104 protein-coding genes, 1 tRNA gene, 1 other RNA gene and 2 pseudogenes (1 of these 108 only partly in view) are annotated in these 113,256 nt (G+C 65.4%); 67 read left to right on the top strand and 41 right to left on the bottom strand.

The features are described from left to right. The 5 genes in view from coxB to J7367_RS12770 are tightly spaced (at most 38 nt apart) and all read left to right on the top strand, a layout consistent with a single transcriptional unit that may run on beyond the window. A protein-coding gene (coxB, locus tag J7367_RS12785) for a cytochrome c oxidase subunit II (RefSeq protein ID WP_057658680.1) crosses the window boundary here: on the top strand, positions 1 to 777 show its 3' portion. It extends 192 nt beyond the left edge of the window; 777 of the gene's 969 nt are visible here — the last part of the coding sequence; its start codon lies off the left edge, out of view; the stop codon is at positions 775 to 777. Between the two features lie 38 nt (positions 778 to 815). Then, positions 816 to 2,420, top strand: coding sequence for a cytochrome c oxidase subunit I (gene ctaD / locus J7367_RS12780; RefSeq protein ID WP_005911527.1), 1,605 nt, complete (start codon positions 816 to 818; stop codon positions 2,418 to 2,420). Positions 2,421 to 2,439: 19 nt separating this feature from the next. Then, positions 2,440 to 2,574, top strand: a complete 135-nt coding sequence (locus J7367_RS22455; RefSeq protein ID WP_008577456.1) for a hypothetical protein — start codon at positions 2,440 to 2,442, stop codon at positions 2,572 to 2,574. Next, positions 2,571 to 3,167, top strand: coding sequence for a cytochrome c oxidase assembly protein (locus J7367_RS12775; RefSeq protein WP_057658676.1), 597 nt, complete (start codon positions 2,571 to 2,573; stop codon positions 3,165 to 3,167). Before J7367_RS22455 ends, J7367_RS12775 begins: the two co-directional genes overlap by 4 nt. A 38-nt stretch (positions 3,168 to 3,205) precedes the next feature. After that, positions 3,206 to 4,081, top strand: coding sequence for a cytochrome c oxidase subunit 3 (locus J7367_RS12770; protein ID WP_022560174.1), 876 nt, complete (start codon positions 3,206 to 3,208; stop codon positions 4,079 to 4,081). A 94-nt stretch (positions 4,082 to 4,175) separates the two neighbouring features. Here J7367_RS12770 and J7367_RS12765 read toward each other — a convergent pair whose 3' ends face one another. Continuing rightward, positions 4,176 to 4,394 (bottom strand): twin transmembrane helix small protein, encoded by a 219-nt coding sequence (locus J7367_RS12765; RefSeq protein WP_003484642.1) that lies wholly within the window; start codon positions 4,392 to 4,394, stop codon positions 4,176 to 4,178. Positions 4,395 to 4,454: 60 nt separating this feature from the next. On the opposite strand from J7367_RS12765, the gene J7367_RS12760 reads away from it, so the two are divergent. Genes J7367_RS12760 through cyoE form a run of 4 tightly spaced genes read left to right on the top strand, consistent with a single transcriptional unit; the run spans position 4,455 to position 7,853 of the window. Beyond that, positions 4,455 to 5,177: an SURF1 family protein gene (locus J7367_RS12760; protein WP_057658674.1), complete on the top strand. Its 723-nt coding sequence runs from the start codon at positions 4,455 to 4,457 to the stop codon at positions 5,175 to 5,177. Between the two features lie 27 nt (positions 5,178 to 5,204). Further along, positions 5,205 to 5,780 (top strand): hypothetical protein, encoded by a 576-nt coding sequence (locus tag J7367_RS12755; RefSeq protein ID WP_007966542.1) that lies wholly within the window; start codon positions 5,205 to 5,207, stop codon positions 5,778 to 5,780. Between the two features lie 10 nt (positions 5,781 to 5,790). Continuing rightward, the gene (locus J7367_RS12750; RefSeq protein ID WP_057658672.1) at positions 5,791 to 6,954 is read left to right on the top strand and encodes a COX15/CtaA family protein; all 1,164 of its coding nucleotides are present in this window, start codon (positions 5,791 to 5,793) and stop codon (positions 6,952 to 6,954) included. A 2-nt stretch (positions 6,955 to 6,956) separates the two neighbouring features. Beyond that, positions 6,957 to 7,853, top strand: coding sequence for a heme o synthase (gene cyoE / locus J7367_RS12745; protein ID WP_057658670.1), 897 nt, complete (start codon positions 6,957 to 6,959; stop codon positions 7,851 to 7,853). Positions 7,854 to 8,097: 244 nt separating this feature from the next. Here the strand turns inward: cyoE and J7367_RS12740 are convergent, their stop codons facing one another. The 6 genes from J7367_RS12740 to rpsU all read right to left on the bottom strand — a co-directional run bounded on the left by J7367_RS12740 (position 8,098) and on the right by rpsU (position 15,268). Then, complete coding sequence (locus J7367_RS12740; RefSeq protein WP_007973573.1) at positions 8,098 to 9,678, bottom strand: thioredoxin family protein; 1,581 nt, start codon at positions 9,676 to 9,678, stop codon at positions 8,098 to 8,100. A gap of 170 nt (positions 9,679 to 9,848) precedes the next feature. Continuing rightward, positions 9,849 to 10,895, bottom strand: a complete 1,047-nt coding sequence (locus tag J7367_RS12735) for a bile acid:sodium symporter family protein (RefSeq protein WP_033481321.1) — start codon at positions 10,893 to 10,895, stop codon at positions 9,849 to 9,851. Between the two features lie 109 nt (positions 10,896 to 11,004). Beyond that, positions 11,005 to 12,753 (bottom strand): DNA primase, encoded by a 1,749-nt coding sequence (gene dnaG, locus J7367_RS12730; protein ID WP_057658668.1) that lies wholly within the window; start codon positions 12,751 to 12,753, stop codon positions 11,005 to 11,007. Positions 12,754 to 12,834: 81 nt separating this feature from the next. Beyond that, the gene (locus J7367_RS12725; protein ID WP_022560170.1) at positions 12,835 to 13,878 is read right to left on the bottom strand and encodes a YihY/virulence factor BrkB family protein; all 1,044 of its coding nucleotides are present in this window, start codon (positions 13,876 to 13,878) and stop codon (positions 12,835 to 12,837) included. A gap of 469 nt (positions 13,879 to 14,347) precedes the next feature. Then, positions 14,348 to 14,794, bottom strand: coding sequence for a GatB/YqeY domain-containing protein (locus tag J7367_RS12720; RefSeq protein WP_005911504.1), 447 nt, complete (start codon positions 14,792 to 14,794; stop codon positions 14,348 to 14,350). A gap of 258 nt (positions 14,795 to 15,052) precedes the next feature. Further along, positions 15,053 to 15,268 carry a 30S ribosomal protein S21 gene (gene rpsU, locus J7367_RS12715; RefSeq protein WP_002808376.1) on the bottom strand — a complete coding sequence of 72 codons (216 nt, stop codon included), beginning with the start codon at positions 15,266 to 15,268 and terminating at the stop codon, positions 15,053 to 15,055. 276 nt (positions 15,269 to 15,544) lie between these two features. On the opposite strand from rpsU, the gene tsaD reads away from it, so the two are divergent. The 3 genes from tsaD (at position 15,545) to J7367_RS12700 (ending at position 19,442) form a co-directional block, all read left to right on the top strand. Further along, complete coding sequence (gene tsaD / locus J7367_RS12710; RefSeq protein ID WP_057658666.1) at positions 15,545 to 16,609, top strand: tRNA (adenosine(37)-N6)-threonylcarbamoyltransferase complex transferase subunit TsaD; 1,065 nt, start codon at positions 15,545 to 15,547, stop codon at positions 16,607 to 16,609. A 77-nt stretch (positions 16,610 to 16,686) separates the two neighbouring features. Then, positions 16,687 to 17,043, top strand: a complete 357-nt coding sequence (folB, locus tag J7367_RS12705; protein ID WP_003484603.1) for a dihydroneopterin aldolase — start codon at positions 16,687 to 16,689, stop codon at positions 17,041 to 17,043. A gap of 227 nt (positions 17,044 to 17,270) precedes the next feature. Continuing rightward, the gene (locus J7367_RS12700; protein ID WP_057658664.1) at positions 17,271 to 19,442 is read left to right on the top strand and encodes a glycoside hydrolase family 3 N-terminal domain-containing protein; all 2,172 of its coding nucleotides are present in this window, start codon (positions 17,271 to 17,273) and stop codon (positions 19,440 to 19,442) included. 170 nt (positions 19,443 to 19,612) lie between these two features. Here the strand turns inward: J7367_RS12700 and J7367_RS12695 are convergent, their stop codons facing one another. Continuing rightward, positions 19,613 to 20,791 carry a PQQ-dependent sugar dehydrogenase gene (locus J7367_RS12695; RefSeq protein ID WP_007966555.1) on the bottom strand — a complete coding sequence of 393 codons (1,179 nt, stop codon included), beginning with the start codon at positions 20,789 to 20,791 and terminating at the stop codon, positions 19,613 to 19,615. Positions 20,792 to 20,974: 183 nt separating this feature from the next. Between J7367_RS12695 and yiaA the strand changes: the two genes are divergently transcribed. Further along, positions 20,975 to 21,409, top strand: coding sequence for an inner membrane protein YiaA (gene yiaA, locus J7367_RS12690; protein ID WP_057658662.1), 435 nt, complete (start codon positions 20,975 to 20,977; stop codon positions 21,407 to 21,409). A gap of 54 nt (positions 21,410 to 21,463) precedes the next feature. Here the strand turns inward: yiaA and J7367_RS12685 are convergent, their stop codons facing one another. From J7367_RS12685 to J7367_RS12660, 6 genes are all read right to left on the bottom strand, one after another. Further along, positions 21,464 to 21,796 carry a hypothetical protein gene (locus tag J7367_RS12685; protein WP_057658660.1) on the bottom strand — a complete coding sequence of 111 codons (333 nt, stop codon included), beginning with the start codon at positions 21,794 to 21,796 and terminating at the stop codon, positions 21,464 to 21,466. Between the two features lie 176 nt (positions 21,797 to 21,972). Next, positions 21,973 to 22,470 (bottom strand): hypothetical protein, encoded by a 498-nt coding sequence (locus tag J7367_RS12680; protein WP_022560168.1) that lies wholly within the window; start codon positions 22,468 to 22,470, stop codon positions 21,973 to 21,975. Positions 22,471 to 22,666: 196 nt separating this feature from the next. Further along, positions 22,667 to 23,983 (bottom strand): amino acid permease, encoded by a 1,317-nt coding sequence (locus J7367_RS12675; RefSeq protein ID WP_057658658.1) that lies wholly within the window; start codon positions 23,981 to 23,983, stop codon positions 22,667 to 22,669. Further along, positions 23,980 to 24,756 (bottom strand): L,D-transpeptidase family protein, encoded by a 777-nt coding sequence (locus tag J7367_RS12670; protein ID WP_057658656.1) that lies wholly within the window; start codon positions 24,754 to 24,756, stop codon positions 23,980 to 23,982. Before J7367_RS12670 ends, J7367_RS12675 begins: the two co-directional genes overlap by 4 nt. A 260-nt stretch (positions 24,757 to 25,016) precedes the next feature. Beyond that, a complete protein-coding gene (locus tag J7367_RS12665; protein ID WP_057658654.1) occupies positions 25,017 to 26,114 on the bottom strand; it encodes a dipeptide epimerase in 1,098 nt (365 codons plus the stop codon). Further along, positions 26,111 to 27,523, bottom strand: coding sequence for an SH3 domain-containing protein (locus J7367_RS12660; RefSeq protein ID WP_057658652.1), 1,413 nt, complete (start codon positions 27,521 to 27,523; stop codon positions 26,111 to 26,113). The genes J7367_RS12665 and J7367_RS12660 overlap by 4 nt, the downstream gene beginning before the upstream one ends. Before the next feature lie 377 nt (positions 27,524 to 27,900). Here J7367_RS12660 and J7367_RS12655 point away from each other — a divergent pair, with 377 nt between their 5' ends. The 10 genes and pseudogenes from J7367_RS12655 (at position 27,901) to J7367_RS12610 (ending at position 36,006) form a co-directional block, all read left to right on the top strand. Continuing rightward, positions 27,901 to 28,707: an N-acetylmuramoyl-L-alanine amidase gene (locus J7367_RS12655; RefSeq protein WP_057658649.1), complete on the top strand. Its 807-nt coding sequence runs from the start codon at positions 27,901 to 27,903 to the stop codon at positions 28,705 to 28,707. Between the two features lie 90 nt (positions 28,708 to 28,797). Continuing rightward, positions 28,798 to 29,548, top strand: a pseudogene (locus J7367_RS12650) (M15 family metallopeptidase). A gap of 306 nt (positions 29,549 to 29,854) precedes the next feature. Next, positions 29,855 to 30,052, top strand: coding sequence for a CPXCG motif-containing cysteine-rich protein (locus J7367_RS12645; protein WP_022560162.1), 198 nt, complete (start codon positions 29,855 to 29,857; stop codon positions 30,050 to 30,052). Between the two features lie 222 nt (positions 30,053 to 30,274). Then, the gene (locus tag J7367_RS12640) at positions 30,275 to 30,652 is read left to right on the top strand and encodes a hypothetical protein (protein ID WP_057658647.1); all 378 of its coding nucleotides are present in this window, start codon (positions 30,275 to 30,277) and stop codon (positions 30,650 to 30,652) included. Between the two features lie 226 nt (positions 30,653 to 30,878). Further along, positions 30,879 to 31,232 carry a hypothetical protein gene (locus J7367_RS12635; protein WP_057658646.1) on the top strand — a complete coding sequence of 118 codons (354 nt, stop codon included), beginning with the start codon at positions 30,879 to 30,881 and terminating at the stop codon, positions 31,230 to 31,232. A gap of 263 nt (positions 31,233 to 31,495) precedes the next feature. After that, positions 31,496 to 31,894: a hypothetical protein gene (locus J7367_RS12630; protein WP_081027441.1), complete on the top strand. Its 399-nt coding sequence runs from the start codon at positions 31,496 to 31,498 to the stop codon at positions 31,892 to 31,894. A gap of 37 nt (positions 31,895 to 31,931) precedes the next feature. Beyond that, positions 31,932 to 32,684 carry an HAD family hydrolase gene (locus J7367_RS12625; protein WP_057658642.1) on the top strand — a complete coding sequence of 251 codons (753 nt, stop codon included), beginning with the start codon at positions 31,932 to 31,934 and terminating at the stop codon, positions 32,682 to 32,684. A 302-nt stretch (positions 32,685 to 32,986) separates the two neighbouring features. Continuing rightward, positions 32,987 to 33,559, top strand: a complete 573-nt coding sequence (locus tag J7367_RS12620) for a hypothetical protein (RefSeq protein ID WP_042675879.1) — start codon at positions 32,987 to 32,989, stop codon at positions 33,557 to 33,559. A 296-nt stretch (positions 33,560 to 33,855) separates the two neighbouring features. Further along, a complete protein-coding gene (locus J7367_RS12615; RefSeq protein ID WP_057658688.1) occupies positions 33,856 to 34,473 on the top strand; it encodes a hypothetical protein in 618 nt (205 codons plus the stop codon). Positions 34,474 to 34,638: 165 nt separating this feature from the next. After that, positions 34,639 to 36,006 (top strand): VOC family protein, encoded by a 1,368-nt coding sequence (locus J7367_RS12610; RefSeq protein WP_057658640.1) that lies wholly within the window; start codon positions 34,639 to 34,641, stop codon positions 36,004 to 36,006. 178 nt (positions 36,007 to 36,184) lie between these two features. Here the strand turns inward: J7367_RS12610 and J7367_RS22290 are convergent, their stop codons facing one another. From J7367_RS22290 to J7367_RS12585, 5 genes are all read right to left on the bottom strand, one after another. Next, on the bottom strand, positions 36,185 to 36,448 hold the full coding sequence (locus J7367_RS22290; protein ID WP_223670069.1) for a hypothetical protein: 264 nt from the start codon (positions 36,446 to 36,448) through the stop codon (positions 36,185 to 36,187). A gap of 30 nt (positions 36,449 to 36,478) precedes the next feature. Continuing rightward, positions 36,479 to 37,027, bottom strand: a complete 549-nt coding sequence (locus J7367_RS12600; RefSeq protein WP_244672296.1) for a VOC family protein — start codon at positions 37,025 to 37,027, stop codon at positions 36,479 to 36,481. Positions 37,028 to 37,437: 410 nt separating this feature from the next. Continuing rightward, complete coding sequence (locus tag J7367_RS12595; protein ID WP_057658638.1) at positions 37,438 to 40,578, bottom strand: efflux RND transporter permease subunit; 3,141 nt, start codon at positions 40,576 to 40,578, stop codon at positions 37,438 to 37,440. A gap of 140 nt (positions 40,579 to 40,718) precedes the next feature. Continuing rightward, a complete protein-coding gene (locus J7367_RS12590; protein ID WP_057658636.1) occupies positions 40,719 to 43,967 on the bottom strand; it encodes an efflux RND transporter permease subunit in 3,249 nt (1,082 codons plus the stop codon). Positions 43,968 to 44,060: 93 nt separating this feature from the next. Beyond that, the gene (locus J7367_RS12585) at positions 44,061 to 45,398 is read right to left on the bottom strand and encodes an efflux RND transporter periplasmic adaptor subunit (protein WP_209028934.1); all 1,338 of its coding nucleotides are present in this window, start codon (positions 45,396 to 45,398) and stop codon (positions 44,061 to 44,063) included. Positions 45,399 to 45,657: 259 nt separating this feature from the next. On the opposite strand from J7367_RS12585, the gene J7367_RS12580 reads away from it, so the two are divergent. The 5 genes from J7367_RS12580 to J7367_RS12560 all read left to right on the top strand — a co-directional run bounded on the left by J7367_RS12580 (position 45,658) and on the right by J7367_RS12560 (position 51,589). Next, positions 45,658 to 46,962: a M20 family metallopeptidase gene (locus J7367_RS12580; RefSeq protein WP_057658630.1), complete on the top strand. Its 1,305-nt coding sequence runs from the start codon at positions 45,658 to 45,660 to the stop codon at positions 46,960 to 46,962. Positions 46,963 to 47,127: 165 nt separating this feature from the next. Continuing rightward, entirely contained in the window at positions 47,128 to 47,943 is an 816-nt protein-coding gene (gene queF / locus J7367_RS12575) for an NADPH-dependent 7-cyano-7-deazaguanine reductase QueF (protein WP_057658629.1), read from the top strand. Between the two features lie 102 nt (positions 47,944 to 48,045). Continuing rightward, positions 48,046 to 48,339, top strand: coding sequence for a LysM peptidoglycan-binding domain-containing protein (locus J7367_RS12570; protein ID WP_042805478.1), 294 nt, complete (start codon positions 48,046 to 48,048; stop codon positions 48,337 to 48,339). A gap of 103 nt (positions 48,340 to 48,442) precedes the next feature. Next, positions 48,443 to 49,000, top strand: coding sequence for a hypothetical protein (locus J7367_RS12565; RefSeq protein WP_057658619.1), 558 nt, complete (start codon positions 48,443 to 48,445; stop codon positions 48,998 to 49,000). Between the two features lie 357 nt (positions 49,001 to 49,357). After that, complete coding sequence (locus J7367_RS12560) at positions 49,358 to 51,589, top strand: NADP-dependent isocitrate dehydrogenase (protein ID WP_057658617.1); 2,232 nt, start codon at positions 49,358 to 49,360, stop codon at positions 51,587 to 51,589. Positions 51,590 to 51,662: 73 nt separating this feature from the next. Here the strand turns inward: J7367_RS12560 and J7367_RS12555 are convergent, their stop codons facing one another. Beyond that, entirely contained in the window at positions 51,663 to 51,917 is a 255-nt protein-coding gene (locus J7367_RS12555) for a hypothetical protein (protein WP_022560147.1), read from the bottom strand. Between the two features lie 101 nt (positions 51,918 to 52,018). Between J7367_RS12555 and J7367_RS12550 the strand changes: the two are divergent. Beyond that, positions 52,019 to 52,961: pseudogene (locus tag J7367_RS12550) on the top strand (LysR substrate-binding domain-containing protein). After that, a complete protein-coding gene (gene aceK, locus J7367_RS12545) occupies positions 52,958 to 54,697 on the top strand; it encodes a bifunctional isocitrate dehydrogenase kinase/phosphatase (RefSeq protein ID WP_057658615.1) in 1,740 nt (579 codons plus the stop codon). The pseudogene J7367_RS12550 and the gene aceK overlap by 4 nt, the downstream one beginning before the upstream one ends. A gap of 142 nt (positions 54,698 to 54,839) precedes the next feature. On the opposite strand, the gene rho is transcribed toward aceK, so the two are convergent. Further along, positions 54,840 to 56,708, bottom strand: a complete 1,869-nt coding sequence (gene rho / locus J7367_RS12540; protein WP_057658613.1) for a transcription termination factor Rho — start codon at positions 56,706 to 56,708, stop codon at positions 54,840 to 54,842. A gap of 216 nt (positions 56,709 to 56,924) precedes the next feature. Next, positions 56,925 to 57,266, bottom strand: coding sequence for a thioredoxin TrxA (gene trxA, locus J7367_RS12535; protein ID WP_005923050.1), 342 nt, complete (start codon positions 57,264 to 57,266; stop codon positions 56,925 to 56,927). Between the two features lie 198 nt (positions 57,267 to 57,464). On the opposite strand from trxA, the gene rhlB reads away from it, so the two are divergent. The 6 genes from rhlB to rpoH all read left to right on the top strand — a co-directional run bounded on the left by rhlB (position 57,465) and on the right by rpoH (position 63,533). Then, the gene (rhlB, locus tag J7367_RS12530; RefSeq protein WP_057658611.1) at positions 57,465 to 59,177 is read left to right on the top strand and encodes an ATP-dependent RNA helicase RhlB; all 1,713 of its coding nucleotides are present in this window, start codon (positions 57,465 to 57,467) and stop codon (positions 59,175 to 59,177) included. 75 nt (positions 59,178 to 59,252) lie between these two features. Next, positions 59,253 to 59,939, top strand: a complete 687-nt coding sequence (gene ftsE, locus J7367_RS12525) for a cell division ATP-binding protein FtsE (protein ID WP_003484499.1) — start codon at positions 59,253 to 59,255, stop codon at positions 59,937 to 59,939. Continuing rightward, complete coding sequence (gene ftsX / locus J7367_RS12520) at positions 59,936 to 60,886, top strand: permease-like cell division protein FtsX (protein WP_007966623.1); 951 nt, start codon at positions 59,936 to 59,938, stop codon at positions 60,884 to 60,886. Before ftsE ends, ftsX begins: the two co-directional genes overlap by 4 nt. Positions 60,887 to 60,894: 8 nt before the next feature. Next, on the top strand, positions 60,895 to 61,737 hold the full coding sequence (locus J7367_RS12515) for a response regulator (protein ID WP_005927293.1): 843 nt from the start codon (positions 60,895 to 60,897) through the stop codon (positions 61,735 to 61,737). After that, entirely contained in the window at positions 61,734 to 62,459 is a 726-nt protein-coding gene (gene ung / locus J7367_RS12510; protein ID WP_007966625.1) for a uracil-DNA glycosylase, read from the top strand. Before J7367_RS12515 ends, ung begins: the two co-directional genes overlap by 4 nt. A 198-nt stretch (positions 62,460 to 62,657) precedes the next feature. Continuing rightward, complete coding sequence (gene rpoH / locus J7367_RS12505) at positions 62,658 to 63,533, top strand: RNA polymerase sigma factor RpoH (RefSeq protein ID WP_005911428.1); 876 nt, start codon at positions 62,658 to 62,660, stop codon at positions 63,531 to 63,533. Positions 63,534 to 63,934: 401 nt separating this feature from the next. On the opposite strand, the gene J7367_RS12500 is transcribed toward rpoH, so the two are convergent. Next, complete coding sequence (locus J7367_RS12500; protein ID WP_057658609.1) at positions 63,935 to 64,549, bottom strand: trimeric intracellular cation channel family protein; 615 nt, start codon at positions 64,547 to 64,549, stop codon at positions 63,935 to 63,937. Between the two features lie 52 nt (positions 64,550 to 64,601). After that, positions 64,602 to 65,894, bottom strand: coding sequence for an NAD(P)/FAD-dependent oxidoreductase (locus tag J7367_RS12495; RefSeq protein WP_007966631.1), 1,293 nt, complete (start codon positions 65,892 to 65,894; stop codon positions 64,602 to 64,604). A gap of 118 nt (positions 65,895 to 66,012) precedes the next feature. Here J7367_RS12495 and J7367_RS12490 point away from each other — a divergent pair, with 118 nt between their 5' ends. From J7367_RS12490 to J7367_RS12480, 3 genes are read left to right on the top strand one after another with little or no spacing between them, the layout of a single operon-like run. Continuing rightward, a complete protein-coding gene (locus J7367_RS12490; protein WP_057658606.1) occupies positions 66,013 to 66,555 on the top strand; it encodes a hypothetical protein in 543 nt (180 codons plus the stop codon). Beyond that, the gene (locus J7367_RS12485) at positions 66,552 to 67,364 is read left to right on the top strand and encodes an NYN domain-containing protein (RefSeq protein ID WP_007966633.1); all 813 of its coding nucleotides are present in this window, start codon (positions 66,552 to 66,554) and stop codon (positions 67,362 to 67,364) included. Before J7367_RS12490 ends, J7367_RS12485 begins: the two co-directional genes overlap by 4 nt. Before the next feature lie 29 nt (positions 67,365 to 67,393). Then, positions 67,394 to 68,017, top strand: coding sequence for a glutathione S-transferase (locus tag J7367_RS12480; protein WP_272491599.1), 624 nt, complete (start codon positions 67,394 to 67,396; stop codon positions 68,015 to 68,017). Positions 68,018 to 68,178: 161 nt separating this feature from the next. Here J7367_RS12480 and J7367_RS12475 read toward each other — a convergent pair whose 3' ends face one another. Continuing rightward, complete coding sequence (locus J7367_RS12475) at positions 68,179 to 70,401, bottom strand: primosomal protein N' (protein ID WP_057658601.1); 2,223 nt, start codon at positions 70,399 to 70,401, stop codon at positions 68,179 to 68,181. A 469-nt stretch (positions 70,402 to 70,870) separates the two neighbouring features. Here J7367_RS12475 and J7367_RS12470 point away from each other — a divergent pair, with 469 nt between their 5' ends. Then, a complete protein-coding gene (locus J7367_RS12470; RefSeq protein WP_022560134.1) occupies positions 70,871 to 71,905 on the top strand; it encodes a hypothetical protein in 1,035 nt (344 codons plus the stop codon). Continuing rightward, positions 71,889 to 72,491, top strand: coding sequence for a DUF3106 domain-containing protein (locus J7367_RS12465; protein WP_033481335.1), 603 nt, complete (start codon positions 71,889 to 71,891; stop codon positions 72,489 to 72,491). The genes J7367_RS12470 and J7367_RS12465 overlap by 17 nt, the downstream gene beginning before the upstream one ends. A 187-nt stretch (positions 72,492 to 72,678) precedes the next feature. On the opposite strand, the gene J7367_RS12460 is transcribed toward J7367_RS12465, so the two are convergent. Further along, positions 72,679 to 73,845 (bottom strand): DUF3667 domain-containing protein, encoded by a 1,167-nt coding sequence (locus J7367_RS12460; protein WP_057658599.1) that lies wholly within the window; start codon positions 73,843 to 73,845, stop codon positions 72,679 to 72,681. Between the two features lie 271 nt (positions 73,846 to 74,116). Between J7367_RS12460 and J7367_RS12455 the strand changes: the two genes are divergently transcribed. Next, the gene (locus J7367_RS12455) at positions 74,117 to 75,493 is read left to right on the top strand and encodes an MATE family efflux transporter (protein ID WP_057658598.1); all 1,377 of its coding nucleotides are present in this window, start codon (positions 74,117 to 74,119) and stop codon (positions 75,491 to 75,493) included. A gap of 84 nt (positions 75,494 to 75,577) precedes the next feature. After that, positions 75,578 to 77,479, top strand: coding sequence for a signal peptide peptidase SppA (gene sppA, locus J7367_RS12450; protein ID WP_057658596.1), 1,902 nt, complete (start codon positions 75,578 to 75,580; stop codon positions 77,477 to 77,479). A 395-nt stretch (positions 77,480 to 77,874) separates the two neighbouring features. On the opposite strand, the gene J7367_RS12445 is transcribed toward sppA, so the two are convergent. Further along, entirely contained in the window at positions 77,875 to 78,090 is a 216-nt protein-coding gene (locus J7367_RS12445; protein WP_042805117.1) for a hypothetical protein, read from the bottom strand. Positions 78,091 to 78,382: 292 nt separating this feature from the next. Between J7367_RS12445 and J7367_RS12440 the strand changes: the two genes are divergently transcribed. Then, the gene (locus J7367_RS12440; protein WP_007964202.1) at positions 78,383 to 79,159 is read left to right on the top strand and encodes an SDR family oxidoreductase; all 777 of its coding nucleotides are present in this window, start codon (positions 78,383 to 78,385) and stop codon (positions 79,157 to 79,159) included. Positions 79,160 to 79,317: 158 nt separating this feature from the next. On the opposite strand, the gene J7367_RS12435 is transcribed toward J7367_RS12440, so the two are convergent. The 9 genes from J7367_RS12435 to J7367_RS12395 all read right to left on the bottom strand — a co-directional run bounded on the left by J7367_RS12435 (position 79,318) and on the right by J7367_RS12395 (position 89,179). Then, positions 79,318 to 79,959, bottom strand: a complete 642-nt coding sequence (locus tag J7367_RS12435) for a hypothetical protein (RefSeq protein WP_081027437.1) — start codon at positions 79,957 to 79,959, stop codon at positions 79,318 to 79,320. Between the two features lie 23 nt (positions 79,960 to 79,982). Beyond that, positions 79,983 to 80,756 (bottom strand): hypothetical protein, encoded by a 774-nt coding sequence (locus J7367_RS12430; RefSeq protein WP_042805303.1) that lies wholly within the window; start codon positions 80,754 to 80,756, stop codon positions 79,983 to 79,985. Between the two features lie 225 nt (positions 80,757 to 80,981). Further along, positions 80,982 to 81,545, bottom strand: coding sequence for a Sua5/YciO/YrdC/YwlC family protein (locus tag J7367_RS12425; RefSeq protein ID WP_057658592.1), 564 nt, complete (start codon positions 81,543 to 81,545; stop codon positions 80,982 to 80,984). Positions 81,546 to 81,555: 10 nt separating this feature from the next. Then, complete coding sequence (locus J7367_RS12420) at positions 81,556 to 84,048, bottom strand: DNA topoisomerase I (RefSeq protein ID WP_057658590.1); 2,493 nt, start codon at positions 84,046 to 84,048, stop codon at positions 81,556 to 81,558. A 182-nt stretch (positions 84,049 to 84,230) separates the two neighbouring features. Next, a complete protein-coding gene (locus J7367_RS12415) occupies positions 84,231 to 85,505 on the bottom strand; it encodes an RDD family protein (RefSeq protein WP_057658588.1) in 1,275 nt (424 codons plus the stop codon). A gap of 41 nt (positions 85,506 to 85,546) precedes the next feature. Further along, entirely contained in the window at positions 85,547 to 86,269 is a 723-nt protein-coding gene (locus tag J7367_RS12410; protein ID WP_057658584.1) for a pilin, read from the bottom strand. 40 nt (positions 86,270 to 86,309) lie between these two features. After that, the gene (locus J7367_RS12405; RefSeq protein WP_057658582.1) at positions 86,310 to 86,783 is read right to left on the bottom strand and encodes a DUF494 family protein; all 474 of its coding nucleotides are present in this window, start codon (positions 86,781 to 86,783) and stop codon (positions 86,310 to 86,312) included. Between the two features lie 42 nt (positions 86,784 to 86,825). Then, positions 86,826 to 87,971, bottom strand: a complete 1,146-nt coding sequence (gene dprA / locus J7367_RS12400) for a DNA-processing protein DprA (protein WP_057658580.1) — start codon at positions 87,969 to 87,971, stop codon at positions 86,826 to 86,828. Positions 87,972 to 88,042: 71 nt separating this feature from the next. Next, entirely contained in the window at positions 88,043 to 89,179 is a 1,137-nt protein-coding gene (locus J7367_RS12395) for a LysM peptidoglycan-binding domain-containing protein (protein WP_057658578.1), read from the bottom strand. A gap of 131 nt (positions 89,180 to 89,310) precedes the next feature. Here J7367_RS12395 and def point away from each other — a divergent pair, with 131 nt between their 5' ends. The 5 genes from def (at position 89,311) to J7367_RS12370 (ending at position 95,652) form a co-directional block, all read left to right on the top strand. Next, positions 89,311 to 89,823, top strand: coding sequence for a peptide deformylase (gene def, locus J7367_RS12390; protein ID WP_039568662.1), 513 nt, complete (start codon positions 89,311 to 89,313; stop codon positions 89,821 to 89,823). A gap of 380 nt (positions 89,824 to 90,203) precedes the next feature. Beyond that, complete coding sequence (gene fmt, locus J7367_RS12385; protein WP_057658576.1) at positions 90,204 to 91,127, top strand: methionyl-tRNA formyltransferase; 924 nt, start codon at positions 90,204 to 90,206, stop codon at positions 91,125 to 91,127. Beyond that, on the top strand, positions 91,127 to 92,437 hold the full coding sequence (gene rsmB, locus J7367_RS12380; protein WP_057658574.1) for a 16S rRNA (cytosine(967)-C(5))-methyltransferase RsmB: 1,311 nt from the start codon (positions 91,127 to 91,129) through the stop codon (positions 92,435 to 92,437). The genes fmt and rsmB overlap by 1 nt, the downstream gene beginning before the upstream one ends. A 50-nt stretch (positions 92,438 to 92,487) precedes the next feature. Continuing rightward, positions 92,488 to 94,209 carry a glycosyltransferase family 39 protein gene (locus J7367_RS12375; RefSeq protein WP_057658572.1) on the top strand — a complete coding sequence of 574 codons (1,722 nt, stop codon included), beginning with the start codon at positions 92,488 to 92,490 and terminating at the stop codon, positions 94,207 to 94,209. A gap of 165 nt (positions 94,210 to 94,374) precedes the next feature. Then, positions 94,375 to 95,652, top strand: a complete 1,278-nt coding sequence (locus J7367_RS12370; RefSeq protein ID WP_057658570.1) for an O-antigen ligase — start codon at positions 94,375 to 94,377, stop codon at positions 95,650 to 95,652. Positions 95,653 to 95,848: 196 nt separating this feature from the next. On the opposite strand, the gene J7367_RS12365 is transcribed toward J7367_RS12370, so the two are convergent. Then, on the bottom strand, positions 95,849 to 96,673 hold the full coding sequence (locus J7367_RS12365) for a glycosyltransferase family 2 protein (protein ID WP_007972908.1): 825 nt from the start codon (positions 96,671 to 96,673) through the stop codon (positions 95,849 to 95,851). On the opposite strand from J7367_RS12365, the gene J7367_RS12360 reads away from it, so the two are divergent. Beyond that, on the top strand, positions 96,674 to 97,732 hold the full coding sequence (locus tag J7367_RS12360; RefSeq protein WP_080720841.1) for a CDP-glycerol glycerophosphotransferase family protein: 1,059 nt from the start codon (positions 96,674 to 96,676) through the stop codon (positions 97,730 to 97,732). A gap of 90 nt (positions 97,733 to 97,822) precedes the next feature. Here the strand turns inward: J7367_RS12360 and J7367_RS12355 are convergent, their stop codons facing one another. The 3 genes from J7367_RS12355 to ribA all read right to left on the bottom strand — a co-directional run bounded on the left by J7367_RS12355 (position 97,823) and on the right by ribA (position 101,073). Beyond that, positions 97,823 to 99,328 carry a PH domain-containing protein gene (locus tag J7367_RS12355; RefSeq protein ID WP_022560119.1) on the bottom strand — a complete coding sequence of 502 codons (1,506 nt, stop codon included), beginning with the start codon at positions 99,326 to 99,328 and terminating at the stop codon, positions 97,823 to 97,825. Further along, entirely contained in the window at positions 99,325 to 99,801 is a 477-nt protein-coding gene (locus tag J7367_RS12350; protein ID WP_057658684.1) for a PH domain-containing protein, read from the bottom strand. Before J7367_RS12350 ends, J7367_RS12355 begins: the two co-directional genes overlap by 4 nt. A 138-nt stretch (positions 99,802 to 99,939) precedes the next feature. Next, positions 99,940 to 101,073 (bottom strand): GTP cyclohydrolase II RibA, encoded by a 1,134-nt coding sequence (gene ribA, locus J7367_RS12345; RefSeq protein WP_057658568.1) that lies wholly within the window; start codon positions 101,071 to 101,073, stop codon positions 99,940 to 99,942. A 245-nt stretch (positions 101,074 to 101,318) separates the two neighbouring features. Between ribA and J7367_RS12340 the strand changes: the two genes are divergently transcribed. Together J7367_RS12340 and J7367_RS12335 are read left to right on the top strand one after the other, a co-directional pair. Beyond that, positions 101,319 to 101,840: a GNAT family N-acetyltransferase gene (locus J7367_RS12340; RefSeq protein WP_003484403.1), complete on the top strand. Its 522-nt coding sequence runs from the start codon at positions 101,319 to 101,321 to the stop codon at positions 101,838 to 101,840. A gap of 56 nt (positions 101,841 to 101,896) precedes the next feature. Further along, positions 101,897 to 101,973, top strand: a non-coding RNA gene (locus J7367_RS12335) — sX9 sRNA. A gap of 62 nt (positions 101,974 to 102,035) precedes the next feature. Here the strand turns inward: J7367_RS12335 and J7367_RS12330 are convergent. Beyond that, the gene (locus J7367_RS12330) at positions 102,036 to 103,052 is read right to left on the bottom strand and encodes a lauroyl acyltransferase (protein ID WP_176215002.1); all 1,017 of its coding nucleotides are present in this window, start codon (positions 103,050 to 103,052) and stop codon (positions 102,036 to 102,038) included. On the opposite strand from J7367_RS12330, the gene dtd reads away from it, so the two are divergent. The 15 genes from dtd (at position 103,051) to J7367_RS12255 (ending at position 112,946) form a co-directional block, all read left to right on the top strand. Then, on the top strand, positions 103,051 to 103,491 hold the full coding sequence (gene dtd, locus J7367_RS12325; protein WP_057658564.1) for a D-aminoacyl-tRNA deacylase: 441 nt from the start codon (positions 103,051 to 103,053) through the stop codon (positions 103,489 to 103,491). The genes J7367_RS12330 and dtd overlap by 2 nt on opposite strands. A gap of 108 nt (positions 103,492 to 103,599) precedes the next feature. Then, a complete protein-coding gene (rpoD, locus tag J7367_RS12320; protein ID WP_007972894.1) occupies positions 103,600 to 105,477 on the top strand; it encodes an RNA polymerase sigma factor RpoD in 1,878 nt (625 codons plus the stop codon). A gap of 192 nt (positions 105,478 to 105,669) precedes the next feature. Then, positions 105,670 to 105,990, top strand: a complete 321-nt coding sequence (locus tag J7367_RS12315; RefSeq protein ID WP_007964253.1) for a hypothetical protein — start codon at positions 105,670 to 105,672, stop codon at positions 105,988 to 105,990. A gap of 592 nt (positions 105,991 to 106,582) precedes the next feature. Beyond that, positions 106,583 to 106,659, top strand: a tRNA-Ile gene (locus tag J7367_RS12310). 63 nt (positions 106,660 to 106,722) lie between these two features. Continuing rightward, the gene (locus tag J7367_RS12305) at positions 106,723 to 107,817 is read left to right on the top strand and encodes a site-specific integrase (protein WP_017158559.1); all 1,095 of its coding nucleotides are present in this window, start codon (positions 106,723 to 106,725) and stop codon (positions 107,815 to 107,817) included. A gap of 280 nt (positions 107,818 to 108,097) precedes the next feature. Continuing rightward, a complete protein-coding gene (locus J7367_RS12300) occupies positions 108,098 to 108,295 on the top strand; it encodes a hypothetical protein (protein WP_017158560.1) in 198 nt (65 codons plus the stop codon). Next, entirely contained in the window at positions 108,292 to 109,143 is an 852-nt protein-coding gene (locus tag J7367_RS12295) for a helix-turn-helix domain-containing protein (protein WP_081027434.1), read from the top strand. Before J7367_RS12300 ends, J7367_RS12295 begins: the two co-directional genes overlap by 4 nt. A gap of 264 nt (positions 109,144 to 109,407) precedes the next feature. Continuing rightward, the gene (locus J7367_RS12290; RefSeq protein ID WP_176215000.1) at positions 109,408 to 109,560 is read left to right on the top strand and encodes a hypothetical protein; all 153 of its coding nucleotides are present in this window, start codon (positions 109,408 to 109,410) and stop codon (positions 109,558 to 109,560) included. Positions 109,561 to 109,775: 215 nt separating this feature from the next. Continuing rightward, a complete protein-coding gene (virB5, locus tag J7367_RS12285; protein ID WP_017158563.1) occupies positions 109,776 to 110,495 on the top strand; it encodes a P-type DNA transfer protein VirB5 in 720 nt (239 codons plus the stop codon). Positions 110,496 to 110,506: 11 nt separating this feature from the next. Then, entirely contained in the window at positions 110,507 to 110,986 is a 480-nt protein-coding gene (locus tag J7367_RS12280; protein WP_025998806.1) for a hypothetical protein, read from the top strand. After that, complete coding sequence (locus J7367_RS12275) at positions 110,983 to 111,138, top strand: hypothetical protein (protein ID WP_176215001.1); 156 nt, start codon at positions 110,983 to 110,985, stop codon at positions 111,136 to 111,138. Before J7367_RS12280 ends, J7367_RS12275 begins: the two co-directional genes overlap by 4 nt. After that, positions 111,135 to 111,395 (top strand): EexN family lipoprotein, encoded by a 261-nt coding sequence (locus J7367_RS12270; RefSeq protein WP_017158439.1) that lies wholly within the window; start codon positions 111,135 to 111,137, stop codon positions 111,393 to 111,395. Before J7367_RS12275 ends, J7367_RS12270 begins: the two co-directional genes overlap by 4 nt. Before the next feature lies 1 nt (position 111,396). After that, positions 111,397 to 112,482: a type IV secretion system protein gene (locus tag J7367_RS12265; protein ID WP_057658560.1), complete on the top strand. Its 1,086-nt coding sequence runs from the start codon at positions 111,397 to 111,399 to the stop codon at positions 112,480 to 112,482. A gap of 6 nt (positions 112,483 to 112,488) precedes the next feature. Then, the gene (locus J7367_RS12260) at positions 112,489 to 112,791 is read left to right on the top strand and encodes a hypothetical protein (protein WP_017158441.1); all 303 of its coding nucleotides are present in this window, start codon (positions 112,489 to 112,491) and stop codon (positions 112,789 to 112,791) included. After that, entirely contained in the window at positions 112,788 to 112,946 is a 159-nt protein-coding gene (locus tag J7367_RS12255) for a hypothetical protein (protein ID WP_011257515.1), read from the top strand. The genes J7367_RS12260 and J7367_RS12255 overlap by 4 nt, the downstream gene beginning before the upstream one ends. Positions 112,947 to 113,256: the final 310 nt, after the last annotated feature.

Below are 113,256 nucleotides of genomic sequence, written 5' to 3'. Positions count from 1 at the left end.
TGCGTGGTGATTGGCGCGCTGGTGTTCTCGGCGATGGGCTATGCGATGTTCAAGTTCCGCAAGTCCAAGGGCGCGGTGGCCGCGCAATTCAGTCACAACACCACCGCAGAAGCGCTGTGGACGGTGATCCCGGTCCTGGTGCTGATCGCGATGGCGTGGCCGGCGACGGCAAAACTGATCGCGATGTACGACACCCGAGAATCGGAAATGACGGTCAAGGTGACCGGCTATCAGTGGATGTGGAAATACGAATATCTGGGCCAGGGCGTGGAATTCACCAGTCGCCTGGCACGCGAATCCGATCGCATCCGCCAAAGCGGCGAGCGCCCCACCGCGGCCTCGCAGCCGCATTATCTGCTGGATGTCGACAACCGCCTGGTGTTGCCGGTCAATACCAAGATCCGCTTCGTGATTACTGCCGACGATGTGATCCATGCCTGGTGGGTGCCAGCGCTGGGATGGAAGCAAGACGCGATTCCCGGCATCGTCAACGAAGCCTGGACCAACATCGAGCAACCGGGCGTGTATCGCGGGCAGTGCGCCGAGTTGTGCGGCAAGGATCATGGCTTCATGCCGATCGTGGTGGAGGCGCTGCCCAAGGCTGACTTCCAGCGCTGGCTGGCGTCGCGTCGTCGTGCGTCGGGCACAGCGCCGGGAGCGGCGCCTGCGGTGCCAGCCGCCGCGCCGACGCCGGCCAGTGCACCGGCCGCTCCGGCAGGTGACGCCGCGCCTGCCGCAGTACCGGCCCAGGCCGCAACACCGACCGCCGCTCTCTAATCGCCCGCAACCGCTCGCTTCGCAGAGGTCGTTCCGTCATGGCGCACACCGCAGTCGATCACCACGGACACCACCAGCCCGGTTTCGTCGAGCGCTGGTTCTTTTCGACCAATCACAAGGACATCGGCACGCTGTACCTGCTGTTTTCCTTCGTCATGTTCATCATCGGCGCGGCGATGAGCGTGGTGATTCGCGCCGAATTGATGCAGCCCGGCTTGCAGTTCGTCAAACCGGAATTCTTCAACCAGATGACCACCGTGCATGCACTGGTGATGATCTTCGGCGGCGTGATGCCGGCCTTCGTCGGTTTGGCCAACTGGATGATCCCGTTGCAGATCGGTGCACCGGACATGGCATTGCCGCGCATGAACAACTGGTCGTTCTGGTTGTTGCCGGTCGCCTTTACCCTGCTGCTGCTGACGCTGTTCCTGCCGGGTGGCGCGCCAGCCGGTGGCTGGACGCTGTACCCCCCGCTGTCGCTGCAGGGCGGCTACAACGTGGCCTTCAGTGTGTTTGCGATCCACGTGGCCGGCGTCAGTTCGATCATGGGCGCGATCAACATCATTGCCACCGTTCTCAACATGCGCGCGCCGGGCATCGATCTGCTGAAGATGCCGATCTTCTGCTGGGCCTGGCTGATCACTGCGTTCCTGCTGATCGCGGTGATGCCGGTGCTGGCCGGCGCAGTGACGATGTTGCTGACCGACAAGTTCTTCGGCACCAGTTTCTTCAACGCGGCCGGCGGCGGCGACCCGGTGATGTACCAGCACATCTTCTGGTTCTTCGGGCACCCGGAGGTGTACATCATGATCTTGCCGGCGTTCGGCGTGGTCAGCGAAATCATCCCGACCTTCAGCCGCAAGCCGCTGTTCGGTTATCAGGCGATGGTGTACGCCATCGCAGCGATCGCGTTCCTGAGCTTTATCGTCTGGGCGCACCACATGTTCACCGTGGGCATGCCGCTCGGTGGCGAAATCTATTTCATGTTCGCCACCATGCTGATCTCCATCCCGACCGGGGTGAAGGTGTTCAACTGGGTCAGCACGATGTGGAAAGGCTCGCTGACCTTCGAATCGCCGATGTTGTGGGCCGTGGCGTTCGTGATCCTCTTCAGCATCGGTGGTTTTTCCGGCTTGATGCTGGCGATCGTGCCGGCGGATTTCCAGTATCACGACACCTACTTCGTGGTGGCCCATTTCCACTACGTGCTGGTGACCGGTGCGGTGTTCGCGCTGATTGCGGCGGTGTACTACTGGTGGCCCAAGTGGACCGGGCGGATGTACAACGAGACCTGGGCCAAGGTGCACTTCTGGTGGACGATGGTGTTCGTCAACCTGCTGTTCTTCCCGCAGCACTTCCTGGGCTTGGCCGGCATGCCGCGGCGCATTCCCGACTACAACGTGGTGTTCGCCGACTGGAATCTGGTCAGTTCGATCGGTGCGTTCGGCATGTTCGTCACGCCGTTCCTGATGGCTGCGATCCTGCTGTCCTCGTTGCGGAGTGGCGCGCGTGCACAGGCGCGCTCCTGGGAAGGTGCCAAGGGCCTGGAATGGACGGTGCCGTCACCTGCCCCGGCGCATACCTTCACCGTGCCGCCGGTGATCAAGCCTGGAGATCTTGCGCATGAAGACATCGGCCACTGAGTCCGCCTCGGAGCCGGCGGTGACGCGTCTGCTATCTGCTGCGGAACGGCAGGCGCAGCAGCGCCGTGCAGTACGCCGTACCGCAATCACGGTCGGCATCATCGCGTTGCTGATCTATGCAGGCTTCATCGCCTCGGGAGTCATCGGGCGGTGAGTGCACGCGCGCCCGCACATGCACCGACGGCCGGCTTGTTCAAGCTGCTGGGCGTGGTACTGGGCGTGTTCGTGCTGACGTTTTCCCTGGTGCCGCTCTACCGTATCGCCTGCGAGAAAGTGTTTGGCATCCGCATGGAGCGTGCGCCTGGCAGCACGCGCGCAAGCGCGGGCACGCCACCTGCCGCCGGCAAGCGCACGGTGCGCGTGGAATTCGACGGCGGGGTCAATTCCAAATTGCCGTGGACCTTCCATCCCGAACAGATGACGATGGATGTGGTGCCGGGCGAGCTCAACGAGGCGCTGTATTTCGCGCGCAACGATGGCGCGCGTGCGGTAGTGGGCAGTGCGGTGCCTTCGGTTGCACCTGCGCGTGCCTCTGGCTACTTCAACAAGACCGAGTGCTTCTGCTTTACCGCGCAGACCTTGCAGGCCGGCGAAACGCGCGACATGCCGCTGCGTTTCATCGTCGACCCCGCACTGCCGCCGGAAGTCACCACGATTACCCTGTCTTACACGTTCTATCGCAACGACGCGCTGACCTCGGAACTGCAGGGCGGCGGCATGTCTGCCGCGCCGCGCGCCGCACCCTGATCCTTCATCCACACGCACCACGACACGGAAGCAACGCCATGGCCGATCACAGTCCCAACGCCGATGCGTATTTCGTCCCGAGCCAGAGCAAATGGCCCTTTGTCGGGTCGATTGCGATGTTCGTGATGATGATTGGCGTGGCCAGCTGGCTTAACGACGCCGCATGGGGGCGCTGGACCTTCTTCGCCGGTGTGGCGATGCTGCTGGCGACGTTGTTCATGTGGTTTGGCGATGTCATCCGCGAATCCAATGCCGGGCATTACAACCGCCAGGTGGATGGCTCGTTCCGCATGGGGATGGTGTGGTTCATCTTCTCCGAGGTGATGTTCTTCTGCGCTTTCTTCGGTGCGCTGTTCTACACGCGTGTGCTGACGCTGCCCTGGCTGGGCGGGGAAGGCGACGGCGTGATGACCAACGAGCTGCTGTGGAATGGCTATTCCGCTGCCTGGCCGACCAATGGCCCGGGCACGATCGGTGGGCAGTTCCAGACCATCCCGGCCTGGGGCCTGCCGCTGGTCAATACGCTGATCCTGCTCAGCTCCGGCGTGACCTTGACCATCGCCCACCACGCACTCAAGGGCGGGCGCCGTGGCGCGCTCTTGTTATGGCTGGGGTTGACCGTGCTGCTGGGCTGCGTGTTCCTGTTCCTGCAGGCCGAGGAATACATCCACGCCTATACCGAGCTCAATCTCACGCTGGGCTCGGGCATCTACGGTTCGACCTTCTTCATGCTGACCGGCTTCCACGGCATGCACGTGCTGCTGGGCACGATCATGTTGGCAGTGATGTGGCTGCGCGCGGCGAAAGGGCACTTCAGCCGCGACAACCACTTCGCTTTCGAAGCGGCTGCGTGGTACTGGCACTTCGTCGACGTGGTGTGGCTGGCGCTGTTTTTGTTTGTGTATGTCCTCTGAGGGCGGGGATGCGAGATTAGTGATTCGGGATTCGCAAGAGCGATCCGCTTTTGCTCTTACGAATCCCGAATGCCGAATCCCCAATCCCGGCTCCTCAGCGACCGAGCCCATGCGGCTTGATCCAGCCGGTATAGATGCCGAGGATCACGATGGCGATCAACGCCACCGATAGGCCGATGCGCCAGGTCAGGGCGTTGACGGTGCGCTTGGTCTGGCCGCGGTCGGTCAGCAGGTAGTAGAGGCCGGCGCCCAGGTTCCATAGGATCACGATCAGGAAGGCGACAATCAGCAGCGTCTTGAGCGAATCGTTCACAACAGCCCCGGGTGCAGTCGGCGTGGTGATGGCATTGCACGCCTTTTTGCGTCGCTTGTCATGACGCGCAAGCACACGGCGGTGTTTGGCTGGTGTCTGGCGCTGCTGGTGAGCGCGGGTTTTGCGGCGCTTGGGCATTGGCAATTGCAGCGGATGCATAGCAAGCAAGCCTTGCTGGACCGTGCCGCACATGTGCGAGACACCACGCTGCCCTTGGCACAGGCGCTGGCGACGCCGAATGAGTTGGCATGGGTGCGTGGAAGCGTTCGCTTCCTGCCGCAACTGGTCTTGCTGGACAATCAGCTGCACGACGGGCGTGCCGGCGTGCGCGTGTATCAACTGGCAGCGCCAGAAGGCGTATCGACAGGCGTGCTGGTTGATCTGGGCTGGCTGCCATTGCCGGCTGATCGGCAGTTGCCCGGCATCGTTGCGCTGAAAGGCGTGCAGACGGTGCAGGGACTCTTGAGCGCACCGCCGTCGGCGGGATTGGCGATCGGGCCGGCGCTGGCGCCGGGGGCTGCGGCGCAGACCTGGCTGGCCACCCGACTGGATCTGCAGGCCCTACGCAGCACGCTTGGCAGGCGCGACATTTCGTCGCAGGTCTTGCGCCTGGACCCTGCACTGCCGGTTGGCTACACACGCGATCTGGACATGCTGCCAAACACGCTGCCACCCGCGCGGCACTTGGGTTATGCGGTGCAATGGTTCGGGCTGGCCGCCGCGGTCCTGGCGGCCGCAACGCTGCTGACATGGCGTGCGCGCCGCCGCCGCCGCAGGCACTGACGCCTGCGGCATGAGAAAATCGCAGGCATGACCTCCTCCACATCGGCCACGCCGCATTCGGTCAAACGCGGCCGCAGGATGCTGATTGCCCTGGCAGTGCTGTTCTTCGGCTCGATGTTGCTGGCCGGCGTGCTGCGCTTCTCCGGATGGCAGCCGGCTTCCATGCGCAACAACGGCGAACTGCTGAAGCCGCCCGCAGATCTGCGGGCGCTGGTGCCGGTACGTGCGAACGGGCAGCCCTATGCGTGGGCGCCGAGCGAGCGCATCTGGCGCATTGCAGTGGCGCCGCCGGCCGATTGCACGCAGCAGTGCGTGGCGTTGGCCGCAGCGCTGGACAAGGTGTGGCAACTGCTCGGGCATCGTGCCGACAAGGTGGAGGTGCTGTGGATCGGTACGCCGCCGGCCGGGCTGCGGCCGATGCCCGCATTGCGCGTGCTACGCGACGATGCCCCCTTGCGCCAGGCATTGCCGCGCGGCACCGATGCGGCCGGCGTGCCGGTATATGTGATCGACCCTAATGGCTTTGTGATCCTGCGTTACGCCCCCGGTTTCGACCCGGCTGGCTTGCGGTCGGATCTGGTCAAGCTGCTGAAACTGATGTGAGCCCGTTTCGATGAACCTGTTTGCGCCACCGGCGTTGTTCTGTCACTTCCATCGCATGGCCTGGCTGGCCGCGCTGTTCACTGCGAGCACGATTTTGTTCGGGTCGTTCGTCCGCTTGTCCGATGCCGGCATGAGCTGCCCGGACTGGCCGACCTGCTACGGCCGCGTGACCTGGCCGCAGACCAGCGACGAAGCCAACACGCACGTGGCCAGCAAGATCCGCCCGCTGGAATCGCACAAGGCCTGGCGCGAACAGGTCCACCGCTTCCTGGCCGGTGCGTTGGGCGTGGAAGTGCTGGTCTTGTCGTTGCTGGCGGTGCGTCGCCGTCGCATGGGCATTGCCCAGGTGGTGTCGGCCGCGCTGCTGGTGGCGTTGTCGATTCCGCTCTACATGTCCGGCTGGCATGCCGTGGCCTTCGGTGTGGCGATCGCCGGCGAGGCCATCCTGCTGCTGGCGGCATTGCGCTGGAGCAATATCGATCTGGCGCGTGCAGCGGTGCTGACGCTGGCGGTGGTGATCTTCCAGGCGTTGCTGGGCATGTGGACGGTGACGTTGCTGCTCAAGCCGATCGTGGTGATGGGGCACCTGCTGGGCGGCATGCTGATGTTCTCGCTGCTGGTGTGGATGGCCTGGCGTGCGACGCATCTGCCGATCACCCTGGCCGACGCCTCGCGCTTGAAGTGGCTGCTGCGCCTGGGCGTGGCAGTGCTGGGTCTGCAGATCGCGCTCGGTGGCTGGGTCAGCGCCAACTACGCCGCGCTGGCGTGTGGCGGCGGCAGCTGGTCGGCCGACAATTTTCCGCGTTGCGTCAGCCAGTGGTGGCCGCCACACGATTTCCGTGAAGGTTTCACGCTGTGGCGCGGCATCGGGGTGGATTACGAAGGCGGTGTGCTGGATGGCGCGGCGCGTATCGCCATCCAGATGGCGCACCGGCTGTGGGCGATTGCGACCGCGTTGTACTTATGGTGGCTGGCCTGGCGCTTGTCGCGGTCGCCGGGGATGCGGGTGTGGGCTGCGGCGCTTGCGCTGCTGGTCGCCGTGCAGGTGACGCTGGGCATGCTCAACGTGAAGCTGGCGCTGCCGCTGGAGGTCTCGGTCATGCATAACGGCGGGGCGGTGGCGTTGTTGTTCGTGCTGGTCTCGCTGCTGGCGCGGCTGCGCGCGCCGGAGTGAGCATGGCCGTCAGCGCACGCGATTATTGGGATCTGACCAAACCCAAGGTGGTGGCACTGATCGTGTTCACCGCGTTGGTGGGCATGTTCCTGGCCATTCCCGACATGCCGACCTGGGTGCAGGTACGCACCGGCGCACTGGGCTTCCTGGGCATCTGGCTGGCGGCTTCAGCGGCGGCAGCGATCAACCAATTGCTCGACGCCAAGATCGACGCACAGATGGCGCGTACCTCATGGCGCCCGCTGGTGGTGGGCAAGGTGCGGCCCTGGCAGGTGCTGGTGTTCGCCGGCGTGCTGATCGTGATCTCCATGACCATTCTGGTGGTGTGGGTGAATGTCATCACCGCCGTGCTGACCTTTGCCTCGCTGATCGGGTATGCGGTGATCTACACCGTCTACCTGAAGCGCGCGACCTCCCAGAACATCGTGATCGGCGGCCTGGCCGGCGCCACGCCGCCGATGCTGGGCTGGGCCGCTGTGACCGGGCTGCCGACCAGCGCCGACTGGATCAATGCCTCGCTGCTGGTGCTGATCATCTTCATCTGGACACCGCCGCATTTCTGGGCGTTGGCAATCTTTCGTCGCGCCGATTACGCCAAGGCGGCCATCCCGATGTTGCCGGTGACCCATGGGGTGCCGCATACGCGCAAGCAGATTCTGGTCTACACCGTGTTGCTGGCGATCGTGACCTTGGCGCCAGTGGCGGTGGGCATGAGCGGGGTGTTCTATCTGGGCGGTGCGGTCGTGCTCAATACGGTGTTCCTCTGGTACGCGTGGCGCATGCTGAACCCGCCGGACGAACTGTTCTCGATGAAGATGTTCGGGTACTCCATCGTGTACCTGATGGCGTTGTTCGCCTTCCTGATGGTCGACCATCTGCTGCTGCCGTGGGTGCGCTAGTCGCTGCGATAGGACGAGCGGCACCGCGGTAGGTCTGCCGCCACGGACTGCGTGGCAACCAGCGTATGGATAAATCACGTCTATAGCGCGCCTGCGGCGCGTGGCGAAAGATCGCCGGATGAGGCGCCGCGTGCGGCGCGTCGAGGTCACCAGGGGCGTCCACCTCAGCAGGCGCCGCCGCGGTTTGCCGCTTGCAAGCTTCTGATCATCACGCGTTGCCAGCACACGGCAGCGCTGTGACGACTCAACTCAGCCAACTGGCGCACTCGCTGGTAGTTTTGCTGTCGCAGCTGGACTGCATTTTCTGTTGCAGACGTGCCAGCACTGCGCTGCCTTCGCGGCGGTGCTGCTTGCTCCAGGTCTTCAGTGCGGTGCCGAGGGTGGTGAAGCGCTGACGGGTACGTTGCCGGTAACCATCCGGTTGACCGGCCAACTCGCCGATCACCTGGGCGGCCGCGCTCTCGATGCCGGCAGTGTCGTCCGGGCTGAGCCGGATCAGCCCATCCACGTACATCACGCCCCACTGCACGCGTGTGGCGGGGCCTTGCGCGCTGTCGTAGGCCCGTTTGAGCCACAACAGGGCGGTCTTCTTGTCGCCGCGTTGTTCGGCAAGATCCGCCAGCTCAGGCATGTAGTAGTACGGCGTCTTGCTGCGCGACAACTCGGCCAGCAGCAATTGCTCTGCCGCGCTGCGATCGCCGACCTCGCTCAGCAACGCGGCGGCCGTGCTGATGGTGGATTGGCGCTCCTCGTCGGTCTTGGCGGTGTCGGTGGCCCACTGCACGCGTTGGTGCACGACCTCCACCACGTCTTTCGGTAGCGGCGGTTGCGGGCCTTCGGCTTGGGTTTCGGTGGGCTGGCCTTGTGCCAGGCGTGCCAGCTGGATGCGCGCATACGCGGTGCCAAGCCGGTCGGAAATCGGCAATGAAGGATCGGCGTAGACCTTGTCCAAGGCCTGATTCAGTGCGTTGGAGAGCGTGCTGCGCACGCCGGCTTCATTGCTGGCGGCGGTGACCAGGCGCGCCGGCACATAGTTCAGCGTGCCGAGATTGGCGCGAACTTCTGCCGGGTCGGCCAACACCGTTTCCAGCAGTGTGCGATTGGCGCTGCTGGCAGCCGGTGGGTGTTTGGCGGCACTGATGGCGGCCAGGGCGAAGCTGCGCTGCAGTGCCGGCTGTGGCGCCGATGCCGAGAGCCGGGTGAGCACGTCGGCGGCGTCATCGGGTTTGACCAGCCGGTCGTCGGTGCCCCAGGCGTAGTTGCCAAGTACGGCCCAGTCGTCCGCGCTGAGCTGTTGTGGCGTGTGCAGCGCCTTGTCGAGCAATTGCTGGGCGGTGCTGGTGCTCTTGGCCGCAACCCGCAACACCTCGGCCAGGCGTGCGTTATCGGCATTGCCGGCCAGCCGGGTGATTTCGCTGCGATCCGGGCGCAGCACGATGATGGTGGGGTAGCCCTTGACCCCGAAGCGCTCGCCCCAGGCCTGCGCGCCCTCCGAATCGCCGTCCAGGTGCACGGCTACGAACTGCTGGGTGCGCGCGATGAAGGCCGGATCCTTGAACAGCGTGGCCTTGAGGCGATTGCAGGGCGGGCACCAGGCCGCGCCCCAATACAACAGGATCGGCTTGCCGCTGTCCCTGGCTTCGGCAAAAGCGTCTTCCACATCGCCCTCGCGCCAGGCGATGCCGGCAGCGGCTGCCGGCGTGGACGCTGTCTTGGGCTGTGCGGGCGCCGCAGGCGGTGCTGGCTTGTTGCAGGCGGTCAGCGCAGCCAGCACTGCCAGCAGCGCGATCAAGGATGGAGAAGGGCGTCGCAGCGACAGCGTCATGGCAAATCACCGTGGGGCGGCAGAAGGTCGATCACGCACTCTAGCGACCGTTGGCGGGCCAGGGCCGGAGTGCGTCATAACCGTTGTACATCTGCTTACAACCCGGATTTGCGGCGATGCGAATTGCTGTTACGCAATGCGCAGCGGGCAGGCGCTGGCGCGGCGCATCGTCAATGGCGCTCGGCTGCGCCTTGCGGCTGGTTAGAGGCACCGCGCGCATAACGTGCGGCCACAACGGCGCAGACGATCAGCTGCAGCTGGTGATACAGCATGATCGGCAACACGATCGCGCCCAGCCCGCCGCCGGCAAACATCACCTTGGCCATCGGCACGCCGGTGGCCAAACTCTTTTTCGAGCCGCAGAAGACGATGGCGATTTCATCGGCGCGGCTGAAGTGCAGGCGCCGCGCGATGCAGGTGATCGAAAGCATCGCCATGGCCAGCAACAACGCTGCAGCACCGAGTACCGCCAGCAGCGCAGGCAGCGGCGTCTTCTGCCACAGCCCTTCGTTCACCGATGCGCTGAAGGCGGTATAGACCACCAGCAGAATGGTGCCTTGATCGGTGTAACGCAGCACGGCGCGATGGCGTTCGACCCAGCCGCCGATCCACGGGCGCATGAAATGGCCGGCCAGAAACGGCACCAGCAATTGCAGCAGGATCTTGCCGATCGCCTCGGCCGGATGCGCCATCGCGCCTTGGCTGCCGACCAGTGCGCCCATCAGCAACGGGGTGAAAAACACGCCCAGCAGGCTGGAAAGCGAAGCCGCGCAGACCGCGGCCGGCACATTGCCGCGCGCCATCGATGTGAACGCGATCGAGGACTGCACCGTGGACGGCAGCGCGCACAGGAACAGCACGCCGACATACAGCTCCGGCGTCAGTACCAGATGCGCCAGTGGTTTGAACAACAGCCCAAGTAACGGGAACAGTACGAAGGTGCAGCCCAGAATCACCAGATGCAGGCGCCAGTGCAACGCGCCGGCCTTGACCGCTTCGCGCGACAGCCGCGCGCCGTGCAGGAAGAACAGCGCCGCGATCGCCACGTCGGTGACATCGTCCATGACTGCAGCGGCCGTACCCGAGACCGGGAGAAACGAGGCCAGTGCGACCGTGCACAGCAGCGCGAGGGTGAAGGGGTCAATGCGCAACCGCGCCAGCAGCTTCTTCATCGAGATCCAACGGTAGCGCGCGATCTTGCGCCTGGTATGGACCATTCTACGATGCGTGCAGGCCTTGCCTGTGGCATCGACGCCAGCGTTCGCGCCTGAAACGGCCCGGCGGTGCGCGATTGCCTTGCGCTGCGTCCAGCCGCACAGCGCTGCATCACAACGCTGCGAGCGCCTTGAGCAGTTCGCGCATTTCGTATTTGTCGGTGTCGTCCAGCCCTTGCGCGCGCTGTTTGGCCTGCAGCTCTTCCACGCGCTGACGCAGCAACTGCTTGTCGAGTTGCGCGACGACGTCATGCAGCTCAAGCGTCCAACTGTGTTCGTCGCCGGGAAGTTCCTGCGCCGCCAGCTTCTGCAAGGCAGCGAGTTCCTCGCGCTCGGCGAAGTGCTCCAGCAGCGCGCCCGTGCTGATTTCCGGGCGTTGCCGGACCAGGTCCAGCAATTCCATCAACAAGTCGATCCCGGGCAGGCGCAGCCCGGAAAAATCATGCACGCCTTCCAGGCTCATCGCCAATGACGGCCGTTGCAGCAGGATGGCGATGGACGCACGCACCAGGCTGCGTTTCTGCGTGGGCGCGCCCATGCGGGCAGGCGGCCGCGGCCTGGGTGCGGGCTGCTGCGCAGACGAACTGGCGCCAACCCCGGTCAGGCGCGCCAGTTCCTGTTTCATCAGATCGCCGAACGCGCCTTCGGGGATTTGCGCCAACAGCGGGCGCGCACGTTCGGCCAGGCGCGCCTTGCCGTCCAGCGTGTGCAGGTTGATCTCGCGCGACATCTCGTCGAAGAAGAACTGCGACAGCGGCGTGGCCTGTTTCAGGCGCTGATCGAAGGCCTGCGCGCCTTCCTTGCGCACGATGGTGTCCGGGTCCTCGCCATCGGGCAGGAACAGGAAAAACGCCTGGCGGCCATCCTTCATGCGCGGCAGCACCGATTCGAGCGCGCGCCAGCCGGCCTTGCGCCCGGCGTTGTCGCCATCGAAACAGAAATACACATCCGGCGCGTTGCGGAACAGCAGCTCGGCATGTTCGGGCGTGGTGGCGGTGCCCAGCGTGGCCACCGCCTGGGTCACACCGAACTGGAACAGCGAGACCACGTCCATGTAGCCCTCCACCACGATCAGCCGCTCGATCTTCTGATTGGCCTGCCGCACCTGCCACAGACCATACAGCTCGCGGCCCTTGTGGAACAGCGCGGTTTCCGGCGAATTGAGGTACTTCGGCCCCGGGTCGCGGCCGTCGGCCGGCGCGCCCATGGTGCGTCCGCCGAAGGCGATCACGCGGCCGCGGCGGTCGAAGATCGGGAACATCACCCGGTCGCGGAACTTGTCGTACACATGGCCGCGATCGTTCTTGGAAAACAGCCCGACGCGCTCGAGCACGCTCATGCGCCGCGCATCGGTGCCCAGGGTGTCCTTCAATGCGCTGTAGCCGTCGGGCGCATAGCCGATCTGGAAACGCGCGCGGTTGTCGGCATCCACGCCGCGCCCGTCCAGATAGTCGCGGGCGCGTTCGCTGCCCTCGAGCTGGCGCTGGAAGAACTTGGTGGCCGCTTCCAATGCCGAGTACAGCTCGCGGCTGTCGTCCTGCTGCTGCGGCGTGCGCTGCTGGGTCTCGCGCGGGATTTCCATGCCGGCGCGCTTGGCCAGCTCGTCGACCGCATCGAGAAATTCGAGGCGGTCGTAATTCATCAGGAAACTGATTGCGGTGCCGTGCGCGCCACAGCCGAAGCAGTGATAGAACTGCTTGGTCGGCGACACCGTGAACGAGGCCGAACGCTCGTCATGGAACGGGCAGCGCGCCGAATATTCCTTGCCCTGACGCTTGAGCGGCACGCGACCGCCCACCACCTCGACAATATCGGTGCGTGCAAGCAGTTCGTCGATAAACGCGTCGGGGATGCGGGCCATCCCGCTAGGATATCTCAGCGGCCTGCCAGCACTTCGTCGCCCCCGCCGAAGAGGCCGGCGAGGCAGGCACTGCAGCAGTCCTCAGCCGCGTGGCAGCGCCTGCGACTCCGCTGCTGAAGATGCAGGCGCTGCATCGGCAGGCGGCACGATCACCGGCGGATGCTCCGGGTCCACGCCCGCCTCGCGCAGCTTGCGATGCGAGCGCACCCGCTCGTCGATCACCGCGGTGATCAAGGCGCCGACGAAGAACACCACCGAGGCGTAGTACATCCACACCAGCAGGATGACCAATGTCCCCATCGAACCATAGGCGCTACCCGGCGCTGCGGTGGCGATGTACACGCCGATGGCGTAGCGGCCCAGCGCGAACAAGACCGCGGTGATGACCCCGCCCAGGAACGCCTGGCGCCAGTCGACGGTGCGATCGGGCAGGTAGCGATACAGGAACGCGAACGCCAGCGAGTACAGGGCCAGCGTGGTCACGTAACCGACTGCCGGCAGGACCGAGGGCAGGCGCGCAAAGACCACCTGCAGCGCGGTGGTGGCAATCATCGACACGATCAGCAAGAAGCCCAGCGCCAGGATCACCCCGAACGAGAACACCCGCTTCTGCAGCCAGGCCATCAAGCCGTCCAGGCGTTGCTTGTCGGTGCGGAAGATCAAATTCAAGGCGTTCTGCAGCTGCGCGAACACCGCCGTGGCGCCGATGAACAGCAATAGCGTGCTCCATACGCCGGCCAGTGAGCCAACGCCAGGTTGATCGGTGGCATTGCGAATGACGGTCTGCGCGACTTCGGCCGCGCTGCCGCCGGCCAATTGCCCGATTTGCTGCACCAATGCTTCTTGCGCTGGCGGATAGAGCGAGGCAGTCAGCCACAACAGCAGCACCAGCAACGGGGCCAGCGACAGCAGCGCGTAGAACGACAACGACGCCGCCTGCGTCATCACGTCGATCTCGATGAAGCGGTTCAGCAGCGCCATCGGAACGCTGCGCTGCAGACGGCTCAGATGCTTGTGCAGATAGGCGGAGGAAAGCGTCGTCACCGGCGGGAGGATCCTTGGCGCATACCGTTGGCGCGGAGGCGACGTCAGGGCAAAGTCGGTATGCGGAAAGACCTTGCCCATGCCTGCGCTGGCGTCCACGTTCTAGCAGGGCCGGATCGAAGGACGGGTGAAAGCGCGCACGTGTTATGGGCGAAGCAGCAGGCGGTGCACCTGGTACGCGCAGTCTGTTGCGCGTCGTGAGCAACGCGCGCGGTGTGTCTGTCAGCTCATTCGATGTGCGCCAGTTGCCGATGTACCTGTAGGGCCGCGTGATTGGAACTGCCGGAGTCCACGCGACGACAGGGACGCAAACTGTGCAGAACGCTTCGGCCGCATGCATGGCCATGCGCGTTTGAACGAGGGCGCGCGCCCTGCCTGATGCGTTGCGTGTCGTAGATGTGCAACGGCCTTGGCGCTCCAGTGGCGTCCTGCAACATCACTGCGTGTCAAGAGGTCCGCCTTCCACTGGAAACGCCGCTCGGTGATGCGGCAGGCAGTGCCGCACTCGTCGCAGTGCCCTGGCCGTGGCACAGGGCGCTGCGGCGATCGATCAGCCTGCCAGCTGCTGCTTGACCAACGTCGAGACCAGGCCCATATCGGCCTGACCGGCCAGCTTGGGCTTGAGCGCGCCCATCAGCTTGCCGATATCGGCCGGGCTGCTTGCCCCGGTCTCGGAGATCGCGGCCCGGATGGCAGCCACGATCTCGGCTTCGCCCATCTTGGCCGGCAGATAGCGCTCGATCACCACGATCTCCTCGCGCTCGATCTGCGCCAGGTCATCGCGCGCGGCGGCTTCGAACTGAGTGACCGAGTCCTTGCGCTGCTTGACCATCTTGTCGAGCACGGCGATCACGGCGGCATCGTCCATCTCGATGCGCTCGTCCACTTCCTTCTGCTTGATGGCGGCGTTGATCAGCCGGATCACGCCCAGGCTGTGCTTGTCGCCGGACTTCATGGCGGCCTTCATGTCATCGGTGAGCTGCTGCTTCATGGACATGCGGTAACTCCTGAGTGTAGGTATCGAGTGGTGGCCAAGGCGCCCAATCGGGCTGGGTACCTCGGCCGAACGGGGGGGCAGGGCGTGCGTGGAGAGATGCCTCGCCGCGCGTCGCGCGGATTGCCTGACGTCTCCCGCGCAATACCGCGTGGCGGACCAATACAAAAAGCCGGCGACGCTTGCGCGTGCCGGCTCTTGGGTTCGCTCCCGATAGGTCGCGCCTTCTGCGCAGACCCATCGGCAAGGAACCGCGTTCGATCAGTACAAGCGCTGACGCTTGGTGACGTCGCGCGAGGAACGACGCAGCTGACGCTTCACGGCAGCGGCAGCCTTACGCTTACGCTCCTGGGTCGGCTTTTCATAGAACTCGCGCTTGCGGGTTTCGGCCAGCACGCCGGCCTTTTCGCAGGTGCGCTTGAAACGGCGGAGCGCAAATTCGAAGGGCTCGTTCTCGCGGACTTTAACGCTGGGCATGTGTTCTCCAGAAGTGGGATTTCCGTCCGGGAGCCCCGGGCGGGTGCGAGCGGACTTGCGTGACGGAATTTCCGGGTTGCCCCGGCGAGCCGCTCATTATAACGACTTGCCGCCGACCTGCAAGCCCCTGGCAGAATTTGCCGCCGCGACGCGAATAAAGCATGCGCCCGGGCCATATGCGGCCGGCACGGCAGGGCGGTGCAGCATCTTGCCATCGGCCGGTCTGCGCAGCGCAAAAGCTGCGAAAATAGCGGCATCTCCCCATGCCGAGCTGCCGTGAAAGTTCTTGGGATCGAATCATCGTGCGATGAGACCGGCGTAGCGGTCTACGACACCGAATTGTCCGGCGTGCCGGCGCTGCGCGCGCATGCGGTCTACAGCCAGATCGCGCTGCATGCCGAATACGGCGGCGTGGTACCGGAGCTTGCCAGCCGCGACCACGTGCGCAAGTTGCTGCCGCTGATCCGCCAGACCCTGGGCGAGGCCGGGCTGCGCATCGACGAACTGGATGGTGTGGCCTACACCGCCGGGCCGGGGCTGGTCGGGGCATTGTTGGTCGGTGCCGGCGTGGCGCGCTCGCTGGCCTGGGCATTGGATGTGCCGGCGATCGGCGTGCACCATATGGAAGGCCACTTGCTGGCGCCATTGATGGAAGACGACCCGCCGCAGCCGCCGTTCGTGGCCTTGCTGGTGTCCGGCGGGCATACCCAATTGGTGTCGGTGAAGGCGCTGGGCAGCTACCAAGTGCTGGGCGAGACGCTGGACGATGCGGCCGGCGAAGCCTTCGACAAGACCGCCAAGATGATGGGCCTGCCGTACCCGGGCGGCCCGCAGCTGGCCGCCTTGGCCGAAACCGGCACGCCGGGGCGCTATAAGTTCGCGCGGCCGATGACCGACCGGCCCGGCCTGGATTTCAGTTTCAGTGGGCTCAAGACCCAGGTGCTGCTGGCCTGGCGGTCCAGCGACCAGTCCGACACCACCCGGGCGGACATCGCGCGCGGCTTCGAAGACGCGGTGGTGGACACCCTGGCCATCAAGTGCCTGCGCGCGCTGGACGCGGCCGGCTGCGACACCTTGGTCGTGGCCGGCGGCGTGGGCGCAAACAAGCGCCTGCGCGCGCGTCTGCAAGAGGCTGCCCAGCGCCGCGGCGGCCGGGTCTGTTTCCCGCGCCCGGCCTTGTGCACCGACAACGGCGCGATGATCGCCTTCGCCGGCGCGCTGCGACTGCAGGCCGGTGAGCATGCGGATGCGGCGGTGCATGTGACACCGCGGTGGGATATGGCGGGCTTGCCGCCACTGGCGGCGGCGCGGGATTCGGGAGTGGGGATTGGGGATTCGTAGCCCGGTTTCTTGTGTGCTCTGCTCTTGTTTGCCTGCTCTTGCCAATCCCGACTCCCCAATCCCAAATCCCGGCTCCCATGGATAAAGTGTTTATTGAAGGTCTCGACATCGATGCGCTGATCGGCATCTACGATTGGGAGCGCCGCATTCGCCAGACCTTGCGGTTCGATCTGGAGATGGGATTCGACAACCGCATTCCGGCGGCCAGCGACGACATTGCCGATACGCTGAACTACAAGGCGGTGAGCAAGCGCTTGATCGAGTTCGTGCAAGCCTCGGACTTCGGGCTGGTGGAGACGCTGGCCGAGCGCTGCGCGGCGCTCGTGCTGGACGAATTCGGCGTGCACTGGCTGCGGTTGAAGCTGAGCAAGCCGGGGGCGGTGCGCGGCGCGCAGGCGGTGGGCGTGATCATCGAGCGGGAACGCGCCGCCTGATTGTCGCGAACCGCTCGCCTGGCTGGCTTATCGCTGCATGCGTGGATCCCGGAGTATCGACGGTTGCGGTGGACCAGGCGCTGCGCCGCTGCCGCTCCGGCGGGCAACATGCCGTGCAACCGGCCTCTACAAATCCCGAATCTCGAATCCCGGCCTTTAAAACTTGCCTCCCCGCAGGCGCGTCAGGCTAGAATTGACGGCCATGTAAACGTTTTCTCAAGGATCTCATGGCTGCTGATCGCATCGAAACCCTGATTGCCCGGATGACCGTCGAAGAGAAGGTCGGACAGTTGGGTGTGTTCGCCGACATGGTGCGGCCGTTCGCGCCGGACGTGAATCCCGAGGCCAATGTGCTCAATGCCGACGAGGTGTTGCAGCAGGTGCGCTTGGGTCGGGTCGGCTCGCTGTTCAATGGCGTGGGCGCCGCGCTGGGCGTGCAGATCCAGAAAGTCGCCGTGGAAGAGAGCCGTCTGGGCATCCCGGTGATCCTGGCCGCCGACGTGATCCACGGCATGCGCACGGTGTTCCCGATTCCGCTGGGCGAGGCGGCCAGTTTCGAGCCGGCGTTGGCCGAGCGCACCGCGCGCGCCACCGCGATCGAGGCCACCGCTGCCGGCCTGCACTGGACCTACGCGCCGGCCGTGGACATCGCGCGCGACCAGCGCTGGGGCCGTGGTGCCGAGGGTGCCGGCGAAGACGTGATGCTGGGCGCGGCCTTTGCCGCTGCCCGTGTGCGCGGGTTCCAGGGCAGCGACCTGACCGCTCACGATTGCCTGCTGGCCACGCCCAAGCATTTCGCCGCCTATGGCGCAGTGGCGGCAGGCATGGAATACAACACCGTCGACATTGCGCCGCAGACCTTGCGCGATGTGCACTTGCCGCCGTTCAAGGCCGCCTTCGATGCCGGCGCGTTGACCGTGATGTCGTCCTTCAACGACATCAACGGCGTGCCGGCCAGCGCCAACCACGAGTTGCTGACGCAGATCCTGCGCGGCGAATGGCAGTTCCCCGGCGTGGTGATTTCCGATTACACCGCCGACATGGAATTGATCGCGCACGGCTATGCCGCCGATGAGCGCGACGCGACCAAGAAGGCCTTCCTGGCCGGGTTGGACCTGAGCATGCAAAGCGGCTTTTATGCCGCGCATTTGCCGTCGCTGGTGGAAAGCGGCGAGGTGCCGATGGCCACGTTGGATGCCAGCGTGCGGCGCATCCTGCAGCTCAAAGAAGCGATCGGGCTGTTCGACAATCCGTATCGCTCGCTGGACCCGGCGCGCGAAGCCGACACCACGCATCTGCCGGCGCACGATGCGTTGTCGCGCGATGCCGCGCGGCGCTCGATCGTGCTGTTGAAAAACGAAGGCGGCGTGTTGCCGCTGAAGAAGAGCGGCCAGCGCATCGCGTTGATCGGCCCGTTCGTGCAGGACCGCGAAAACATCGAGGGCTGCTGGACCCTGTTCGGCGACAAGGAACGCTACGTGACCCTGGAGCAGGGCGTGCGTGCGGTGGTCGGCACCGAGGATCTGAGCGTGGTGGCGGGCTGCGGACTGGAAGAGGCGCTGCCGGGTGGCATTTCCGCTGCGATCGATGCGGCGCAGGCGGCCGATGTGGTGGTGCTGGCGTTGGGCGAGCCGCAGCGTTTCAGTGGCGAGGCGCAATCGCGCACCGAGATCACCTTGCCGCCGGCGCAACAGGCACTGGCTGAAGCGATTGCAGCGACCGGCACCCCGATGGTGGTGTTGTTGCGCAATGGCCGCGCGCTGGCCTTGAGTGGTGCGGTGCGCGATGCCGACGCGATTGCCGTGACCTGGTACCTGGGCACGCAGACCGGGACCGGTGTGGCCGATGTGTTGTTCGGCGACTACAACCCGTCGGCGCGTCTGCCGATCAGCTTCCCGCAGGTGACCGGGCAGCAGCCGTACTTCTATAACCATTTGCGCACCGGGCGCCCGGAATTGCCGACCCTGTCCGAGTACAAAGCGCGTTGGCGCGAGATGCCCAACGAGCCGTTGTATCCGTTCGGGCATGGCTTGAGCTACACCACGTTTGCGTATGCGCAGCCGCAGTTGAGCGCGGCGCAACTCGGCTGGGATGAGGCGCTGACCATCACCACGCGCGTCAGCAACACCGGCAAGGTCGCAGGCGAGGAAGTGGTGCAGTTGTATGTGCACGATCGCGTGGCCAGTCGCGTGCGCCCGGTGCGCGAACTCAAGGGGTTTCGCAAGGTATTGCTGCAGCCCGGCGAGAGCCAGGACGTGGTGTTCACGCTGGAGCGCGATGCGCTGGCCTTCACCAACCACAAGTGCGTCTTCGGTGCGGAGCCGGGTCTGTTCGATATATGGGTGTGCGCGTCGGCCAAGAGCGGCGAGGCAGTGACCTTCGAACTGCTGGAACGCTGATAGAAGCGCGCTTGGCACACTCGGCGCGGCGATCGTGCGAACGGGCGGCCACTGTTACAGCGCGAAGCGCCCGCTGACGTCGTGGTCAAATGCGATGACGACTGTCCAATGTCGCCATCGCGCTTGCCGGTGCAGCGCGTCAGATGCACCGGCGCATGCCGCGGAATCGATCAAGCGTCGCTTTCGACCGCGGCCTTGCTCTTGGGCGTGAGTTTCAGCAGACGCCCGGTACTGCCACTGGCTTCGTCTTCCAGTAGCCAGAGCGCGCCGTCGGGACCTTGCTCCACTTCGCGGATGCGTGCGCCCATGTCGTAACGGGCCACTTCGCGCGGCTGGTCGCCCAGCGACACCTGCACCAGCGCCATCGACGACAGCCCACCGATAAAGCCATTCCCGCGCCATGCCGGGAACTGCTTGCCGCTATAGATCACAAAACCTGCTGGCGAGATCACCGGCGTCCAGCTGATCTTGGGTGCGGCGAACTCCGGACGCGTGTTGTGGTCGGGGATCGGCGTGCCGTCATAGTTGTCGCCGTTGGAGACGATCGGGTAGCCGTAGTTGGCGCCACGCTGGATCAGGTTCAACTCATCACCGCCGAGCGGACCCATTTCGTGTTCCCACAGGCGGCCCTTGCTGTCGAAGGCCAGGCCAAGAATATTGCGATGGCCCAACGACCACACCTGCGCAGCAACGCCGCCTTGCGCAACGAACGGGTTGTCGGCCGGCACGCTGCCGTCGTCGTTGAGCCGGATCAGTTTGCCGAGGTTGGCTTTCATGTCCTGGGCAGGAGTGAACTTCTGCCGTTCGCTGGAGCTGATCCACAGCTTGCCATCGGGCCCGAACGCGAGCCGATGCCCGAAGTGGCCATTGCCGGTGACCTTGGGATCCTGGCGCCAGATCACCTTCAGGTCCGAGAGCGTGCCGCCGCCGGTTGCATCCAGCGTGAGCTTGGCGCGCGCCACCGCAGCGCCGCGCGTGTCGCCTTCGCCCGGCTCGGCATAACTCAGGTAGACCAGCCCGTTCTTGGCGAAGCGCGGATGCGCCAGCACATCGCCGAAACCGCCTTGACCACCGTAGGCAACCGCCGGCACGCCGGTGACGGCGCTCTTGCGTTTGGTCTTAGTGTCCAGGCGCATCAAGGCGCCGCGCTTTTCGCTGACCAGCAAGCTGCCATCGGGCAGGAAGGTCATTGCCCAGGGTTCGTCGAAATCGGCGACCGTGGTGGCCTGAAATGGCCACTGTGCTTTGGGAATGGAGGCCGCGGGGGCGGCTGCGGGCGCGGCAACTGCAGTGCCGGCAGTGAACAGGGTGGCCGAGCAGGCCAGGGCAAGCAGACGACGGACAGACATGGGGTCCTCCTGGGGATGGGCGCGGCACGCTGCAGCCCTCCCGCAACGTGTCCCGCGTCGGGTTTTCAAGTACCTTACACGACGTCGCCGGGGGCGCCCTTGTTGCAGATCACTGTCTGCAGGACGCCCGCGTCTCACAACGTCGTATTTCGTGCATCGTTCCACCATAGAAAGGGAGTTTCCATGGCCACGCAAAAAACCTCGCCTGCTTTTATCGCCGCATCCTGGGCCGCATTATTGCTGGGCGGTGCGGCGTATCTGGTGGGTTTGTGGAATGCCCAGATGTTGCTCAACGAGAAGGGCTACTACTTCACGCTATTGTTGTTCGGTTTGTTCGCCTCTGTCTCGTTGCAGAAAAGCGTACGTGACCGCGCAGATGGAATTCCGGTGACCGGCTTGTACTATGCCATCTGCTGGTTTTCGCTGATTGTTGCGTTGGTGCTGCTGACCATCGGCTTGATCAATGCCACGCTGTTGCTGAGCGAGAAAGGATTTTACGCAATGGCCTATGCGCTGAGCCTGTTTGGTGCAGTTGCGGTACAGAAGAATACCCGCGATGCGATGGAGATCAGTGACGCATCGCGTAGTGCGCGCAGCGTGCCGCCGGCACTGGACTGATACGCGAAAGATCGTGTGATGCAACAACGCCACCTCGACGGTGGCGTTGTCGTTTTAGCGCTTATGCGTGTCGTCGCCAGTGACGAAATCGGCCGCGTTTTCCCAGGCGCGCTTGACTGCATGCCGCGCCTTGCTCCAACTCAGCGACGAGGTGCCGCGCCTGGCCTCCCAATCGCGATGCAACTCGGCTTCGACCTGGTCGTAAGCGCGCGCGTTGTCGCGGATACGCGCTTCATAACCTGCGAGATAAGCGCCTTCGTAGTCTTCGTAGCGATCGCCTTCGGTGTAATACGGCTCTTCGGTGAAGCGTTCGCGCCAATACGTCGATACGTTCTGGCTGCGGTCCTCGTCCGGCGCCCGGCCCGGAATCTGATACGGCACGTTCATGCGCGTCTCCGTGGTGTATGTTCGGATTACCCTAGGTCGCTTGCCGTTAATTTCATTGCCATGGCAGGTGAGGAGTACATCAACGCAGCAGGTTCGACACGGCGCCGTAGCCCAGGCTTCTCAACGCGTGATCGCGGCAGCGTTGCGCTGGAGGGAGGACGGTCTTGGATGGCGCTTCAGGTGGTCGCCGAGGCCGCTTCATACGGCAATGGGGTTGCACCGGCAGCCACCATGGCGGCCTCTGCCTCCTGCAGCGCCGGCTGCTCTGCATCGATAATCACTAGCACGCGCCCGGCCTGGATTTGCTCTTCGAACTGACGGCGTACCGGATCGGGCACCGTGGCGCCGATCAACGCCGATGACCAGCTACCGACCAGCGCGCCAGCCAGTGCCATGACGCCCGCGCCGGCCAAGGTCAGCCCAATCGGGGGGACTGCGATGGCGACCAGGCCAGCCACCAGGCCAGCCGCACCACCGGTGGCGGCGCCGCGTGCGGCAGCGGGAAGGAAGTCGGTTTTGACGTCCTTGCGTTCGTCTGGGACGTCCCGCAGTTCGATATCGGAGCGGGCGATCAACGACAGCGCATCGTTGTCGATGCCGGCACTGCGCGCGGCCTGCAGCACGCGCTGAGCGCCGTCGAGATCGGCGGTGCTGTAGACATGGCGAAGTTTCATCGCAAGCTCCCATGCAGGTAGAAGCTCAGCGTTGGGTTCATGCGGTTAGGCTTGCGTGAGCGCTGTGCGAGCATGCCGCGAAATCGCAGGTCGCCCGGGGAGCATCTCACTATCCGATGCACGGCAACATGCAGAAAATATGGTGTGGTGCGGGCATGCCGCGTCAAAAACTGCTCAACAGCAGTTGGTTGTGCCCTCAGCCGCCTTCAAGCCGCTTGCGCGGAAACAGATAAAACACCCAACCGACCAGAAGCGCCACGCCTGCTGCGGCCAGATTCTGCCAACTGGCGCTGGCCAGCAGGCCCAGCGACAGCACCAAGGCGGCGATGGGGATGGCCGGTCCGCCGGGCAGGCGCAACGTCTCGGTGCGTTGCCGGTACCTGCGCGCCAGCACGATCACTGCTGCGGCGGTGCCGATGTAGGCGAACAGGCGGGTGACCATCGACAATAACGCCAGCTGCGTAAACGATCCCGACAACGCCAATGCGAGCGACAACGCGCCCTGCGTGAGCACCGCCGCGGCGGGCGTATGGAAGCGCGGATGCACGCGTGCCAGAAACGCAGGGCCATAGCCATCGCGTGCAAGCGCAAACAGAAAGCGCGGGCCGAGCATCACGGTGTTGCTGGTGGTGCCGAGGATGGAAATGGTGGCGCCCACGGTGAGGATCAGTGCCAACGCTTCGCCACCGAATCGGCTTGCGGCATCTGCCAGCGGCGTCGGCGAGGCCGCAAGGTTGGGCAGGGTGCCCTGCGCCACCACCTGCACCGCGGCGTAGATCAGGGTGACGGTGACGATCATGGTGATCAACGCAAATGGCACATCGCGCCGCGGGTTGCGGTATTCGCCAGCGGCTGCGGGAATGTTTTCGAAACCTGCGTAGGCGAACAGCAGCAGCAAGGCCGCTTCATCGAGATTGCCCAGGTCGCGCAGATCGGGCGCGGTGCCGGCAAACGCCCATGACCAATCGACATAGAACAGGCCGATCGCCACGAACAGCAACAACGGCACCAGCTTGCCGATCACCAGCGCGATGCCGGTGCGCGCGGCCGATTTCACGCCGATCACGTTGATCGCGGTGAGCAGGCCCAGCGAGCCGACGACGACCAGCAAGCGCGCCCAGGGATCGGTGGCGGCGGTGGGCCAGAACCGCGCCACTGCGTCGGCCAGGCCATTGCTCAAGGCAGCCGCCGAACTGATGCGCGTGAGCCAGATCATCCAGCCAATCTGAAAACCGACGAACGGGCCGAATGCTTCGCGCGTGTAGAGATAGCTGCCGCCCGGCGTATCGAAGTAGCTGCCCGCTTGCGCGTAGCACAGCACCAGCAAGGCGACTGCAAGGCCGGCCAGCATCACGGCCCACAGGCTCATCGGCCCGAGCAGCGCGGCGGTTGCGGCAGGCAGCAGGTAGATGCCGCTGCCGATGACATCGTTGATCGACAGGCCGACGATCTGCCACCGGCTGACGACACGGACCAAACCTGCCGCGTCCGGCGCGGGCTGCGGTGTGCTCATGGCGCGTCCCCGGTCAGTGCAGGCAAGTGCCATGCAGTGTGCAGGCGCGCGTATTCGGCGCGTGGCAGCAGCACGAACAGCGGATGATCGTCCGGCTTCAGCCAGGCGAGCAAGCGTTGCATGTCGGCCGCTGCCATCGCGGTGCAGCCGGCGGTGAACTGGCCTGGTGTACGCCACAAGTGCGCGAAGATGCAGCTGCCGCGTCCGGGAACGGCCCTGGGGTTGTGCGCGATGACGAAGCCCTCGCTGTAACGCGCATCGCCTGCGTGGCGCAGATCCAGACGCATCGGCTCGGTCGAGCCGGCAACGGCCGCCTCGCCCACCTGCGCGGCATCGACGATGCGGTTGTACAGCGGTGAGCTGGGCACATCCATGCAGTAATGGGTAGCGCTCATCGCCTGGTATGGCATAGCGCTGTCGATCTTCGACGCATAGCCGAACGCCGGGCCGATGGCGAAGACGCCGGCAGGGCTGCGACCATCGCCTTCGCGCTTTTGCGGGCCCTGCATCTGCACAGGATGCAGGCCCTCGCCCCAGGCACTGCCCTGCCGCCCAAGCGCAACGGCGAAGCTATGGGCAGCCGGTTGCCATTCGCCATCCACACGGGTGAAGGTGCGCAGACGCGCCTGGGTGCTGTCCCAGTCCGCGGTGGTCACCACGATCAACGTGCGTGCATGGTTCAACGCATCGATCGGGCTGGCCGCGATGGCAAGACTGCAACAGCTTGTCAGCGCCAGCAGCACAAGGGATCTAAACACGGTGGCAAGGCGCATGCAGGCTCCGGGCAATGGTCGAGCGGGATGAGTCCAAAGGCGAGACACGGTTGTCTGGAAACGGCGCGCTACGGTGGTGCGTGACCGACGCCGCGTTGTCGCTACTGTACTCAGCAATGCTGTTGCGTGGTGCATGTGCGTGTCGCGCATCAGACAGGCGCGTCCGTTGCCCGGAATCGGCGAGTAACGCTGGTCATACCCACGTTGTAGCGCGGTCTGCTTCCATTTGGGGGCTGTTCGCCGCACCGCGTCGGCCGCTCTCACGCCGGCAACAGTTCCAGCCCATGAATGCGGCGGATGCCCAGTCCCGGCGAATCGTCGATGTGGATCTGCGCCTCGTCGAATCGCACGCCACCCTCGGTGGGGTCGAACTGCCCAAGCGCAGGTGCATCCAGATCGGCCAGGGTGATGCTGTCGGCCTTGGCCACCGCCAGATGCACCGCGGCGGACACGCTGATGCTGGATTCGATCATGCAGCCGATCATGCATGGCAATCCATACAACCCGGCGATGTCGGCGATGCGGATGGCATTGGACAGCCCGCCGGTCTTCATCAGTTTGATGTTGATGATGTCGGCGGCGCGACGCTGAATCAGCGCGATCACCTGCGTAGGCGAGAAGACGCTCTCGTCGGCCATCACCGGCGTGTCGATGCGTGCGGTGACGAAGGCGAGCCCGTCGAGGTCGGCGGCCTTGACCGGCTGCTCCAGCAGCTCCAGCGCGATGCCGCCATCTTCCAGCGTACGCATGGTGCGCACCGCTTGTTTGGGCGTCCAGCCTTGATTGGCATCCAGCCGCAGCGATGCGCGCCCAGCGACTGCCGCATGAATTGCCGTGACGCGTTCGACATCCGACTCGATGTCCTTGCCGACCTTGATCTTCAGTGCGCGATAGCCGTGCGCGAGCGCCGCTTGCGCCTGCGCCACCATGGTGGGGATGGTATCGGCGCTGATGGTGATGTCGGTCGTGACGCGCGGCGTGCCGCCACCGAGCAACTGGTACAGCGGCGCACCAAAACCCTGCGCCCACAGATCGTACAGTGCGATCTCCACGGCGGCCTTGGCGCTGGTGTTGCGTTCGAGCGCGTGTTGAACGAGCCCGCATAGCCGGTTGAGATCGGCCACGTCCTGCCCAATCAGCTTGGGGCCGATGCAGTGTTGGATCGCGGCAATGATGCTGCCATGGGTATCGCCAGTGATGGGCGCGGTGGCGGGTGCGGCGCCGTACCCGATGTGGCCGCTGTCGGTCTGCAACAGCACCACCACGTCCTCGATTGCCTGCACCGTGCGCACGGCTGTCTTGAACGGTGTTTTCAGGGGTACGCGCACCATGCCAAGCCGGAAGCCGGTGATCTTCATAAGGGGCCCGTTGGAAAAACGCGTTGAATGCGGGTGATGTGGTCGATGAATGCAGTGCCATCGCTGGCGAGCAAGGGCAGCAATGGGGTGACCGACACACCATTCAAACGCGCGCGCTGCACGCTGCCGTCGGCCGCGTGGTAACTGGCCCCGGCCACATCATGGATCACCCATGGCGCACCGCCTGCATGGCCGATCACCAGCATCACATGGCCTGGAATGTAGACCAGATCGCCAACCTGCAGCTGTGCGAGCTGTTGCAGGCGTTGCGCCAACGGTGCGCCAGCGTCGAACGTGACACTGTGCAACACCGTGCTGCGCGCCTGGTCGCCGGTATTGCGAGGCAGCGCGAGGCCGAGGCTGCGATAGACATCCAGCACCAAGCCGCTGCAATCGCGCGCATCGTAATCGTTGCCCCAGCCATAGCGTTCGCCAAGGAATTTGAAGGCCTGCCGGAGCAGTGCGGCGTCGGTGGCGGGCAAGGCGCCGATGCGCACATCGGCGCCGCGCGGCATCAATGCAGGCACCAGCTGCAGACGCCCATCGGCACTGCGCACCGGCAATTGCACCACGTGGGCCGCTAGCGGCAACTGTCCGTTGACTGGCTGCTGCGTCGGCCAGTCGCCGAGCAAGGGCAGGCTGGTGCCCATATCCAGTGCGCGTGCAGAAACGGCTGGGTTTTCGGGCGTGTAGGCGGTCTGCGCGCGGGCTGCGGTAACGATCAGGCGCGGGCCGCGTTGTGCGTAATTCAGCACCTCGGTGCGGCTGCCCTCGGCAATCTGCGTGCTTGCGATCCACGCAGCGTAATTGGCGGCGACCACGAACTTCCACGCGCCATCGGCACTGCCGTGCAGGACCGCCACCGGCGTGCCGGGATACAGCGCCGATTCCTGGAAGCGGTCGATATCGCGGTCGTCAGCACTGGTAAACACACGCTGGGCAGTGGGAAAGGTCCGCAACGCGCCACGTGTGACGACCAGCGCAAAGCGCAGTGGCACCTGTGCGGGTATCGCATCCAATGCCAAGGCCGTGCGCAATGCCGCCAAGCGTGCGGTATCCAGACGCCGCCCGTCTGCGTCGTACAGCGGACGCGTCGGTATTGCCGATAACGCGTCGATACGCGCTCTCACATCAGTTGCGGGCAGCGTCTGGGGAAGTTGCGCGATGTCATGCATCGATGCATCGTCGCGCAGCAGGCGTGTATTGAAGTCGGCGATCTGCGCGGGGTCGATCCGCGGCATCTGCGCGTTGCGGCTGCGCCGGATCCAGTACTCTGCGGTGAGCTGTGCATCGCTGACGACAAAGGGCGGTGCTTGCGCGGCCGGCGTGGCAGCAGGCGCTGGTGCGGCGCCGCTGGGAAGGGCAAGCGCGATCAGCAGCAACATCAGCAGGTGGCGCGACAATGGCATGCAGGGCTCGGGAGGAAGGCAGCCGCTGGCGCGCTGCGAGGCAAGGCAAGGCCGATAGTGGCATGCGGCGCAGAGCGTATCCACATGTCCGAGCTGCGTGACGACTCTCGCCGGCAGTGGACGTTTGGGGGCGCGTTGGTGCGGAGCGTGCAGGAAGCCCGTGACCCTCTTTGCCGCAGCCGTAGATACGCGAGTGGCCGCTACTGCCGTCTTCGCAACGGCGATGCTTGCCAAGCTGGGAGACACCACCTGCGACTAACGATGGCAGCGCGCAAGGCCACCGCGCTGCCGACGGTCCCATCGGCAGACGGCCGCGCAAGCACGACTCGGCCGATAATGGTGCTGCGCAGGTCGTCCGGCCTTCCCAGGAGCAATACGTGCTGCCCAGCTTTTCTCTCTCGTCATCGGCCTGGCTGCGGACCGCCGTTTGCCTGGCCGCGCTGTCGCTGGGCGCCTGTGCCCACGCCCCGCAGCGCAATCCGCTGGCGCAGTGGGTGCCATCGCCCAATTACGACACGCGGCGACCGATCCTGATCGTGTTGCACTTCACCGACCAGCATTCAGTCCAGCAAAGCCTGAGTACGCTGCGCGGCCGCAACAGTGGCGGGCGCGTCAGTGCGCACTACCTGATCGGCGAAGACGGGCAGCGCTACCAATTGGTCAGCGATGGGCAGCGCGCCTGGCACGGCGGGGCCGGTCGCTGGGGCACCATCACCGACATCAATTCGGCCTCGATCGGCATCGAACTGGACAACGACGGCAGCGAGCCGTTCGCACCGGCGCAGATCGACAGCCTGCTGGTGTTGCTGGACGACCTGTGTCAGCGTCTGCGTATTCCACGCACGCAGATCGTCGGCCACGAAGACGTGGCCCCGACGCGCAAGAACGACCCCGGGCCGTTGTTCCCCTGGAGGCGCCTGGCCGACGCCGGTTTCGGCCGCTGGCCCGCGGCCGACGCGCCCGCAGCCCCGGAAGGTTTCGACCCATGGCAGGCGCTTGCCCTGATCGGCTATAGCATCGACGATCCGGCCGCCACACTGCAGGCGTTTCACCACCACTACCGCGGCAACAGCGCCACCACCCTGGATGCCGAAGATCTACGCATCCTGTCTGCGATGACCAACCACGCGAGACTTTCTGGCTCGCGACCGGCGCTTGAGCCAACTGAAGGCGACGACCACTAGGCGCACAGGCATCGAGCCGTGCTACCGCTGGCGGCGAACGAGCGCAGCATGACCTGCCGCGCAAACGCGGCATCTTGCAAGGGAACGGAAATGACCGACAACCTGCTGTTTCGAAATGGGCGCTGCTGGCGGCAGTGTGTTGTTCAAGGCGCTTTGCTGATGAGCGGCGTGGCGCCATGTGCGCTAGTCGCCGGCCAGGTGCATGTGTCCTCGGCAAGGACCGCGGCAGAGGCCGGCCTTGTGGACGTGCACGCCCTTGCGCCGGACATCGCATTGGACATGCGGTATGCGAGCAGCAACAACTTCACCGGCCGGGTGGTACCGGGCTATGACGCGCCGCGGTGTTACCTGTTGCGCCCGGCTGCCGACGCATTGGCACGGGTAGCGCAGACGCTCAAGGCCGAGGGCTATCGGCTACAGGTGTTCGATTGCTATCGGCCGGTGCGGTCGGTGAAGGCATTCGTTACCTGGGCTGCGGATCTGCAGGATCAGGCGACCAAGCCGCAGTACTACCCGCGGGTGGACAAGCGCGCATTGCTGGGCGATTACATTGCGCCCACCTCCGGGCATAGCCGTGGCGCGACGCTGGATCTGGGCTTGCTGGAGTGCCGGCCGGCCGGGCGGGTGCCGTGCAGTGGACATGGGCACAGGATTCGATTTCTTCGATGCGTGGGCGCACACCGAGGCGCCCGACATCAGCTCAGCACAACGCGCGCACCGCCAGCGCCTGCTGCAGGCGATGGCGGCCGAAGGATTTACCAACTATCCGATGGAATGGTGGCATTTCACGTTTCGTCCCGAACCCACGCCAGAGACGGCCTACGATGTTCCGGTGGACTGACAGCGGTCAGGCAACACGCTCTTCGTCGCTGATCGATCCGGTGCTGCTCGCGATCGGTTGGCCGCTTGCGAGACGCGTGGATGCGACACGCAAGCAGCCAGCATGGATGCAGGGCATCGTGTCGAAGTCGGCCGCGCTCTTGCCTCGCACAGACAGTGCTGGCATCGGTCGCCTCGCCGGCAACGGCGCAAGCACCAACACCAACACGAGCACAGCGCCAGTCGTACACTCCAATGTCCGCCAGCAGCACCGGCCGGCGTCGCCGCCACGTCCGGTCACTTGCCTCGACAGATCCAAGGAACCGCCATGTCCGACCCGGAACGCTTCGTCGATATCGCCTGCCCTTACTGCGGGGAGTGGATCACGCTGGCGCTGGATCTGACAGGCGGCGACCAGCATTACATCGAAGATTGCCAGGTCTGCTGCAAGCCGATTGCGGTGAGCGTGCGCTGGGACGAAGAAGGCGAAGCGCAGGTGCGTGCGCGTGGTCAGGACGACGCCTGAGCCATTGCGCGGGCCGCATCTGGCCCGCCTGTGGTTGCGATGCGCGACAGTAGCGCGCCCGACAGCGTCCAGATGCCGGCAATCGCCTGCATCTGCAGGTCGCCACGGCTGCGCCATCGCCCCTGGCAGTCTCCAGGTCGTTCAGGGCGCCTGCATTGCGAGGCGCGCCGATCCAGGCACTGCAGCCGCTAGACTGGTGCGCCTGCTGCCTGGATCGTCACAATGAATTTGCCCCTGCATTTCGGCCTGCTCGGTTCACTGGAGGCCGGGCTGATTGCGCTCATCCTGGGCGTGGTGGTCTTTGCGGTGGTGGAGCGGGGCGGGCGGCGGGTGCAGTTCAACCATGGGCACACGCTGGGCATTGCGTGTCTGCTGGCCGTGGCCATCGGTGCCGGATACGACATCTGGCATCTCGTCTATGCCAGCATCGTGCGACTGGAATCGCCGCTGTATGCGCGCCTGGCGCTGGCCAAGATCCACGACCCCAACGAACTGGGCTCGCGCGTGGTGCTGGAAGTGGCCGGCGCGCTCGCTGGCGTGGTGCTTGGTTGGAAGCTATTCAGTTCCGGGAGCTGGGAAAACGACCCGCCAAGTGCCTGAGCGTGGGGCATAAAGTGCGGGGCGGGTCGCAAATTTTCATGCATTGAATGAGGTGCTTCGGTTTGACTCACTCATGCCTAACAGGCGGTTAGCCGCAAACATTCGGGCTGTGGTTAAAAGACTGTTTTGCGCGAAATTGCGCCGGGTTGGGCGTTCATTTGCGATGGGTAGGGTGGTGCCATGTGCGGCGACACCGCGCATTCCCAAGCACAAGGAGACCACCCCAATGAAGAATCGCAACCGCACCTCGCTGCTCGCCGCTACCGTCGCTCTTGCTGCCGCCCTGGCGCTGCCGGCGATGGCGCAAAGCACCTCTCAAGACGCAGCGGCGCAGTCGGGCAGTTCGGCCACCGCGGCACAGTCGAGCGGTGCAAGCTCCGGTGGCGGCCAGACCTGGGCCAGCGTGGACACCGATAGCGATGGCGCCATCAGCAAGCAGGAAGCGCAGGTCAACGCCGGCCTTGCGCAGATCTTCGATCAGGCCGACGGCAACACCGATGGCAAGCTGACCCCGGATGAGTACAAGGCGTTCGTTGCCAAGCAGCAGGGGGGAGGTGCCACCGGCTCGCAGGGCAACTAAGCGACGCTCAAGGCACCTATGAGGTTTTGAGAAAGTGATGCATGCAGAGCGCTGGCATACAGCCCCGTCGGCGCGCTGCGACAGGCAGTAACCAGCACCAGCAACAGCAATAGCAAAAAACAGTACCAGCAACAGGATGGACACGCGGGAGCGATCTGCCAGGGTCGCTCCCGTTTTGTTGACGTCTGCCGCGTTAGGGTGAGCCGTTCCACGTCTGGCGCTCATCCATCATGTCGCATTTACGTCTTGCACTTCTGCTCGGGTTGGCGAACCCCGTATCTGCGCTCGCCGCGCCGCCGGAGCTGCCACCCGCCACCCCGACAACGTCGGTGCCGGCAACCGCTGGCAGCACTACACCGGCGATGTCGCCGTTGCCGATCGATCCGCCGGCTCCGGCCACCACGCCCTTGCTGCCGACGGCACCCAGGCCCGCCAGGTCCACGAGCGGTGCCGAGGCGTCCGCCACCGCCGGCATCCTGGCACCGCGCAGTTTCCGTAGCCTGGATACAGACGCCGACGGATCGCTGGTGCTGGCCGAGGCAAGCGCCGACCCGGTGTTGCGCGAAAACTTCTCCAGCTTGGACAGCAACGGCGACGGGCGCCTATCGCGCGAGGAATTCGCCAGCTATCAGCCTGGCCCGGGCGATGCCGCAGGCGATTGAGCACGGCGCAATACCGATGCGCTGCTAAACTTGCCCGATGAGCTCACTTGCACAGCGCGACGGCCAGGCGATCCAACTGGTCGGCTTCGATGGCGACGATACCCTCTGGAAAAGCGAGGACTATTACCGCATTGCCGAAGCGGATTTCGAAGCGATCCTGGCCGGGTACCTGGATCTGGGCGACAGTCGCATGCAGCAGCATCTGCTGGCAGTGGAGCGGCGCAACCTCAAGGTCTTCGGGTATGGCGCCAAGGGCATGACGCTGTCGATGATCGAAACCGCGATCGAACTGACCCAGGCGCGCATCGCCGCGCACGATATCCAGCGCATCGTCGAGATCGGCCGTGCCACGCTGCAGCATCCGGTGGAAGTGATTGCCGGCGTACGCGAGGCAGTCGGTGCGATTGCCGCCGATTATCAGGTGGTGCTGATCACCAAGGGCGACCTGTTTCACCAGGAGCAGAAGATCGAGCAATCTGGCCTGGGCGATCTGTTCCCGCGCGTGGAAGTGGTGTCCGAAAAGGACCCCCGGACCTATGCGCGTGTGCTCGGCGAATTCGGTTTGCCGGCGCAGCAGTTTGCAATGATCGGCAATTCGCTGCGTTCGGATGTGGAGCCGGTGCTGGCCATCGGCGGTTGGGGCATCTACACCCCATACGCGGTGACCTGGGCGCACGAACAGGAGCATGGTGTGGCTGCCGACGAACCGCGCATGCGCGAAGTGCCCGACGCCGCCGGCTGGCCGGCAGCGGTGCAGGCGCTGGATGCGTTGGCGCGGCGGCAGGGCTAGAGCGTGTTATGTACGTTGAGGTGAGTGCTCCCCGGAGGATTGGCCGTCAGCGGCACGGAGTGCGCGTCGCGGAGCTTGCCTTGGCGCCAGCCAAGCCGGCGCCGCGCAGCACCCGCTCCGCATCGCTGGCGGCCAAGGCATCTCATCCCAATGTGCATAACACGCTCTAAGCTGGGCCGGGTCGCCGCTGCCTGGCGACACTGATCTGGCCCGATGCGTCACATGCGGGTGCTGTATGGCGCCCAACGACAGGATGTTCACGGCCCTGCCTGCGTGCGCGGCCGAGCTTTGAGGAAGTGCCGATGACCATGTTGTCCATGACCCAGCGCGCCAGCCTGGCCTTGTTGCTCTTGTTGCTGATCGGTGCCGCGCCACTGGCTGCCGCCGAGCTGGAAGAAGAAATCATCCATCCGAGCGAAGTCATCTTTCGCAACGGGCAGCCTTACTACGACGATGGCGGCCGCTACGTCCGCCTGCAGACCCGTCAGGTGGGTGGTGAGCCAGTGTATTTCCGCACCGTGCGCTTCGATCGCGAGCAGGGCTACGTGGATGCGCGGGGCGAGAGTGTCGCCAGGTTGCAGGCTCGACCGAGCGAGCGCGATCGTAGCGCCGGGTTTGTCGGCGCCGGGTACGATGACCGTGACGTGGGCGATGGCGGATATCGGGGTGTTGGCGGCCCACTCCGCCTTGGTGCCTCGCGCAATCGCCCCTACGGCCAGATTTACTATGGCAATGGCCTGTATGGTCCGGATCCATACAGCAGTCCGCACAACCGCGACGCGCGCCAGCGTTACATCGGTCCCGGCTACATCGGCTCCTGCGATCTGAGCGGTTGCCGCGAGGTCCACCAGTTCGGGTTTTACGACCTGCGTTAGGAGTCAGGGGATGGCTCGCGCCATCCACCGGGCGTATCGTGCGGCATCGCCGGGCAGCTCGCAGTATCCGATCTTTCCGCCAAACCTTCGATTGCGTGCACGTCGATGACCATCGCAAGGGCTGGTTGCCACCAGAGCGCACTGGGACGCTGCGACCGACGCGCTCATCTATGCCCGATAGCGTAACTGGGGGGCTCCGGTGCACTTCCTCGCCAGGCGTGGGTCGTTGAAAAGCGGATGTGCCTGGCGCCCGGCAGTGGCGCTTGATCCGGCGTCCGCCTGACAGCACCGCACGCATGCGGCATCATCGCTGCATGCCCGTATCCCGCTCATCCATGTTGCGCTCTGTGCCATTGCTGGTGGCATTGCTGTGGCCGGCGCTGGGCGCCGCGCAGGCCTTGCCGGCCTCGGCGACCGCAGCTGCTACGGAAGAACCGACGCCAGCGGCGACCCCAGGCACCGGCGATGCCTGGGTGGATCAGCACCTGGCCGATATGGGCAGTTATGCGCAGCGCTATCCGGCCAGCTTCATCGACGAGGTGGCGCGCTATACCGGCACGCCGCGCGCGTACGTGCAGGCGCTGCTGCAAGTGCACGGCTGGCATGCCGGGGATATCTATTTCGCGTGCTTCTGGGCGCAGACCGTACAGCTGTCGTGCCGCGACACGGTACGCGCCTATAGCCGCGACCATCGCGATGGCTGGGAGGGCGTGGTCGCGCGGCTGTCGGTGGCACCGGACAACCTGCACATGCGCGCGCTAAGGCACGCCATCGTCGCCAGCTACGACCGCTGGGAACGTCCGATCACCCTGGATGCATTGCTGCGCCGGCAGCTCGGCGATCATGCGCAGCGCCTGGAAGCGGCGCGCCAGGCGAGCGAAGCGGCCGAAGCGGCGGCGCAGGCCGGGCTCTGACGCGGTCGTTGTGTCGTCGCGTCATGCACTTCCCGGCATGGCGCGGCTGTCTGCGCACTAATCGCGTCGCCCTGCAATGCTGCCGTGCCGCTGGTCGACGCAGGGCGTGGTCGGCGAGAATGCGGTACCGCTGGCGTTCGGCCGGCACCTGCCCAAGACCAGCCCATGCGCGATACCGCCTTTGTCTCTCCCGATCAGATCCGCAGCTGGTTCGCCCAGGCGATGTCGGACATGTATCGCACCGAGGTGCCGTTGTATGGCGATCTGATGTCGCTGGTGGCGCAGGTCAACGCACAGACGCTGCAGGCCAATCCGGCGCTGGCGCAGCGGCTGCAGCGCAACGACGAGCGCGCGCGGCTGGATCTGGAACGGCACGGCGCCATCCGTGTCGGCACGGCGGCCGAACTGGCCACCTTGCGCCGGTTGTTCGCAGTGATGGGCATGCAGCCGGTGGGCTATTACGACCTGTCGGTGGCCGGCGTGCCGGTGCATTCCACCGCGTTCCGCCCGATCGATGAGGCGGCGCTGTCGGCAAATCCGTTTCGCGTGTTCACCTCGCTGCTGCGGCTGGAACTGATCGAAGACGCCGCCCTGCGCGAACAGGCGCAGCAGATCCTGCAGCAGCGACAGATCTTTACCGCCGGCGCCTTGCAGTTGATCGAGCGCTACGAACAGCAGGGCGGGCTGGATGCCGACCAGGCACGGCAGTTCGTGGCCGAAGCGCTGGAAACCTTCCGCTGGCATGGCGATGCCACGGTGTCGTTGCCGACCTATCGCGCGCTGAGCCAGGCGCATAAGTTGATTGCCGATGTGGTGAGCTTCCACGGCCCGCACATCAATCACCTCACGCCACGCACGTTGGACATCGATGCGGCGCAGGAACAGATGCAACGCGCCGGCATCGATGCCAAGGCGGTGATCGAGGGGCCGCCGCGTCGGCGCGTGCCGATCCTGTTGCGGCAGACCAGTTTCAAGGCGCTGGAAGAGCCGGTGCGTTTTGTCGGCGATGACGGGCAAGCGGAACACGGCACCCATACCGCACGCTTTGGCGAGATCGAGCAGCGCGGCCTTGCCCTCACGCCAAAGGGGCGCGCGTTGTACGACGCGCTGCTGGCGCAGGCGCGCGATGCCGATGGCGCCGGCAGCACCGGCACCGATTACGCCACCCGGCTGCAGACTGCCTTCGTGGCCTTCCCCGACGACGAGGCGTTGCTGCGGCAGGAAGGGCTGGGGTATTTCCGCTATGCGCTCACCGACGCCGGCCGCGCCGACCCCGCGCAGGTGGCCGCCATGCCGGCAGAAACGGCAATTGCGCTTGGGCTGGTCAGCGCCGACCCGATCATCTATGAAGACTTCCTGCCGGTGAGTGCGGCCGGCATTTTCCAGTCAAATCTGGGCGGTGCAGAACAGCGCGCCTACGCCGCGCACTCGAGCAAGCGCAGCTTCGAACAGGCATTGGGCGCGCAGGTGCATGACGAATTCGCGCTGTACGCGCAGCTGGAGCGCGACTCCTTGCAGGGCTTGCTGGTGTAGCGCGCGCTGCGCGCCGTATTGCACTGCGCTGTGACGGCCTCACTGGCACTCAGCCTGGCATACGGCTGCTATGGAAGACCTGCCACACGTGGCGTCCGGGCCGCAAACCCATGTTGATCCATGAAGCCATCATGCTTCGCGGCGCTGTGCACCTGCCTACCGGCCACACGCGTTTTGCTCACCAACGCATCCACCTCGGCGCGCCCACCGCCGACGCAGTAATGGTTTCTGCGGCATTGGCCATGTCGCAGATGCCTTGATGGCTGAAGCCCCGAAAGAACGGTTTGACCGGCACCATCGCGAAGATGTGCTCGCCCAGGATCAGGCAGGTGGCGTTCGCATCGGTGTAGGCGGGATTGAAGGTAAAGCCCATGACGGTGAAGAAGGCAACCGAGCGCGGTAGCAACTCGACCGGCAGGTTGACCAAAACGTGCGTGGTCATGCGGCGGTGCCCTGCGGCGTGGCGCGTTGGTCAGGCGCTCCGGTCACGGCCGTTGACCAGCCATTGGATGCCGAAGCGGTCGGTGCACATGCCGAAGCCTTCTGCCCAGAAGGTCTGGCCGAACGGCATCTGCACCTGACCGCCCTCGGCCAATGCCGTATACGCGCGTTCGGCCTCAAGATTATCGTCGAAACCGAGCCCGACCGACACCGGTCTGGCGCCCTCCAACTGCTGGCCCGGCGGCATGTCCGAGCCCATCAGCAAGGGGCCATTCGGCCCAGCGAGGGTCACGTGCATCACCAGGTCGGTTGCCGCAGCGTCGATCGACATGTCAGATCCCGCTTGCGGGGGCATCTGTGCGTACGTCGTCAACATCAGTTCGCCGCCCAGCACCTGTTGGTAGTGCGCGAATGCTGCGCGGCAGGTGCCTTCAAAATACAGGTAGGGTGTGACTTGCACCGGGCAGTCCTCTGGAAGCACGTGAGCGATACAGCGCGGATTGCTGCGTGCGGTCCTGTCGAGACGAAGCCGATGCAGTCGGCCATCAGGTCCGGGCGCAGTGCGGGGTCGATGCGTCATGCCCGAGTGGGCAGGCACCGTAACCAGCGCAGCCTACCGTCCAGCGCGAACAGGTGCATTAGTCGCGATCGCTTGGGGCCGCCGGCAACCAGCCGGAGCACCTGGCGGTTGCCGATACGCCCATGCGAGGGCAAAGCCACGCATGGGCTTGCTTGCAAAGGCGCCGCAGGATCAGACCACGTACCGCTGTACGCACGAACACGTCCGCATTGTCGGCCCTGAATGCACCGAGAGCAGCCGAAACAATGGCGATCAGTTGTCAGGCGCGGGTGGCACACCGCAATGGCGTGTACGCGCCGGCACATGCCGATTCCGATCACCGGCCGCGCCCACCGAGTGCTGAGCGCGATCTTTGCCAGCTGCTCCAACAGGCCGCACTGCCCGGCAATGCGGCCGATGCTTGCGAAACCTCAGTGCGCTTGGGCGGCCGGGCGACGCGCCGCTGCGCGTTCTGCACGGCGCGCGCGCGCGCGGGCGCGACGCGCCTTCCAGCGCTCGCTCAGGCACGAGAAGATCACGTATAGCGCCGGGGTGCTGAGCAGGGTCAGGCTCTGCGAGAACACCAGCCCGCCGATCATCGCGATACCCAGCGGGCGACGCAGCTCCGAGCCCTCGCCCAGGCCCACCGCCAGCGGCACGGCGGACAGGATCGCCACCATCGTGGTCATCATGATCGGGCGGAAGCGCACGATCGAAGCCTCGCGTGCGGCTGCGCGCGCATCCATGCCATGCACGCGCTGCGCCACCAGCGCGAAATCGATCATCATGATGGCGTTTTTCTTGACGATGCCGATCAGCAGCACCAGCGCGATCATCGAGATCACCGACAGTTCGGTGTTGGTGATGAACAACGCCAGCAGCGCGCCCACGCCGGCGGCCGGCAAGGTGGACAGGATGGTCACCGGATGCATCAGGCTCTCGTAGAGCATGCCCAGCACGATGTAGACGGTGAGCACCGCGGCCAGCAGCAGGATGCCCATCGAATTGGGACTGAGCTGCACGTTGAAGCTGTCGTCGCCACTGAGGCGGATGCCGTCGGGCATGCGCAGGCCCTCCACGGTGGATTTGATGATCAGATCCGCCTCGCCCGTGCTGACGCCCGGCGCCAGGTTGTAGCTCAGATCCATCGTGGTGTACTGGTTTTCGTGGATGATTTGCGGCGGCGCCAGGCCCGGTACCTGGGTGGCGACCGCGGTGATCGGCACCATCTGGCCGGCACGGTTGGGCACGAAGATCTGATCCAGCGCCTTGGGGGTGGCGGTCTGCGACGGCAATGCATTGACCACCACGCTGTACTGATTGAGATCGGAATAGATGGTGGAAATGGAGCGCTGGCCGAACGCGCCATACAGCGCCCCATCGATGGCGCCCACCGAGATGCCCAGGCGCGCCGCCTTGGCGCGGTCGATCACGATGTTCTGGCGCAGGCCGGCGGTATCCACGTCGGTACCGACATCGCGCAGGTGCGGGTTCTTTTTCAGCGCAGCCTGCAGTTTGGGAAGCCATTCCTGCAGCTGCGCCAGATCGTTGCCCTGCAGCGACACGCGGTATTGCGCGCCCTGGCTGGTGCCGCCGCCGCCGTCGCTGGGCAGGTCCTGGATCGCCCGCAGGCGCAGATCCAGGTCCGGATAACGGTCGGCCTTGGCGCTCAGGCGCGCGACCACTTCGGCGGTGGTGTCGCGACGGCCCTCATCGCGCTTCTTGAGCTCGATATTGAACGATGCGCTGGAGCCCTGACGGCCGGAGCCCAGGCGTGCGCCGACGGTTTTCACCGCCGGGTCGGCCATCAGCATGTCGGTGATGCGGCGCTGGCGGCTGACCATGTCGGCGAACGACACCGTGGCGCTGGAATTGGCGCGGCCCCAGATCAGGCCGGTGTCCTGCGCGGGGAACGAGCCCTTCTTGACCGCACTGCCCAGGAAGAGGGTGGCGGCGATCAGCAACAACGGCGTCAACGACAGCAGGAGGGCGTGGCGCAGCGAGAAATCCAGCGCCACCGTGTACACGCGCAGCATGCGTTCATGCATGCGGTCCAGCCAGGCGCCGAAACGGCCGGGTTTTTCAGGCTCGGCGTGCGGCGACAGGAAACGGCTGCACAGCGCCGGCGTCAAGGTCAGCGACACCAGCATCGACACCACGATCGCCGCCACCAACGTCACGGTGAACTCGCGGAAAAACGCACCGATCATGCCGCTGGCGAACAGCATCGGGATGAACACCGCCACCAGCGAGGCGGTGATGGAGACGATGGTGAACCCGATCTCGCGCGCACCGGCCAACGCCGCGTCCAGGCGCGACATGCCTTCGTCCAGATGGCGCATGACGTTTTCGATCACCACGATCGCATCGTCGACCACGAAGCCAATCGCAATGACCAACGCCAGCAGGCTGAGGTTGTTCAAGGTGAAGCCGAGCACGTACATCACCAGCGCCGAGCCGGCCAGCGACAGCGGCACGGTGACAGCGGCGATCAGGGTGGGCGCCAGCCGGCGCAGGAACAGCGCCATGGTCAGGATCACCATCGCCAGGCTGATCATCAGCGTGGCCTGCACCTCGTGCAGCGAGGCGCGAATGGTGGGTGTGCGGTCGAAGTAGGGCGTGAGCGTGGTGCCGGGCTGCAGATAGCTACGCAGTTCGGGAATCTGCGCCTTCACCTGGTCGACGGTTTCGACGATGTTGGCGCCGGCGCGGGTGAAGGCGTACATCACCACCGCCGGTTTGCCGTCGAACCAGGCGGCTTGATAGGCATCCTGCTGGCCGTCGTAAACGGTGGCCACATCGCCCAGGCGCACGATGCGCCCGTTGGACTGGGTGGAGATCGCCAACTGCGCAAAATCGGCGGCTTTGGACACCGAATCGTTGGAGATGATGGCCATGGTGGTGTTGCCGTCGGACAGGAATCCGGTCGGCGAAGTCACATTGGCCGCGCGCACCGCATTGCGCAGATCGTCCGGTGTCAGGCCCAGTGCATTGAGTGCGCGCAGGTCCACGTCCACGCGTACTGCCGGGGTGGATGCCCCGGCAATGTCCACCGAGCTGATGCCGGTGATCTGGCGCAGCCGCTGCGCCAGCAGCGAATCGGCCACGTTGTAGAGCTCATCGGCCGATTGCGTCTCCGAGGTCAACGCGATGGCAATCACCGGGTCGTCGTTCGGGTTGGCCTTGGAGTACATCGGCGTTCCGAGCCCGGAGGGCAGGTCCGATTGCGATGCGTTGATCGCGGTCTGGATGTCCTGCGCGGCCGAATCGATGTTGCGGCTGCTCTGGAACACCAGTACGACCAGGCTGCTGCTCTCCGAGCTGGACGAGCGCATGCGGTCGATCCCGGGCAACTGGCCCAGGTGACGTTCCAGCGGCGCGGTGACGGTGGAGGCCATGGTGCTGGCGTCGGCACCGGATTGGGTGGCGTGCACGAAGATGATCGGAATCTGGATGTTCGGCAGCGCCGCCACACCCAGCCGCAGGTAGCACATCAATCCGATCACGAACAAACCGATCGCCAGCAGCGAGGTGCCGATCGGGCGCTTGATGAAGGGCGCGGAGATGTTCATGGGTGTGGTGCCGGGAATCGGGAATCGGGAATCGGGATTCGGGAATTGGTAAAGGCAACAGCCAGCGCGGCCTCCACGCGTGCGTGTGGGCAGGCGATGCCGTGGGCAGGCAGAGCGATCAGCGAAGACGTCAGCAGTCGTCATGCCGATCGCTCCGAGGTGGATGCCGGGGTTGCGCCGTCATGGCGCGCTGCGCGGCGCGCACGCCATGCGCGCAGGCGCTCGCCGGCGCGTTCCATGTACAGATAGATCACCGGGGTGGTGTACAGCGTGACCAGCTGCGACAGCAGCAGGCCGCCGACGATCGCAATGCCCAGCGGGCGGCGCAGTTCCGAGCCGATGCCGGTGCCCAGCGCCAGCGGCAACGCGCCCAGCATGGCCGCGGCGGTGGTCATCATGATCGGGCGGAAGCGCAGCAGGCAGGCGCGCCGGATCGCATCGTGCGCGCTTGCCCCTTCGCGGCGTGCGTCGATGGCGAAGTCGATCATCATGATGGCGTTCTTCTTGACGATGCCGATCAGCAGCACGATGCCAACGATGCCGTCCACCGACAGGCTCAGCCCGCACAGCATCAGCGCCAGCAACGCACCGACACCGGCCGGCGGCAGCGTGGAGATGATGGTCAACGGGTGGATATAGCTCTCGTACAACACGCCCAGCACGATGTAGATCACCACGATCGAGGCCAGCAGCAGCCACACGATATCGGTCTGGCTGCCAGTGAATTCGGCAGCTTTTCCGACGAACTGCGCATGCACCTGGGTCGGCATCTTGAGTTCTTCGCGTGCCTTCTCGATCGCCGCCACCGCCTGCGACAACGAATGCCCCGGCGCCAGGTTGAACGAGATGGTGACGGCCGGCAGCTGTTGCTGGTGGCTCACCACCAACGGTGTGTTGGTGACCTTGGCTTCGGCCAGCGCGGCCAGCGGAATGATGCTGCCGGCACCGACCACGATGCCGGTGTTCTGCGCGCCCACGCCGGTGGCGGTGGACGAGTTGGATGAGGTGACCTGGCCGAAGCTGGTGGCGTTGGTGCCGGTGAGCGCGCCGCTTCCGTTGCTGGCCACGGCCAGCTGGTTCATCAGGGCGGTGCTGGTGCGGAATTCCGGCGCTACTTCCAGCACGACGCGGTACTGATTGAGCTCGGTGAAGATGGTGGAGATCTGGCGCTGGCCGAAGGAGTCGTACAGCGTGTCGTCGATGGTCTGCATCGGCACGCCGAGCATGCTGGCCTTGTCGCGGTCGATGCTCAGTTCCAGTGCACGCCCCTGGTTGGCCAGGTTGTTGTCCACATCCGCCAGCTCGGGCAGTTTGCGCATCGATTCGGTCATGCGCCCGGCCCAGGTGGCCAGCTCGCTGCTGTCCACGTCCGAGATCGAATACTGGTATTCGGTGGCGGCCACGCGCGTGTCCAGGGTGACGTCCTGCACCGGCTTGAGGAACAAGGCCACGCCCGGAATGCCGGCCACCGCCTTCTGCAGGCGCGGCAGTACTTCGTCCAGGCCCTCGCGCTCGCCGCGCGTCTTCAGCACGATCGACAGCTGGCCCTGGTTGAGCGTGGGGTTCATGGTGCCGGCGCCGATGAAGGCGGCCACGCCGGTCACCGCCGGGTCCTTGCGCAACGCGGCGGCCACCGCCTGGGTGCGTTGCTCCATCTGCGGAAACGCCACATTCTGGTCGGCCTGCACCACACCGGTGATCAGGCCGGTGTCCTGCTCGGGCAGCAAGCCCTTGGGAATGGCCACATACAGCACCACCGTCAACGCCACCGCACCGATCGCCACGGCCAGGGTCAGCGGCTGGTGGGCAAGCACCCAGTCCAGGCTGCGCTCATAGGCGCCCACGGTCCGCGTCCACAGGTTGGTCTTGCCGGCGGCGGTTGCGCGCTCGTGCGCGTCTTCGCCTTCGGGCAATGCATCGGGCTTGAGCAGGTAGGCGCACATCATCGGCGTCAACGTCAGCGACACCAGCATCGAGATGACCACCGCAATCGACAGCACCCACGCAAACTCGTGGAATAGCCGCCCAGTGACGCCCGGCATCAGCAGCAGCGGCAGGAACACCGCCACCAGCGACACGGTCAGCGACAACACGGTGAAGCCGATCTGTTTGGCGCCGATCTCGGCCGCTTCCGGCCCGCTCTTGCCCTGCTCGATGTAGCGCACGATGTTCTCGATCATCACGATCGCATCGTCGACCACGAACCCGGTGGCCACCACCAGCGCCATCAAGGAGAGGTTATCCAGCGACATGCCGGCGAAGGCCATCACCCCGAAGGTGCCGGCCAGCGACAGCGGCACCGCCACCGAGGGGATGATGGTCGCCCACAGCCGGCGCAGGAACACGAAGATCACTGCCACCACCAGCGCGATGGTCAGCACCAGGGTGAACTTCACCTCGTGCACCGAGGCGCGAATGGTTTCGGTGCGGTCGGAGAACACCTCCAGATGCACATCGGCCGGCAACACCGAGCGTAGCTGCGGCAGGATGTTGCGGATCTGCTCCACCGTCTGCACTATGTTGGCGCCGGGCTGGCGGCGGATCTCCAGCAGCACCGCCTGCTTGCCGTCGGCCCAGGCGGCCAGCTGGTCGTTCTCCACCCCATCGACCACGTTGGCCACGTCCGCCAGCCGCACCGGGCGGCCGTCCTTGTAGCTGATGATGGTCTCGCGGTACTGCGCCGCGTCGGTGAGCTGGTCGTTGGTGCCGATGCTGTAGGACTGGGTCTTGCCGTTGAGCGAGCCCTTGGGCGCACTGACGTTGGTCTGGGTCAGCGCGCTGCGCAGCGACTCCATGGTCAGGCCCATGTTCGATAGCTGCGCCGGGTTGACCTGGATGCGCACCGCAGGGCGCACGTTGCCGGCGATCGACACCAGGCCCACGCCCGGCACCTGCGACAGGCGCTGGGCCAGGATCGCATCGGCATAGCGGTTGACCTCGCGCAGCGGCAGCGAATCGGAGGTGAGCTTGAGCGTGAGAATCGCCGCATCGGCCGGATTGACCCGGTTATAGACCGGCTGGTACGGCAGCGAAGAGGGCAGGGTGGCCTGGCGGATCGCCGCCTGCACATCCTGCGAGGCGATATCGATATCGCGCTCCATCGAGAACTGCAGAATGATGGTGGACAGGCCCGCCGACGAATCGGAGGTCATCATCTGCAGGCCGGAGATCTGCCCGAACTGGCGCTCCAGCGGCGTGGTGACCAGCGAGGCCATGGTGGTCGCATTGGCGCCGGGATACTGGGTGGTGACGACCAGGCTGGGCGCGTCGATTTCCGGCAATGCCGAGACCGGCAATTGACGGTAGCCCAGGATGCCCAGCAGCAGGACGCCGGCCATCAACAACGAAGTGGCGATCGGGCGGCGGATGAAGATGGTCGAAAAGCCCACGGGGGGTGTCCTTGCTGAAGACGTCAGGCGAAGCCGGCGCATGCAGCGCCGGCGCACATCGGCGACGGAAGTTCCGTCGCCGGTGGTCGAGAGTTAGCGCGGACCGCCGCCACGACGGCCGCCGGGGCCACCACCACGGCTCTGTTTGTCCTTGGCGGCCTTGAGTTCGGCCTCGGTCGGTTCCGGCGGCGTCTCGCCCGGCTTGAGCGCGCTGACCTTGCTGCCCGGTTTCAGGCGGAACTGGCCTTCGGTCACCACACGCTCGCCGGGCTTGAGGCCCTTGGTGATCTGCACATGGCTGTCGTCCACTTCCACGCCCTGTACCACGGTGCGCATCTGTGCGGTGTTGTCGCTGCCCACCACGTATACGTAATCGCCGTCAGGGCCGCGCTGCACCGACTGGGACGGCACCACGGTGCCGCCGGCGATGGTGCGCAGCTGCAGGCGCACATTGACGAACTGGCCCGGCCATAGCGCGTTGTCGGTGTTGTTGAAGATCGCGCGTGCGCCGAAGGTGCCGCTGTCGGCGGAGATGCGGTTGTCGATCACATCCAGCTTGCCGTCGCTGCTGATCACATGCGCATCGCCGCGATCCAGTGCCGCTACGGCCAGCGGCGCCGCCGTTTGACCGGTACGCACTGCCTGCAACTCACGCTCGGGCAGGTTGAAAGACACGTAGATCGGGCGGATCTGGGTCAGGGTGACGATCGTGGAGCTGCTGGTGACGATGTTGCCCACGTCCACGCCACGGATGCCGGCGATGCCGTCGATCGGCGCAGTGACGCGGGTGAACTGCAATTGCACCTGCGCCGAGCGCATCTGCGCGTCGTTGGCCGCAACCGCGGCCTCGTACTGGGCAACCTGGTTGCGTTGGGTGTCCAGATCCGTGCGCGAGACGTATTGCTTGTAGGCCGGGTCGTTGGAACGCTGGTAATTCACCCGCGAGGTCGCCAACAGCGCCTGGTTCTGGCGTTTGGCGGCCAGTGCCTGGTCGTAGCTGGCCTGCAGCGTGCGTGGATCGATCTGCGCCAGCAGAGAGGTCGCCAACAGCGCCTGGTTCTGGCGTTTGGCGGCCAGTGCCTGGTCGTAGCTGGCCTGCAGCGTGCGTGGATCGATCTGCGCCAGCAGATCGCCCTTCTTCACTTCCTGGCCTTCCTTGAAATTCAGGCTCATCAACTGGCCGCCCACCTGCGGGCTGACCGTGACCGTATTGAGCGCGGTGACCGTACCCAGCGCGCTGGCATAGACCGGAACGTCCTGCGTGGTGGCCGCCACCACCGTCACCGGTACCGGGCCGCTGTTGTCCGGGTCATTGCCGTCCGGCGCGCCTGCGCGCTTGCCGTGATTGCCCCCACCCATCATCCGCACTGCGACGAACACCACGACGAGCACCGCGACAACCAGCAGTGTGATCTTCCAAAAACGCGACATGCGACAACTCCTGAGGGGCGGGCCGGACGCGTGGATGCGACCGTGGGGCGGCTGTGCAAAGCATATCGTTGCGCTCTCCCAATTGAGCGTTACTGAAGTAACGGCTCGGCCGGCGAAACGACCGCAACGGTCACACTTGCACTGCAGCGGCAACGCGCCACGGCTACCGCGGTTGACCGCCGGGCTGAATCGGGCCCCACTACAGCCCATCCGGCACGCGCCTGCACTACATTAGGCAACCATCTTTCGAGGATTGCCGATGCGCCCCTCCCGCTTGCTGACCAGCGCGCTGCTCGCCCTGCCCATGCTCGCCACCGCGCAGACTGCGCAGCGGCCCGACGTTCAGGCCGCTGCCGCCCCGCTGCAGGCCAAGGTGGTGCAATGGCGCCGCGACTTCCACCAGCACCCGGAGTTGTCCAACCGCGAGGAGCGCACTGCCGCCACCGTGGCCGCGCAGCTGCGCAAGCTGGGCCTCAAGCCGCGCACCGGCATTGCCCATCACGGCGTGGTGGCCATCATCAAGGGCGCCAAGCCGGGGCCGAAGATCGCACTGCGTGCGGACATGGACGCGCTGCCGGTGACAGAGCAGACCGGGCTGCCGTTCGCCTCCAAGGCCACCGCCGAATACCGCGGCGAGCAGGTCGGGGTGATGCATGCCTGCGGCCACGATGCGCACACCGCCATCCTGCTCGGCGTCGCCGAAGCGCTGGTGGGCATGCGCGAGCAGTTGCCCGGCGAAGTGATGCTGATCTTCCAGCCCTCCGAAGAAGGCGCCCCAGGCAACGAAGAGGGCGGCGCCTCGCTGATGCTCAAGGAAGGCCTGTTTGCCGACTTCAAGCCGCAGGCGGTGTTCGGCCTGCATGTGTTCTCCAGCGTGCAGGCCGGCAAGATCGCGGTGCGCAGCGGCCCGCTGATGGCGGCCTCGGACCGCTTCGCGATCAAGATGATCGGCCGCCAGACCCGTGGCTCGGCGCCGTGGAACGGCATCGACCCGATCGTGGCCAGCGCCGACATGATCGGCGCCGCGCAAACGGTGATCAGCCGCCGCGCCAACCTGTCCAAGCAGCCGGCGGTGCTCAGCTTCGGCGCGATCAAGGGCGGCATCCGCTACAACATCATCCCCGACGATGTGGAAATGGTCGGCACCATCCGCACCTTCGACGAGGGCATGCGCCAGCAGATCTTTGCCGATCTCAAGAACGTGGCCGAACACACCGCCGCCGCGCATGGGGCCAAGGTCCAGGCGCAGGTGCCGGATCAGCCGGGCAATCCTGCCACTGTCAACGACCCCGCACTGACGGCCAGGATGCTGCCCAGCCTGCAGGCCGTGGTGGGTGCCGACAATGTGTACGAACCGCCGTTGCAGATGGGCGCGGAAGATTTCTCGTTCTACGCCCAGCAGGTGCCGTCGATGTTCTTCTTCGTCGGCTCCACCGCCAAGGGTATCGACCCGGCCACCGCACCCAGCAACCATTCGCCGCAGTTCCTGCTGGACGAGTCGTCGCTGGATGTGGGCTTGCGCGCGCTGTTGCAGGTGTCGCTGGATTATCTGCAGCAGGGGTGAATGGGGAATGGGGAATCGGGAATCGTCCGTGGCTGGGCGATTCTCGCTTTCGCTGGTTGGGCCGGTGGCTTGATTCTGGAGCGGCGATCTTCCGGTTTTCGATTCGCTCTCTTTCACGCGTCGCCATACACCTCACGGCCAGCCCGTGCGGCCTAAAATGGCGACATGAATACCCCAGAAGATTCCACCCTCGGTCGTGAGGTCGCCTATCCGAGCGGCTACGACCCGTCGTTGCTGTTTCCGATTCCGCGTGCGGCCGGGCGCGAGGCGATCGGGCTGACTGGTGAGTTGCCGTTTATCGGTCGCGATCGCTGGCATGCCTACGAACTCAGCTGGCTCGATGCACAAGGCAAGCCCTGCGTGGCCACGGCCACCTTGCATGTGCCCTGCGATTCGCCGTCGCTGATCGAATCCAAGTCGCTCAAGCTGTATCTCAACTCGCTCAACGCCACCCGCTTCAACAGCGCCGAAGCGGTGCGCACGCGCATTGCGACCGACCTGTCCACGCGCGCCGGTGCCGATGTGGCGGTGGAGTTCGGCCTGCCGCCGATCGATGCGGTCGGCGAGGGCGACTCGATCGACGCACTGGATGTCAGCATCGACGAGTACGGCCCGCCCAACGCGGCCTATCTCTGCGCGCATGCGCAGCCAGTGGTGGAAGAGGTGCTGACCTCGGCCTTGCTCAAATCCAATTGCCCGGTGACTGGCCAGCCGGACTGGGCCAGCGTCACCTTGCGTTACCGCGGCGCACCGATCGATCGCGAGGGATTGCTGCGTTATCTGGTGAGTTTCCGCGACCACGCCGAGTTTCATGAGCAATGCGTCGAGCGCATCTTCAACGACGTGCTGACACAGTGCGCGCCGCAGTGGCTGGTGGTGGAAGCGCGCTACACACGTCGTGGCGGCCTGGACATCAATCCGCTGCGCAGCTCGGCCAGTGTCCCGACGCCGCTGTCGATCTTCCGCGACCTGCGTCAGTAGGTCGCGCTCATGCAGGATCGCGCGGGCTTCACGGCGGCGCGATCCATGCTTAACAGCGCCTCGCGCACCCTGCTGACACCGCGATGCACAGGGATTGCAGCAATGAGTGTCGACAAGAAGGCAGATTTCTCCAACGTCACCTCATCGGTCGACAGCACCGCCGAGGTGACCCCTGCGCCCGATTTTTCCAACGTGCGCACCAGTGTGCAAAGCACCGCGCAGCTCGTTGAAGAATCGGTGACCGTCCAGACCGGCGACAGCCTCTCCAGTATTGCCAAGCGCCATCTGGGCGACGGCAACCTGTGGCCACGTATTTTCGAAGCCAACCGCGAAACGCTGCAGGACCCGGACAAGATCTTTCCCGGTCAGGTGCTGCGCCTGCCTGCAAAATCGTAACGGCAGGTCGGCTTCCAGTCGCTGGCGGCAACGTCATTCAACAAACCCAGAAACCAATCGAACACTGCGACTGCAGGTGTTCTGGCTACCGGAGAATCGATTTATGCGTACTACCTCTGTTTCGAGCAGCTTAGCCCTGGCCTTGGCCGGCGTCCTGGCAGTGTCTGGCTGTAGCAAGAAGGCCGACGACGACAGCGTTTCCAAAGACCCCACTTCCGGTGCCGCGACCGAAGCGATGCCCGGCCCGGCCGCCACCCCGCCGGCGAGCGATCAGGCAGCCCAGGGCAGCGCAACCGGTTCGGCCAGCACCGATGGCGGTGCTGCGCCGAGTAGCGCGGTGACGGTGTCCAACGTGGCCGTAGGCACCCAGGCCGCAGCCGACAAGACGGTGACTCCGGCGACCAGTGTCGGCAGCAAAGACACCATCATCGTCTCGGTCAAGACGGACGGCAGCGCGAGCAACGTGGCCGTGTCGGCGAAGCTGACCTATCAGGATGGCCAGGTGGCTGGCGAACAGAGCGCGACGTTGAACACCACCGGTGCCGAAACCACCAACCTGAGCTTCAGCAAGCCCGATGGCTGGCCGGCCGGCACCTACACCGCGCAGGTCATGGTGGACGGCAAGCCCGCAGGTAATCCGCAGACCATCACGGTCAAGTAAGGCTGGGCGACATTGGCGATGTACGGCATTGGCCGTGCGTCGCCGCTGCTCCCGTCAGCTGGTGGCTCGATATTGCACTAAGCCATGCAAGCAGGGCGCGACCGATCAAGTCGCGCCTTTTTGTTGCATCGCATTTGTTACAGCTGCATCCATGTCGATTGCCTTGGCGACGGGACGAAGCATCCGCCTGTGGTCGCTTTACCCGGGCGCGGCTCAGACGCGACAATGCCATGCTGATCCATCGCCGCGTCCAATGCGCTGGCTGACCGGTGTGCCATCAACGACCCCGTCGCGCGCACCACTGCCATCGTCCGTGAATGCCGGCGCTCCTCCCGACCACAAGAGCCATCGCACCTCATGTCGAAGACACCGAAGATCCTGTACACGCTCACCGACGAAGCACCCTACCTGGCCACGCAGTCGCTGCTGCCGATCATCGATGCCTACACCGATACCGCCGGCATCGTGGTCCAAACGCGCGATATCTCGCTGGCCGGGCGCATTCTGGCGCTGTTTCCCGAGCATTTGAGCGACACGCAGAAGATCGCCGACGACCTGGCCGAACTGGGTGAGCTGGCCACCACGCCGGAGGCCAACATCATCAAGCTGCCCAACATCAGCGCCTCGGTGCCGCAGCTCAAGGCCGCGATCAAGGAGCTGCAAGGCCAGGGCTATGTACTGCCGGCCTATCCGGACGAGCCCAAGGATGCTGCGGAAAAAGACATCAAGGCGCGCTACGACAAGGTCAAGGGTAGCGCGGTGAATCCGGTGCTGCGCGAGGGCAATTCCGATCGTCGCGCACCGCTGTCGGTGAAGAACTATGCGCGTAAGCACCCGCACCGCATGGGCAAGTGGAGCAGCGATTCCAAGTCGCACGTGTCGCACATGGAGTCCGGCGATTTCTTCGGTAGCGAGCAGTCCACCACCCTGGCCGACGCCGGCACGCTGAAGATCGAATTCGTCGGTGCCGATGGCAGCAGCACCGTGCTGAAAGACAAGGTGGCGGTCAAAGCCGGCGAAATCGTCGACGCTGCGGTGTTGAGCAAGCGCGCGCTGGCCAGCTTCATCGATGCGCAGATTGCCGATGCCAAGGCCCGCGACGTGCTGTTCTCGGTGCATTTGAAAGCCACCATGATGAAGGTCTCCGATCCGGTGCTATTCGGTGTGGTGGTCGGCGAGTTCTACAAGGACACGCTGAGCAAGCATGCCGATGCGCTCAAGTCGGTCGGCTTCGATCCCAACAACGGCATCGGCGATTTGTACGCGCGCATCGGCAGCCTGCCGGAAGAGCAGCAGGCGCAGATCACCGCCGATATCCAGGCCGAATACGCACAACGCCCCGGCCTGGCGATGGTCAATTCGGACAAGGGCATCACCAACCTGCATGTGCCCAGCGACGTGATCGTCGATGCCTCGATGCCGGCGATGATTCGCGACTCCGGCCAGATGTGGAACGCGCAAGGCAAGTTGCAGGACACCAAGGCGGTGATTCCGGATCGTTGCTACGCGGGCGTGTATCAGGCGGTGATCGACGACTGCAAGGCGCACGGCGCGTTCGATCCGTCCACCATGGGCTCGGTGCCCAACGTGGGGTTGATGGCGCAGAAGGCCGAGGAATATGGCTCGCACGACAAGACCTTCCAGATGTCCGGCGCCGGCACCGTCAAGGTCACCGATGGCAACGGCAAGACGGTGTTCGAGCACGCAGTGGAAGCCGGCGATCTGTGGCGCATGTGCCAGGTCAAGGACGCGCCGATCCAGGACTGGGTGAAGCTGGCCGTGGAGCGCGCCCGCCTGAGCGATACGCCGGCCGTGTTCTGGCTGGACAAGGCGCGCGCGCACGATGCGCAGGTGATCGCCAAGGTCGAGCAGTATCTGAAGGATCACGACACCAACGGCCTGGATATCCGCATCCTGCCGCCAGTGGAAGCGACCACGTTCTCGCTGGAGCGCATCCGCAAGGGTCAGGACACCATCTCGGTCACCGGCAATGTGCTGCGCGACTACCTCACCGACCTGTTCCCGATCATGGAGCTGGGCACCAGTGCCAAGATGCTGTCCATCGTGCCGCTGATGGCCGGCGGCGGCCTGTTCGAAACCGGTGCCGGTGGTTCGGCGCCCAAGCATGTGCAGCAGTTCGTCGAAGAGAACTGCCTGCGCTGGGATTCGCTGGGTGAATTCCTGGCCCTGGCCGCCTCGCTCGAGCACCTGGGCAACCGTTACGACAACCCGTCGGCCACCGTGCTGGCCAAGGCGCTGGATGTCGCCAACGGTCAGTTCCTGGACAACAACAAGTCGCCCGCGCGCAAGGTCGGCGAGCTCGACAACCGCGGCAGCCACTTCTATCTGGCGATGTACTGGGCACAGGCCCTGGCCGCGCAGACCGAAGACACGGCTTTGCAGGCCAAGTTCGCGCCGCTGGCCAAGGCCCTGACCGAGAACGAAGCCACGATCGTGGCCGAGCTCAACGGCGCGCAGGGCAAGCCGGTGGAAATTGGCGGTTACTACCATCCCGACCTGGCCAAGGTCAGCGAGGCGATGCGCCCCAGCAAGACCTTCAACGACATCCTGGCCACGCTCAAGGCCTGAGTCGCCGCGCCGCCTGCTGTCTCTGCACATGTCGTCTGCAAGGCCCGTCTCGCAAGAGACGGGCCTTGTCGTTTCAGCGAAACGGCGATAATGCCGTCACGCCACGCAGCAGGCGTCGGCTGAGCCGCGCCATGCGTCGCTCGCGCCGGGTAGGCCGATCAGTCATCGTCTGCACGTTTGGCTGTGGCGGCACGGCAGATCCAAGCGATTCCATTGAGGTGTGCCGTTGCATCGCCTCCACTGCCGTGTCCGGTTCCGCCAGACGCTGGGCCAGCGCCACATCGGCAATGTGGCCGTGCTGAAACAACAGTTCGCTAAAGATGCGCATGACCCACCTCCACTTGAGTGGAATCCACAGTAGGCGCAGGCTAGGGGACGTAAAAGCGAGGCTTTTACAAGTGAGTATTGAATTCCATTCAAGGGTTGGCCATGTCGCGTCCGCCGCTTCACGCATTGCAAGGCTTCGTCAGCGCGGTACGCCTGGGCAACCTGTCGCGCGCTGCTGGCGCGATGCATCTGACCGTCAGCGCACTTAGTCATCAGATGCGCGCGCTCGAACAACGGCTGGGATATCCGCTGCTGCAACGGCATGCGCGCGGCGTCACCGCCACGCCGCAGGGCCAGCAACTGCTCGACCGCATCGCATCTGGACGCCATCGCCGAGGCGTTCGAGCCCTTCGGTGCGCGTCGCGAAGACACCCTGACGCTGAGTCTCACGCCGTCGATGGCATCGGCCTGGCTGGTGCCGCGCCTGGGCGAATTTCTGGCAATTCATCCCACCATCGAAATCAACCTGCTGTCGAGCGAGCGACTGGTGGATTTCGAACGCCAGCAGCAAGTGGATGCCGCCATGCGTATCGGCGCCGGGCAATGGCCTGGCGTCATCGCCGAGCCCTTGTTCGACGAATGGCTGGTGCCCATGGCTAGCCCGGCCCTGATCGCCCGCATGGGCGGCGTGGAGGCGCCACCATTGCATCAGTGGCCATTGCTGGGCGACCCGGATGACGCCTGGTCGCGCTGGTTTGCGGCGTTCGGCGGCGATGTGCCGCGACGCTATGTCGCCGTGCTCGACGAATCGGAGGCACACCATCGTGCCGCCCTGGATGGCGTCGGCGTTGCACTGGGGCGCGTGACGCGTGCGCGTCTGTTGCTGGCGTCCGGCCAGCTGGTGGCGTTGTCCACGCAACGGCTCAAGACCAGTTGGTCGCATTACCTGGTGTATCCGCCGCGTTCCAGCACCCATGGCGGGTTTCTCGCGTTTCGCACCTGGCTACAGGGCCAGGCGCGCGAACACGCCGCGCATGCGCAGCAGGCGACCGCCACGCCATTGGCCGCGCGCCGCCGCAAACGCTCCGGGACACTGCCGCCATGAACCATCCATCGTTGCCTCCACAATCCGAGCGCCGCGCGCTGGCGATCGCCCAGGCCGTGTACGAAGCGTTCGAGGACTATCACGCGCGCTTTTCCGAAATCACCGCGCGCGCCAAACAGCGGTTCGAAACACGCGACTGGAGCGGCGCGCGCGAAGACGCAGTGGCGCGCATCGCGCTTTACGACCACTACATCGCCGAATGCATGTTGCGTCTGCGCGCAGTACTGCTGGGTCAGGCGCACGACCGCGCGCTATGGATGCGTGCGCGCGATCATTACGCTGCGTTGCTGAGCGGGTTGATCGATCAGGAGCTGTACAAGACGTTCTACAATACCCTGACCCGGCGCTACTTCGGTACCCACGGCGTCGATGCCGACATCGAATTCATCGCCCTGGATATCGAACCGACCGACGCCATCACCGTGCCGGTTGCGCGCCACACCTACGCCGTCTCGCCCGGCCGCTTGACCGACATGCTGGTGCGGGTGCTGGGCGACTACGCGTTCGCCGTGCCGTATGCGCACCGCACCCGTTGCGCGGCTGCCATTGCGGTGCGTCTGCTGGACGACCTTGCGCATTGGGGCGAACATCCGGTGCGCAGCGTGGAATTGCTGGAGACGGTGTTCTATCGCGAGCGGCGTGCGTATCTGGTCGGACGCGTGTTCGGCGAACATCGCTTTTCGCCATGCGTGATCGCGCTGATCAACGCCGCCGCCGGCCTGCGCGCCGAAGCGGTGCTGACCCGGCGCAGCGATGTCGCGCAATTGTTCAGCAACTCGCGCAGCTATTTTCAAGCCGACCTGTCCACTGTCGGCGATGCGGTGGTGTTCCTGCGCAGCCTGCTCACCCATAAGCCGGTCGATGAGCTATACACAATGCTGGGTCGCGCCAAGCAGGGCAAGACCGAGCGTTACCGCACGTTTTTCAGCCATTTTCAGGCACATCCGTCCGAACAGCTGGTGCACGCCGATGGCACCCCCGGCATGGTCATGGTGGTCTTTACGCTGCCCAGTTATCCGCTGGTCTTCAAACTCATTCGCGACCGCTTTGCGTATCCCAAAACCATGAGCCGCGCGCAGGTGGAGGGTAAGTACGAATTGGTCTTCCAGCTCGACCGCATCGGCCGCCTGCTCGACGCACAGCCGTATCGCTTCCTGCGTTTCCCCAAGGCGCGTTTTTCGCCGACGCTGCTGCAAGAGCTGCAGACCAGCTGCGCGATGAGCCTGAGCGAAGACGGCGACGATGTCCTGATCGCACTGTGCTATGTGCAGCGCCGGTTGCGCCCGTTGAATTTGTACCTGCGCGAACAATTGCCCGAAGCCGCGCATGCAGCAGCGCTGGACTACGGCCAGGCCATCAAGGACATGGCGCGCAACAACATCTTTCCCGGCGACATGTTGCTGAAGAATTTCGGCATTACCCGCCATCAGCGCGCGGTGTTCTACGACTATGACGAGCTGTGCCTGATCACCGAATGCAACTTCCGCGATTGGCCGACGCCCACTACCTACGAAGAACAGATGGCCGCAGAACCCTGGTTCCATGTCGGCCCGCGCGACGTCTTTCCCGAGCGCTTCGCCTTGTTCATGGGCCTGCCCTCCTCGCAGCTGGAAGCGGTCAAGCACCAGCACCCGGAACTGTTCGACCCACGCTGGTGGCGCGACCTGCAGAGCCGGCTTCGCGAAGACGATTATCCCGACACCCCGCCATATGCGGAGTCGCGCAGGCTCGCCTGACGGGTCCTTCGGCATCGTCCAGTCCGCCGAATGTCCACCGAAATGGGCATCGTCGATGCTCGTTGTCGCTGTACGTACGGCAGCGTGCCCACAAAAAAGCCCCGCAATGCGGGGCTTTTTTGTCTCGATAAACCGACTGAACTCAGCGCTTCATCGAACTGAAGAACTCGTCGTTGGACTTGGTGGTCTTCATCTTGTCCAACAGGAATTCCATTGCTGCGATTTCGTCCATCGGGTGCAGCAGCTTGCGCAGGATCCAGATCTTCTGCAGCAACTCCGGTTCGATCAGCAGATCTTCGCGACGCGTGCCCGAACGGTTGATGTCGATCGCCGGGTACACGCGCTTTTCGGTGATGCGACGGTTCAGATGCACTTCGCTGTTGCCGGTGCCCTTGAACTCTTCGTAGATCACCTCGTCCATCTTGCTGCCGGTTTCCACCAGCGCCGTGGCGATGATGGTCAGCGAGCCGCCTTCTTCCACGTTACGCGCCGCGCCGAAGAAGCGCTTCGGGCGGTGCAACGCATTGGCGTCCACACCGCCGGTGAGCACCTTGCCGGAGCTGGGCACCACGTTGTTGTAGGCGCGCGCCAGGCGGGTGATGGAGTCCAGCAGGATCACCACGTCCTTCTTGTGCTCGACCAGGCGCTTGGCCCGCTCGATCACCATCTCGGCGACCTGCACGTGACGCGCAGCCGGCTCGTCGAACGTGGAGGAGATGACTTCGCCGCGCACGGTGCGCTGCATTTCGGTCACTTCTTCCGGGCGCTCGTCGATGAGCAGCACGATCATGTGCACTTCGGGGTGATTGGTGGTGATGGCCGTGGCCACCTGCTGCATCATCATCGTCTTACCGGCCTTGGGCGGGGAGACGATCAGCGCACGCTGACCCTTGCCCTGCGGTGCCATCAGATCCAGGATGCGGCCGGTGATGTCCTCGGTGGAGCCATCGCCACGCTCCAGACGGAAGCGGCGGCGCGGGAACAGCGGGGTCAGGTTCTCGAACAGGACCTTGTTCTTGCTCGCTTCCAGCGGCTCGCCATTGATGGTGTCGACGATCGACAGCGCGAAATAGCGTTCGCCGTCCTTCGGGAAGCGGATGCGGCCGGAGAGGTGGTCGCCGGTACGCAGGTTGAAGCGGCGGATTTGGCTGGGCGAAATATAGGTATCGTCCGGGCCGGCCAGGTAGCTGGCTTCTGCCGCACGCAGGAAACCGAAGCCGTCGGGCAGGATTTCCAGCACGCCGTCGGCGGCAACGCCTTCACCATGACGGGTCAGCACCTTCAGAAGGGCGAAGATCACGTCCTGCTTGCGCGCACGCGCCACGCCTTCCTGGATATTGAGCTGGTCGGCGATATCCAGCAGCTTCTGCGCCGGCATGCGCTTGAGGTCGCTCAGCGAATACACCGGAAAACCTTCCGGTACGGCCGGATGCGGACGCGCGACGAACGGCTCGTTGTTGCCGTCGGACGAGGGCATGCCGCTGTCGTTGCCGAAGCGGTCGCGCGGGCCGCGGTCGCGGCGGTTGCGGAACCGGTCGCGGCGATTGCCCTGCTGGTTCTGGCCTTGCTGGTTTTGTCCCTGACCCTGACCGCCCTGGCCTTGCTGATTCTGGCCGGCGTTCTGGTTCTGGTTCTGGCCCTGTGCCTGACCCTGCTGCTGACCTTGACCCTGGTTCTGCTGTTGCTGCGCCTGATTGAAGCGCTGCTGCTGCGACTGGCCGCCCTCGCGGGGCTCGCCGTGGGTGTCGCTGCCGTGGCTGGCGCTGGGCGCCTGACCGGCCTGGGCGCCATCGCTGGACGTCTGCGCCGGTGCCGGATCGGCAGCGCGCGACGGTGCCTGCGGGGCACGGGGTGCTTCGGGTGCGGGACTGGCGGGCAAGGGCAGGTTGGGCTGCTGTGCGCCAGCCTCTTCAGTGGCGGCGGCGGTCTTGCTCACGCGCGGCTTGCGCACGCGCTTCTCGACGGGAGCGTCGACGCTGCTCCCGGTATCGGAGGAAGGATGATCGGACAAGTGCGTGATTCCTCGCTAAGGTGCGAGCGCCCAACTAGGGGGCGAACTGGTGGTAGATGGGAGTCTAGAAGAGGTTCTAGAGGGGTGCGGCGGCGCACGAACGTGTGCCGGACCGACTGACACTATCACCGCCGCGCGTTACCGCGCAAGCGTCTTGCCGGGCACGATTTAACTGCCGGCGCATCATCGGGCGCCCATTGCTGGACGCCCGCTTGCTCAGGCGGCCGCGCCACCCAGGGTCTTGTCGATCATCTGGGTCAGCTGGCCCTTGCCGACGGCACCGATCTGGGTCGCCTGCACCTGCCCGTCCTTGAACAGCAACAGCATCGGGATCGAGCGCACGTGGTACTTGATGGCCAGCGCACGGTTCTGGTCCACATTGACCTTGGCAACCTTGAGGCGGCCCTGATAGGTGTCGGCCAGATCGTCCAGCACCGGGGCGATCATCTTGCACGGGCCGCACCACTCGGCCCAGAAATCCACCAGAACCGGTTCGCCCGATTGCAGTACAGCTGTGTCGAAGTCGGCATCGCCGACATGTTGAACCTTATCGCTCACCTTGGGTCTCCTGGAAACCAAAACGGCCCACCCGAACGGGCAGGCCGCTACATTGCGCTAAACTGGGGCATTGCGCGACTGAATCAAGTGTCAGTCCTGAAGCCGCGCTGTCCGCCACAACAGTCGCAGTTTGCGACGCTGTCGGCATCGATGCAAGCCGCGCCCGGGCTGCCCAGGGCGCCTCACGAAGACGGAATAATGAGCGACAAACCGCTGACCGATGTGACCTTTTCCTCGTTCGACCTGCATCCGGCCTTGATCGCCGGGCTGGAGAGCGCCGGGTTTACCCGCTGTACCCCGATCCAGGCGCTGACCTTGCCGGTCGCGCTGCCGGGCGGCGATGTCGCCGGCCAGGCCCAGACCGGTACCGGCAAGACCTTGGCGTTTCTGGTCGCGGTGATGAATCGGCTGCTGATCCGCCCGGCCCTGGCCGACCGCAAGCCGGAAGACCCGCGCGCGCTGATCCTGGCGCCGACCCGCGAGCTGGCGATCCAGATTCACAAGGACGCAGTGAAGTTCGGCGCCGACCTTGGCCTGCGCTTTGCGCTGGTCTATGGCGGGGTGGATTACGACAAGCAGCGCGAGCTGTTGCAGCAGGGCGTGGACGTGATCATCGCCACCCCGGGCCGTCTGATCGACTACGTCAAACAGCACAAGGTGGTCTCGCTGCACGCCTGCGAGATCTGCGTGCTGGACGAAGCCGACCGCATGTTCGACCTGGGCTTCATCAAGGACATCCGCTTCCTGCTGCGGCGCATGCCCGAGCGCGGTACCCGGCAGACGTTGTTGTTCTCGGCCACGCTCAGCCACCGCGTGCTGGAGCTGGCCTACGAGCACATGAACGAGCCGGAGAAGCTCGTCGTCGAAACCGAAAGCATCACCGCCGCGCGGGTGCGCCAGCGCATCTATTTTCCGTCCGACGAAGAGAAGCAGACGCTACTGTTGGGCTTGCTGTCGCGCAGCGAAGGCGCGCGCACCATGGTGTTCGTCAACACCAAGGCCTTCGTGGAGCGCGTGGCGCGCACCCTGGAGCGGCATGGCTACCGGGTCGGCGTGCTGTCGGGCGATGTGCCGCAGAAGAAGCGCGAGTCGCTGCTCAACCGCTTCCAGAAAGGCCAGCTCGAAATCCTGGTCGCCACCGACGTGGCCGCGCGCGGTCTGCATATCGACGGCGTCAAATACGTCTACAACTACGACCTGCCATTCGACGCCGAAGACTACGTCCATCGCATCGGCCGCACCGCGCGTCTGGGCGAGGAAGGCGATGCGATCAGCTTCGCCTGCGAACGCTATGCGATGAGCCTGCCGGACATCGAGGCCTACATCGAGCAGAAGATTCCGGTCGAGCCGGTGACGTCCGAATTGCTGACGCCGCTGCCGCGCGCGCCACGCGTGCCGGTGGTAGGCGAAGAGGCCGACGAGGACGCTGGTGACAGCGTGGGCACGATCTTCCGCGAGGCGCGCGAGCAGCGTGCCGCCGAAGAACAGCGTCGCGGTGGTGGGCGCGGTGGCCCGGGCGGGTCGCGCAGCGGCAGTGGCGGTGGTCGCCGCGATGGCGCCGGTGCCGATGGCAAGCCGCGTCCGCGTCGCAAGCCACGGGTGGAAGGCCAAGCGCCTGCAGCTGCGGCGTCGACCGAACATCCGGTGGCTGCAGCAGCGGCACAGGCGCCTTCCGCGGGCGTGGCCGATGCCGAGCGCGCACCACGCAAGCGTCGGCGTCGTCGTAACGGTCGTCCGGTCGAGGGTGCCGAGCCGGCAGTGGCATCCACGCCGGTTCCCGCACCTGCCGCACCGCGCAAGCCCACCCAGGTGGTTGCCAAGCCGGTGCGTGCCGCCGCCAAGCCGTCGGGCAGCCCGTCGCTGCTCAGCCGGATCGGCCGCCGACTGCGTTCGCTGGTCTCCGGCAACTGACCGTTTGCGGCACTGATCGCATCGCCGCGCATCGGCGATGCGACGCAAGCACTGGCGCTCCGGCATAATCGCTGAATGACCGTTCTGCGTTTCGACAACGTCAGCAAGCACTACGCCGGTGGCCACCAGGCGCTGACCGATGTCAGCTTCGAAGTGGCCGATGGCGAGATGCTGTTCGTGACCGGCCACTCCGGCGCCGGCAAAAGTACCTTGCTCAAACTGATCCACCTCAGCGAACGCCCGAGTCAGGGCGCGGTGCTGCTGGGCGAACGTAACCTGCTCAAGGTGCGTGGCCGGCAGATTCCGCTGCATCGGCGTCAGGTGGGCGCGGTCTATCAGGACCACCGTCTGCTCAACGACCGCAGCATCGCCGAGAACGTGGCCTTGCCGCTGATCTTGCGCGGCACCCGGCGTGCCGAGATCGGCAAACGCGTGCGCTCGGCATTAGAGCGCATCGGTCTGGCCCATCGCGAGAAAGCCCTGCCGTCGCAATTGTCTGCCGGCGAGCAGCAACGCGTTGGCATCGCGCGCGCCATCGTCGGCGAACCGCGGCTGCTGGTGGCCGATGAGCCCACCGGCAATCTCGACCCCGCCCTGGCCGCGGAAATCATGCAGTTGTTCGCCGAACTCCCGGCCCGTGGCACCAGCGTGCTGGTGGTCAGCCACGACCTGGCGCTGCTCAAGCAGATGCGCAAGCGCGTGCTGATCCTGGATCACGGCCGCCTGGTCGACGACATCTCGCCGCAGGACCTGGCCGAATGAGCAAGCCCGCCAATACCGAAACTGTCGCGCCGTCGCGGTTCGGCGTGTGGATCGACCATCACCTGCACAGCATCGCCTTCAGCCTGGGCCGTGCGATGCGCAAGCCGTGGGCCACCTTGTTGACCATCGTGGTGATGGCCCTGGCGCTGGCCCTGCCGTTGGGGCTGTCGATCGCGCTGGACAACGTCAAGCTGCTGGCCGGCAGCGTGCAGCAGTCGCGCGAGATCAATCTGTTCCTGAAGGTCGACGTGGCTGCCGATGCGGCGCAGGCGCTGGCCGGCGAGCTGCGTGCACGCCCGGATGTGGCCAAGGTCACGCTGCGCACGCCCGAACAGGGTTTGGCCGAACTGCGCGAGAGCGCCAAGCTCGATGAAGCGGCCGATGCGCTGGGCGACAATCCGCTGCCCACCTTGTTGATCGTCACTCCCGCCGACGCGACCGACGACGCGCAGCTGGCCGGTGCGCTACAGGCGCTGCCGCAAACCGATCAGGTGCAGCACGACGCGCTGTGGCGCAAGCGCCTGGATGGCTGGTTGCACTTCGGCGAGCGCCTGGTCCAGGTGTTGTCTGCCCTGCTCGGGATCGGTGCGGTGCTGGTGGTCGGCAACACCGTGCGGCTGGACATCCAGTCGCGGCGCGAAGAAATCGGCGTGCTGCAGTTGCTCGGCGCCAGCGATGGCTTCATCCGTCGCCCGTTCTTGTATCTGGGCGCGTGGTACGGGCTCGGCGCCGGTGCTGTCGCGCTCGCTCTGATCGCCGCCTCCGGCCTGGCATTGCGTGCGCCGTTGGCGACATTGGCCGACAGTTACGGCAGTTCTTTTACCCTGCACGGGCTGGATCTGTTGCATTCTGCGCTGGTGCTGGTCGGCACCTTAGTCCTGGGTTGGTTGGGTGCCTGGCTGGTGACCGGCCATTTCCTTCGCCAGACCCGACCTACCGAGACCTGAGGCCTGCCATGCATCCACCAGATCTCAAACACCTGATCAGCGACGCACCGCGCGTGATGGTGGTCGATGGCTCCAAGTTGGTGCGCAAGCTGATTGCCGACGTGCTCAAGCGCGACCTGCCCAATGTGCAGGTGATCGGCTGTTCCAACATTGCCGAAGCGCGTCAGGCGCTGGAAGCCGGCGCGGTGGATCTGGTCACCACCTCGCTGTCGCTGCCCGATGGCGACGGCCTGACCCTGGCGCGCAGCGTGCGCGAAACCGCCGGGCAGGCCTATGTGCCGGTGATCGTGGTCTCCGGCGATGCGCAGCAGCATCTGGTGGAGCGCCGTTTCACCGAGTACGTCACCGATTATTTCGACAAGGCGCTGGGCCATGAAGCCCTGGCGACTTTCATCCGTGGGTACGTGCAGCCCGAGCCGGTGGTGGGCGCGACCGTGCTCTACATCGAAGACAGCCGCGTGGTGGCCGAGGCGACCAAGCGCATGCTCGAACGCCAGAGCCTGAAAGTGGTGCACGTGCTCACCGCCGAAGATGCCTTTGCGCTGCTCACCGCCGAATCGCTGGGCCGCACCGAGCGCCGCATCGACGTGGTGCTGACCGACGTGACGCTGAAGGGCGAGCTCAACGGCCGCGACGTGGTCGAGCGTATCCGCATCGATTTCGCCTACGGCAAGCGCCGCCTGCCGGTGCTGGTGATGACCGGTGACACCAACCCGCGCAATCAGTCCGAATTGCTGCGCGCCGGTGCCAACGATCTGGTGCAAAAACCGATCGAAGAGCGCCTGCTGGTGACCAAGGTGTTGTTCCAGCTGCGCCTGGCACGCCTGGAGGATCAGGCTGTCACGCTATGACTGAAGGGGAAGCACGCATCCAGCTGGAACCGTCGTGGAAGGCAAGAGTGGGCGACTGGCTGCTGCGCCCGCAGATGCAGGAGCTGTCGGCATTCCTGCGCCAGCGCAAGGCGGCCGGGGCGCGGGTGTTTCCGCCCGGCTCGCAGATCTTCGCCGCCTTCGACGCGACACCGTTCGAGCAGGTCAAGGTGGTGATCCTGGGCCAGGACCCGTATCACGGCGAAGGTCAGGCGCATGGGCTGTGCTTCTCGGTACTGCCCGGCGTGCCGGTGCCCCCGTCGCTGCTCAATATCTATAAAGAGATCCAGGACGACCTGGGGATCGCGCGACCGGATCACGGCTACCTGATGCCCTGGGCGCGCCAGGGCGTGCTGCTGCTCAATGCGGTGCTGACGGTGGAGCAGGGACGCGCCGGGGCCCACCAGAACAAGGGGTGGGAAGGCTTCACCGATCATGTGGTGGAAACCCTCAACCGCGAGCGCGAAGGGCTGGTGTTCCTGCTGTGGGGCAGCTATGCGCAGTCAAAGGGCAAGGTCATCGACCAGGCGCGCCACCGGGTCTTGAAGGCGCCGCATCCTTCGCCGCTGTCGGCGCACCGCGGCTTCCTGGGCTGCCAGCATTTCTCAAAGACCAACGACCATTTGCGGCGGCGTGGTCTGAGCCCGATCGATTGGTCGCTGCCACCACTCAGCGCGCTGGACCTCACCTCCGCCGGCGCCTGAACGACGCTCCCGACATCCTGTTGCGCAACCAGTTTGTCACGGTTTGCATAGGGGCTTGGTGGTACGGTAAGCCTCGTGTTTGGGGAGCCGGGCTGTAGAACACCGGTGATGCCAAAAGCCCGAACGTCCTATAAATGGAATGCTGGGAACTCTTTCTGTACCCGGCAGTCCAATAGTTCGACTGCTAAGATGGTGCCTATGAACCAGACTACTTCGACTGCCCTCGTGGCAAACAATCTCCCGATTCCCAGTGCGCTCGGTTCGCTGGACGCCTACATCGGTGCCGTGCACCAGATCCCGGTGCTGTCGGTCGATGAGGAGCAGGATCTGGCCCGTCGCTTCCGCGACGAGCTGGATCTGGACGCGGCGCGCGAACTGGTCCATTCCCACCTGCGTTTCGTGGTGCACGTGGCCCGCGGCTACAACGGCTACGGCCTGCCGCTGGGCGACCTGATCCAGGAAGGCAATATCGGCCTGATGAAGGCGGTCAAGCGTTTCGACCCGGACATGGGTGTGCGCCTGGTCAGCTTTGCGGTGCACTGGATCCGTGCCGAGATGCACGAGTTCATCCTGAAGAACTGGCGCATCGTCAAGGTCGCCACGACCAAGGCGCAGCGCAAGCTGTTCTTCAACCTGCGCAAGTCCAAGACCCGTCTGGGCTGGCTCAATGCGTCGGAAGTGACTGCAGTTGCCAAGGACTTGAACGTCTCCGAGCGTGAAGTGATGGAGATGGAGTCGCGCCTGTCCGGTCGCGATATCGGTTTCGACGCGTCGTCGGACGAAGACGACGATCACGGCCCGCCGTCGCCGGTGAGCTACCTGGTCGCCAATGAAGAAGATCCTTCGCAGGCATACGAGCGTCACGACAGCGAAGACAACCAGCTGCAGCTGCTGCGCGAAGGCATGGCTGGCCTGGACGCGCGCTCGCGCGACATCGTCAAGCGCCGTTGGCTGGATTCCGATTCCAAGGTGACGCTGCAGGAACTGGCAGACGAATACGGCGTGTCGGCCGAGCGTATCCGCCAGATCGAAGCGAATGCGCTGAAGAAGATGAAGGCGCTGTTCGTCGCCTGATCCTGTCGGTCTGCGCGAGTGGTTGCACGGACGGCCCGGTTTTCCGGGCCGTTTGCATGTGTGGTGCTGGCGATGTCTTGATTGCTCAGGCGCGTGGTCGGTGCCCCGATTCCGTCGCGCACGTGGGCATGCATGCCTGGCCGGACGCGGCAACCGCATCGCGTTGCGCTGACACAGATCGCCAGCGAGCTGTGATGGCAGCGCGTGCGATGCGTAACATGAATCTGCCGCTGTTCGTAGCGGTGGCCGTGCGCAGTGAGCGGTCGTCGGATCGGGCATGCGCGGCGTGCTCGCATTCGCAGCCATGCTCTCCGGTCAATGCGGGCCCGGGCCGTGCCTGCGTGGCGGCCACTCAGTGTGTGGCTGGCGGTGTTTGATCGCCACGTACGGCGACCGCTTGGCTATTCCGGCAGGCGTGCGACAGGAAGATGCCAACCGTAGCGGATCGCCATGAAGCGCAGGCCGAAACACACGCCGGCGCCGGTCGCCAGCGACCAGGCCTGCGGCACATCCAGGACGTGCCCGAGCGCGACCAATCCGCCACCGGCAAGCGCAGCGACCGCATACAGTTCGGCCTGCAGCACCACCGGCGTGCGCGCCACCAGCAGATCGCGCGCGATGCCGCCGCCGATGCCGCTGAGCATGCCCAGCAATGTCGCGCTCAACGGGCTGAGGTGATAGTCCAGCGCCTTGCTGGTGCCGTAGACCGCAAACAGCGCCAGTCCGGCCGCATCGAAGATCTGCACCGGATTGCGCAGGCGCTCCACCGCTGCATGCCAATAGAATCCGGCCACGCCGGCCAGGCAGGCCACCAGCAGATACTGCGGCTGCACCAGCGCGGCCGGCGGGGTGGCGCCGATCAGCACATCGCGCACGATGCCGCCGGACACCGCTGCCACACAGGAGAGCACCAGCACGCCGAACAGGTCCAGACGGTTGCGCACCGCCACGGTCGCGCCGCTCAGAGCGAATACGAAGGTGCCGAGCAGATCCAGCAGAAACAGCACAGTTGCCACGATCGGGTCGTCGAATCAGGCCGTACAGCATCGCGCACGGCCTGCGCCGCTGTCATCCGTCCTTGCTGCTGGGCGGAGGATCGTCGGTGGCGCCGCCGAAGATGATGCGCGCGGCGCGCTGGTAGCTCCAGTACGCCATCGCCCAGTTCACCAGCACCACGAACCGGTTGCGGAAGCCGATCAAAAAGTACACGTGCGCAGCCAGCCAGAACCACCAGGCGACGACGCCGGACAGCTTGAGCTTGCCCACATGCACGATGGCGGCCATGCGGCCGATCGTGGCCAGGTTGCCGTAGTCCTGGTAGCGGAACGCCGGCGCGGTCTGGCCGCGATGCCGCGCCCGGATCGCCTTGGCGATGTGCTTGCCCATCTGCTTGGCGGCCGGTGCCACGCCCGGCACCGGGCGGCCGTCCTGCTGCACCGAGGCCAGATCACCGCCGACGAAGATGTCCGGGTGGCCCGGCACGCTGAGGTTGGCTTCGACCAGCACGCGGCCGGCGCGATCCAGCGGCACGCCCAGCGTACGCGCCAGCGGCGAGGCGGCCACGCCGGCGGCCCACACCACGGTGCGCGCCGGTACGAAGGTGTCGCCGAGCTGGTAGCCCAATGCATCGATCTGCGTGACCGGTGTTCCGGTGTGCACCTCCACGCCCAGACGCTCCAACTGCTTGCGCGCCTTGGCGGTGAGATCTTCCGGAAACGAGGGCAGCACGCGCGGACCGGCTTCGACCAGCCGCACGCGCGCCTGCCGCGGGTCGATGTGGCGGAACTCGTTCTTGAGTGTGTGGCGGGCGATTTCGGCCAGAGTGCCGGCCAGTTCGACGCCGGTGGGCCCGCCGCCGACCACTGCGAAGCTCAGCCAGGCGGCGCGTGCGGCAGGGTCGGATTCGGCTTCTGCGCGTTCGAAGGCCAGCAGCAGCTTGCGCCGCAGCACCAGCGCGTCGTACAGCGTTTTCAGGCCAGGGGCGTGTTCGGCCCATTGGTCGTTGCCGAAATAGGCATGGGTGGCGCCGGTGGCCAGCAGCAGCATGTCGTAGCCGAGCGTGCTGCCATCGGCCAACACCACCTCGCGGCGGCCTGGTGCGATATCGGTGACATCGCCGAGCAGTACTTCGACGTTGCGTTGCTCGCGCAGGATGTGCCGCAGCGGCGCGGCGATGTCCGGTGCCGACAGGCCGGCGGTGGCCACCTGATACAGCAGGGGCTGGAACAGGTGGTGGTTCTGACGGTCGACCAGGGTGATGCGGATGCCGGGGTCGTCGAGCGCGCGGGTCGCCCATAAGCCGGCGAATCCGCCGCCAACCACAACCAGATGCAGCGGAGCTTGGGAGGGGAGAGAGGTCATCGTAAGGTCCGATGGAGTGCGACGCGGGCGTATCAGGATGCCGCATCGGCAATGAACATGCCGCGTGAGCGTGGCCCGCCTGCGGCATCATGTCGCATCTCCCGCTTCCGGCCACCCCATGTCGTCGCTCCCGCCGCCGTTGCCGCCGTTGTCGTCTGTGCCGCCCGCTGCACCGTCGCCGGCAGCTGTCGTCAAGAAGCCGCTCAGCAGTGTGGCGATCGGGCTGATTGGCGTGGCGACGTGTGTGGTGCTGTTCGGGATGCTGGTGCTCGGCGCGCTCATCTGGCTGATGTCGATCGGTTGGTCGCTGTTTGCCGATCAGGCGCGCACTGCGCTGCAGGCCGATGCCGTGGTGCAGGAACATATCGGGCACATCCGCGACATGCGGGTGGACCTGTATCGCACCAGTCTGGCCCCTGGTAGCGACGAGTTCGTGTTCGATGTGGAAGGCGATCGCGGCACCGGGCGCGTGCACGCCACCTGGGTCAGCGACGGGGCCGAACGCGAGATCCTGAGTACGGGCGTGCTCACGCTGCGCGATGGCACCGAGTACACATTGCCGGCCGAGACCGACGTGGAGGAGAGTGAGATGGACACCGACACCGACACCGACACCGACACCGACTTCAAGACCGAATCTGCCGAGTCCCTGGAGCAATGAGCATGATCGACAATCCTGACAAACGCATCGCGCTGCTGATCGATGCGGACAATGCGCCAGCCGGCAAGATCGACGTGGTGCTGGCCGAAGTGGCGCGCTACGGCGTGGCCAATGTGCGTCGCGCCTACGGCAACTGGAAGAGTCCGCACCTGAAAGGCTGGGAGGCGGCGTTGCACGACTACGCGATCCGGCCGATCCAGCAATTTGCCTACAGTTCCGGCAAGAACGCCTCGGACATGGCAATGGTGATCGATGCGATGGACCTGTTGTACGCACGCAACCTGGATGGATTTGCGATCGTCTCCAGCGATGCCGATTTCACGCCACTGGTGATGCGCCTGCTCACCGACGGCATGAAGGTCTATGGCTTCGGCGAAAAGAAGACACCGGCGCCGTTCGTCAATGCGTGCTCCAAGTTCACCTATGTCGAGGCGCTCGGGCAACAAGCTGCAGCCGCCAGCGAAACGGCTGCCGATCGCAAGGACGCCACCGCATTACGTCGCGATACGCGTCTGGTCCAAATGCTGCGTAATGCGATCGTCAGCGCCTGCGAAGACGATGGCTGGGCGTTGCTGAGTGCAGTCGGCAAGCAGGTGGCCAACCAGGCCTCGTTCGATCCACGCAACTATGGCTATCGCAAGCTCAGCGATCTGGTGCGCGCGATCGGCTTGTTCGAGATCAGGCAGGACGAACAGGCGTTGTGGGTGCGCGACGCGCCCAAGAGTGACCGCGGCAAACCGGCGCAACCGGCGGCTGCCAAGCGCCCGGCACGTGCGCCGGCCAAACCTGCAGCAGGGGGCCGAGCATGACGCAGGACGCAAACGTGCCCACCGCAGCGATGCCCGCCATGACAATCTGGGGACGGCGCAACTCCAGCAACGTGCGCAAGGTGTTGTGGTGCGCCGAAGAAGCCGGGGTGGCCTATGCCTCGATCGAAGTGGGCGGTGCGTTTGGCGGCAACGACACGCCGGCCTATCGCGCATTGAATCCGAACGGCGTGGTGCCGACCTTGCAGGATGGCGCGCTGGTGTTGTGGGAGTCCAATGCGATCGTGCGCTATCTGGCCGCGCACTATGCGCCGGCGTTGTATCCATATTCGCCGGCCGAGCGCGCGCTCGGCGACCGCTGGATGGACTGGACCACCTCCACGTTCGCCGGGGTATTTCGCGACCTGTTCTGGGGCGTTGTGCGCACGCCGGAGGCCGAGCGCGATCACGCACGCATCGCTGCGGCGTTGACCCAGTCGGGCGAGTTGCTCGCACGTGCCGATGCGGCATTGGCGCAGCAGCCGTACCTGTCCGGCGAACAGTTCGCGATGGGCGATATACCACTGGGCAGCTTCATCTACGCGTGGTTCGAAATGCCGATCGAGCGCCCCGAATTGCCGCATCTGCAGGCGTGGTACCAGCGCCTGCGCGCGCGGCCTGCGTACCAGCGTGGAGTGATGACCGCCTTGACCTGAGGTTGCCACCACCGCGCAGGCCAGCGTGGTGCATCGCAGGCATCGCATCCGCCGGCAGGCAGCTCGCATTGTCGTAGGAGCGCACCTGGGCGCGAGGGCTTTGCCGGTGACGCCTCTCGCGCCCAGGTGCGCTCCTACGACGCGTGGATGGTCTGGCTGCGCTAGTACAGATCGATCGGGTCCACATCCAGCGACCAGCGCACGCGGCGGGCTTGCGGTAGCGCATAGATCGCCGGCAGTTGGGTGTCGAGCAGGCGATGCAAGGCCGAGCGTTGGTGCGCCGACAACAGCAGCTGCGTGCGCTGGAAGCCGGCGCGGCGCGGCATCGGTGCCGGCATCGGGCCGTAGCATTCCACTGCGGCAAACGGCGGTGATTGCGTGCCGGGGTCGGCGCTGGTCAAATCGCGCACCGCCAGCAGGAACTGATTGGCCGCTGCCACATCCTTGGCTTCGGCACGGAACAAGGCCAGATGCGCGAAGGGAGGGAATCCGGCCGCTTCGCGCTGTTGCAGTTCGGCGTCGGCGAAGGCGTGGTAGCCGCCATTGACCAGGGTCTGCAGCAACGGGTGTTCGGGGTGGTGGGTCTGCAACCAGACTTCGCCCGGCCGGTCGGCACGCCCGGCGCGTCCGGCCACCTGGATCAACTGCTGGGCCAGTTTTTCGGCGGCGCGGAAGTCGGCCGAGAACAGGCCTTCGTCGATGCCGACCACCACTACCATGGTCAGCCGCGGCAGGTCGTGGCCCTTGGCCAGAATCTGCGTGCCCACCAGGATGCCGGCGTCGGTGCCGAGCCGGGCGAGCTGGGTTTCCAGTGCATCGCGGCGCTGGGTAGTGCTGCGGTCGATGCGCACCACCGGGACGTCCGGAAACGCCTCGGTCAGGCGTTCTTCCAGCCGTTCGGTGCCGATGCCCTGCGGTTGCAGCGCCAGGCTGGCGCAGGCCGGGCAGGCCAGCGGTGCGGGTTGGCGTGCGCCGCAGTGGTGGCACTGCAGGCGGCGGCCGCCGGCATGCACGGTCATCGGGGTCTGGTGCAGCGGCGTGCTGCAGCGCTGGCAGGCTGCGGTCCAGCCGCAGTCGTGGCAGAGCAGCACCGGCGCATAGCCGCGGCGGTTCTTGAATACCAGGACTTGTTCGCCACGCGCCAGGGTGGTGCCGATACCGGCCAGCACCTCGGGCGACAGGCCGTCCTTGAGCGGGCGCTTGCGCACGTCGAGCACGCGCACGCGTGGCGGACGCGCTTCGCCGGCGCGCCGCGACAGGCGCAGATGCCGGTAGCGGCCGGAATAGGCGTTGTGCAGGCTTTCCAGCGATGGGGTGGCGCTGCCCAGGATCACCGGTACATCCAGCGCCTTGCCACGTACCAGGGCGAAATCGCGCGCGTGATAGCGGATGCCGTCCTGCTGCTTGTAGCTGCCGTCGTGTTCCTCGTCGATCACGATCAGGCCGGCGTTGGGCAGCGGGGTGAACACCGCCGAGCGGGTGCCGACGATCAGCTGTGCCTCGCCGCGCCAGGCCGCCGCCCACACCCGCGCGCGTTCGCCATCGGACAGACCCGAGTGCAGCGCGTGCACCGGCACGCCCAGACGGGTACGGAAGCGACCCAGGGTCTGCGGGGTCAACCCGATCTCCGGCACCAGCACCAGCGCCTGCTTGCCGGCGGCCAGGCAAGCGGCGATCGCCTGCAGGTAGACCTCGGTCTTGCCGCTGCCGGTGACGCCGTCGAGCAGATAGGTGGCAAAGCCACTGTGCGCGCGGATCGCGGCGGCGGCGGCCTGTTGTTCGTCGTTGAGCGGGGGGCCGCTGCCGGGGCGGGGGGGGATGGCGTCGGCCGGCACTGCCACGCGTTCGGCATAGGCGCGCTTGGCTAGGCTGCGCGCGGCCTCGCGCCACTGCGGCAGCAGCCGGTCCAACTGCTCTTCGCCCACTGCGCCGGTCAGCAGCAAGGCCGCCAGCAGGGCGGGTCGGCTGCCCGCGCGCAGGCTGGCGGCACCGCTGCGGCCTGCTTCGGTCAGCTGCCAGGCCCAGGCGTGGGTGTCGGCCAGTGGCTCTCCGCGCCGCAGCGGGCCGGGCAGGGCGCTGGCCTGGGCCTCGCCGAGCGGGGCGTGGGTGTAGCGGGCCAGCCAGTGCAGCGAGCGCGCCAGTTCATCGACCAGCAGCGGGACCTGGTCGCACCACGCCAGTGCCGGGCGCAAGCCGTCGGCCGCGGGCAGTTGCCCGATCTCCACCACAACCCCGACCAGCTCGCGCGGCCCGAACGGCACTCGCACCCGGCAGCCGACGCGCGCCGGGTCGGTCAGCGGCGCATCGGCCGGAGGCAGATAGTCGAACAACTGGGGCAGCGGCACCGGCAAGGCGACGCGCAGGGTGGCGACGGTCGAAGACATCCAACCAGTCTACCCACCCTGTCCAGAGGCTGGCGGCCGAGCCGAATCGGCCCAGATCCACGCCGGGGCAGCGGCCGCGTTTCTGTGACGGAAGTGATAAATACGACGTAAACCTATGTGAGGGTTAAGGAAACAGGTTTATCCACACCGGCTGTGGATAAACCTGTGAATTAGTGTCGTGCTCCACGCTGTGACGATGGATTCACTAGCCTCTGCAACCTCTTGGACATTTTTTAGCCAACGTTCATAAGTCAATAAATTTCAATCACTTAGGCGTGAAACACGATTGCAACAAAGAAAAAACAACAGTTGACAGACGCCTGCGTATCGGCATGTCTGCCGCTGTGCACAACCCGCATCGGCGGCGGGCGCGGCCGATGTGAAGGCGGAGCGGGGCCGAGCCGATCTGTCAAGCCATCGGCGGGGGGGCAATCGCGTCGGTATCATGCCGGCCGATGCTGGAGTTCCCATGACCGTAGTCCCCGACGCCCCCGTGACCCCCGCCGCGCTATCTGCCTTCTTGCGTGGTGTGGAACGCCGGGGGCTGGTGCTCGCGCAATTGCAATGCGGCGATGTGGCCGCCGCCGAGCGCGCCCTTGCAGCGGCCTTGCGCGCCTTCAGCAGCCAGGCGGCAGGTCGGCCGATGGCAGGCTGGCCGATGCGCTTCTGGAGCCTGCTGGCCACCGCGCCACCGCTGCGGCGCGAGCCGATGCCGGGCACGTGGCTGCCCCCATTCACCGCCTTGGGCCGGATGCAGACTGCCGACCGCCTGGCGCTGCTGCTGCGGATCGTGGCCGGGCTGGAAGAAGGCGTGGCCAGCGAGGTGCAAGGCGTCGAAACGGCCGACTACCGGCAGTTGCTGGCGCGTGCCTGCCCGCGCGACGCCGCCGGCAACCCGGATGCCCAGGCCTGGCGGGCCCTGGCCGAGGCGGCGCAAGTGGAACTGCGCGACCTGAGCCCGGCCCAGTTGACCCGGCTGGGCCAGCTCCGTGATTCGGCCCTGGCCGGCATGCCGCTGCAGGCTGCCGCGCCGGCCGAGCCGGCACCGGCGCCGCGTCGCCCAGCCGCCGCGCGCGCGCGGACCCGGCGGCAATGGCAGTGGCCGCAGCTGGATCGCCGCCATGCAGGCATGGCGCTGGGGGTGCTGGCGGTGGCACTGCTGCTGGCGCTGCTGGGCTGGTGGTGGACCCACCGCCGGCCCGCGCTTCCTCCCGAGCCTGTCTCGCAGGCGCCTGCCGGCGTGCTGCACGTGACCGACGCGGCACCGGTACTGGTGGAAGAACTCCCGGCGGCCGATCTGCCGGATGCCGTGGCCGCCCCGGGCCTGGATCCACGCGACCAAGCGATGCTGGCCGACCCGGATCTGGAGCTGGCCCGCGCTGCGGACTTCTATGCCTGGTATGCCGCCGGCCATCCGGTGCCGGTTGATGAATCCGGTGCGCATGCCACCGCGGCCGAGCAGCCTTCCGCCCCTCTGGAGACGGTCGATGATGAAAGCAACTAAGTGGTGCGGCCTGCTGCTCTGCGCGATTGCCGCCGTCGCCGGCGCGCAGCGCTTGCCGACGCCGCTGGAAGAATCCGCCGCTGCGCCGGCCGCGTCCACGTCCGCTGCCGCAGTGCCGGGTACATCGCCCAGCGCCGCGCAGCAGGTCGCGCGCTGGGCGGCGATGACGCCTGCGCAGCAAGCCGAGCTGCGCGCCCGCTACGCTGCCTGGAAGGGTCTGACTGCTACCGACCGGGTGGTGTTGCGCCAGGCACGCGAGCGGCTGCAAGCCTTGCCCGAGGATCAGCAACGCGCGTTGCGCACCCAGTTCGGCGCGATGGATCGCCTGCATCGCGACGGCTGGCGCCTGGGCTCGCAGGTAGGGGCGTTCTATGCCCAGTTGCAGCCGTTGATCGGCTACGTGCCATCTGCCCAGCGCGAGGCCATGCTGGCCGCGCTGCGCAGCCTGGACGCCGGCCAGCTGGAGCAACTGGCGGTGCTGGCGCAGCGCACCCCGCCCCAGGAACGCGACGGCTTGCGCGAGGCCTTCCTGGCCGAAGCGCCGGCCACCCGCAGCACCTGGTTGAAGCGCCAACTGGCGCGTTGATCGCTCGCGCCACCGGTTCGTCGCCGTCAGGGCGCGCAATGCTTTTTAGTGTTGCGCCGGTCACATCGGTTCAAGCGGGAGCCTGTTTCCACACTGCCGCTCCAGACGCCCCACCTCCAAGCCCGGCATCGCTGCGTCGCGCTGCAATGCGGACGTTTCGCGCAACTGTCTGCGTAGATTCGTTGCGTCAAAGGCGCGCCAGACTCGCCACCATCAATAGCGCCGCGGCCACCGTCACCAACACCAGATACACCCCGCTCAGGCCGATGTACTTGAGCACGGTGACCGGCCAGGACTGGGCATACACGCGCCGCTGCATCCACAGCAGATATACCGGCATCCAGACCGTCAGCCCGAACTGCGCAAGTCCGATACTCCAGGTGATCGGGCTGGCGACGTGCGTCAGCGCATCGCTGAGCAGCGACAACAGCAGCTGCGTCAGCAGGTTCAGGCATAGGAAGGCGTGGCTGTACAGCGCCACCACCAGATGCTCCAGATACACCTGCCCGCTGCGCACGTAGAACACCCGCAACAGCAGCGCAAACAGCGGCACCAGCACCAGCAATGCAGACGGTACCGCTGCGAAGAACGCGTTGTAGAGCAGTTGCGGATCGTTGCGCAGCCGCGGCAGGTTGTCGCGGATATGGCGAAGTTGGGTATTGATCCAGCGGTTGGCGAACTGCGGTAGCGCCGCATAGTGCAGTGGGTTGCTCACCGGGCCCCACGGCTTGCCCGTCACCGAAAAGAACGTGCTGTCGCTGTCTGCCTCTGCGGCGGGCACGGCGCTGGTCGGACGCGCGTCGGCCTGCAACTGCGTCAGACGGCGTTGCGCTTGCGCGTTGGCACGCGCAACGCCGGCGTCCATGCTGTCGCGTGCGATGCCGGTCGGCACCGCTGCGCGTGTCTGCGTCAGCGTGTCGACCAATTGCCTGCGTACCGCTTCCACCTGCGCCGGCGTGCGTGCATGTGCGAAATCCTTGGGAACCGTGGTCTGGCTGGTGCCGGGCGCCGGTGCGATATCGCTGTCTGCGTCGGACGCATGCACGGCGATGCGCGCAATAAAGAACGTCAGCAGGCTCAGTACCAGGAACAGCCGCATCGGCGCCACATAACGTACGCGTTGGCCGCCCAGGAAGCGCTGCGCCACGCGTCCGGGCACCAGCAGGTCGCGCAGGGTGCGGAAAATGCGCCCATCCAGATGCCAGAACGATTCGAAGACTTCTTCCACTGCATGGGCGACACTGCGCACCGGGTTGTGCGCGCTTTGCCCGCAGGCGTGGCAGTAAGCCCCATGCAAGGCAGTCGCACAATTTTCGCAGTCCGTGGGATGGTGCGCGTTCGAATGCGGTGACATGAGCCAGGTCCGGTTGGCGAGTCGGGGGAAGGCGCGTTGCGGTCGACCTGATCCCGAAAGACCGGCGTTTGGCGCACGCGTGCAACGGTATCCCGCGCCGGCCCGGTTGCAGCAGCCTTCGCGTTTTTGCCCGCGCGCGCAGCCGCGCAGCGGGCTCTACCCAGCTGCGCGGCAAGGCCGCAGTCGGAAAGTAGGCGTAAGATAGCCGGCCCGCGCGACCCGGTGCCAGCGCCTCCCGGCACGGCCGTAGTCCGCGCAGCGATCGGTTGTCATGTCTGTTTCTTCTGCACCCCCGTCCGCGACGCCAGGCTTCGCCTCGGAAGTGTGCACCACCGGCCTGCTTGCGTTGCCGCTGGTGCTCGGCCACGTTTCCACCGGCCTGATCGGTTTTGTCGACAACGTCATCGCCGGCCACCACGGCACCGCCACGCTGGCTGCAGTCACCATCGGCACCTCGCTGCTGTGGCTGCCGATGCTGGTGCCGATCGGCACCTTGATCTCGTTGACTGCATCGGTCTCGCAATTGCTCGGCGCCGGCCGCGAGCGCGAGATCGGGCCGCTGTTCCGGCAGGCGCTGTGGCTGTCGCTGGGGCTGAGTGCGCTGATGTTCGTGTTCCTGAGCGTGGTGCCGCCGTTGCTGCCTACCTTCGGGATTGCGCCGGATATCGTGCCCGGTGCCACCGCGTTCCTGCACGCGGTGCGCTGGGGGGTGCCCGCACTGACGTTCTACTTCTGCATGCGCTACCTCAGCGAGGGCATGCACTGGACGCTGCCGACCATGCTGCTGGGCTTTGGCGGCTTGCTGGTCCTGGCACCGGTGGGCTATGCGCTGACTTATGGCAAGTTCGGCTTCGCCGAGCACGGTGCCGAAGGGCTGGGCATGGCCTCGGCCATCACCATGTGGGTGCAGGCGAGCGTGTTCGCGCTGTATCTGTGGCGCGCGCGACGGTTTGCGCATCTGCAATTGTTCACTCACCTGGAAGGACCGCGCTGGCGCGCCATCGGCGAGTTGCTACGCACCGGCTTGCCGATCGGCATCACCGTGTTGATGGAAGGCGGGTTGTTCATCGTCACTGCGCTGTTGATCGGCCGGCTGGGCTCCACCGAAGCGGCCGCGCACCAGATTGCGATCAACGTCGCGCAGCTGTGTTTCATGATCCCGATGGGCGTGGCCGAGGCCACCACCGTGCGCGTGGGCCACGCAGTGGGCCGCGGCGAGCCGCAGGCGATGCGGCGCGCAGCCTGGGCCGGCTATGCCATCGTGCTGGGCACGCAAGCGCTATCGGCCAGCGCGCTGCTGCTGGGCCACGATGCCATCGTCGGCGTCTATACCGACGACGTGGCCGTGGCCGCGCTGGCCTCGGTGCTGCTGCTGTTTGCCGCCACGTTCCAGTTTCCCGACGGCATCCAGGTGCTGTCGGCCGGCGCGCTGCGCGGGCTCAAGGACACCCGCGTGCCGATGTTCTTGGCGATGTTTTCGTACTGGGGCGTGGGCATGCCGATCGGCGCCGGGCTCGGCCTGGGGCTGGGCTGGGGACCGAAGGGCATGTGGGTAGGCCTGATCCTGGGCCTGACGGTGGCGTCGATCCTGATGGGGCTGCGCTTTCGCCAGACCAGCCGGCGGCTGACCGCCACCGTGACACCCTGACTTCCAGCGCATCCCGCGCGCGCTGCGCAGCCGGTATGCTGGGCACCATCGATCTGTATGCAGCGTCTTTCGACGGAGCTTTCCATGAATCACCCCGTGCGTCGCAATCCCATCGCCAGCTTCTTCGTCGGCCTGTGGGATGTGATGAATTTCACCCGGCGCCTGATTTTCAACCTGGTGTTCTTCGGTTTCCTGTTTTTGCTGCTGCTGGTGTTCATGGTGGCGCTCGCGCGTGGCGATGGCACCAAGCCGCTGGCCGAGCGCACCACCCTGGTGATCAACCCGGAAGGCGCGCTGGTCGAACAATTCAGTGCCGACCCGGTCAGCCGGTCGCTGGCCAAGGCGGTCGGCGACAAGAGCGCCGAAGAAGTGCAACTGCGCGACCTGGTGCGCGTGATCGAAGCGGCCGGCAAGGACCGCAAGATCGAGCGCGTGCTGTTGAACCTGGACAAGTTGCAACCGTCCGGATTCGCTTCCCAGCGCGAAGTGGCCGCCGCACTGCAGAAGTTGCGCGCCTCCGGCAAGCAGATCGTGGCCTTCAGCGAGAGCATGAGCCAGGGCCAGTACCTGCTCGCCGCACAGGCCAACGAGGTGTATCTGGATCCGATGGGCAGCGTGTTGCTGGAAGGTCTTGGCCGCTATCGCCAGTACTTCCGCGAAGGCCTGCAGGACAAGCTCGGCGTGGACGTGCATCTGTTCCGCGTTGGCGAGTACAAGTCTGCAGCCGAGCCGTATATCCTGGACGCGGCCTCGGCCGATGCCAAGGAAGCGGATCTGTTCTGGATGAACGATGTGTGGCGGCGCTACCTGGCCGACGTGGGCACCGCACGCAAGCTGAGCCCGGCGCAACTGGCTGCCGGTATCGACACGCTGCCCGAAGGCGTGGCCGCCGCCGGTGGCGACCTGGCCAAGTTCGCGCTGCAACAGAAGCTGGTGGACGGGCTCAAGACGCGCGAAGAAGTCGATGCGCTGCTGGTCCAGCGCGGCGTCGCCGACAGCGATGCCGACAGTGGTTTCCGCAATATCGGGTTCAACGATTATTTGAGCCAGCTGCAGGCGCAGCGTTCGCCCATGGACAGTCGCCCGCAGGTGGCGGTGGTCGTGGCGGCAGGCGAGATCAGCGGTGGCGAACAGCCGGCCGGGCGCATCGGTGGCGAGTCCACGGCGGCGCTGCTGCGCCAGGCGCGCGACGACGATGACGTGAAGGCGGTGGTGCTGCGCGTGGATTCGCCCGGTGGCGAAGTCTTCGCCTCCGAGCAGATCCGCCGCGAAGTGGTTGCGCTCAAGCAGGCCGGCAAGCCGGTGGTGGTGTCGATGGGCGATCTGGCCGCTTCCGGCGGTTACTGGATCAGCATGAATGCCGATCGCATCTACGCCGACCCGTCGACCATCAGCGGCTCCATCGGCATCTTCGGCATGGTGCCGAATCTGACCCGTGCGCTGGACAAGATCGGCGTGCACACCGACGGCGTGGCCACCACGCGGTTCGCCGGTGCGTTCGACATCACCCGTCCGCTGGATCCGGCTGCCGGCCAGGTCATCCAGGCGGTGATCAACAAGGGCTACGCCGACTTCACCGGCAAGGTGGCGCAGGCGCGTCACCAGTCGGTGGACGCGATCGACAAGGTTGCGCGTGGCCGTGTATGGAGCGGTGCGCAGGCCAAGGAGCGTGGATTGGTGGATGCGTTCGGCGGCATGTCCGAAGCGGTGGCCGATGCGGCCGACCGCGCCAAGCTGAGCCGAGGCAAGTTCCGCGTGCGCTATGTGGAAAAGCCGGCCACGCCGTTCTCGCAGTTCATGAGCGGGTTTGCCGGCAGCCGCATGGGTGCCTGGATGCTGAGCGACTCGGGCATGGCGCGCGCGCTGCTGGCCCGCTCGTTGCCGGAAGTGGACAGCCAACTGCGCTTTGTCGAAAGTGCCGTGCACGACAGCAAGGCAGACGGCACGCCGGTCAAGTCGCTGGCCTACTGCTTCTGCGGGTTCTGAGGCGTTGCGCTCGGTGAGCGAGTGAGGCATCGACACGCCGGCCATGTGCCGGCGTTGTTGTGTCTGCAGTCGGGAGATGCGGCGTTTTGAACGCACGAACGAAGCAGATGGCAGGACGCATGATTCAATCGTCTAGCGTTCAAGCTACCAGCTACCAGCTACCAGCTACCAGCTACCAGCTACCAGCCAATCAGCAACTAGCTATGACGCATATTGCGGTGAACGCCTGTGCAGGTTTGGCCGCCGTTCGCACAGGTATTTGCACATTGTTGCGCGGTCCACGTGCGCTTCTGCACCCACGTGCTGCTTGGTGCACCAACTCGTCCTGTGGCGGCAGCCCGCCACACGAACGCAGGCGCTTCAGGGCGCGATTTCAACCGGTCGCCGAGGTTCCGCTACTGCGTGGCGGCATCGATCGCCTTGCGCTGATCGTCGGCCGCCTGGTCGGTTGCGGCCTGCACCGCGTGCGCCTTGTTCAACGGTTGCTGGATGTGGTCGCGCAAGGCGGTGGCTTGCGGGTCGGGCTTCTGATCGGTGGGCGCGGGCTGCGGCCGCTGACAGGCGCCCAGCGACAACGCCAGACCAAACGCAAGCATCCAATGCATCTTCATCGTCGTGACCTCGCCTGGGGTGGCGTTATCCTAGAGCGTGTTATGTACGTTGAGGTGAGTGCGAAGCGCCACAGGACGCTTCCCGGCGGGTTGGCCGCCAGCGGCACGCAATGGGCGCCGCGCGGCTTGCCTTGGCACCGCCAAGCCGGCGCCGCGCAGCACCCGCTCCGCACCGCTGGCGGCCAACGCATCTCACCTCAACGTGCATAACACGCTCTAACGCCCGGGCCACGCATGCGCGTCAACTGCGTTGCAGCGGCCGTTTCCTGCGCTTTTGAAGAGGATCACCCACGTGACAACGCACCGTTGGCGGCTGGATGGACAGACCGCCCTCATCACCGGCGCCAGTGCCGGCATTGGCCTGGCCATCGCGCGCGAACTGCTCGGCTTCGGTGCCGACCTGCTGATGGTGGCACGCGATGCCGATGCCCTGGCGCAGGCGCGCGACGAGCTTGCCGACGAATTTCCCGAGCGCGAGCTGCATGGGCTGGCCGCCGATGTCTCCGACGATGAAGAGCGCCGCGCCATCCTGGATTGGGTGGAAGACCATGCCGATGGCCTGCATCTGCTGATCAACAACGCCGGCGGCAACATTACCCGCGCCGCGATCGATTACACCGAAGACCAGTGGCGCGGCATCTTCGAAACCAACGTGTTTTCCGCGTTTGAATTGTCGCGTTATGCGCATCCGTTGCTGACGCGACATGCTGCATCGGCAATCGTCAACGTCGGCAGCGTCTCGGGCATCACCCATGTACGTAGCGGCGCGCCGTACGGCATGACCAAGGCGGCGTTGCAGCAGATGACGCGCAACCTGGCGGTGGAGTGGGCCGAAGACGGCATCCGCGTCAATGCGGTGGCGCCGTGGTATATCCGCACCCGCCGCACCTCCGGGCCGTTGTCCGATCCGGATTACTACGAGCAGGTGATCGAACGCACCCCGATGCGCCGCATTGGCGAACCGGAAGAAGTGGCTGCCGCGGTGGGTTTTTTGTGCCTGCCGGCTGCCAGCTACATCACCGGCGAATGCATCGCGGTGGACGGCGGCTTCTTGCGCTACGGGTTCTAGCGCAGGCAACAAACACCCACCTGGTTTCGATTGGATGCGCATGGACGCAGAGCCGGCATGTTCATGCATACGCCGGTTCTGCACGCGTTTTCTTTCAGCAAATGGCGATTGCTCGCCCGCCGCAAAGACCTGTTGGCTCAATGACGCGACAGGCGTGTTCAGGGCGTGGCGGCCGGATTGGCGCAACGGCTCTCGTCGAGAACCCGGCGCATCTGCTCATAGCGTTGCCTGCGTTCGGCCGACTGCGCTTCATCGGAGAAGCGCCAGGTGGATTCGGCCTGCTCGGCGCGTTTGCGCCAGGCCTCGCACAGACTCTGGTCCGGCACCGGCGCGCAGCGGTCGGTGACCACCTCGCAGGCGCTGCCGCCACCAGTGGCCGGCCCGCCAGCCAGGTTGGTGGTCTGCATCGGCAGGCAGCGCGTGGCCGGCTCGCGGTCTTCGGTGAAGTAACGCCCGTTGTCGTGTGCGGTGCACTCGAACAGTGGCGGTGGTGGCAGTGTCGATGTCGAGGTGACTGTCGGTGCTGGCGGTGCGGCGGACGCAGCGGGCGCCGAGGCAGCCGCCTGCGCGGTAGCCCGTGGTTGCGCCGCTGGCATCGCATGTGGAGGCGATGGATTGGTCGCGCCGCCTGGCGCGAATGGCACTGCCGCCGGTGTGGTCATCAGCTTCTTCTGTTGTTGCATGCCCTTCGGGCACGGCATGTTCTGCACCGTCAGTGCGCCAGCCGGATCGGTACAGCGGTAGATGGCCACTTCCTGCGCGCCGGCCAGCGAACCGAGCGTCATCATGCCGAGCGTCATTGCGCCCAACAGCGGCCAGCGCCTCATGCGCCGCCACAGTCGCGTTGCTGGCGCGCCTCGATACCGCGCTGTTCGCGGCTGAGATCTTCGCGCTCGCTCTGCAGCGCGCTGTTGTAGCGGCGGATCAGCTCCCAACGGCGGTCGGCCAGCCGCGCGCACACTTCCTGTGCGGGCAGGGCGTGGCATGCGTCGCGGATCTGCACGTTGCCGTAAGGCACGACGACCGTGCCGCCGTATCCGCCACCGTTGTAACCGCCCTGATAGCCGCCCTGGTAGCTCTCTATGCCGAAGTTTGCGTTGCCGCGAATGCTCCCTCGTCCGGAGCCGCCCTGTACCGAAATCGCCGGACGCGGGTTCACCGAGATCGGGGGGCGCTGGATACCGCCACCGCCGCCGACCGGGGGGGCAATGGTATTGCCCACATAGGCGGGGCCCCAGGTCGGCACCCAGCGCGGATTGCCTTCCGGGCTGTCGCTGGTGTAGCGGTTGCCGTCTTCGGTGGTGCACTCGTACATCGGCTGTGGCGGTTGTACGGTGACGATACGGACTTCATGCGTGGGCGCTGCGGCGACCGGTGCCGGCTCTACGCGGGCCGGACGCGGTGGTGGGTCTTGCGGCCGTTGCAGATCCAGCACCTGCTGGCGACCGCTGCTGCAGGGCGCATCCTGCAGGGCGACGGTGCCGGTGCTGCTCACGCAGCGGTAGACCCGCACATTCGGGTCGGGTTTGCTCGCGGCGGTGGCGGCCGACGCAGGCAGCGACGCGGCGAGCAGCAGAACGGTCAGGACGGTGCGCATGGCCGCAGTGTGCGCGTCTGTGCGGCGGCCGCAAAGGGGGGCGGCTGAATGGTGTGCAGGGTCGAGGCGACGACGCGCCAGATGGCTGCGGCCTGCTGCCGAAGGGGCGGGCAGACGCCAGGTAGGCCGCCAAGGGCGACCGCCCGGAACATCCGGCATGGGACAAATGAACCGATGGACCGGCCGCGCTCGCCTGATGGCTGCGCGGTCGTTTCTCGGCCGCACTCAGTCGCGCAGGATCTGCCCGCTGCGTGCGTCGCGGATCTGGGTCGGCTGCGCCAGGGCGCCGGTCTCGCCATCTACCACGCCGTCGATCGTCGCCAGCAACGCCGGATCCAGGGCGGCGCGGCTGCGCGCTGGCGGCTCGCCGGCCAGGTTGGCGCTGGTGGACACCAGCGGCGCCCCCCAGGCCCCACACAGGGCCGCCACCACTGGATGCGCGCTGATGCGTACCGCCAGCCCGTCATGCTCACCGGTGACCCAGCGCGGCGCCCGGTCGGTGATCGGCAGGATCCAGGTGTGCGGGCCGGGCCAGCTGGTGAGCACGTCCTGCCGGCGTGCCGGCTCCAGTGCCTCGATGTCGACCCAGTCGCGCAGCACGTCCACGCTCGACGCCACCACGATCACGCCCTTCTCCACCGGGCGCCGCTTGATCTCCAGCAGCCGCATCACGGCCGCTTGCTGGCGTGGGTCGCATCCCAGTCCCCACACCGCTTCGGTCGGGTAGGCGATCACGCCGCCCTGCGTCAGTGCGGCGACGGCGCGTCCCAGGTCGACTGTGTCGGTCATGCTGCGCCTCTCAGCCTGCGGCCTTGCTCACGGTTTTCTTGACCACGCGCTTGGCGGCCTTCTTGGTGGCCGTCTTCTTGGCCGGGGCCTTCTTGACAGCGGTCTTGCTGGCCGCGGTCTTGGTCGCGGTCTTCTTGACGGCAGGCTTCTTCGGTGCCGAATCCTTGACCGTATTCTTCTTCAGGGTGGCCTTCTTGGCGCCAAAGCCCTTGCGTACCGGCTTGCCGGTGTCGGCGAGCAGCTGCTGCACTTCTTCGAACGTCAACGACGCCGGCTCACGGTCCTTGGGGATCTTGCCATTGAGCTTGCCGTCGCTGATGTATGGGCCGAAGCGTCCGTTGAGCACCTGGATGTCGCTGCCGTCGAATTCCTTGATCACCCGGTTGCGTGCGATCTCTTCCTTCTCTTCGATCAGGAAGACCGCGCGCGCCAGGTCGATGGTATAGGGGTCGTCTTCCTTCTTCAGCGAGGCATAGGTGCTGCCGCGGCGCGCGAACGGGCCGAAACGGCCGATGCCCACGCTGACATCCTGGTCCTTGTCCTGGCCCAGCGCGCGCGGCATCTTGAACAGCTCCAGCGCATCTTCGATGGAGATCGAATAGATGCTCTGGCCCGGACGCAGCGACGCGAAGGTGGGCTTGTCCTCGTCTTCGACCGTGCCGATCTGCACCATCGGGCCGAAGCGACCGATGCGTGCGCTGACTTCCTTGCCGCTGACCGGGTCGGTGCCGAGCACGCGCACGCTGCCGGCATCGGTCTTGTCCAGCGAGTCCTTCTTATCTTCGACCAATTCCTTGAACGGGCCCCAGAACTTCTCCATCAACGGGATCCACTCGGCTTCGCCGCGCGAGACCGCGTCCAGATCGTCTTCCAGATTGGCGGTGAAGTCGTAATCGACATAGCGGGTGAAATGCCCGGACAGGAACTTGGACACCGCACGGCCCACGTCGGTGGGACGGAAGCTGCGACCTTCCATCTCGACGTATTTGCGGAACTGCAGGGTCTGGATGATCGAGGCGTAGGTGGAGGGACGGCCGATGCCGTATTCCTCCAGCGCCTTGACCAGCGCCGCTTCGGTGTAGCGCGGCGGCGGCTGGGTGAAATGCTGGTCGGTGACGATGCGGTCCAGCGGAACGTTGTCGCCGGCCTTCATCAGCGGCAGCTTGCGGCCTTCGTCTTCGTCCTCGCTGCTCTTGGTGTCCTTGCCTTCTTCGTACACGGCCAGGAAGCCCGGGACCACCACGGTGGTGCCGCTGGCGCGGAACACGTGCTCGCTGCCGGCCGACAGATCCACGCTGACGGTATTGAGCGTGGCCGGAATCATCTGGCAGGCCACTGCGCGGCGCCAGATCAGCTCGTACAGGCGGCGCTCGTCCTCGGACAGGAAACGCGCCACCTGCGCCGGGGTGCGCAGCGCGGAGGTCGGGCGCACCGCTTCGTGGGCTTCCTGCGCGTTCTTGGATTTGGTGGTGTAGGCGTTGGGCTGGTCGGGTAGCGAAGCGGTGCCGAAGTCCCGCGCGATCACATCGCGGATTTCCGCCAGCGCGTCCTGCGACAGGTTCACCGAGTCGGTACGCATGTAGCTGATCAGACCGACCGAGCCTTCGTCGCCGAGTGCCACGCCTTCGTACAACTTCTGCGCCACCTGCATGGTCTTGCGGGTGGTGAAGCCGAGCTTGCGCGAGGCCTCCTGCTGCAGCGTGGAGGTCGTGAACGGCGGGGCAGGGCGGCGCTTGCGCTCCTTGCTGGCCACGTCGGTGACATGCAGCACGCCTTGCGCGGCCTGCTGGATGCGCAGGCGCGCCGCCTCGGCGGTGTCGCCGTCGGTCACGGTGAACTGCTCGAACTTCTGCCCATCCAGCTTGATCAGTCGCGCGCTGAACGCCTGCGAGGGATGCCGGCAATGCGCATCGATGGACCAGTATTCGCGCGGGATGAAGGCTTCGATCTCTTCTTCGCGCTCGACGATCATGCGCAGCGCCGGCGATTGCACGCGGCCAGCGGACAGGCCGCGCTGCACCTTGCGCCACAGCACCGGCGACAGGTTGAAGCCGACCAGGTAATCGAGCGCGCGGCGCGCCTGCTGCGCATCCACCAGGTCGCCGGCGATCATGCGTGGCTTGGCCATCGCCTCCTTGATCGCACGCGGGGTGATTTCGGTGAACACCACCCGCTGCATCGGCTTGTCCTTGAGCAGGCCGCGCTCCTTCAGAATCTCGGCGATGTGCCAGCTGATCGCCTCGCCCTCGCGGTCCGGGTCGGTCGCCAGAAAGATGTCGTCGGCACCCTTGGCGGCACGCGCGATGGCTTCGACGTGCTTTTCGTTCTTCTCGATCAGGTCGTAACGCATCGCAAAGCCGTTGTCCGTATCGACCGCGCCTTCCTTGGGGACCAGGTCGCGCACGTGCCCATACGAGGCCAGAACGGTGAAGTCCTTGCCGAGGTATTTATTGATCGTCTTGGCCTTGGCGGGCGATTCGACGATGAGCAGGTGCTTGGGCATGGTGGCAACTTCTTGGGGCGGAGCCCGGGGGGCGGGTAGCGTGGCCTAATTGGCCGGTCGAGGGAAGCGGATCGACCGTTTCCCACGCGTTAACGCCCGGGAAGGACTCCCGGGCGTTCAGTTCTCTTATTAGAAAGATCACGGCGGGCGTCGCCGTGTCAAGCGGCCAGCGCCGTGAACTGCTAGCGTTGGCTCATTCCGATCGCCGCCAGCATGAAGGCCACGACCACCACCGAGAGCACCAGGATCAGCCCGTAAATGGCCAGAACCACGATGGACACGGTATCCAGGCCTCTGGATTGCCGCTCCGGATGCTCGGTGAACGCCCAACGGTCCACGACCAGGGTGTCGCAGACCTTGTCGTGCGGGGCCTGCTTGCGCTCGGTCATGCCGGCCATGAAGGCCGCCACGATCACCCCGATGCCCAGGGTCAGCACGCTGATCAGCATGTAGGCCAGATAGCGCAGCACATTGCGCCAGAATCCGACCCGGCCGCCGTTGCTGTCGGCACGCACCAGCTTGATGCCGCAGGCCAGCTTGCCCAGGCTGGCCTGATGCCGGCTGGACTGCATCCAGGCGAAATACAGCGTCGGGATGGCCAGGCCGATGCCATAGGACATCACCACGATGGCGATGCCGAGCGCACTGCCGTCGTCCAGCGCCGAACCCGAATCGCCGCGCGTGGTGACGAGCGCCACCACGAACACCAGCGGAATCACGATCAGGTACACCGCAAAGGTGGTGATCAGGCTATCGAGAATGCTGGCGGCCACGCGCCGCCAAAGACCGGCGTAGACCACTGGCGCATCCTGCAGCGCCAGGCCTGCGGCGGGGGCAGCGGGGGCCGGGGCATCCCAGGCCCCTGGAGGTGGCGTGGCTGCCGTTGCCGTGGGGAATCCCGGTGGCGACGTCGTGTCCGAGGTCGTGGTCGGGATTGGATCTGACGCCAGCGGCGTGGTGGACCATGCCGACGGGTCCGATAACGGGGATGGATCGCGCGGCGGATGTAGTGGGGAGTCGATTGCCGGGTGGTGACCGGCATCGTCAGTCGCGCCGGCATCACCGGTGCCGGTGCTGGCACTCGCACCGGCAATGCCGCCGCCGGCAACTGCCGGCTGCCAGCGCGATGTCTCAGCGGCGTGGTCGTCGATCGGCAGGGGCGCCGAAGCCGAGGCTGTGGCCGGCGGGTTGTCGCCGGGATACGCTGCCGACAGTGGCGCATGGCGTGTCGCATCCGCCGGCATCGGCCCGCTGGCGTCCGGTGCCGCGGCCGGCGCTGCGCCGCCGAAGCCTAGCTCGCCCTCGACCTCGTGCAGTGCCACCCACTGCGCCAGACCTTCGCGCCAGACCAGGCTGGAACGGTCGACGATGCCCTGCGTCAGGCGCGCACGAAGCGTGTCCGTGTCCACCGGCCCCTGGCGCTGCCGCTGTGCGTCGGCGTAGTACCACTGCGTCATGTTGTCCCCTTAGCGTGTCGCGATCGGCATGCAGCAGGCGGTCAGCCGCGGCAATCCGGTGGAAGTTGGGTGTCGTCGATTTCGGAACTGCACCGCCAGCTGCCGGCATCCGCATCCAGCTCCAGCCACACGGCCTTGCCGTCGATTCTGGCCGACTTGGGCGCATGGAGCACGGCTTCGATGCCGCATTCGCTGCCCTCGAAACGGCCGATGCGCACGCTGCTCAGCCGCTCGCTCGCGTACTGCTCGGGTGGCTTGAACCCGGCGTCTTCATTGACCGGGCAGCGGCCTTCACTGGCCAGAAATTCGGTGATCTGTGGCTTCAATGCCGCCAACTCGCCGACCGCCTCGGCGGCCTTGGCGCGGCTCAGGTAATCGTTATAGGCCGGGAATGCGATCGCAGCGAGGATGCCGACGACGCCTACCATCACGAAGACACCGACTACCGCACCGAGCAATGCAACCAGCGGCCAGCCGGGGCGATTGCTGCGCGGCTGCGCTGGCGCGACGGACGGATGGGCTGGCATGGTGTACGCCGCGGCAGGCGGCAATGGCGGTGGAACCGCGCCCGCCCGCACATCAGTGGAAACAGGCGGGCCCAGGGTGTCGGCGCACGCCGACAGCGGCACCCAATGGTCCAGGCCTTCGCGCCAGACCAGCGTATCCAGGGCGATCACGCGATCGCGATACAGGCCCAGCAAGGCATCGTCGGCCACCGGGCCATGCCGATGGTGGTGGCCATCGGCGTAATACCAACTGCGCATCCCCGTTCCCCTGCACGCACATCCGTGGCGGCTTCAACGCTCAGTGTACGGGTTCAGGCTCGTCCAGGAACATCTGGGTTTCCATCCAGGCATAGGCCGCTTCCGCCCCGGGCTGGTTGAACAACACCATCAGTACCACCCACTTGAGGTCGTCCAGATCCAGTTCGTCCTGATCCAGCGCCATGGCGCGGTCCAGCACCAACTCGCGCTGGTCGGCGTCGAGGATGCGGTGTTGCTCCAGGAACAGCAGAAATCCGCGGCAGTCGACATAGAGCTTGTCCAGCTCCGGCCCGTGATAGATACGCACCGGCCCATCGACGTGCGGGCGCGCGACGCTGGGCCGCTGCTCGGAAAGCGCGTCCAGCCAATCGAAGGCCTTGCTGATTTCTGCGGGACTGAAACCGGCCTGGATCAGGCCATTTTGAAGCGAGTCACGGTCACGGACCAGGTCCGCGTCTTCGCTGAAGTAATGTTCAAACAGGTACAGCAGTACATCGAGAATGCTCTCTTTCATTGCCCTCGGCCTGCGTCGCGCGACGCTGTGGAGGTGAAGAAACTAAGGATTGCGGGTATAGCGACCGTGCTCGGTGACCACGTCTCCCTCCAGTTCCATGATGAGCAGCATGGAGGACAGCGTGGCGGCCGTCAATCCGGTGCGCTGCACCAATGAATCCATAGGGGTTGGGTCGTGGCCCAACGCTTGCCACAAGCGCTGGTAGTCGGGATCGGAGCGGGCAGGACCGGGGCCAGCGCTGGTCGTCGCCTTCCCGGGCAACTCAGTGGGGGCGGCCAGGCGCTCGCGCAAGGCGCTGGCCAATTGGCCAGACAGCTGGCCCAGTCCCTCGATGACCTGTGCGGGCTCCTGCGCCAGCGTGGCGCCCTGCCGGATCAGGTGATGGCAGCCGCGCGCGAGCGGATTGTGCAGCGAGCCGGGTAGGGCGAATACCTCACGGCCTGCTTCGGCCGCCAGCCGGGCGGTAATCAGTGCGCCCGAACGCATCGCCGCTTCGACCACCAGCGTCCCCAGCGCCAGCCCGGCAATGATCCGGTTGCGGGCCGGAAAGTGCGCCGCGACCGGGGCAGTGCCCGGCAGATATTCGCTGACCACTGCGCCGCGTTCGGTGATGCGATCGCGCAAGCCTAGGTGCCGCTCGGGATAGGCGACGTCGACGCCAGTGCCGACGACGGCCACGGTGATGCCGTCGTGCTGGGCCAGTGCAGCCTCGTGTGCGATCGCATCCACGCCGGCGGCCATGCCGCTGACGATGCCCAACCCGGCGCAGGCCAGGCTGGAGGCGAATGCGCGGGTATGATCGCGGCCGCCGGCAGTGGCCGAGCGGCTGCCGACCACCGCCACGCCTGGGTGCCAGAGGATGTTGGGGTCGCCGTCCACGAACAAGGCCATCGGCGGATTGGCGATATGCCGCAGCAGGGCCGGGTAATCCGGATCGCGCCAGCCGATCAGGTGGTGGCCGGGCTGTTCGCACCAGCGTAGCGCGGCCTCCAGCGCATGTAGATCGGGGTTCTGCAGCAGCGCAGCTTGCACCTCGTCGCATCCAGCTGCGCGCCACGCTCCCGGCCCGGCTGCCAGCATTTCGGACGCTGATCCGTACGAGGTCAGCAATTTTCGGCGGGGCGGGCTGCGGCCGCCTGCCAGCAGCAGGACCAGGAGTGCGCGCAGGTCGGGAGCGGTTTGGGCCATACATCCAGGCTAGGCCGCAAACGACGACGGCGCCCTCGGGCGCCGTCGCGTTGGTGCATCGGATCTTTCGCTTATTGCGCGTCAGGATGCTTGACGAAATAGCCCAGGCCGGTCGGCTTGACGCTTTCCATCACCAGCGCATAGCTGACCTTGTCGAAGGTGCGGAACACCATGGCATGCGAGGCGTACTCGTCGGGCAGGCCGACGGTGGAGCCGGACGGGCCGCTGAAATCGTCGTCGGTCCGCGAGAAGCGCGAGTGCTTGACGCGGTCGCTGACCGTGCGGCCCTTGCGCCAAATCGAGAACACCGTGCCGTTGTTGATGCCTTCGCGGGCGCCGCCGGAGATCGCGATCACATCGCGCGTGCCGCCAACGGTGAAGGCGTCGGAGATGGCCAGCACGCGCAGTTCGGTTTGCAGCGCCTGTTCCGAGGGCGGATGCGGGATGAACTGCAGATCGTACGGCTGCGCTTCGACCGCCACGATGCGATCGCCGGCGCGCACTTCGCGGCCGCTGTCCTGCAGCAGCAGGGTCGCCGCCTTGGAGTTGCCGCCCGCCGCGCTGCGGGTGATGGTGCCGACGTTGACCTGCGCCATCTCGTAGCCGAGGAACTCGCGGCGCGTGCTCGGCGCGATGAAGTTCTTCCAGATGTTGCCCGAGCCGGCGGTGATGTTACCGGCCATGTCCAGGTCTTCGTTGTGCTTGGGCAGGCTGAACTTCACGGTCGGGCGGACCACAGCAAAGCGCTGGCCCGGCTGGGCATTTTCCAGACCGACCACGTAGGCGACCTGGCCGGTGGTGGCACGCGTGCGACCGGCTTCCAGACCCACGACATACGGCAACTGGTCGAAGTCGTCGACCACGCGCAGGTTCTTCAGGAACGGCTCGACGTCGGCCAGCGGAATGGCGTTGATCGGCGCTTCCTGGCGCGGGCCGGGCTGGATCGTGCCTTTGCCGACCCGGTCCAGATAGGCCAGGCTGATCACGTCGCCCGGATAGATCAGGTGCGGATTCTGAATCTGCGGATTGGCTTGCCAGATTTCCGGCCACAGCCACGGTTTTTGCAGGAAACGCCCAGCGATGTCCCACAAGGTATCGCCCTTGCGGACCACATAGGTGTCTGGATGCTCGCCCACCGCTTGCGCGGCAGCGTAGGTCGCGACGGTCAGCATCGCCGCAGCGACGACCGTACGAAGTCGGTTCAACATAGGTGCCTTCTTGCCTGATTCCCCAACAGGTCTGCGCACTATAGTCTAGAAACCGGGGCGCCACGCAAGCATTGCGCTAGAATGACAGCGTCTTGCCGGCGCCGCGCCGGTGTTTCCAGACGGGTAACCCCATGGCTTTGCTCCCAATTCTTGAGTTTCCGGACCCGCGGCTGCGCACCAAGGCCGTGCCGGTCGATGCTGCCGAGGTCACCAGCCAGGCGTTCCAGACGCTGCTGGACGACATGTTCCAGACCATGTACGAGGCGCCCGGCATTGGCCTGGCTGCCAGTCAGGTGGACGTGCACAAGCGATTCATGGTGATCGACATCAGCGAGGAGAAAAACCTGCCGCAGGTGTTCGTCAACCCCGAGATCGTGAGCAAGCAGGGCGAGCAGTTGTATCAGGAAGGCTGCCTGTCGGTGCCCGGCATCTATGCCGATGTCAGCCGCGCCGATGCGATCACCGTGCGCTATCTGGACCGTCAGGGCCAGGCGCAGGAACTGCAGGCCGACGGTCTGCTGGCCGTGTGCATCCAGCACGAGATGGACCATCTGGACGGCAAGCTGTTCGTGGATTATCTCTCGCCGCTCAAGCGCGAAATGGTGCGCAAGAAGCTGGCCAAGCAGCGCAAGCATGTGGCTTGAGGGCCGGGATTGGGGATTCGGGATTGGCAGAAGCGGGTTTTTGCAGCGCTTTGAATCTGCTGGTGTCGCATCCTCGAATGCGAAGTCTGCTGCGATCTGGCTCATGGGCTTTGCCCGCGCATCGCGATACCGGCCAGTCTGCAGATGGATGGTCTTAAAGAGCGGGATTCGGGATTGGATAAGGCATTGCCATAGCAGGCATCGAATTGCCGGCCGCGATTCCCGCCTTGCGCTCGATGGTGACGGGCAACGCCGGTTCTGGCGCCAAGTTTCCAAATCCCCCACACATCTGCTCCTACCTCTCAGCTCCACGCCATTCTCGCCCCGGCCACCACACCTGGCGATGCGAATCCCACTCCCGAATCCCGAATCCCAGCCTTATGAGAATCATCTTCGCCGGTACGCCGGATTTTGCCGTCCCGTCGCTACGCGCCGCCGCGCAGCGGCATGAGGTGGTGGCGGTGTACACGCAGCCCGATCGCCCCGCCGGGCGTGGTCGCGGGTTGACGCCCTCGCCGGTCAAGCTGGAGGCGATCGCGCGCGGCATTCCGGTCTTCCAGCCGCAGACGCTGCGATCGCCCGAAGCATTGGCGACGTTGCGTGCGCTCGATGCGGACCTGATGGTGGTGGTGGCTTACGGGTTGATCCTGCCAAAGGCAGTGCTGGCCGCGCCGACGCACGGCTGCTGGAACGTGCATGCCTCGTTGCTGCCGCGCTGGCGTGGTGCCGCGCCGATCCAGCGTGCGATCGAGGCCGGCGACACCGAGACCGGGGTGTGTCTGATGCAGATGGAAGCCGGGTTGGACACCGGCCCGGTGCTGCTGTCGCAGCGCATCGAAATTGACGAGCAGGAAACCGGCGGGCAGTTGCACGACCGGCTGGCCGCGCTGGGCGCGCAGGTGCTGTCCGATGGCCTGGGCCTGTTGCGCGCCGGCATCCGTCCGGTGGCCCAGCCGCAGCCGGCCGACGGGGTGACCTATGCGCACAAGCTGGACAAGGCGCAGGCGCGGCTGGATTGGGCACAGCCGGCGCAGGAACTGGCGCGACGCGTGCGGGCGTTCAACCCGTGGCCGGTGGCCGAGGCGATCCTGGCGGGCGAGCGCGTGCGCCTGCATGGCGCGGTGGCGCTTGAACTGGCCCATCAACAGCCGCCGGGCACCCTGCTGGCGGCCAGCAAGCAGGGCATCGATATCGCCTGCGGTGAGGGTGCGCTGCGGGTGCGCGTGCTCCAGCGCGAGGGCGGCAAGGCGATTACCGCCGCCGATTACCTCAACGCGCGGCGCGACCTGCCGGCGCTGGGCTGATGTTGGCCGACACCGCAACCGCCGGCGTCGCCTCGCGCCTGGCCGCCGCACGCGTACTGACGGCGGTGTTCGATCAAGGCCGGTCGTTGAAGGCCGAACTTGCCTTGACCTTGCCCGGCATCGGCGATCCGCGCGATCGCGCGCTGGTGGAGGCGATCTGCTTTGCGGTCATTCGCCGGCGCCCGGCGTATGAGCTCGCGTTGCGGCAATGGCTGGAACGTGCGTTGCCGCCCCGCGATGCCGAACTCAAGGCGCTGCTGATGGTCGGTTTCGCGCAACTCGACGTGCTGCAACTGCCTGCGCACGCCGCGTTGTCGGCCACCGTGGATGCGTGTCGCGCACTGGGCCGGCCCCGTCAGGCCGGCATGGTCAACGCGATTTTGCGGCGCGCCCAGCGCGAAGGATTTCCCGCGGTGGCCGACGATGCCGGTTGGCCGTCGTGGCTGCGCAAGCAGCTGCGCGCGGACTGGGGCGATCGTGCCGAAGCCATTTTCACCGCAAGTGCGCAAATGGCGCCGATGTGGCTGCGCGTGCAGCGTTCGCGCACCGACCCTGCGACATATGTCGCACGACTGGCCGAACTGGATATCGTCGCGCATACCGATGCTGTATTGCCGGATGCGGTGCGCCTGCACAACGCCGTGCCGGTGAGCCAGTTGCCGGGCTTCGCCGAAGGCGATGTTTCGGTGCAGGACGGCTCTGCGCAGCAGGTGGCCGATGCGTTGACCCTGGCGCGGTCGGCACGCGTGCTCGATGCCTGCGCCGCGCCCGGTGGCAAGGCGGCGCATCTGCTGGAGCGCCATCCCGGATTGCAGCTCGTGGCGCTGGATGTGGATGCGCGCCGCCTGGAGCGCGTGCAGCAGACCTTGCAGCGCACGGTCCCCGATGCGCAGGTTGCATTGCAGGCGGCCGACGCCGCCGATACGGAGGCGTGGTGGGACGGCCAGCCGTTCGATGCGGTACTGCTGGACGCGCCATGTTCGGCCACCGGCGTGGTGCGTCGTCAACCGGATGTGCTGCTGCACCGGCGCGCCGACGATATCGATGCGCTGTGTGCGCTGCAGGCGCGGCTACTGGATGCGACCTGGCGCACGCTGCGTCCAGGCGGACAATTGCTGTACACCACCTGCCCGCTGTTGGCGCGCGAGAACCAGGCGCAGGTCGAGGCATTCCTGCAGCGCACGCCCGACGCACGCGCGCAGCCTTTGGGTGCGCAGTTCGGGCATGCCGCCGGCGCCGGACGTCAGCGGTTTCCAGGCGAGGCGCACTGCGACGGATTTTTCTACGCGCTTTTGCTAAAAGCCTCCTGATCGCGCGCGAAGTCCAGCGCTCCACCCTCTGCGACCGACTGCCGCCCGACATGTTCAAGAATCGCGCTTCCACCGATGTCTGGTTGCTGGCCATGACCGCCGTGCTGGTGATTGGTGCGGGCCTGGGTTTACGTGACCCGTGGCCGGCGGACGAGCCGCGCTTTGCGCTGGTGACCAAGCAGATGGTGTTGAGCGGCGACTGGTTGTTCCCGCATCGCGGCAACGAGCTGTATTCGGACAAGCCACCGATGCTGATGTGGCTGCAAGCGGTGTTCTACACGCTGCTGGGCAATTGGCGGGTGGCGTTCCTGCTGCCGTCGTTGCTGGCCGCGCTGGGCACATTGGCCTGCGTCTACGATCTGGGTCGGCGGCTGTGGACCCGCCGTGTCGGCGTGTATGCAGCCTGGATGCTGCTGTTTACGCTGCACTTCACCTTTCAGGCCAAGAAGGCGCAGATCGACCCGCTGGTGGTGTTCTGGATCACCCTGGCCAATTACGGCCTGCTGCGGCATCTGCTGATGGGCCCGGCCTGGCGCTGGTGGACGCTGGGCTGGTTCGCCGCCGGGTTGGGCGTGATCACCAAGGGCGTTGGCATCATCGCGCTGCTGATGCTGATCCCGGCCGGAATTGCAGCGGCGCGTGGCTGGCCGGGCGTACGCGTGCATGTGCGCGACCGGCGCTTCTGGCTGGGGCCGCTGTTCTTCTTCATGGCGATCGCGCTGTGGTTCGTCCCGATGATGGTGACCGCACTGACCGCTGGCCAGTCCGAATACCGCGTGTATCTCAACGACATCCTGCTGCGCCAGACCGCCAAGCGCTACGCCAGCTCCTGGGATCATGCGCAGCCGGTCTGGTACCACCTGCAAAGCATGGCCACGATGTGGCTGCCGACCATCCTGCTGCTGCCGTGGGCGATTCCGGCGTGGCGGCGTCGGCTGAAACGGCGCGATCCGCGCTATCTGCTGCCGTTGGCCTGGTGGCTGCTGGTGCTGGTGTTCTTCACCATTCCCAGCGGCAAGCGCGATGTGTACATCCTGCCGGCGCTGCCGATGTTCTGCCTGGCGCTGGCGCCGCTGGCGCCCGGCCTGCTGCGCCGGGCTGGCGTGCAGCGGCTGCTGTTCGGGTTCGGGCTGCTGCTGGCAGTGGTGTTTTGTGCAGGCGGCGCGGCGATGCTGATTGGCCACCCGGGCTTCGAGCAGAAGATCATGGACAGGCGCGGGGTCGGCAGCGAAGCCACCGACCCGCTGGGCTGGCTGTTGCTGGCGGTGGGTACCTGGGGCATCGCCAGCCTGCTGCTGATGCGCGTGCGCCGCTCCGCGTTGGCGGTGGTCTCGCTGCTTGGCGCGTGGTGGGTGGCGTTCGGGCTGGTGTGCTACCCGATCTTCAACGATTCCAGTTCGGCCGGTGCGGTGATGCGCGAGGCCGGGCGCCGCATTGGCCCGGATGCGCAACTCGGGCTGGTGGCGTGGAAGGAGCAGAACCTGCTGATGGCCGACCGGCCTGCGCAGACCTTCGGCTTCAAGGTGCCGTGGGAGACCCAGTTGCAGCGCGGCGTGGCCTGGCAGGCAGAACAACCCGGCCAGCGCTGGCTGATGGCTCAGGAGACCGCATTGCTGGCCTGCGTGGATCGCAGCCGCAGCCAGTTGGTGGGCGTGGCCAACCGCCGGCGCTGGTGGTTGGTGCCGGCCGATGCGGTGCGCGGCCCCTGCGTGGCCAGCTCCAGCGAGCGTGCGGTGGAAGCAAAGGAGCAGGGCAACCTGGATACCGAATGAGCCAGCCGACCCCACCGGCACGCGCACGTGCCAGGTGCCATTGGCGTGGCGTCAATGCAGCGGCCGGTAGCTGTCTAGCAGGGATTCATGCGTCGCATCGTTAGCTTGGCCGGCGCTGCCCAAGCCCGGCCACTGCGTCGCCTTCCCTTTCCCACCGATTTTTAGATGAATTCCTTGCGTCCCCAACCCGCGTCGCTGTCGCCCTCTGTCCCGACCACCTCGCGGGCAGGCGTGCGCATTGCCGAGCTGGGCGCGTTCGCATTGACTGCGCTGGTGGTGAGCATGCCGAGCGGGTTGCTGCCGTTCGGCCTGTGCCTGCTGCTGGGTTCGCTGATGGGCTGGCGCAGCCTGCGTGACGGCATTGCCGCGCGCGAATGGTCGTTGCGCGTGGTGGGATGGCTGACGGTGGCGGTGATCGCGATGTCGCTGCTGTCGATCGCGTTGTTCGAGCACGGGCTACGCGATGTGGGCAATCGCTCGCGCTTCCTGGTGCTGCCTTGGGCAGCACTGTGGGCCTATGCGTTGCAGCCGCGCCAACTGTGGTTGTGGCGCGGTGCCTTGGTCGGCGTATTTGCGGCCATGCTGATCGCGCTGCTGCAGGTGATGAACGGCGCCGACCGCGCCGAAGGCTTCACCAACGCCATTGCGTTTGCCGACATCGTGCTGATGTTGCTGGTGGTGGCGGTGTTCTGCCGCCCGCCCGGCAGCGTGCGCTGGCTGGTGGGCGCGGCGATCGCCACCGTGGTGGTGATCGTGCTCAGCGGCAGCCGCGGGGTGTGGCTGGCGATGCTGGCCACGGTGGGCGTGCTGATCTGGGGTGCGCCCTGGCACAGCACGCGCGTGCGCTTGCTGACCTTCGTCGGCGGCGCGGTGCTGGCGGTGGGTGTCGCGCTCAGCGTGCCGGCGCTGACCGATCAGATGCGCCTGGGCGAATTGCAGCGCGACCTGCAGCGTTACGAAGTGGGCGACACCGATTCGTCGGCCGGTGCCCGTATCGAACGCCTGCATGTGGCTTGGGACACGGTAACGGCGCACCCGCTGACCGGTGTGGGCGTTGGTCGTTTCGACGATGCGATGCACGACCTGCCGGCCTGTGCCGCCGATCCGGCGTTGTTCCGTTGCCAGCTGGGGCATGCGCACAACGATCTGGCCGAGTGGAGTGCCACCCAGGGCGTGCCCGGCCTGTTGCTGCTGCTTGCCGTCTACGGCGTGCCGCTGTGGATGTTCGTGCGATTGCATCGGCGCAGCGGGCAGCAGCAGTTCCGCGGCCCGGCGGCGGCCGGGGTGATGCTCGTGATCAGTTATGCCTTGTGCGGCCTGACCCAATCGATGTTTGCGCACCAGGTGGCGGCGAGCTTCTATACAGCCATGGTCGGCGTGTTGGTGGGTCTTTCCGCGCGGCAGGCGCAACAGGCGCAGTCGGACGTGGCGAGCACTCGATAGCGGCGGATGACCCGCCGGCTGCAGGTGGCGCATGCACCAGCGGCGCGCTTTCGTTGGCTGATCACTGGCCTGTGCAAAAACAGAAGGGGTGCAGCCGTTGCTGGAGTCGGGTGCGTTGGCTTGCACATGCCGACGTCTACGCACCGTTGGCGGCATTCGCAGCAGCTTGACTGCAGCTCTCAAGGTTTTTATCTGTTCACTGGCTGCGCCGATCCGGCGCGCGCGGCGGGTCCTGCACCGGCTGATTGTTTTGCAGCAGCCACAACATGATGGTCTTCTGGCGGACGTAGTTGGCGCGCACATAGGCGTAGATCAGCCCATGCCAGCCATCGCGAAAGCCGCCGCGCAACAGGTAGCCGCGCCAGAAGCGCCAGGCCGGCGCCAGCACCAGCTTGCTCCAGGTGGCGCGTTTGCCGCGTGCGTGTTCGTGCTCGGCCATCATCTGCGCGTAGCGCTGGGTCTTGGTCAGTTGCTGCATCAGCGAGCGGTACGGGTAATGGATCAGATCGCCCGCCAATGTCTCCACGGGGCCATCCACGCTGGCCGCCTCGTGGATCTCGCGCTTGCCGCGCCAGCCGCCGCGGCGGCGATCGAACAGGCGCAGCACCCGGTCCGGATACGCATTGCCGTGACGCAGGAAGCGACCGAAGTAGTCGGACAGGCGTGCGAAGCGGTAGCCGGCCGCGGTGGCGAAACCGGCATCGCGCGCAGCGATGATCGAGGTGCGCAGGGCATCGCTGACGCGTTCGTCGGCGTCCAGGCACAACACCCAGTCGTGGCTGGCTTGTGCCACGCAGAACGCCTTCTGGCTGCGGTAGCCATCGAAGGCTCGGTGCAGCACGCGCGCACCGTATTCGCTGGCGATGGCGGTGGTGGCATCGGTGGAGCCGGAGTCCACCACCACGATCTCGTCGCAGAACGCCAGCGAGGCTAAACAGTCGCGTAGGCGATCGGCCTCGTTGAACGCGATAATGCAGGCGCAAATGCGAGGCCGTTCGTCGGGTGCGGTCGAAGAGGACATGTGATGGCCGATTACCTGCTGTTCGCAACGGAGCGTTACGCGTTGCCTATTCTGGCGCCATTGGCGCAGGCGATACAGGCCTGCGGGCACGCGGTGTCGGCCTGGTTCGAAGGCGGCGCGCGCGGGTTGGCGCTGCCGGGCGTGCGCGAGGTCGGCCTGCGCGAGGCCTTGGCGCTGCGTCCGCGGGCGGTATTCAGTGCCGCCAATTGGGTGCCACCGTTTGTGTCCGGCGCGAAAGTGCAGCTGTTTCACGGTTTCAATGTGCAAAAGCGCGAGGACAATCGCGGCCATTTCCGGGTGCGTGGTCTGTTCGATCTGTACTGCACGCAAGGCCCCGCCACCACGGCGCCGTTTCGCGCGCTGGCGCAGCGCGAGGGCCATTTTGCCGTGGTGGAAACCGGCTGGCCCAAGCTCGACCCGGTCTTTCGCGACGATGGCGGCCTTAGCGCGGCCTTGCGTGCGCCGGCCGCCGGCCGCCCGGTGATCCTGTTCGGTTCCACCTTCACCGAGCGGCTGAGCGCAGCGCCCGCACTCTACGACGAGATCGCCGCCGACATCGCGCGCGGCGCGCATTACTGGCTGCTGACCTTGCACCCGAAGTGCGCGCAGGAATTGTTCGACCGCTATCGCGCACTGGCAGGCGCCAACGCTCGCTTCGTCGAGCCCGAAGAGGTCATGGCCGCGCAACGTGCGGCCGACGTGCTGGTTTCCGATACCTCATCGATCGTGTCCGAATTCGTGGTGCAGCACAAACCGGTGGTGACCTTTCGCAACCGTGTGCCGCAGCCGCACATGCTCGACTTCCAGCAGGCAGAGCAATTGCCGCAGCAGCTGGCGCGCGCGCTGGCGCCGGATGCGGCATTGCGTAGCGCGCTTGCCAGTTACGCCGATGCGATTCACCCGTATCGCGACGGGCATTCTTCCGAGCGGGTGCTTGCCGCCACCGAAGACTTCATCGCCGGCAAGCTCGGCGGACTGCGCCGCAAACCGCTGGGTGCAGTGTGGCGCGGGTTGCAGATCCGTCGCGAGTTGGGCTACTGGGGGCCGGCGCAGCATTGATTGCTGCCGGTCGATCGCTGACGAAATAGCGCTGTCAACGGCTACGTCCACCCCCATCCCGAATCCCCAATCCCGATTCCCGATTCCCGATTACCAGCGCAGCTTGCGCCGTGCCAACGCGGCACCGAGTTGCGCCTGCAGCGCCTGCGCCTGTGCAAACGGCACAAACCGCAGCCGCAATGCCGGGCCGGTGGCGCTGGCACCGGCCGTATCCAGCCACAGTGTGGCGGTGCCGGAGAGCCGATCCAGCGGCGAGCGTTGCAGTTGCAGCGCCTGCAGCTTGTCCAGCTCGGCCAGCCGCCACCAGCGCTTCCACCAGCCGCCGCGTACCGCAACGTAACGCGCATCCACCGCGTAGGCCATGCGCTGCACCTGGCGCTGCGCCTTGAACGCGCTCCACGGCAGCCACACCAGCAACCACAAGGCCTGGCTGCCGAACTGCCACGCCAGGCCCGCCGTCAGCGGCAGCAGCATCAGCGCGGCGGGCAGACTCAATCGCCACCAGCAATGCGTGGCGATCGTCCGCCACTGCGTCGGCGGCCAGGCGATGCCGGGCAGCAGGCGTTGCAGCAAGACGTCGCACTGTTGCGGGTCGGCAATGGGCGCGAGTTCTTTCAATGCGCCGCCGTGGGTGTCGCCAGTGCCGGCCACTGCGGTGTCCACCCGCAACTGGCGACGACCGAACAGGCGATGCAGCAGGCCCTCGTATAACGTCCACGACTGGATCCGCCGCAACGCCACGCTGCTGCGGATCCGCGTCAGCAGCCCACGCTCCACGGTGAGGCGGCGCTCGGATTCGCTCAGATGGAAGCTGTGGTATTGGGTCACCGCCAGGGCGACCGACAGCGCGCGCATGGCCATCAACAGGGCAAGCGTGGCCAGGGTCACCAGCGTTGCCGTGACCGCGACGCCGGGATGGATCTGGCTGACGTAGCGATAGGCCAGCTCGCCGTTATGCTCGACGAAGTTGGACACCGTACGGCGCGGAATCATCTGGTAGATCACGCCAAAGCCGGCCGCCACCACCACCATGCCGCGATTGGAGATCAGGCCCAGGCGGATGACCTCGGCCATCGGCAGGCGCAGCAAGCTGCCGCTGTCTTCCTCGATCTGCGGCGCCGGCACGCCTGCGTCGCTTGCACGGCGCCGTATCAGATCTTCCAGCGCCAGCGCCTGATCCAGCCGCAACACGCGCATTTCCGCTTCCGGCTTGTGTCCACCGGCCGATTCCAGCCGCACCTCGGCCACGCCGGCCAGACGGTGCAGCAGCGATTGATGCACCACCACATTATGGATGCGCGCAAACGGAATATCGCGCCGGCTGCGTTCCAGCAGGCCACTGCGAATGGCCACGCTATCGCTGCCGATGCGGTAGCGGTAGGTGAAGTAGCGCAGCACCGAAATCGCCACCAGCACCGCAATCACCACGCCGGTGGCGATCTGGTCGGCAACATCGCGATTGCCGTCGCGGCTGCCGAACAGGATCAATGCGGCCAGCGGAATCAGGAACTGACGGATCTGCTGCAGCAACACGAACACCCACGACAATGGATGCAGGCGCTGCTCGTCGTTGCCGTGATGTGCAACGGCACTCATAGCGCGTCGTCGTCGTGGTCGAGCTGGCGGGCCAGGCGATCGCGCAGGCGCTCGGCATCGTCCTGATCCAGCCCCGACAGCGCCACCGCATTGAGCCGGCTGCCGGCGGTGTGCACCACCAGCGTGGTCAGGCGGGTGGCGCGTTCGATCGGCCCGCGACGCAGGTCCACATGCTGCACGCGCGAAATCGGAACGCGCGTATCGCTTTGCCACAGATGACCGCGTTGTAGCGCCAGGCCATGCTGATCGAGTTTCCATTGCGTCAGCCGGTGCCGTTTGACCGCCAACCAGGCGCCCAGCAGGGCAATGACCGCGGTCACGCCCAGCACCGCCGGCCAGTAACGCCAGGCGTGCAGCCAGACAACCGTGACACTGGCTGCGATCAGGCCCGCACATCCGCCGCCGAGCGCGCCATTGATCGCCGCCACATACGCACCGCGACGCGGCAGCGACTGCCACTGGCTGTGCGCCACGGCTGGGGCTTCTGCCGGAGCGGGCTGGACCAAGACGTCGGGGTGCGGCGGTGGAGCGTCGTGCACGATGCTGGCCTGCAGAAGCGGTGCGCAAGCATAGCCGGCTGCCCAGTGCAGGCGCACCCGGCGCCGGGCGCGTTATTGCGCGGCCAGGATCAACGCATCCACATCCAGCGCGTGGCCGGCGCGTGCGGCCTTGGTGCGCAGGTATTGCTCGTTTTCGGCAGTGATGTCGCCGGTGATCGCGATGCGGTCTTCGACCACGATGCCGGCCGCGCGCAGGCGCTCGGCCTTGGCCGGGTTGTTGGTCAACAACCGGATCCGGCCGATGCCCAGCCCGCGCAGCATCGCCACCGCACTGCCGTAGCGCCGCTCGTCCGGACCAAAGCCCAATTGCGCGTCGGCGTCGATGGTGTCCAGGCCCGCATGCTGATAGCCGTAGGCGCGCATCTTGGCGGCGATGCCGGTGCCGCGACCTTCCTGGTCCAGATACAGCAGGACGCCGCCACCGAGCTCCTTCAACTTGGCCAGGCCGTGCCGCAGCTGGTCGCCGCAATCGCATTTGAGCGAGCCGAACAGGTCGCCGGTGAGGCAAGACGAATGCACGCGTACCGCGACGGCAGTGCTCAGGTCCGGCTGGCCGACCACGATCGCCACCTGATCGCGCTGCGCCACACCGCCGCGAAACACCACGAATTCGCTCATGCCCAGGCCGCGCAGCGGCACCGGGGTGCGGGTCACCAGCTCGTAGCCGGCAGCCGCGGAGGTGGCACAGCCGCGGCTCAAATCGTCCAGCGCCAGCGACTGGCAGCCGGCGAACGCGGCATGGTCGTGCACATCGCGCAGCTCCACCGCCAGCAACGCCGGCAGCAGCAGGCCAAGCCGCGCGATCTCCACGCCGCCGGCATCCAGCGCATCGCCGGCCGTCCACTGCGCAGGCACCGGGGTGTCGCGCAGGTAGGCCAGCGCGGCGAGCTGGTCGTAGTTGTGATCGATCAAGCCCACGCGCGCACCCTGCGGCGCGCTTAGCCCCAACACCTGGGCGCGGGTGGGCGTCACGAAGAGATAGTGGCGGCCCCGCGCGGCGCGGGCGAATGCCGCATACGACTGCGCCGTGCTGCTATCCAGCGCCAGCACCGCACGCGCCTGCCCATTCGCCGCCGTCAGCAAGACCGGGCGCCCGGCACGCAGTTCGGACGCGGCGCGCTCACAGCGAATCGCCGCCGGATCGCCGAAGGCCTGTGTGCTGGGAGAGGGGAGGGGGCTACTCATGCACGACTCCAGATGGGGATTGCCACGGCCGCTTCAAGACGGACGCCGCCGCGATCATTGCGTGATCGTCCCTGTCCATTGTCGCGCGCTTGGCAACAGGCAGTCGCCACAACCGGGTAGAACGCTGCATCCAGCCGCTGCCGATTGAGTGGGCAGGCCCGCGCCGCTTGGTTGCCCCGCGGCCCGCGTTGTTCAGGGTCCGGCAATGCTTTCTAATCGGGCGACCTCCATGTTCGTTGGGCACCATGCACATTGTCGATTGCAGCCAAGCGCGCCATGCCAGCGCCATTCTGGACATCTTCAACGAAGCCATCGCCAATTCCACTGCGCTGTACGACTACCGTCCCCGGCCACCGGAAAGCATGGTCGGCTGGTTCGCCACCAAGCAGACGGGCGGCTTTCCGGTGATCGGCGTGGAGCACGACGACGGCACCCTGATGGGCTTTGCCAGCTATGGCACGTTTCGCGCCTGGCCCGCCTTCAAGTACAGCGTCGAGCATTCGATCTACGTGCATCGCGACCATCGCGGCAAAGGGCTGGGGCGCCTGCTGCTGCAGGCCCTGATCGCAGCAGCGCAAGCGCGTGGCGTGCACGTGCTGGTGGGCGGCATCGATGCCAGCAACCAGGCCAGCATAGCCCTGCACGAACAGTTCGGTTTCACCCATGCCGGCACCGTGCGCGAGGCCGGGTTCAAGTTCGGGCGCTGGCTGGACCTGGCGTTCTATCAACGCATCCTGGACACACCTGCCGATCCGCACGACGACTGAGCGGTTACCAAAGCTGCGCACTCGCCAAGCGGGCGCGGCCGATGCCCGGAATCGGCATGTATCACTCGTCCACAGCGGTCCCGAGCGCGCCGTCCGCACCCACCTGACGACTGCCCGCTACGTGTTGCTAGCCCCTCCAAGTGCGTTGACCTGGCAGTGATGCGCTGAGCAATTAAGTGAGATGTGGCGCTGCATTCAATGCGGATGCCGCTCGGTCGCATACGGGTTGGCCTCGCCGCTGCCCGGCGGGCGCAGGGTGTAGCGCTTGTAGGTCCACTGATATTGCGCCGGGTCGCGCCGGGCAATCTGTTCGATGCCGGCGTTGAGCGCGCTGGCTGCACGCACCGGGTCCGCATCGGCCACCGCGGGGTCGGCCGGTTGCACATGCAGTGCGAACTGCAGGTCGTCGCCGGCGCGCTCGCACCAGCCGTACAGCACGATCGCCCCGGTCCGCTCGGCCAGCCGGTTGACCAAGGTCATGGTCAAGGCCGGAATGCCGAAGAACGGCGCGAACACGCCATCGCCCATCTTCGGTTGCTGGTCGGGCAGGATGCCGACCGCGCCGCCGTCCTTGAGCACCTTGAACAACTGCCGCACCGCCGGGCCTTCGGCGCGCACCTGGCGCACGTTGTCGCCGCCACGTGCCAGCTGCAGGAAGCCGTCCACCGCCTCGGACTCCGGCGGGCGGTAGACAATCGCGATCGGCCCGCGCTCGGACAGCCACTGGTTGAGCAGTTCCCAGTTGCCGAAATGCGGCGCCGCCACGATGACCCCGCGCCTGGAGGCGAGCGCGGCGTCGTAGAGTTCCTGGCCGTTGCGCTGCAGGCGTGCCAGGTTCTCCGCCGGCGGGCGGGTCCAGGTGCGCAGCACTTCCAGCGTCTGCCGCGCGGTCGATCGCAGGATCTGCGCATGCAAGCGTGCGCGCTGCTCGGCGCTCAGTTCCGGATACGCCAGTTCCAGATTGCGGCGCGCCACGCGTGATTCGCGTGCATTGAGCTTGCACCAGCTCCAGGCCAGCGTGTCGGCCACGCGCTTGAGCAATGGCCACGGCAAGCGGCCCACGGCGGCGGCGGTGGCGTACAACAGGCGAGCGCGAACATCAGGTGTCATCCGCGCAATTCTAAACAGCGCAGACCGCGAAGGCCCGCGCGTGACAGTGCCGGCAGCGCTGGGCATGCTGCGCGGCACAGTTTGATGCCCGAGAATGCCCATGCTTGCACTGATCCAGCGCGTCACCCGCGCCAGCGTCACGGTCGATGACCAGATCGTCGGGCAGATCGGCCCCGGGCTGCTGGCGCTGATCGGCGTGGAGCCCGGCGACAGCGACGCGCAGATCCGGCGCCTGGCCGAGCGGCTGCTGAGCTACCGGGTATTCGGCGACGACGCTGGCAAGATGAACCGCTCACTCACCGACACCGGCGGCGGCCTGCTGCTGGTCAGCCAGTTCACCCTGGCGGCGGACACCAGTTCCGGCAACCGCCCAGGCTTCAGCACCGCCGCGCCGCCACTGGAGGCTGAACCGGCGTTCAATCGATTGGTGGCGATCTGCCGCGAAAAACATCGCGGTGGGGTGGAAACCGGGCGTTTCGGTGCCCATATGGTTGTCGACCTGGTCAACGATGGCCCGGTGACCTTCCTTCTCAGGCCCTAGATACAACACGTCCACCAGCGGTCCCGTCTTGAATCCGGCAGACCGGGCTTCACGCTGGTATAATGCTAGGTTCTCTTTCCAATCTCAAAGCCGGTGGCGCGAGCACTCATGGCCAACGAACGTCCTGCCCAGCAATCCGACATCAAGCTACTGATCAGCAAGGGCCTGGAACAGGGCTATCTGACCTACGCCGAAGTCAATGACCATCTGCCCGACGACCTCGTCGACCCGGAGCAGATCGAAGACATCATCAGCATGATCAACGGCATGGGCATCGATGTCCATGAAGTTGCACCCGATGCCGAAACACTGTTGCTCAACGACGGCAACACCGGCAACCGCGAGGTTGACGACACCGCAGCCGAAGAAGCTGCCGCCGCGCTGACCGCGCTCGACACCGAAGGTGGCCGCACCACCGACCCGGTGCGCATGTACATGCGCGAAATGGGCACGGTCGAGCTGCTGACCCGCGAAGGCGAAATCGCCATCGCCAAGCGCATCGAAGAAGGCCTGAGCCAGGTCCAGGCCGCGTTGGGCGTGTTCCCGCTGTCGACCGAAATGCTGCTGGCCGACTACGAAGCGCACAAGGAGGGCAAGAAGCGTCTGGCCGAGATCGTGGTCGGCTTCAACGACCTGATCGAAGAAGCCGATGCCGCCGCTGCTGCGCTCGCCGCGGCCGGCCCGGTCGCCGTGTCCGACGATGAAGCAGTCGACGAAGACGACGACGAAGACGGCGATGACGACGCCGCCGAAGAAGAGGCCGGCCCGACCGGTCCGGACCCGGTGGAAGTAGCCACGCGCATGGAGAACCTGGCCAACGAATACGCCAAGTTCAAGAAGGTCTATGCCAAGAACGGCGCCGAGCACAAGCTGGTGGTCAAGGCGCGCGAAGACATGGCCGCCATCTTCACCACGCTCAAGCTGCCGCTGCCGTTGACCGACGCGCTGGTCACCCAGCTGCGTGGCGTGGTCAATGGCATCAAGGACCACGAGCGCAAGGTGCTGCACCTGGCCACCACCGTGGCCCGCATGCCGCGCAAGGATTTCATCCGCTCCTGGGAAGGCAACCAGACCAACCTGGAATGGGTGGAGGACGCACTCAAGCGCAAGCAGAAGTGGTCATCGGCGCTGCGCGACGTCAAGGATCAGATCATCTCCGAGCAGCAGGGCTCGATCGAGATGGAAAAGGCCAATTACCTGACCCTGGGCGAGATCAAGGAAATCAGCCGTGCGATGGCCTATGGCGAAGCCAAGGCGCGCAAGGCCAAGAAGGAAATGGTCGAAGCCAACCTGCGTCTGGTGATCTCCATCGCCAAGAAGTACACCAATCGCGGCCTACAGTTCCTCGACCTGATCCAGGAAGGCAACATCGGCCTGATGAAGGCCGTGGACAAGTTCGAATACCGTCGCGGTTACAAGTTCTCGACGTATGCCACGTGGTGGATCCGTCAGGCCATCACCCGTTCGATCGCCGATCAGGCCCGCACCATCCGTATTCCGGTGCACATGATCGAAACGATCAACAAGTTGAACCGTATTTCCCGCCAGATGCTCCAGCAGTTCGGCCGCGAGGCCACGCCGGAGGAGCTGGCCAAGGAAATGGACATGCCCGAGGACAAGATCCGCAAGGTGATGAAAATCGCCAAGGAGCCGATCTCGATGGAAACCCCGATCGGCGACGACGAGGATTCGCATCTGGGCGACTTCATCGAGGACACCAATGTGGAGTCCCCGATCGACAACACCACCAACATCAATCTCTCCGAGACGGTGCGTGACGTGTTGGCCGGCCTCACCCCGCGCGAGGCGAAGGTACTGCGCATGCGCTTCGGTATCGACATGAACACCGATCACACGCTGGAAGAGGTCGGTAAGCAGTTCGACGTCACCCGCGAGCGGATTCGTCAGATAGAGGCCAAGGCATTGCGCAAGCTGCGTCACCCGAGCCGTTCGGAACAGCTGCGCTCGTTTTTGGATATCGACTGATGCCGCGGTCGTAACCGTGCAGTGATCACACAGCAGCCCCGCTCATGCGGGGCTGTTGCGTTATGGCCCGGGCAGTTGGCTATGCTTGGTGCGTGGGCTGCGATCGCTCGCATGCCAGGCACGTCAGCGGTGCAGCGCCCCGACGTTTCACGCACCGCCGACGAAGCTACACGGCCACGCAACATTAAACCGATGTTTCTGCAAACCTCACGTGGCGTTCTGACCGCGACTTCTAAGTTGACGGACGAATGGAGACGAGATTGCTTTATGAGCAGGCAAAGCCGCTTTGAAACCACCACGTACCGCGAACACGAGATCCGCGTGCGCGCCGAGCAGGCTTCCCCTGATGCCAAGTGGACGCTCTGGGTGGATGTGTATGCGCTCGGCGGCAAGCGCCAGCCGCGTATCGGCTGCAATGGGCTGGCCTATGCGACGTATCAGGAGGCCATCGCGCACGGGTTTCGTGCGGGCCGGCAGTTGATCGATGGGCAGTTCGAGACGGCTGATGCCTGAGGGGCGGGGATTGGGGATTCGGGATTGGTAGGGTTTGCTGGTTGCTTCGAGATATCGTTTCCCAACGCCACCCCGCGCGTTATCGCGATCATCGTGCCCGCCGCCACGTCGTGTTGATTGCCATGCTTGCGCAACGGCTCGCCACCGGTCACCCACACATGCGCTGCGATGGGCTGCCAACCAACCAGCTTCGGCATCACCAAGCTCCACACCGGGCTGCAACCTGCTGGGGTGCACCGCACCGGTCCGTCGAAGGCGTCTGTAAGGCGGCGGCGGGACGTAACTCTGAATCTGATGCCCAAAGCCCAGCCGCCGCTGGGCTTTTTCGTGGTGGGCAGCCGATACATGATCGCGCGGCTGTGGGCGCTGGATCGCCGCCGGCAGAAGGCGCATGGCAGACACGGTGACGCACAGACAGGTAAACTTTCGCGTCCGCTGCACGGCCCGACATGCCCGCCATCTCGCCGCCAGACACTCGGGCCTATAGCTCAACGGTTAGAGCAGAGGACTCATAATCCACTGATCGAGGCCAGATCGGCGAGGCAGAATTGAGCGGGGCGGCCACCCTTCCGCCCCATCAAAAAAGCAAAAAGGGCCTATAGCTCAATCGGTTAGAGCAGCGGACTCATAATCCGTTGGTTGCAGGTTCAAGTCCTGCTGGGCCCACCATCTTTGCTTGCGCTGGCGCGTCGGTACAGTTTCGGTACACGAGCCCTGTTCTGGAGCAACCGAATGGCGACCATCGTCAAGACACCCTCAGGCACGTGGAAAGCGCTCATACGCAAGACGGGATGGCCGGCCACAGCCAAGACCTTCCGCACCAAACGCGACGCCGAGGATTGGGCGCGGCGCACCGAAGACGAAATGGTGCGCGGCGTCTATATCCAACGTGCGCCGTCCGAGCGCATGACCATCGAGGACGCGCTCAAGCGCTATCTTTCCGAGGTCTCCCCAACCAAGCGCCCGGCATCGGCCGATAGCGACGCGAGACACGCGAAGCCGTTGATGCAGAACTTGGGCAAGTATTCGTTGGCTGCGCTGACACCGGAGCTGATCGCCAAGTACCGCGACGACCGGCTCGCTGGTCTGGATCGCAAGGACGCCAAGGGCAAGCCTGCCCCCAAGCCCCGTTCGCCCAACACGGTACGTCTCGATCTCGCATTGCTCGGCCACCTGTTCAACGTGGCGATCAAGGAATGGGGGATCGGCCTGACCTACAACCCCGTGCAAAGCATTCGCCGTCCAGCGCCCAGCCCTGGGCGGGATCGACGGCTCACGCGAGAAGAAGAAACCCGCCTGATGGTGGCGGTCGATGCTCACTCGAACCCAATGCTCGGCTGGATCGTGCGCATCGCGCTCGAAACAGGAATGCGTTCTTCGGAGATCACAGGCTTGCGCCGGAACCAGGTCGATCTTGACCGGCGCGTGGTGCGTCTCCAGGAAACGAAAAACACGATGTCGCGTACCGTTCCTCTGACAGTCGAGGCAACCCGGCTGTTTCGTAAGGCGCTGAACAACCCGGTGCGCCCCATTGATACCGACCTGATCTTTTTCGGTGAGCCCGGACGTGACAACAAGCGCCGGGCTTACCAGTTCAATCCGATCTGGACGCGCATCAAGAAAGATGCCGGCGTGCCGGACTTCCGCTTTCACGATCTGCGCCACGAAGCCGTCAGCCGCTTTGTGGAAGCAGGCTTGTCCGACCAGGAAGTCGCGGCCATCAGCGGCCACAAGTCGATGCAGATGCTCAAGCGCTATACCCACCTGCGCGCGGAGGATTTGGTGGGCAAGCTCGATCAGGTGGTGAAAAAGACAGGAAATTCATGAATTATTTCAATGAATTTTTCTATTTTCATAGTCTGCCCAATTATTTGATTTGAATGGATATTTTTCCATCCGCGAAATGCTCGACGCCAAGATGCCATATTTTGGTAATCGAGGATGGTGCATTTTGGTATGGCGAGATAGCTAATTTTGGTCTTTTAAATCAATGACTTAAATTTGACCAATAGCCATACCAGTCCAAAAATACGCCCATCTACTCATTATTTCGGTGGATGTATTGATGACAACGGAAGAATATCTACTTCAACGGTATGGCCCACTCATGAGTCTTGGCGACGTAGCGGGATTGCTCGGTCGCTCACCAGACGGTATTCGGGTCGCGCTGTACTCGAACACGGACGTCGCCCGCAAGCTCAAGCCCACGATGCTGCGGGTTGGCCGGCGCGTCTACTTTCGTACTCTCCAAGTCAAGGACGCGCTCGCACTCGATGGCAGTGCGCAAGGAGCGCTGGCGCGATGAGCATCAAGGCGATGAACTGGGCGTGGGAGCAGCGGCTACCACCCAATTCAAAGCTGATCCTGATGGCCTTGGCTGATTCAGCCGATGAGGTTGGGAAGTGCTGGCCGCGTGTGCGGCTCATCGCTGAAAAGTGCTGCGCTTCTGAGCGAACGGTGCAACGCGTTTTGAAAGAGCTGGAAGAGCGCGGCTTCCTGCATATCGAGCGCAGATTTCGAGGCGATGGAGGGCAATCCTCGAATGCCTACTACCTGTGCCTCGAATCTCCCCCCGTCAATTTGTCACCCCCGTATCCCACCCCCTCCGACAGATTGGCACCGGGGGGCGACGCGGCCGTCACTCCCCCGGTGACACGGCAGACATCCCTGGGCGACAGAACTGTGTCACCCCATGAACCACCAAACAGAATCATCAAAGAATCGTCACTACAACTACCGGCGAAAGTTATCCACACGCCGCCCCCTTCGCCCGTGCCGGGCGAGGCGGAGAAAGGCGCCTGCGGCGCATTGGTGTGGCCTTCGCGCCTGAATGAGCGGGAGCGCGGTGCCATCGCCCCTATGGTGAGTGGCCTCGATGTCAACAATGCACAGATGCTCTTGGATGAACTCGCCGGGGTGATGGCAACGCAGAGCATCAAGACCAGCCCGGAACGCTGGTTTCGCGCAGTTTTGGATCGCTTTTATCGAGGACGTTTCGTACCGTCAGCCGGCCTTGCCGCGAAGGAAAAAAGATTGCGCATTCAGAGCGCACCAGCCGAGACACCAGTTCAGACAGCTTCGCCCGAGGTCATCCGTCACCACCTGGAACGCATCCAGACCATGCTGGGCAGAAAGGGGGCTACCGTCACATGACTCCTCGGCCGCAGAGCCGCCGCCCGGTTGCGACCTTGCGCTATCGAGAACTGGATGCTTACTGCGACAGCTTGGAGCGAACGGGGCTCGTGCGCGTGATCCTGAAAGCGAATCGGCGGCATGGATATGCCTTGAGCGTGGAAAACGCCGGAGACGTCCGGCGCGTTGTTGATGCTCACGGACGTCAACTCTGGTTCAGAACCGTGGATCAAGCCTTGGAGGAGCTTGCTAATATTTCGTACTTGAGCGAAGAATTCAGTATTGATGGAACTGATTGGTAAATCGACCGGGTTGTCCCCGGTCACCGTATCCCTCAAGGGGGACGCTTGTTTGCCCCAAGAGCGCTTCGGCGTACCGGGCTGCTGGTCTGAAAAGAAGGGCCTGATGATCGGGGAAAGCATTAAGATGCCGATCTGACCCGCCGAAAGTGGCGTGACCGTGGGAACCGGAAAAGACGGCCCTGACGACGCGGAAAGACCGTTGTGATTAGCCCGAAGCCCGTGCAACGCGGGCAGGGTGCCGCCCCAAGTAATGCGGGGCTGACTGCCGGGAACAGTAGCTCGAAAGAGCCGGCGGACAGGTCGGAAAGACGGCCAGCGTCCCCTCCTTCTCATCGAAAAGGAGTGGCAAACATGCAATCTCTCAAAACCCTGGCGGTAGTCACCGTCGCTTGCGCAGTCTTCCTGAGCAATTCCACATACGCGCAGATTCCGGTCACTGATGGCGCTTCCATTGCGCAGCAGGTCGCCGCCCAGGTCGAAACCATCGCCAAGTGGAAGATGCAGTACGACCAGATGACCAGCCAAATCAACCAGATGAAGCAGCAATATGAATCGCTGACTGGTTCGCGTGGCTTGGGCAACATCCTGAACAATCCGGCGCTGCGCGACTACCTGCCGAGCGACTGGCAGGGCGTCTATGACGCCGTGAAGTCGGGCGGGTATTCCGGCCTGAGCGGCCGGGCGCAGTCGATCTACGAAGCAAACAAGGCATTCGACGCCTGCATGGTTTTCAAGCTCGTAGATCAACGCACCGCGTGCGAAGCCCAGGCCGTCAAGGGTGCCCAGGACAAGGCTTTTGCCCTGGACGCCTACGACAAGGCGAAGTCGCGGCTCAACCAGATTGACAGCCTCATGGCGAAGATCAACGACACGCCCGATCCGAAGGCCATCGCCGAGCTGCAAGGCCGGATCGCCGCCGAACAGGCGATGATCCAGAACGAGCAAACGAAGCTCCAGATGTATCAGATGGTCGCGGCGGCCGAAGATCGCTTACAGGAACAGCGGCAACGCGAACTGAACGCCAAGGCAGGCGCACGGCGCGGCTGGATTCAGCCCCAAGTCACGAATTGAGGGGCGCGACCATGATTTCCTATTTTCATGCTCCCCTGGTGGCGCTCTGCTTCTTCATCCTGTTGGCAATGTGGCGCTTCTGGTCGTGCATTGACCGCATGGGCTTCATGCGCGAGGTCAGTCGGCGCGCGCCCTCGATGCTGCACGGTGATCTTGTCGCCGGCATCCTGGCTTTCATGCCCTTCCTGCTCGCCCTGGTCGATTGGGCAGGCATCACGCTACCGCGCCAGGACGGCCCCATTTCGCCTTATGCGTCGGTGTTCCTCTCTTTGGGCTGCCTGCTTGGGTGCATGTTCATGCTGCGCCAGTCCGGCGAACGCTTCGCGGGCCATTGGGCCGGCACGCGGGGAAGCGCCCTGCGCACGGTCGCAGCGCTGCGCATCATCGACGCGGCCGAGCTGGCCCACGCCCTGGACGTGGCGCAGCAACACGAAGCCCGCCACGGCTCCGGCCGTGTCATCGACGCGGAAACGCGCGAGGTGCGGAAATGAATCTGCTCGACTACATCCGCACCCTCGCCACGGGTGATTACATCGACATGGCCCACTTGGTTGTTCTGCTTCTCGGTGCGTGGAGCATCGCAGAAGGTGCTTTGAATGTGGCTGCTGACACCATCGAGCGCATGCAGGGGGTGAGGAAATGAAAAGGCTCGCCCTCTCCCTGGTCGTCGCAGCCGTCCTGGCCGGCTGCGGCGAGAACACGCCCGTTCAAACCGTCGATTGGTACAAGGCCCATGACACGGAACGAAAGGAAATGATCGCCAAGTGCAAGAGCAACCCCGGCGAACTGGCGGCCTCTCCCAACTGCATCAACGCGCAGCAGGCGCAGAACGAAAAAGACCTGTCGCGGCGTGGCTACTTGAAGCTGCCGCCGGTCGATTTCAACAAGAAGGGGGAATGACATGGACCCGATGATTTTTCAGTTCATAGGCCAGTACCTCGACGCGGCGCTGAATCCGTTCATCACCGGAACCGTGGGTGAGGTCATTTCGACCTTCACCCTGTTTTTCATCGGCGGGGCCACCATTCACCTGACGCTGATGGGCTACGCCATCGGTTGGGGCTATGTCGAACTGCCCTTCTCCACGTTCATGAAAACGTGCGCCAAGTACCTGTTCATCGGTGCCCTGGCGCTGAACGCTGCAACCTACTCGGATTGGGTCGTCGGTAGTATCCAGTCGCTGGAAACCGGCTTTACATCGGCCTTTGCCGGGACAGGTGCCGGGGCAAGTCCCGCGTCGGTCTATTCGGTCGTGGATGCGGCGCTTGGCAAGGGGTGGGGCATCGCTGCCGACCTTTGGGAAAAGGCCGGCAATCGCGGCATAACCGAGATGGGCGCGATGTTCGGGGAATACATCAATGCCGCCATCATCGCAGTTGCAACGGGCCTGATCGGCGTGCCGGCCGGCGGCATGATCGTGGTGGCGAAAGCTGCCCTGACAATCATGCTCGGCATCGGCCCGGTGTTCGTGGCCCTGTTGCTCTGGCCCGCCACGTCGAAGTTCTTCGATAGCTGGTTCGGGCAGGTGATGACCTACATCCTGCGCATCGCCCTGGTGGCGGCCGTCATGGGGTTGGCCTTCAAGGGCTTTGACGCGGTGATAAACAGCGTCGATCTGGACAGCGACCAAAACACGCTATTCACGTCCCTGGTGCTGATTACCTTCACGTTGGTTATGTTCTGGCTCCTGGCCGAAGCAAACAACGTCGCCGGCCAGCTCGCGGGTGGCATCAGTAGTGCAGCCGTGACACTGCGCGGCATGGCTCAAGGCGCTATGGCTCCGGCCAGTACGGCGGGAAGAATCATCAACCCGACCTCAACCCGCCTTGACCCGCGTACCGGGCACCAAACCACATCCAGCCGCCTTGAGCACCTTGCAATGGGTCGCAGTGTCTTTGCCAAGAATCCAGCCTATCGGGACGGCCTGAAGGAACGGTTGCAACAAGCCTGGAGCAAGCCCGATGGCGGAACCATGAAAAAGGGATAACAAGCCATGTTCAGTCAGCTAGAGCATGAAGCCCTGATGCGCCTCATGACGCACGCAACGGGCTACGTTCCCGACAGCCGCCGCATTGCTCACTGGCTGCAAGAGTGGGAACAGTCGAGCAATCCTCGGGGTATCAAGGCGAAGGTGCCGGGCCTCGCCTTCGATCATGCCAGGGACGTGAGGGAAGTTGCCCAAGCAGCGAAGCGGACAGGGGCTAAGCCCACCACGCTCGGCCGCCTGGAATACCGCTACAACATGGAAAGCATCGCGCGGGCCTACCCGCTGCCGGTGATGGAGTACGAACGATGAAGGACAAGCCTCACGACGAAGCAATGGCCGAAGCGTACCGCAAGCGGCCGGGTGAGGCGTTCGCTATGTTCCGGGCGCTGCTGCTCGATGGCGGCCAGCTCGGAGAATGGCGCATCTTCTGGCGTCACGTCCGGCTTGCGCTGCGTCAGCGGTAAGTCTCTCGATCCGCACCACGGCCCCGCCTCGGCGGGGCTTTCTTTTTGGTGACGCCGGCAGCTCGGCCAGGTCATCGTCGTGTCACCATCCCTGTATTGGTAGTAATAGTCGTAGTAATACTATTACTACGACTACAAGGCTCTGGCAGTGACCAAGAGCAGCGCTAGGGAAGGTCTGAACAACGAGACCTGACAGGGCGGAAGGTGGCGTCGTTCCGAAGAGTGGCTTTTGGAACTTCGGAATTTCGCCATTTCTGGCGCTTTCCGCGGGAATTTCCCGGTTCACAGACGCACGCTCCCCATCGCCGGC

The organism is Xanthomonas sp. D-36-1 (assembly GCF_017746155.1).
Classification (GTDB): domain Bacteria; phylum Pseudomonadota; class Gammaproteobacteria; order Xanthomonadales; family Xanthomonadaceae; genus Xanthomonas; species Xanthomonas cissicola.
The sequence above is the reverse complement of the archived record's forward strand: the minus strand, read 5'-3'. Positions and strand labels throughout refer to the sequence as shown.

Bases quoted from the DNA above. Each gene is read 5' to 3' on its own strand.
- ctaD (WP_005911527.1), top strand. From the start codon at position 816: ATGGCGCACACCGCAGTCGATCACCACGGACACCACCAGCCCGGTTTC.
- J7367_RS12770 (WP_022560174.1), top strand. From the start codon at position 3,206: ATGGCCGATCACAGTCCCAACGCCGATGCGTATTTCGTCCCGAGCCAG.
- J7367_RS12760 (WP_057658674.1), top strand. From the start codon at position 4,455: ATGACGCGCAAGCACACGGCGGTGTTTGGCTGGTGTCTGGCGCTGCTG.
- J7367_RS12755 (WP_007966542.1), top strand. From the start codon at position 5,205: ATGACCTCCTCCACATCGGCCACGCCGCATTCGGTCAAACGCGGCCGC.
- J7367_RS12750 (WP_057658672.1), top strand. From the start codon at position 5,791: ATGAACCTGTTTGCGCCACCGGCGTTGTTCTGTCACTTCCATCGCATG.
- cyoE (WP_057658670.1), top strand. From the start codon at position 6,957: ATGGCCGTCAGCGCACGCGATTATTGGGATCTGACCAAACCCAAGGTG.
- J7367_RS12740 (WP_007973573.1), bottom strand. From the start codon at position 9,678: ATGACGCTGTCGCTGCGACGCCCTTCTCCATCCTTGATCGCGCTGCTG.
- J7367_RS12735 (WP_033481321.1), bottom strand. From the start codon at position 10,895: ATGGTCCATACCAGGCGCAAGATCGCGCGCTACCGTTGGATCTCGATG.
- dnaG (WP_057658668.1), bottom strand. From the start codon at position 12,753: ATGGCCCGCATCCCCGACGCGTTTATCGACGAACTGCTTGCACGCACC.
- J7367_RS12725 (WP_022560170.1), bottom strand. From the start codon at position 13,878: ATGGGCAAGGTCTTTCCGCATACCGACTTTGCCCTGACGTCGCCTCCG.
- J7367_RS12720 (WP_005911504.1), bottom strand. From the start codon at position 14,794: ATGTCCATGAAGCAGCAGCTCACCGATGACATGAAGGCCGCCATGAAG.
- rpsU (WP_002808376.1), bottom strand. From the start codon at position 15,268: ATGCCCAGCGTTAAAGTCCGCGAGAACGAGCCCTTCGAATTTGCGCTC.
- folB (WP_003484603.1), top strand. From the start codon at position 16,687: ATGGATAAAGTGTTTATTGAAGGTCTCGACATCGATGCGCTGATCGGC.
- J7367_RS12700 (WP_057658664.1), top strand. From the start codon at position 17,271: ATGGCTGCTGATCGCATCGAAACCCTGATTGCCCGGATGACCGTCGAA.
- J7367_RS12695 (WP_007966555.1), bottom strand. From the start codon at position 20,791: ATGTCTGTCCGTCGTCTGCTTGCCCTGGCCTGCTCGGCCACCCTGTTC.
- yiaA (WP_057658662.1), top strand. From the start codon at position 20,975: ATGGCCACGCAAAAAACCTCGCCTGCTTTTATCGCCGCATCCTGGGCC.
- J7367_RS12685 (WP_057658660.1), bottom strand. From the start codon at position 21,796: ATGAACGTGCCGTATCAGATTCCGGGCCGGGCGCCGGACGAGGACCGC.
- J7367_RS12680 (WP_022560168.1), bottom strand. From the start codon at position 22,470: ATGAAACTTCGCCATGTCTACAGCACCGCCGATCTCGACGGCGCTCAG.
- J7367_RS12675 (WP_057658658.1), bottom strand. From the start codon at position 23,983: ATGAGCACACCGCAGCCCGCGCCGGACGCGGCAGGTTTGGTCCGTGTC.
- J7367_RS12670 (WP_057658656.1), bottom strand. From the start codon at position 24,756: ATGCGCCTTGCCACCGTGTTTAGATCCCTTGTGCTGCTGGCGCTGACA.
- J7367_RS12665 (WP_057658654.1), bottom strand. From the start codon at position 26,114: ATGAAGATCACCGGCTTCCGGCTTGGCATGGTGCGCGTACCCCTGAAA.
- J7367_RS12660 (WP_057658652.1), bottom strand. From the start codon at position 27,523: ATGCCATTGTCGCGCCACCTGCTGATGTTGCTGCTGATCGCGCTTGCC.
- J7367_RS12645 (WP_022560162.1), top strand. From the start codon at position 29,855: ATGTCCGACCCGGAACGCTTCGTCGATATCGCCTGCCCTTACTGCGGG.
- J7367_RS12640 (WP_057658647.1), top strand. From the start codon at position 30,275: ATGAATTTGCCCCTGCATTTCGGCCTGCTCGGTTCACTGGAGGCCGGG.
- J7367_RS12635 (WP_057658646.1), top strand. From the start codon at position 30,879: ATGAAGAATCGCAACCGCACCTCGCTGCTCGCCGCTACCGTCGCTCTT.
- J7367_RS12625 (WP_057658642.1), top strand. From the start codon at position 31,932: ATGAGCTCACTTGCACAGCGCGACGGCCAGGCGATCCAACTGGTCGGC.
- J7367_RS12620 (WP_042675879.1), top strand. From the start codon at position 32,987: ATGACCATGTTGTCCATGACCCAGCGCGCCAGCCTGGCCTTGTTGCTC.
- J7367_RS12615 (WP_057658688.1), top strand. From the start codon at position 33,856: ATGCGGCATCATCGCTGCATGCCCGTATCCCGCTCATCCATGTTGCGC.
- J7367_RS12610 (WP_057658640.1), top strand. From the start codon at position 34,639: ATGCGCGATACCGCCTTTGTCTCTCCCGATCAGATCCGCAGCTGGTTC.
- J7367_RS22290 (WP_223670069.1), bottom strand. From the start codon at position 36,448: ATGACCACGCACGTTTTGGTCAACCTGCCGGTCGAGTTGCTACCGCGC.
- J7367_RS12600 (WP_244672296.1), bottom strand. From the start codon at position 37,027: ATGACGCATCGACCCCGCACTGCGCCCGGACCTGATGGCCGACTGCAT.
- J7367_RS12595 (WP_057658638.1), bottom strand. From the start codon at position 40,578: ATGAACATCTCCGCGCCCTTCATCAAGCGCCCGATCGGCACCTCGCTG.
- J7367_RS12585 (WP_209028934.1), bottom strand. From the start codon at position 45,398: ATGTCGCGTTTTTGGAAGATCACACTGCTGGTTGTCGCGGTGCTCGTC.
- J7367_RS12580 (WP_057658630.1), top strand. From the start codon at position 45,658: ATGCGCCCCTCCCGCTTGCTGACCAGCGCGCTGCTCGCCCTGCCCATG.
- queF (WP_057658629.1), top strand. From the start codon at position 47,128: ATGAATACCCCAGAAGATTCCACCCTCGGTCGTGAGGTCGCCTATCCG.
- J7367_RS12570 (WP_042805478.1), top strand. From the start codon at position 48,046: ATGAGTGTCGACAAGAAGGCAGATTTCTCCAACGTCACCTCATCGGTC.
- J7367_RS12565 (WP_057658619.1), top strand. From the start codon at position 48,443: ATGCGTACTACCTCTGTTTCGAGCAGCTTAGCCCTGGCCTTGGCCGGC.
- J7367_RS12560 (WP_057658617.1), top strand. From the start codon at position 49,358: ATGTCGAAGACACCGAAGATCCTGTACACGCTCACCGACGAAGCACCC.
- J7367_RS12555 (WP_022560147.1), bottom strand. From the start codon at position 51,917: ATGCGCATCTTTAGCGAACTGTTGTTTCAGCACGGCCACATTGCCGAT.
- aceK (WP_057658615.1), top strand. From the start codon at position 52,958: ATGAACCATCCATCGTTGCCTCCACAATCCGAGCGCCGCGCGCTGGCG.
- rhlB (WP_057658611.1), top strand. From the start codon at position 57,465: ATGAGCGACAAACCGCTGACCGATGTGACCTTTTCCTCGTTCGACCTG.
- ftsE (WP_003484499.1), top strand. From the start codon at position 59,253: ATGACCGTTCTGCGTTTCGACAACGTCAGCAAGCACTACGCCGGTGGC.
- ftsX (WP_007966623.1), top strand. From the start codon at position 59,936: ATGAGCAAGCCCGCCAATACCGAAACTGTCGCGCCGTCGCGGTTCGGC.
- J7367_RS12515 (WP_005927293.1), top strand. From the start codon at position 60,895: ATGCATCCACCAGATCTCAAACACCTGATCAGCGACGCACCGCGCGTG.
- ung (WP_007966625.1), top strand. From the start codon at position 61,734: ATGACTGAAGGGGAAGCACGCATCCAGCTGGAACCGTCGTGGAAGGCA.
- rpoH (WP_005911428.1), top strand. From the start codon at position 62,658: ATGAACCAGACTACTTCGACTGCCCTCGTGGCAAACAATCTCCCGATT.
- J7367_RS12495 (WP_007966631.1), bottom strand. From the start codon at position 65,894: ATGACCTCTCTCCCCTCCCAAGCTCCGCTGCATCTGGTTGTGGTTGGC.
- J7367_RS12490 (WP_057658606.1), top strand. From the start codon at position 66,013: ATGTCGTCGCTCCCGCCGCCGTTGCCGCCGTTGTCGTCTGTGCCGCCC.
- J7367_RS12485 (WP_007966633.1), top strand. From the start codon at position 66,552: ATGAGCATGATCGACAATCCTGACAAACGCATCGCGCTGCTGATCGAT.
- J7367_RS12480 (WP_272491599.1), top strand. From the start codon at position 67,394: ATGCCCGCCATGACAATCTGGGGACGGCGCAACTCCAGCAACGTGCGC.
- J7367_RS12475 (WP_057658601.1), bottom strand. From the start codon at position 70,401: ATGTCTTCGACCGTCGCCACCCTGCGCGTCGCCTTGCCGGTGCCGCTG.
- J7367_RS12470 (WP_022560134.1), top strand. From the start codon at position 70,871: ATGACCGTAGTCCCCGACGCCCCCGTGACCCCCGCCGCGCTATCTGCC.
- J7367_RS12465 (WP_033481335.1), top strand. From the start codon at position 71,889: ATGATGAAAGCAACTAAGTGGTGCGGCCTGCTGCTCTGCGCGATTGCC.
- J7367_RS12460 (WP_057658599.1), bottom strand. From the start codon at position 73,845: ATGTCACCGCATTCGAACGCGCACCATCCCACGGACTGCGAAAATTGT.
- J7367_RS12455 (WP_057658598.1), top strand. From the start codon at position 74,117: ATGTCTGTTTCTTCTGCACCCCCGTCCGCGACGCCAGGCTTCGCCTCG.
- sppA (WP_057658596.1), top strand. From the start codon at position 75,578: ATGAATCACCCCGTGCGTCGCAATCCCATCGCCAGCTTCTTCGTCGGC.
- J7367_RS12445 (WP_042805117.1), bottom strand. From the start codon at position 78,090: ATGAAGATGCATTGGATGCTTGCGTTTGGTCTGGCGTTGTCGCTGGGC.
- J7367_RS12435 (WP_081027437.1), bottom strand. From the start codon at position 79,959: ATGACGCTCGGCATGATGACGCTCGGTTCGCTGGCCGGCGCGCAGGAA.
- J7367_RS12430 (WP_042805303.1), bottom strand. From the start codon at position 80,756: ATGCGCACCGTCCTGACCGTTCTGCTGCTCGCCGCGTCGCTGCCTGCG.
- J7367_RS12425 (WP_057658592.1), bottom strand. From the start codon at position 81,545: ATGACCGACACAGTCGACCTGGGACGCGCCGTCGCCGCACTGACGCAG.
- J7367_RS12420 (WP_057658590.1), bottom strand. From the start codon at position 84,048: ATGCCCAAGCACCTGCTCATCGTCGAATCGCCCGCCAAGGCCAAGACG.
- J7367_RS12415 (WP_057658588.1), bottom strand. From the start codon at position 85,505: ATGACGCAGTGGTACTACGCCGACGCACAGCGGCAGCGCCAGGGGCCG.
- J7367_RS12410 (WP_057658584.1), bottom strand. From the start codon at position 86,269: ATGCGCAGTTGGTATTACGCCGATGGCCACCACCATCGGCATGGCCCG.
- J7367_RS12405 (WP_057658582.1), bottom strand. From the start codon at position 86,783: ATGAAAGAGAGCATTCTCGATGTACTGCTGTACCTGTTTGAACATTAC.
- dprA (WP_057658580.1), bottom strand. From the start codon at position 87,971: ATGGCCCAAACCGCTCCCGACCTGCGCGCACTCCTGGTCCTGCTGCTG.
- J7367_RS12395 (WP_057658578.1), bottom strand. From the start codon at position 89,179: ATGTTGAACCGACTTCGTACGGTCGTCGCTGCGGCGATGCTGACCGTC.
- def (WP_039568662.1), top strand. From the start codon at position 89,311: ATGGCTTTGCTCCCAATTCTTGAGTTTCCGGACCCGCGGCTGCGCACC.
- fmt (WP_057658576.1), top strand. From the start codon at position 90,204: ATGAGAATCATCTTCGCCGGTACGCCGGATTTTGCCGTCCCGTCGCTA.
- rsmB (WP_057658574.1), top strand. From the start codon at position 91,127: ATGTTGGCCGACACCGCAACCGCCGGCGTCGCCTCGCGCCTGGCCGCC.
- J7367_RS12375 (WP_057658572.1), top strand. From the start codon at position 92,488: ATGTTCAAGAATCGCGCTTCCACCGATGTCTGGTTGCTGGCCATGACC.
- J7367_RS12370 (WP_057658570.1), top strand. From the start codon at position 94,375: ATGAATTCCTTGCGTCCCCAACCCGCGTCGCTGTCGCCCTCTGTCCCG.
- J7367_RS12365 (WP_007972908.1), bottom strand. From the start codon at position 96,673: ATGTCCTCTTCGACCGCACCCGACGAACGGCCTCGCATTTGCGCCTGC.
- J7367_RS12355 (WP_022560119.1), bottom strand. From the start codon at position 99,328: ATGAGTGCCGTTGCACATCACGGCAACGACGAGCAGCGCCTGCATCCA.
- ribA (WP_057658568.1), bottom strand. From the start codon at position 101,073: ATGAGTAGCCCCCTCCCCTCTCCCAGCACACAGGCCTTCGGCGATCCG.
- J7367_RS12340 (WP_003484403.1), top strand. From the start codon at position 101,319: ATGCACATTGTCGATTGCAGCCAAGCGCGCCATGCCAGCGCCATTCTG.
- dtd (WP_057658564.1), top strand. From the start codon at position 103,051: ATGCTTGCACTGATCCAGCGCGTCACCCGCGCCAGCGTCACGGTCGAT.
- J7367_RS12330 (WP_176215002.1), bottom strand. From the start codon at position 103,052: ATGGGCATTCTCGGGCATCAAACTGTGCCGCGCAGCATGCCCAGCGCT.
- rpoD (WP_007972894.1), top strand. From the start codon at position 103,600: ATGGCCAACGAACGTCCTGCCCAGCAATCCGACATCAAGCTACTGATC.
- J7367_RS12315 (WP_007964253.1), top strand. From the start codon at position 105,670: ATGTTTCTGCAAACCTCACGTGGCGTTCTGACCGCGACTTCTAAGTTG.
- J7367_RS12305 (WP_017158559.1), top strand. From the start codon at position 106,723: ATGGCGACCATCGTCAAGACACCCTCAGGCACGTGGAAAGCGCTCATA.
- J7367_RS12300 (WP_017158560.1), top strand. From the start codon at position 108,098: ATGAGTCTTGGCGACGTAGCGGGATTGCTCGGTCGCTCACCAGACGGT.
- J7367_RS12295 (WP_081027434.1), top strand. From the start codon at position 108,292: ATGAGCATCAAGGCGATGAACTGGGCGTGGGAGCAGCGGCTACCACCC.
- J7367_RS12290 (WP_176215000.1), top strand. From the start codon at position 109,408: ATGGAACTGATTGGTAAATCGACCGGGTTGTCCCCGGTCACCGTATCC.
- virB5 (WP_017158563.1), top strand. From the start codon at position 109,776: ATGCAATCTCTCAAAACCCTGGCGGTAGTCACCGTCGCTTGCGCAGTC.
- J7367_RS12280 (WP_025998806.1), top strand. From the start codon at position 110,507: ATGATTTCCTATTTTCATGCTCCCCTGGTGGCGCTCTGCTTCTTCATC.
- J7367_RS12275 (WP_176215001.1), top strand. From the start codon at position 110,983: ATGAATCTGCTCGACTACATCCGCACCCTCGCCACGGGTGATTACATC.
- J7367_RS12270 (WP_017158439.1), top strand. From the start codon at position 111,135: ATGAAAAGGCTCGCCCTCTCCCTGGTCGTCGCAGCCGTCCTGGCCGGC.
- J7367_RS12265 (WP_057658560.1), top strand. From the start codon at position 111,397: ATGGACCCGATGATTTTTCAGTTCATAGGCCAGTACCTCGACGCGGCG.
- J7367_RS12260 (WP_017158441.1), top strand. From the start codon at position 112,489: ATGTTCAGTCAGCTAGAGCATGAAGCCCTGATGCGCCTCATGACGCAC.
- J7367_RS12255 (WP_011257515.1), top strand. From the start codon at position 112,788: ATGAAGGACAAGCCTCACGACGAAGCAATGGCCGAAGCGTACCGCAAG.